Here is a 115,343-nt window from a genome sequence, read left to right as displayed (position 1 = left end):
GCTCGCGAGGGCCGCTCTTGCCCGAACCGCCAAGCGGGGATCAGCCAAACCCGATTCCAACGCTTCGGAAAAAACCTTATGTGACCCTACTTCTGCAATCAATTTGGCTGCAAGCAGCCAGTCGAATTCGACAGTATCCTCAACGAGGGCAGGGCGGACGGGTTCGCCGGACTGTAGGGCAAGGGTGTAGCTTTCACGGGTGGACAATCGCGTGATTGCGTCTTTGGTGCATGCGCCTTGTAAAAGCCCGCGTCCGCACAGCCAACTCCAATACAGGTCATGCACGGGTACTGCCTGGCCAGCGCGATTGGTGATCGACCCTAGAGATTCGAATAAGCGCATGGGTTCAGGCACATTCAGTTCATCAGCATGCCTGCGAAGCTGCGAGATGAGTCGACCGTAGGATCTCTCCCCTGACGCCGTGATCGTTGCTACTGCCCGGCTGAGAGCGTCGCTGAATTTCTCAGGCATATTGCGCGTCAAGCGCGCATGGAAGTCCTGCAGCAGCGCGCCTGCGGATCCTTCATTTTTCCCTGACAGAAGGAACAGGGAGAGCATCAGAGGCAAGCGCAACAGATCAAGGAGGCTTTCAGGTATTTCGGGTGAGCCGGGTCGAGCCCGTGCGACTGCACTGGATACAGCGTTGAGAGGGAGGGACTCAAGTTTCCAAATTTTGAAGGCCGAATCGCTGGCGTCCGAATGCCGAGCATTGGCGATGACACTTGCCTCTTGCAGCACCCGTAGCGCCTTGGATTTTTCACGAATGTGTTCACCGGTAGCAAATTCCGACCACCCGTCAATACATACGCATATCCTGGAGTCACGCAAAATCTTTTCTGGAGACAGCTCTGGGGAGATATCTGAAATGATGCCCCTAACCTGGCTCCACGTGGTGAGGCCACCGATGGGAAGAAATAATGGGATTAGCCCTGAGCTCGAAAGCAGCCAATTTGCTGCTTTCCACAAAGCGTGGGTTTTACCTGATCCAGGCGCTGCGATGACCAAGTGCTTTGACTTATCCAAGTTTGTGAGTGTTTGGAACGTATGTCGGGCCAGAGAACTGTTTTTTTCATCCCCGACTTCAACTACGAAGCGATCAATTTCCGACAACATCGCCAAAGCTTGCGATGCTGTCGCTGTAGCGTCGGGAAAGACGGAAGAAATGGAGGAGGGCAACCCGCTGTTTAGTAATTTCCGCGCGAGCTGACGCAGTTGTCCAGCGGTAACGACAGATGCTTCTGGCGTAGCTTCCCGGGAGGCGGGCGCGACGGGCCCTGGTTTCGTTCTGTCTTCGATGTCTTTCGGCTGAAGCTGATGATTGCTGGTATGAGACAGACTTTCGTTCTTGCTGGACAAGGCATCTTCGATGACTGCAACCATCGCTTTGTACAGCGTCGCCTTCCGGCTTCCGGGTTTGGCAATTTGGATATGATCGAACTCAAGCGGCGTTGCTGTACTTCCCGGAATTTGAGGATCGCTGCTGTTGCGATCCACGATGACGATTCGTTTACCGAACCGAACCCCCAACACTTTTTTGCCGATCAAGATGCTGTGAGTTTCGAAGAAAACGTGGACATGGAATGCGAGTTCACGCTGAAGCTTCTGAAATTGACCGTTGAGGTTTTTCAGCCATCCATCGTTTTGCTGCATATTGCGCAGTTGAGAATTCGCTCGCAGTACTCCTACTGCGACAGCAGCCGTCGCCAAGCTTGACCCTTGGTGAGGTGTGCCGACAAAAACGACCGCTGAAATTGAGTTCAAGGCAGGGTTTAAACGTGGTGTGTCCTGTGTAGCAACGTGCGCCATTCCGGCCTTGATTACCAAGCCTCCGAGGCTGTGCCCGACGAGGACAAGGCGCTTTCCCTTCAACGCTTTTTCGTGCGTTATTGTCGTCATCAGGGCCACGCCTTGGTCAGCAAGATGCATTGCATCGCCAGTCCAGCCAGAGAGCGCGGCGTCGTAGCTGAGTAGCCAAACAGCGCTGCCTGTATCCTCGCCTAACCACTGGGGCCAGAGGGTGGTGTGGTCGTCTGCGTTCGACATCCACGTCTCTTGGAAATGGCCGCCCAATCCGTGAATGAAGACGATGTGAACTGCCTCAGGGTAAGCAGCCTCATGAATACAGGTTAATTCCGCCATTGCTCTCTCTTCGACACATTGAGCTCAAGTCTCGGTTGGACTTCGCTGCGGCTAGGCGCGCTCAAGCATAGCAGGTAGCCACTGTGAGGCCTTATACCGGCATTTCTCCCGTTCAACCCTTCCAAAATCGCGAGAGATCGCCGATAGCCTGGCGTCTGTTTGGGTTTCGCCCAGAAATGGCCAGAGGATATCGCAAGAAGCTCAGCTGAAGGCTCTTGAGCCGTCAGGCCTAATCCTGTCTGTCTGAGCCTTCCTAGCATCCTGTCATACCCAACAGGAAGCTTTTCTCAGATACTCAGAGGCTCAAGCAGGGAGCGCCATTTGTACCAGCCACACAAGAGCTTCCAGGGTTTCCGTGTGGTAGTAGGTGAGGATCAGCAAGGCCGCGGCGTTGAGGTATCTCCCAGCCGCGACGCCTGCTTTCCAGGTCGGTTTCACTTTGATGCCGTGCTCACGCTTCAGTCGTTTGATCAGCTGTTTTTGAGGTAGCTTTGACAAGGCAGCCAAACGAGAGAGCCCTAGAAAAACCACTGCGAGCAACTGCATGTTGTCGCTGAAGTAGCGTTCGTCGACGCCGAAGCCTTCAGGTAGAAAGGGTGGGGGCCCGGAGAAGGTGGCTGCAACCGCGAGCGTGGCGATCAGCATCCAAAACAGTGCTAACGTTCGTTTGGATTTCAGGACAGGATACTTGGCATAGATGAATGCGTGCGCTTTCATTTGACTCTCAGATTCGGCAATGGGTTAGGTGGTGAACGAGTTCAAGGGTAAATCTCCCAGAACAGGCTCAGCCGCGCCACTCAACTCGATGCTTTTACTGCACCCCTCGGTTTTCGACGTGCTCGCGGTTCGACGTGATGTCGTCCCTGGGAGATTAGATATACCGTCAGAAGGGAATCGGGTCATCGAACAGCGGGTTGTATGACACCCTCGTCAGTTGAGGGGCGGGCAATGGCGACACCACGAAGAGGTTGACGATGTCCTCTCTGTCCATGAAGAGGATCTGACTGCGCTTGGATTGATCGAGCTTGTTGCCGATCCAGTTGCGAGCCGCTTTGGTGATTTCACCCCCGGCAACGATGAAGGCGTGATCGACGAGGACTCGTCTACTGAGCTCCGAGTCGAAGATTTCATGGCCCAGCATCATGAGTACTTGGTTGTGTATTTCAGCGACGTTGGCTTGGCTGCCCTTGGTCACACCTGAAGAGTCCAGCTTCCCTTTTTTCACCTGAATTCCGAAGTACAGGACATGTTGGGTGGGCAGGACGAACTTCATCCAGATGTCTTTCCCGTATTCCAGAGCCTTGTCTTTGTGCCCGGCTGAGGTGATCCGGGCAAAGCCAAGCTGACGGAATAGGGGAAGCAGAACGTGCTCGATAAGGTCGTCTTCGGAGCATTGGTCGAGGTACTCGATCAGCCGGTTCTTCTTCTCCGTTTCTGCCGCCGTGAGAGGCCGGTGGGGGCTTACTGATTCGCTCGCTACCGTGCCGCTTCCGACATGTCGGACATAGCATTGGTCATCGTCACCGTAGAAGGCTTCAAACCCTTCACGCTTCATCGCGCCGTTAAGTGCCTTGAGAGCCAGCAGGCGGGGCGCCTTCTCATTGTGGGCATCCTCCGCGTCCATCAGCAGGCGGATTACACGCAATATAGGATCCGGCGGCATTTGAGCGTTTGCTGAAGGGAAGTCTAGAAGTTTTTCCAGGGCATTGGCCACCCAGAATCGACGAGTTCCGCCATCATGGACGAGACCGGTGTCTGCATCTTTGAAGAAGCGTGTCAGGTTGGGGCCGCTGAGGTACTGAAAATAGCTTTCAGTGTTGTCGCCGCAGATCATCACTGCGATCTGCTCCAAAGTTTTGGTCTTCCATTTCACCCTTCGTCCCTCCTGTTAGCCAACCCAACGACTTTGCGAACAATGCGGCTAGTCGGCGGATCCTTCGGGCCGGGCTGACCGGCTTCTAGAGCCGTACTGCGCATCCTCTGAGGATCATACGTGAGAGGTCCGTGGGTCGGACGGGTGTATAGGGCTGACAAGCACACTGCTAAACCGTCGCGGGCTGAAATCGACCATAGCCGCCCTTCACAGACGCTTGCTATCGGCCAGTTTGCGATTCTCTACGGAGATTGCTTGGTCAGGCCAGCTCAATCAAAGCAAGGCGTACCTTACGACAGGTCTCTGCCGGCCCGAATACAAAAAATTGATAGTCTCCAAGGAGTTTTCTGGATTACAACCGCACCTCTCCTGTAGTCAATAGCTGTTTTCGCACCATCCAACTGCCATCCAGCTAAAACACGCCGCCTGATTCCCCAACCCCACCCCGGTATACTCCCCGCATCTCTCCGGGAGCCCCCATGATCTCGTTACCCATCGATGCCGTCCTGCCAGCCCTGCGCCAGGCCCTGACCACGCGCCATGAAGCCGTACTCGAAGCCCCTCCCGGCGCGGGCAAGACCACGCGTGTGCCGCTCGCGCTGCTTGAGGAAACCTGGCTGGCCGGGCAGACCATTCTGATGCTGGAACCTCGGCGCCTGGCCGCGAGAGCGGCTGCCGAGCGGTTGGCCAGTGAACTGGGCGAAAAGGTCGGCGAGACGGTGGGCTATCGGATTCGTCTGGAAAGTAGGGTCGGCCCGAAGACGCGTATTGAAGTGGTCACCGAGGGCATTCTCACGCGTCGTTTGCAGGACGATCCGGCGCTGGAAGGTGTGGGGCTGCTGATTTTCGATGAGTTTCACGAACGCAGCCTGGATGCCGACCTGGCCCTGGCCCTGAGCCTGAATGGTCGTGAGCTGTTTCGTGACGATCAGCCGCTGAAGATTCTGCTGATGTCGGCCACGCTGGAAGGCGAGCGACTGGCAGCGTTGCTGGACGACGCGCCAGTAGTGCGCAGCGACGGGCGGATGTTTCCGGTGAAGATGCAGTGGGGGCGTCCTTTTCAGCCGGGTGAATTCATCGAGCCGCGTGTCGTGCAGACGGTTTTGGATGCGCTGGGCAGCGAGTCCGGCAGCCTGCTGGTGTTTCTGCCGGGGCAGGCCGAGATTCGTCGGGTCAACCAGCAACTGGCAGAAGCGCTGGGCGAGCGCGCCGACATTCTGCTTTGCCCCTTGCATGGCGAGCTTGATCTCAATGCGCAGCGTGCGGCCATCGAGCCTGCCCCCAAGGGCACGCGCAAGGTGGTGCTGGCGACCAATATTGCAGAGACCAGCCTGACCATCGACGGCGTGCGTGTGGTGATCGATGCCGGGTTGGCGCGGGTGCCTCGCTTCGATCCGGGCAGCGGCATGACGCGTCTGGAAACCCAGCGTATCTCTCGTGCCAGCGCCACCCAACGTGCTGGACGGGCAGGGCGGCTGGAGCCGGGTGTGTGTTACCGGCTGTGGTCAGAAGCGCAACACGATCAACTGGCCGCCTACGGCGCGGCAGAAATTCTTCAGGCGGACCTTGCCGGGCTTGCGCTGCAACTGGCGCGCTGGGGTGTCACACCTGCGCAACTGGTCTGGCTCGATGTCCCGCCAGTGGCGGCTTATGCACAGGCGCAGGATTTGCTGGTGCGTCTGGAGGCGTTGAACAATCAGCCGGGTCAGCCGCCACCCCTGACGCCACACGGTCAGGCAATGGCCGAATTGCCCGCCCATCCGCGCATCGCGCACCTGCTGTTGCGCGGTCATGCATTGGGCTTGGGCGAACTGGCGTGTGACGTGGCTGCACTGTTGGGCGAGCGCGATATTCTGCGCGGCGGTGGTGCCGATCTGCACAGCCGCCTGACCTTGCTGGCGGGCACCGAGCGTGCTGCCCGTGGCGCACAGGGCGGCGTGCAGCGAGCTAAACAGCTAGCACGGCAATATCGCGGATACCTGCGCGGCACCGTAAAAAGCCCGGTCAGCGATCCCGATCACTCTCGCTGGTTGGGCGCTCTACTGGCGCTGGCCTACCCGGATCGCGTGGCACAGCAACGTCGCCCGGGCGGTGCTGAATATCGCTTGGCCAACGGTCGTGCGGCACTTTTTGCCGAGGCCAACGCACTGATGAAACAGCCGTGGCTGGTGATCGCGGATTTAGGCAGCCGTCAGGGGCAGCGCGAGGAACGCATCTACCTCGCTGCCGAATTCGATCCAGCGCTGTTCGACTCTGTGCTGGCCGAGCAGGTCATCACCGTGGACCAGATTGACTGGGATGAGCGCGAAGGCGTGTTCCGCGCAGAACGGCAGCGCAAGGCGGGCGAGCTTATTATCAACCGCGAACCGCTGACCGGCCTCGATGACGCAGCCCGCAGTCAGGCATTGCTGGCGCTGGTGCGTCGCAAAGGTCTGGAACTGCTGCCGTGGACGCCCGAACTGCGCCAGTGGCAGGCGCGTGTCGTGCTGCTACGCAACCTGGACATCGACACAAGCGCAGCAAGCGAATGGCCCGACCTGAGTGACGCGCAACTGCTGGCGACACTCGAAAACTGGTTGATGCCCTACCTCGGCAAAGTCACCCGACTCAGCCATTTCAGCCAGCTCGACCTGTCATCCATCCTGCGCAACCTCCTGCCGTGGCCAATGCCGCAACAACTGGAAGCGCAGGCTCCGCAGACCATCCAAGTGCCTTCCGGCTCGAATATCCGCATCGACTACAGTGAACAGCCGCCGATTCTGTCGGTGCGGCTGCAAGAGTTGTTTGGGTTATCTGATACCCCGCGCATTGCCAATGGGCGGCAGGTGCTGAAGCTGCATTTGCTGTCCCCAGCACGCCGTCCGGTACAGGTTACGCAGGACCTGGCCAACTTTTGGCGGTCTACCTACATTGAGGTGAAGAAGGATTTGAAGGGGCGGTATCCGAAGCATTACTGGCCGGATGATCCGTTGGTGGCGGAGGCTACGGCGCGGGTGAAGCCGCGGGGGACGTAAGGTCTGTAAACCAACGCACTGGATTTTGAGGCCAACGAGAAACTTGCGCGCTACAGCAGCGCAATCTTGCTGTGCAATGTATCTGGCCTGGAACACCTGATCAGATGTTGGATATCCAAAGAACCACAGAACACCAGGGCGCAACGCCCTGGCAGGCAGCAAACATCACTTTTTCTTTTTAGCAGGCTTTTCTGCTTTGTCCGCCTTCTCTGACTTCTTGGCCTTTTCTGGCTTGCTATCAGCTTTTTTGGCAGCTTTCTTTGGCTCGGCGTCTTTTTTCTTGTCTTTCTTTTCGGAAGACTTGGAAAGCGTCGAGGCCGCTTCAGATTTCTTGGCCGGTGATGCTTTCTTGTCTTTCAGATCCTTGCTGGCTTTTGAGGCTTCGCCTTTACTTTTCTTGTCGTCTTTAGCCACGTTGATCACCCTTTGGGTATGCCGGTATTGGCACGTAGCCTGTGGGAGTATCCACAGGCTAATCATTAGGCGAGCGCATCTGAAAACGGTTCAAACTGTTTTGACCCTTTCAGTTGCTGAAGGACGACATTCAGATGCTCGGCGACTCGCCAGCTTATTGCGGGCTATAGGGCTGCCATTCGCACTCGGCTCCGGTATTTTCAATCACACGAATACTTAGGAATCGATCATGGAAAGCTTCCGAGCAACCGGGTAGCCAGGGAAAGACATTGAACACTGCCAGATTTTTTTTCAAATCCCTTATCAAGCGCTGGATGAAAAACATCTTTTCACTGGATGACAACCGTAGACGCGAGCTCGAACCCCAGTGGACATCCCAAGGCCCGGGTTCAATCCGCATGGAGCGGTATCACCATATCGACGCCAGCGAGCAGGATAAGGACGGCTTCTACGACTATTACTATGAGTACGATATGTATTACTTCACGGAAGGCACTCTGTCCCTCGTCGCTCGCTGCTACACGGATGATGCTGATGAAGCCAATTTTATGGGTATCGAGTTTGACGGATATGACCGAGCGCTTGAGCCTGACGATAGGTCTCTCCCGTTGGTGAGCGCAGCTCTGGCCCAGTTGAAGGCTGATGGGAAAATGAAATTCTTTACGTTCACCGGAAAAGGTTATGAGCCTGTATTTGTGGACGCTGAACATGACGGCGACACTCTGCACGGAGAACGCATCGAAGTGATCGCCCTGTCTCCCAGTGCTCACTATCGTCTCCAGGCAACGCCGTACGAGGCACTTGCCACGCAATGGATTTACCCACCCGAAATAATCGACATCAGGCGCGACATCCGCGTGTTTGCTTTCGAAGACAATGGCTGGTCAGCGGATCAGGCACGCTGGCTGGATTGCTCATGTGTTGAGCTGAAACTGCGCAAATATCCGGGACGGCTCACCGGCGCTGGAATAGCGGTGACTATCGATTGCGGTCGCGGTACGGCGGTTTACGGAGAGGGTATCGAGGTGGAGCTATCGAAGCTTGAGCAGGCCCTAGATGCGATGTTGGGTAATATTCAAACCTGAATGCTGGAGTTGACGCCGTTGGGTTCGGTGCTGATCTGGTTTGCGCGATGGTCACCTTTTCGGCATGGAAACATTCCGTGGTCCAGCGCTCCGAGCGTTTTCAAGGAAGGTTGTACATAACCTGGCGAAGGTGGGTAGGGCGCAACTCGATGAGCGCATCGGCTCGGTAAAAACCAAAAACATGACGTGCCCTGTGTTCGTAGCAGCAGCTTACCAAATCGATATCACCCGATTTTTTCACGGGCATCAGGGGCGAGCAGACCTTCATTTCGTTGCCCCCCGTTCTTAAGCGCACAACCGTACCTTCGTTGAATAGCTGCATTCTTTTGGCTCCTAAGTCAGCTGTTTCGATATCTATTGCTGAGTCACCCGGGGCATCGAAAGATCAGGGGTTGACGTGGTTGACACCCGGTGCAGTTCGTGACGCCAGAAGACTGCATAGCAGACCCACGATGACAAAACATGCCCCCCACGCCGCCGACAGGCTTAAAACTTCCCCGAACAGAATGAAGGCGAACACAGTGGCAAATAGCGGGTCAGAGGTTTCGATAATTTGAACCCTGCCAGCTTCGCCCAACTTAATGGCCCGAGTCGTTAAATAGAACCCGCCGATAGTTGGAAAGACCACCAAGGCTACCAGCGACAGCGTTGCGGACAAAGAGAGTGCGCTGAAACCGGCGACGAGCGCTGGCGGGAACAGGTACAGGCTGCCAAAGCCGAAAAGCCAGACCAATTGGTAAAGGCCACTGCCGATATTGTTGTATTTGGCGAAGAATATGAACAGTGCGTAACCCAGCCCGCCGAGGAGTGCCAGGGTAGCGCCTTTCATGGAGCCTGACATTTCGCTCCCGGCATTAAACATAAGAAGAATGCCAGCAATAATGGTCAGAAAGCTCACGAGCTTTAACACCGTCAAGCGTTCGTTCAGGAAGATGGCAGAGAGGAGGATGGTAAAACCACCTGCCGCGTAAGTCAGAAAAGAAACTAGCGAGACGGACGCCTCTGCAAAGGCTTGTGTCTCAAAGAAATACAGGCTGAATATACCCAGGAACGCCAAAACCGCCAACGTTGGCCACTGTTTGCCGACGTTTAACAGTTCGCGTGCCTTGCCCGCCAGCAGGCAATAGCCGAGCAGTAAGAAAAAGGCTATGAACGCTTTGGTAAAGGCAATTTGCGACGCCCCCACACCTTGCAGTAACGTCAGTCTGGTGAGCGGGCCAATCAAGCCGTTTAACGCGGCAGCGGTCAGCGCGCATATCGCAAAGTTATTGAAGATTTTCATTTGATCGCTTCCGAGAATACGGAAGCGTTGGGCTTTGAAAACGGATGAAAATTTATGAGGTAGGCTAGTAAACTGACCTTTCCTGGCTCACTCGTAAAAATGCCCCCCCAGAAATCATCCCATGCCTTGAAGGCTTCATTTTCTCTGAGGATCGCCGTCGCCTTTGCCAGATTCCAATGAGGAATGCCTGGCAGGAGGTGGTGAGTCAAATGATAGTTATCCCCGTGCATGCCGATAAACAGTTTTTCGATCCCCCCCGCATAGCGGTTTCGGGAGAAAAAGCTACGACTCGAAAACGCCGTAGACATCATTGGAAAATGTTCCGCCAGCTCGCTGTACCAACCGACAAGCGGGTAGACGATCAAAAAGGGTAAAAACCATAGCAGCAGTACATCAGTGATAATGCCCATTGCGTAGCTGGCGAGTAACAGGCCCAGATGAAAGGCAATGATGGCGAGTACTTCCCCACGTTCTTTGGGTGTCTGCAATGCCTTCCCAAGCCGTTCGCGAACGAGATAATAAATGTACTGAGGTGTGAGCCTTCCAAGTGCCGGGCTCAACAGAAAGCGCCACAGGAACGAGGCCCGGGACATCGTGTCGTATACGCCAGAATCGACCATGTACTGATAGTCGGGATCGTGTTCCGGATTACCAATATGGGGGTGGTGAGTCAGTACATGGGATTTGCGATAGCTGTCGAATGATTGGAGTATTGTCCAGCCACACAGTACCCTTCCCAACGTCACATTGAGCAGTTTCGACTTGAACAAGGTGCCGTGCGCCGCTTCGTGCAACAGACTGGCCAGCGCACGCTGACGAGTCCCAATAATCAAAACTGCAATTATCCAGCCCAGCCAGCCAAGGGTTTGACTGGCAAGAACACCCACTGCGACCCAGGCCAGGCTTTCAAGAATAGACAGCATGCCTCTATAATTATTTCTGGCGTACAACGCTTTGATGCGCCGCTTTTGATCGGAGGTCAACGCGACCTTATTGAAGTGTCCTTTCACAATACATTCCTGCTATCAATAAATTGCGAGGCGTTCCAAAGCAATATTGAAACGCCTCTGTGAAGTCATTTCAAAAATCGAATCATTTACCGCCAGATAGCGATTGGATCATTCTCACGCCATGGCAGCGCGGTCACATTGCACTCGACACGCTGGCCTTTGGGATAACTTCTGTAGAAGACGTCCTTGTAGTACTCTTCGATTCCTAAAATTCGAGCGTGTGATTCCTGTCCACCTTGAGCACCCAGGCGTCGGCGTATTTCCTTGTCAAAAATATTTTCAAAGTTTTCGCCAGCGCCGTGTGTCATGCCAAGCTTTTTGCGCCACACAACCTGTTCCGGCAGCAGATTCTCCATGGCCAGTCGGAGGATACGTTTTTCAAAACCATGAACTTGCACAAATTTTTGTTCTGGCGGTACCTGATTCAGCAGGCTGGTCACCCGCGTGTCCAGATACGGATAACGCATCTCCAGCCCGAAGTGAGAAACTACGCGATCTCCGAGCAATTCCGTCCTGTGCATTTCTGCGAGTTGCTTGACGGTTTCAGACTCAAAATCGCTTAGGGTAGGAGCGTCGCGGAAGAACCAATAGCCGCCCAGCATCTCATCCGGGCCCGTGCCATCAAGCAATACTTTGATATCGGTATTCTGACGTACGTAACGTGCTACCAGATAAACGAGTATCAGATTGGGCAGCATCTCAAAATTGAACGTCTCGGAGATTTCGATGACCTCATCAATGAGAGAGAAAATCTCATCCAGCGTAGTTACTATTTCGTGGTGGACAGAGCCGATATGTGCAGCGACCTCTCTGGCATAGGTCGCATCTTCGTTGGGCAGTCCCTCAATACGCAACGTGAAGGTCGAGATGGGTTTCCCGTAATACTGAGCAGCCAGTGCCGCCACGGCACTTGAGTCAATCCCGCCGGACAGAAAACAGCCAATCGGGGCATCAGCATGCAGCCGCGAAATCACAGACTGCTCAACGACGGTTCTCAACGCTCCGGCAGAGTCTTCTATACTGAGCATACTTTTGGGTAGCAAGTGGGTGGTCATGCTGGTAAACGCACGCGACTCTACCTGCGTGAGTGACCACGTGGTGACCTGTCCCGGTGGGAAGTGGCGTGCTTCCCCTTGAGTAATTCCCTTGAGCTCAGAAGAAATGGTAATGCCGAGCATCGATTCATGCGTGGAGATGTAAAGCGGGCGGATACCCACGTTATCCCTGGCTGCGATGACTTGAGAAGTACTCGCATCAAAAATGACCAGCGCAAACTCGCCCTCCAGGTGATTGACGAAATCGACACCTAGCTTCTTGTACAAAGGAAGGAGCACTTCGCAATCGGAGCCTGACACAAACGGCGTGTTTGCCAGGAACGTTTCTTTTAGGGCCTCGTGATTGTAGATTTCACCGTTGCATATAACAAACGATCCATCAGTGAAGTAAAACGGTTGATTACCGTGGTGGGTGCGGTCGTTGATGGCAAGGCGATGAAAGCCGTAAGCGATCGAAAACTCAGGTGCTAACAAAAAGGGCGTGCTTTGGAAGGAACTGAAATCAGGCCCTCGGTGCCTCAGGCTTTGGAAGTTGGTATACGCTGACGCTATGTTTTTTGTAGGTGTTACCGATAAAAATATACCGCACATGTCATCACTGCCCTATGTTGGAACTCACAAACAATCCATGTGTTTCAAGTGTTCGGAAAATTTTGTAATCGGCGGCTATTTGACGAGGGTCGTTGTTTGAAAGCATCAGCAACCCAGGCTGCGATGCAATGTCTCGTGTCACACTCAGCCTGGCACCCACGGCGGGGAGCCCGGTCAAGCTTTTGAACGAAGCCAATGCGCTTACTGCATCAAGATTTTTATACCCTTGAACATCACCGTCGCAATCACTCACCAGCGCCACAGCGTAGACGGCCTTAGCGCAAGACTGTTGAATACGCTGCCACCACTCGCCGTCGCCGGTCAGTACGCTAATCGTTGCGTCGACGTGTGAAAAACCTTGGGCGTCAACCATGACATCGTGCTGGATGCCACCTGCTGGACGCGTACCAAGTTCAATTAAAGTCGGGACTTCTTGGTCAACCATCAATTCAATATGTGCCGGACCATAGGTGATATCAAGAGCGTTCAGCGCGTCCTTGCAATAGTCAATGATTGCTTGGCTATGAGCCGACCGCGGCTGAAGTTCTTCACGGTCATAAATGTAAGCTGAACCTTTATCGAATCTATAGTCTTTCCAGACTTCGACAATATGGTGCTGGCCTGCAACACTGGCGGTATTCACCACGTATTGGGTGCCGCGCAAAAGCTGTTGTACCAAGGCCGTGGCATTAAACACACCCAGCGCATTGGTTTTTCCAAGAATCCGGCTTAGTGCCGTCCTTGCTTCATCGGGGGAATGGCAAATATACACATCGTCGGAGGCGGCGCTCGAGAGTGGTTTGACTACCAGAGGATACCCCAGTACATGTTCTGCGTTCTCCAGTTCATGGACACACGACACTTCAAAGGATTGAGCTGCCCTGATGCCCTTTGCCAAAAGAGCCTTAGCCATAAGCAGCTTATTGCGCCGTGCGGCGCTCAGTTCACAATCATTACCTGGCAGGCCTAATGCGGAGGCGAGAGCGTCCGCCAGCGCAACACCTGTCTCGCACCCCGCAACAATGTGACTCAAGCCTTGGAGGTCAGCCAATTGATTGAGCGTATGATCAAGATCGCCGTTATGCTCAAAGACGCCATCATAGTTCTCAGGGACAAACGTGCTCGATAGACGATCAGCTTGTTCGCCTCGTTCAGCGGATGACAAATGATAAACGGAGTAGCCCTTTTTCCTCAGCAAAGGCGCATAGAGCGCGCCACTGGAATAACCGTCGACCACCAGCCAGCTGGCATTTTTCAGGGTGTTTGAGTCGGGCGAAGAGGTAGTGCTCATATTTTAATCATCGTGCTGGACCGCGTTTTATAGAATGCATTGGTCATTGATATCAGGGTGACGGCCGCCGCGGCGATGTAAGTACTGGTTGACAGGCTTGCGCCCCCTGAGAGAGCCGGGTACAGGGCCAGCGTGATGACGGGGCCTGCAGAAATAACCAGGTTGGTGGTCATTGGGTCGGTTTTCTCGATACCTTTTTGCAGAGCCCATAGACTCACGACTGTTCCCCCCACGGCCACGAACAGTACAACCCAGATGTTATCCAGCACTACGTGGGTCAGGATGGCCAAGGGGGACGCGAGTGCACCGGCGACTATCAGTAGCAGATAAAACCTGTGCGCCATGACGATAGCGGTAGGCACATTTGAATCAGACAGTTTTTTCGAGAGCACGGTCGTTGAGGCAATGGTGAATGCGGAGCCGATCAAAAATACCAGCCCTAGAACGGTCTGTTGATAAGTCGCGACCGAGAGGCTTTCCGTAAACCAATAAAACGCGGTTAAAAACAGCCCGGCAGCGCATAGAACTTCCCGCCGTGGGGCGATGACTTTTCTGACGATAGCATTAACGATTAAGGTGGCTACGGGAATGACCCCTGCATACAGCACCGAGACCGCAGGCGCGGACAAGTACTTTAATGAGTAATAAAGCCCGAACCAGTTGCCCAGCGTGACAATGTTGAGCGCTATCATCGCAGGCAGAACGGTGCGGGCTGAAACGCGCACAGGCGCGGCGTCCGTTTTAACCTTGCTGACCACCCAGTAAATAACGGTCGCGACACCAAAAACGATGGCCAGGTAATCCGCTGGGTTGGCAATGCTGAGCAGCCGCTCTAAAACAATATCTTTGGTGGACGACAATATAACGTACGAGAATACTAACAGCAGCCCGAGAGAGTCACGGCCAAGTAACCGATTGCGCGTCACGTGCAGGAGCCTTGCTGAAGCATTGAAAAGTAACGACGAAGTCGCGGGGCGTTCAGGCCAGCAGATAATTGAGCTACATTGCACAGAGCGTGCAAGTAACAATCGGAATCTGGGGTGAAGGATTTGGGGCGATGCGTAAGAGCGCCCTTGATATAGAGGGTGCAGCATGTGATGAGGTTAGATGAATTAACCTCAGTACAAAAAAATTTCAAGCGAAAATAAAGACTGTCTGACATTTTTTGCGCTTCCATGCTCGTTGAATCTCTCCGGGCATGGATTTAATCAACTCTCGATTCTTATGTCAATCCTGTGCAGCAGAAAATACTGTTGTGGGCACTGATGATTAGGTTTATATGAGGGTGTTTTCGGTAAAAGTAATGTCGTCAATTTGTGGCATTAAATCCAGCATGAATGGATGCTTTTTGTTTTCGGACGAATGACCGCGAGTCGTACCTCGTCGTTGTTTTGAACTCGTCTAGGGGGGAAGAGGCGCGGAGTGCCGCCGCCCCAATCAGAACAGCCTTGACGGTGCGGAGATTCTTTAATTTTATTTCCTTGATTTAAAACGTTACCTGATCACAATGCCGACCCCCTCAAGGCAAAACCGGCAACAAAAACCGCCCAATCACCGGCAGGTGATCAGATATCAGCAACGTATCGTCCCGCCGTACCCTCGCACTGACTCGCTTCAGGCTCGGGCTGTAAAACAGGTAATCCACCGTCCGGTCCGGCCCGTTGATGCGGCTATCGTTGGGGAAGTGCGTGAGCCATTTACTGCGGTCTATGCCGCTGGACTCGGTGTTGTCGGGGATCATCGGGTATTTCTCCCACAGCTCGTGCAGTTCGCTGTCGGCGGCGTAGCCGAGGCGTTGCTCCTCGGGGAGGCGCTGGTATTGGCCCAGCGGCAGCAGGTTGAAGTCGCCGCCGATCAGCCAGGGAGTGCCGCCGCTTTCCAGTTTGTCCAGCTGCTTTTCAGTGGCAGCGACCTGTTTTTGTGCGGTGTCGCCGGTGTGTCTGGCGGTGGTCAGGCTGGTGTTGATGACGGCCAGTTTGCCGCCGTCACGCAGGGGCAGGTAGCTGACCAGCAAGGCATTCTTGGGCTGGAACTGACGGCTGATGATGTTGGCGTCCGGCACCGGCAGTTGCACGCGTTCGGCACTGTCGATGTGGAAGCGGCTGAGGGTCGCCAGTTTTCTGCCGACGCTGCCCCAGATATGCGGGTTGGGTACAAACTCAGATTTCCAGTAGAACGCCTGCGTGCTGCATGGGTAGAGGTCCGCCACTCGCTCTTTGATCAATGCCAGTTGGTCTTCGTAATCGGAGTTTTTGGCACCATCGTCGACCCCTTGCAGCAGTACGATATCCGGCTGTTCATCACGGATGACCCGCGCCACTTCATCCAGGTTGTAGGCCAGGTCTTCATGCGTCGGTCGCTCGTCCGGGCCGCTGCCGTCGGCCATGTCGTACCAGAACACATAGCGCTTGCCCGCCAGGTACTGGATGTTCCAGGTCATGACTTTCAGGGCTTGCCCCGGCACCAGCTTCGGCGCCTGAACCGCAGGGTTGCAGATGGCCGGGAGTAACTCGCGGGCTGGAGGGCGCCAGGTCAGTTGGTAAACCATTACCAGCAATACGGCGACCAGCAGCAGGCTGTACAGGGTCAGACGTAGCAGTAGACGTGGCATCGGCTCGACTTGGAGCGCCAGGCGCTCGGTGAGGGATTCGGTATTGAGCATACCGAATCGGTGCGCCTGACGTCAGCTCCTGGTTCAGGCCCTGTGCGCGGGCTCGCTGATCAGCATGAACAGGCGGAACATCACAATGGTAGTGAACAGTTGCAGGAAGCTGCCGATGCTGTCGATGATCACTGAAACTGTTGCGCCCTGCGGCTCGGGAAACAGGTACAGACTGGCACCCTCAAGCAGCCACAAGGGAATGTAGACGCTCAGCACGCACACCAGAATGCGGGTGAAATGCCCGGTGGTCATCAGCATGCTTTCGCGCATGGCCATGAACGGCGTGAGCTTGCGCAGGACCAGCAGGTATTCGCAGAACGCCAGTTTGATCATTACCCAGAGGCCGGGGACCACGAACAGCGAAAGGCCGAACATGATCAGCAGGGTGCTCATTGCCGAGAGCACTGCGAAGGTGGGCCACAGGCGCAACGCCATGGCCAGCAGGTCGCGGGTGTAGACGTCTTCGCCACGGCTGCGTGCGTCGAGAAACAGGATCAGTGCCGCTGTATAGATAGGGTAGAAAAACAGCCCGATGACCAATTCGTAGGCAGGCGACGTGTCGGCGGACATAGCGTTGCTCAGCGCTTGTTTGGCCAGCACCTCGAGTATCACGACAGGCAGGCACAGCAGCACAATGCTGCCCAGATTGCGCCGAAAGAAATAGAGCGAATCCTGGATGACGGTCAACGGGTTCATGTAGATAGATCGCAGGCTAAAAGCAGGCGCACACTTTAGCCCATGGCCCTTGCCGAACCAAGCGCAGTGGTGGTGGGCTGAGATCTTCTTATCTTTTTCTTCATGTCATTGAAGCGGGTGGATGAGGCCCCATTTTCTGAGCATGGTCCTGCCGGTGCGGCAGGAAAGAATTCCAGTGGCAACTCAGTGAGGTGGTCATGAACAGCGAAGAGCAAACCCTGATTGATGGTCTTTTCTCGAAACTGAAAGACGCCGAAACGGCATCCGCTCCGCGAGATGCTGCGGCCGAGGCGCGTATCAAGGAGCATCTGACTCGCCAGCCCGCTGCGCCGTATTACATGACGCAGGCGATTCTGGTGCAGGAAGCTGCGGTGAATCAGCTCAATCAGCAGGTGAAACAGCGCGACGAGCAGATTCAGCAGTTGCAGGCCGAGCTTCAGCAGGCCAAGGGGCAAGCCTCGTCCGCGCCAGCGAGTGGCGGGTTTTTGTCGAGTATCTTTGGCAGCAGCGCCCCGCGCGCATCGCAGCCGCAACCGAGCCAGCCTTCCAGTGGTGGCTGGCGCGACGGTGCCGGTTTCAATCATGCCCCTGCGCCTGCAGCGCCGCAGGGCGGTTATGCCGCGCCTGCCCCGGCTGCGGGCAGTGGCTTTCTTGGCGGGGCGCTGAAGACCGCTGCCGGTGTCGCGGGCGGTGTGCTGCTGGCAGAAGGTATCAGCAGCATGTTCAGCCACCACAGCCAGCCGCAGGAGATCGTCGAGGTGATTCACGACGCGCCACAGGCTCAGGACACCGGCTCGTTCAATGATCAGGGCGGTTGGGGACAGCCGGATCAGCAGTACACGGCTGACGACAGTTTCGACGATGGTGGCGACATGTTCTCGGATGATGATTCGTTTGTGTGAGGACGCAGTGATCGCTCCTCACGCTCCAGAACAGACAACTATCGTTCCGCACGCTCCAGCGTGGGAATGCCCTGGGTGACGCTCCGCATCAAAGGTCTACGCCGCTCCGCCTGTTCAAGATCGGACGCGGAGCGTCCAGAAATGCATGCGACGCGGAGCGTCGCACGATAGTTGAAGCTCAATTTCGTCCTCAAGCTGGCATACTGGGCGCCGATTCACATTCCGGATCGCTGTAACCAGTGGGCGTGTTGCCCGCCATGAGGAATTGCGGTGAAGAAGATCGCGGTGTTCGCCGACGTGCAGAACCTGTATTACACCGTGCGCCAGGCGCATGGCTGTCATTTCAATTACGCCGCCTTGTGGGCGGATATCAGCAAGCGCGGCGAGATTGTTCACGCGTTTGCCTACGCCATCGATCGTGGCGACAGCAAACAACAGCAGTTCCAGCAGATCCTGCGTAATCTGGGGTTTACCGTCAGGCTCAAGCCGTACATCCAGCGCAGCGACGGTTCGGCAAAAGGGGACTGGGATGTCGGCATCACCATCGATATCATGGATTTCGCGCCGCAAGTGGACGAAGTCGTGCTGGCGTCGGGGGATGGCGATTTCGACATGTTGCTCGAACGTGTGATCAGCAAACATGGGGTCGAGGCGGTGGCCTATGGCGTGCCGGGGCTGACCGCGAACTCGTTGATCCGCGCAGCCAGTCGTTATGTGCCGATCGAAGGCGCGTTGTTGCTGAAATGAATTTACAGGGTCAGGCCAGTGTTGGAACGTATTGCAGTCATCGACTTTGAAACCACCGGCATCTCCCCGGGCCATAGCTGCCGGGCAACCGAGATTGCCGTGGTCATCATGGAGCAGGGGCGTATCGTCGAGCGCTTTCAGAGCCTGATGAATGCCGGGGTGCGTATTCCTGCGTTCATCGAAGGGTTGACCGGCATCAGCAACAACATGATTCGTACCGCCCCCAGCGCCGAACGGGTGATGGGCGATGTGGCAGATTTCGTCGGTGCCACGCCGCTGGTCGCGCACAATGCCTCGTTCGACCAGAAGTTCTGGGACTACGAACTGTCGCGCATTCAGCGCAAGCGCGAACAGAGCTTTGCCTGTTCGATGCTGCTGGCTCGACGCCTGATGCCTGGCGCACCGAATCACAAGCTCGGTACGCTGACCAGCTACGCGCGCCTGCCCAATACCGGCAAGGCTCACCGGGCGATGGCCGATGCGGAAATGGCCGCCAACCTCACGGCGTATCTGACCAACGAACTGCGTAACACTCACGGCATCGCGTCAATCTCCCACCAGATGCTGTGTTCCCTGCAGAAAGTCCCCGCCGCGAAGATCAACGAAACGCTGAAGCGCCAGCGCGGCGTCTGACCTGTCAGTGCTCCTGCTTGCCGTTGCTGATCAAGTAATCGCTCGGCAGGCTGCGCTCCACGGCTGTCGACAGCACGATTGATGTCTTGCTGAAGCCAAACTTGGCGATCCGATTGATCAGGTCTTCCAGGTGTGGCATCGAATCGACCGCTGCGCGCATGATCACGCACGGGTCGCCCGTCACCCGGTAGCACTGGATCAGCTCGGGGACTTTCCACAGTTCCTTGTAGGCCTGCTGATTGCCATGGCTGCCCATGCGCAACTCGATCAGGCATTGAATCGGCAAGCCGACCTTTGACAGATCGACCTTCGCCTCGTAACCGGTGATCACGCCGCTGGCCTCAAGCTTGGCGACTCGCTCAGCCACGGCAGGCGCGGACAGGTTGACCAGTTTCGCCAGCTGCGCAAAAGACGCCCGGCCATTTTTCAGCAGCTCATCGAGCAGAATCCGATCGTATTTATCCAGCGTCATGACGTGCCTCGTACTGTGCGATGGGAAATTTTAAAATAAAAGGAAATCAGGCCTTACAAGCGTTGAATCGTAAGTTTAAGCGCGGTTCAAACAGGTTTGTCTGCTTAATGTCCGCCTCTGGCCTTCATACAATAGGTCAACCATAACAATGATCCCAGAGCCCTGCCATGCCTCAGTCCGTTCGTGTTTCGCCGTTGCTCATTGGCGCTTTTCTGGCCTTGTACCTGATTTGGGGCTCTACCTATCTGGTCATCCGTATTGGCGTGGAGTCATGGCCGCCGCTGATGATGGCTGGCGTGCGTTTTCTGATTGCCGGGTGCCTGATGTATGGCTTCCTGCGTTATCGCGGCGTGCCAGCGCCGACCTGGCGCGAGTGGAAAGCGGCGTTTGTGATCGGCTTCCTGTTATTGGCATGCGGTAACGGCGGTGTGACGCTGGCTGAACACGCAGGCGTTGCATCAGGCGTTGCGGCGCTGGCGGTGGCGACCATGCCGCTGTTTACCTTGCTGTTCGGCCTGTTCTGGGGCAATCGCACCACTAATCTGGAGTGGGCGGGCATCGTGCTGGGCCTGATCGGCATCGGCCTGCTGAATCTCGGCTCCAATTTGCAGGCCAGCCCTTATGGCGCCGCCGTGGTGATCTTTGCCGCCGCAGCCTGGGCGTTCGGCTCTGTATTGAGCAAGCATATGCCGTTGCCCAAAGGTCCGATGGCCAGTGCGGCAGAAATGATCACTGCCGGTGCGACGCTGCTGATCGGCAGCGCTTTGAGTGGCGAGCGCCTTGCGCACATGCCGACTGCGGCGGGCTGGGGCGCGCTGCTGTATCTGGTGGTGTTTGGTTCTATCGTCGCGTTCAGCGCATATATGTACCTGCTCAAGAATGTGCGCCCGGCAGCCGCAACCAGCTATGCCTACGTCAACCCGGCAGTGGCGGTGATGCTTGGCGTGGTGTTTGCGGGAGAGACAATCGGTATTGAAGAGTGCATGGCCATGGTGGTGATTATCAGCGCTGTCGTGCTGATTGGCCTGCCGCAATGGCGCAGGTCGGCGGTACGAAAGGTCGGATCGACACGCACAAGCTAACCGAGGCGGGCCGGACAGGTTAAACTGCGCGCCTTGCGTTGAATTTTTCCTACGGTACTTCCATGACATTCGCCTCTCTCGGCCTGATCGAACCCTTGCTGCGCGCCCTTGAAGCGCTCGGTTACCAGACTCCGACGCCTGTACAGACCCAGGCAATTCCTCCGGTACTGGCGGGCCGCGATCTGATGGCAGCTGCCCAGACCGGCACCGGCAAGACCGCAGGTTTTGCCTTGCCGCTGTTGCAGCGTTTGACCATGGAAGGGCCGAAAGTCGCGCCTAATTGCGTTCGCGCGCTGGTATTGGCCCCGACCCGCGAACTGGCCGATCAGGTTCACGAAAGCATTCGTCAGTATGCCGAGCACCTGCCGTTGAGCACTTACGCAGCCTACGGTGGCGTGAGCATCAACCCGCAAATGATGAAGCTGCGCAAGGGCGTGGACGTGCTGGTTGCGACACCGGGACGTCTGCTCGACCTGCATCGTCAGAATGCAGTCAAGTTCTCCCAGTTGCAGACGCTGATCCTTGATGAAGCCGATCGCATGCTTGATCTGGGCTTTGCCGAGGAATTGCGTGGCATCTACGCGGTACTGCCCAAGCAGCGCCAGACCCTGCTGTTCTCCGCGACGTTCTCTGACGAGATTCGTCTGCTGGCCGCGCAGATGCTCAATGACCCGCTGACCATCGAAGTCAGCCCGCGCAACGTTGCGGCGTCGTCGGTCAAGCAATGGGTCGTGACCGTGGACAAGAAACGCAAGGCGGATCTGTTCATCCATCTGATGAAAAAGCATCGCTGGGGTCAGGTGCTGGTGTTCGCCAAGACCCGGGTTGGCGTTGATCAACTGGTGGACCGTTTGCAGGGTCTGGGTCTGAACGCTGATGGCATTCACGGCGACAAGCCGCAGGCCACTCGCCAGCGTGCGCTGGACCGCTTCAAGAGCAACGAAGTGAAGATTCTGGTGGCCACCGACGTGGCGGCGCGTGGTCTGGACATTGATGACCTGCCGACCGTGGTCAACCTGGACCTGCCGATCGTGGCCGAGGATTACATCCACCGTATTGGCCGCACCGGCCGGGCGGGCCTGACGGGCGAGGCGATCTCGCTGGTATGTGCCGATGAAGTGGAACTGCTGTCGGCCATCGAAGTGCTGACCCGTCAGACGCTTGAGCGCAAGGAAGAACAGGACTTTGAGCCTGAGCACCGGGTGCCGACTACAGATGCCAGCGGCCAGATCCTGAAAAAGCCCAAGAAACCGAAAAAGCCCAAGGTCTCGGGCAGCAAGCGCAACCTGGGTAAATGGGTCGACAGCGGCGAGTCAGAGCCTGCGCCAGCGGTCAAACCCGTACGCAAGGTCCCGGTTTTCAACACCGGCCCACGCAAGAAGAAGCCTTGAGGCGCAGTGCGCATTCAAAGCGGACGGAGCGCTCATTGCTATACGCAAGTTCGTTTTTGATTCTGGCCGGAGGCCGTAGGAGCGAACTTGTTCGCGAAGGGGCCTGCATAATCGCCGAAAATGCATCGATTGAAACACCCTCTTCGCGAACAAGAGAAGCGTCGCCCGGTTCGCTCCTACGGCCTTCGGCCAGAATCAAAGGCGGACTTGTGTATGACGATAAGCGCGAAGTGTGAGGACGATCATGATCAGCGCGATTGCAGCCACTCCACCATCCCCAGCCCCGCAGCGCGGCCGCTGGCGAAGCAGGCGGTCAGCAGGTAGCCGCCTGTAGGTGCTTCCCAGTCGAGCATTTCGCCTGCGCAGAATACGCCGGGCAATTGCCTGAGCATCAGACGCTCGTCCATGGCTTCGAAGGTCACGCCACCTGCGGTGCTGATGGCCTCATCGATGGGGCGTGGTTTGATCAGGGGCAGTGGCAACGCCTTGATGGCCTCGCCCAACAACAGCGGATCGGCAAACGCTTCACGAGGCGCAAGTTCGCGTAAAAGCGCTGCCTTTGCGCCGCCCAGGCCCAATTGGCTGTGCAGGTGCTTGGACATCGAGCGCGAGCCACGTGGTTTGCTCAGGGCTTTTTGAATGTCTGTCAGCGTTTTGCCGGGCAGCAGGTCGATGTCCACAATCGCCGAGCCGCGAAGGTTGATCTGTTCGCGAATCTGCGCCGACAGTGCATACACCAGGCTGCCTTCCACACCCGTCCCGGTCAGTACGCATTCGCCCAGGCGCAGGGCATGGCCATGCAGACCCATGGCGATATTTTTCAACGGCGCACCGGCAAACTTGTCGCGCAGCAGGTCGCTCCAGGCGCTCACCTCGAAACCACAGTTGGCGGCCTGCAAAGGCGCAACCTCGACCTGCCTTGCTTGCAGCCATGGCAACCAGGCCCCGTCAGACCCCAGCCGCGCCCAACTGGCACCGCCCAGCGCCAGCAAGGTGGCCGCAGGGTTGATCGCCAGTTCACCGTCAGCATTAGTAATGCGCAGGCTGCCATCAGCGTTCCAGCCCAGCCAGCGATGCCGCGTGTGAATCGTGACACCCGCATCACGCAGCCGCTTGAGCCAGGCGCGTAGCAGAGGGGCGGCTTTCATGTCAGTGGGGAAAACACGGCCCGAGCTGCCGACAAACGTCTCGATACCCAGCGCATGAATCCACTGGCACAGCTCATCGGCACTAAAACTACGCAAAAACGGCGCGACCATCGGCGAACGTTCGGCGTAGCGCGACAGAAAAGCCGGATAGGGCTCGGAGTGCGTTATGTTCATGCCGCCCACCCCGGCCAGCAGAAACTTGCGCCCTACTGAAGGCATGGCGTCATACAGATCGACGTTCAGCCCTGCCTGGCTCAACACCTCTGCTGCCATCAACCCAGCAGGGCCGCCTCCGATAATGGCGACGGTTCGGGAAGCAGGAGAGGCGAGGTCGGTCATGGTCAGCGAAGTATCGATAGCAGAGGAGGTGGGCATTCTACCCGAGCGTTGTTTTCAGGTGTGGTGCAACTCAGTGGCTGCAACCGCGGTTAGGTGCACGCGCTGTCATAAGCCCATGTCGTCCCAGACCCGTTGCGCACTGTGATGCAGGATCCCGTGGCGTCTTGCCAGCGCCTGACGGTCCTTGCTGTAGCCGCCGCCGATCACGCCCATGACCGGAATATCGCGGCTCAGGCAATGCCGCAACACGGCTTCGTCGCGATTGGCCAGGCCTTGATCGGTCAGTTGCAGATAGCCCAGCGCGTCATCCTTGTGAACATCCACTCCTGCGTCATACAGCACCAGATCCGGCTTGTAGAACGGCAGTAGGTAGTTGAGCAGATCGTCGACGACGTTCAGGTAGTCAGCGTCGCCCATCCCCATCGGCAGCGGGATATCCCAGTCGCTCTGGGCCTTGCGCGCCGGGAAGTTTTTTTCGCAGTGCAGCGAGACGGTAATGGCGTCCTCGGTATTGGCCAGAATACGCGCCGTACCGTCGCCTTGATGCACATCGCAGTCGAAGATAAGGACCTTGTCCACGCGGCCGCTTTGCAACAGGTACTGACTGATCACCGCCAGGTCGTTGAAAATGCAGAAACCGGCCGGGTAATCATAGTGCGCATGGTGAGTGCCGCCCGCCAGATGGCAAGCCATGCCGTGCTTCAAGGCCTGCTCGGCAGTCAGTAACGAGCCACCCACGGCACGAACCGTGCGACGGGCCAGCGCCTCGCTCCAAGGCAGGCCCAGACGCCGCTGGTCTTCACGGGACAGGTCGCCATTAAGGTAGCGGCTAATGTAGGACGGGTCATGAGCCAGCGCCAGAATGTCCGCCGGGCATAACTCGGGACGCATTAATTGAACGTCACTGGTCAGGCCGCTGTCGACCAAGTAGTCACGTAACAGACGGAACTTGTCCATCGGGAAGCGGTGATCTGCCGGGAAGTCCGGGCTGTAGTCTTCATGGTAGATAAGCGGTAGGGACATTTTGCGTCCGTTGACAGGTCGAAGCCCGATAGTGCCAGCAAAGCGTGCGCACGCCCAGTTGTCTGGCGCAGTGGATGACTACACTGACGCCCACTCATGTCTCGTTACACGGGGGAATCGATGGAACCGATACTCAAGCTAGACAGCGCCCGGCTGCTGATGCGGCAGTGGCGCGACGATGACTTGCCAGCATTCGCCGAGATGTGCGCGGACCCGCGCGTGATGCGTTATTTCCCCGAACCCCTGAGCCGTCTTGAAAGCGCCGCCATGATCGGACGGTTACGTGGTCATTTTGCCGAATTGGGCTTCGGGTTCTGGGCGCTGGAGCGTAAGGATACCGGCGAATTCATCGGTTTTACCGGGTTGCATGTCGTGGGTTTCAAGGCACCTTTTACGCCGGCCGTGGAAATCGGCTGGCGGCTGGCTTATGACCACTGGGGCCTGGGCTTTGCCAGCGAGGCAGCATGGACCGCGCTGGGCTGTGGTTTCGAGCGCCTGAATTTGAAGGAGATCGTGTCTTTTACCGCGGTCAATAATCAGCCGTCGCAAAAAGTTATGCAGGCAATCGGTATGCAGCAGGATGAGTCCGGCAACTTCGATCATCCCAATCTGGATGACGGCCATCCGCTCAAGCCGCACGTGCTGTACCGGATCAGCCATGAACAGTGGCTCAGTACCGTGTAGCGCTGTTTGATTTCCAGGCAGTATTAAGTCCACCATCTTAAATCTGTATCATTGCATTCCATGAGGCAGGCTTGAGGTCTGCCAGGGACTGCCGCGACTGCTGTTGCGTTGTGAGTACAGAGTCGATGTGCAAGAGGAGTGAGAATGAGCCAAGTGCTGGATGATCTGGTTGAGTTGCTGACGCTGGAAGCCATTGAAGAGAATCTTTTTCGCGGCCGCAGCCAGGACCTGGGTTTTCGCCAGCTGTTTGGCGGCCAGGTGTTGGGGCAGTCGTTGTCTGCCGCCAGTCAGACCGTCGAAGAGGACCGCCATGTTCACTCGCTGCACGGCTATTTTCTGCGCCCTGGCGATGCAGGTCTGCCGGTGGTCTATCAAGTGGACCGCGTGCGCGACGGCGGCAGTTTCAGCACGCGCCGTGTGACTGCCATTCAGAAGGGCAAGCCGATTTTCACGTGCAGCGCCTCGTTTCAGTACGACGAAGAGGGCTTTGAGCACCAGGCGTCGATGCCGCAGATTGTCGGTCCGGATAACCTGCCGTCCGAGCTTGAGTTGCTGACCCGCCGCGCACACTTGATTCCCGAAGCGATGCACGACAAGTTTTTGCGCCCCAAACCGATTCAGTTCCGCCCCGTGACATCCGAAGACCCGTACGATCCCAAGCCAGGCGAGCCGGTGAAGTACGTGTGGTTTCGCGCCGATGGCAGCCTGTCGGACGTGCAGGCGCTGCATCGTTACATGCTCGCTTATGCCTCTGACTTCAACTTGCTCACCACATCGCTGTTGCCGCATGGCAAAACCGTCTGGCAGCGCGATATGCAGGTCGCCAGCCTCGATCACTCGCTGTGGTTCCACAATGACCTGCGCACCGATGACTGGCTGCTCTATGCGATGGACAGTCCCTGGGCAGGCAACTCGCGCGGCTTCTCGCGCGGCAGTATCTTCAACCGCGCCGGACAACTGGTTGCATCGGTCAGCCAGGAAGGGCTGATTCGCCACCGTAAGGATTGGGCATGACACTCGACGGTATACGGCACTGGGTTTTCGACATGGATGGCACCCTGACCATCCCGGTCCATGACTTCCCGGCAATCAAACGTGAACTGGGCATTCCTCAGGACGATGACATTCTCGGGCATCTTGCTGCGTTGCCCGCTAAGGAATCGGCGGCCAAGCACGCGTGGCTGCTGGAGCATGAACGCGAGCTGGCGCTGGCTTCGCAGCCTGCCGAGGGCGCGGTCGAGCTGATTCGTGAGTTGTCGGCGCGCGGTTATCGGTTGGGAATACTGACCCGCAACGCTCAAGAGCTCGCGTACATCACCTTGAAAGCCATCGGCCTGGCGGACTGCTTTGCTGTCGAGGATGTACTGGGCCGCGACGAAGCGACCCCCAAACCGGATCCGGCGGGTTTGCTGAAACTGGCCAATCGCTGGAGTGTCGAGCCGGAGAAGATGGTCATGATCGGCGACTACATGCATGACCTGAACTGTGGCCGTGCGGCGGGTGCGAAAACGATTCTGGTCAACCTGCCGGACAATCCTTGGCCGGAGCTGACGGACTGGCATGCCGTGGATTGCACTGTGCTACGCGGTATGTTGGGGTGATCTGGACTGGCTCTGGCGCAACTATCGTTCCTCACGCTCCAGCGTAGGAACGATATTCACGCGGAGCGTAGGAACGATAGTGATAGTGCTCGAGAGTCATCCAGTCAAAACGGCTTGAATAACACCGCCTGACCCTCGGGCGAGGTGAAGATCCCGTCGCCGTTATGGCCGACTTTCGGCACGATCACCAGGCGCTGGTTCAGCCCTTCAGGGTGGCGCTTCTTGAGGTAGTTGAAGTAGTTCTGGCCACGAATCAGGCGATACGCGCCTTGCGCTTCGGCGGCACAGGTCTTGTCCAGAGCAGGGTGGTTGCGATCGGTGTCCAGCTCGCCCATCAGGTAAGTGATGTCGCGCTTCACGTAATTTTTCTCGATGTCAGCCGGTTTTTCCTTGCCCGAATAGAACGGCATCTTGTTCAGACCGTATTTCCACTCGTCGAAATCAGGGCAGCTCTGCGCCGTTACCGGTTCAGGCCGCTCTGCGTCGAAATACGCATAGGACGACGGGTTGGCAATCACATAACGCAGCTTCACGCCTTCCCGCTGCAGCAGGGCATCTTCCTTGCCGCCGATCATCGCGTAGCGCTGTACCACCTGGGCACCACCGGAATGCCCGGCAATGACCACTTCTTTCAGATTCGGGAACAGCTTGCTGTCGCTCAGACGCTTGAGGATATGGTCCAGGACCAGAAACGAACTGACGGGCTTGGGATTGGTGGCGGTTGCGCCTTCCATCCAGCTGTTCTGGCGCCAGCGCAGAATCGACTCCGGCAGGTGATGCGCGACAATGTCCTTCTCATCCAGAAACTGCGGGGCGATCAGCAAGGTCTTGCTGCGCTCTTTGGATTGATTGGCGGCACGTTCGATGCTTCGCAGGTAGGTTTGCGCATTGCGCAGGCGGCCGTGCAGCACGATCACCGCGCGCTCGATCTTCGGCTTGGGGTGTACCCATTCCTGGCTCAGCCCGAGTGTCGCCTCTGCGCCGTTGATGGCCAGGCGATCCGGGCTGATAGACGTAACCGCTTGATCCTCGGCATGCGCCCCGAGGCTCGCGAAGGCAGTGCTCAACAACAGGACCAGAAGCGGTTTAATCATGTGTTCAGAGACTCTTGGCGGCGAATGTATCGCATTGATTGATTTGGCCCTGGGCAAAGCCTGCCTTGAACCAGCGTACACGCTGGGCAGACGTCCCATGAGTAAAGGAGTCCGGAGCAACTCGACCACTGCTTTGCTGTTGCAAGCGATCATCGCCTATAGCGTTGGCCGCATTCAATGCCTCTTCAATATCACCCGGCTCAAGCCAGTTCAAACGATTTTGTGCGTTGTACGCCCAAACACCTGCAAAGCAGTCCGCCTGAAGCTCCTGGCGGACCAGTAAACCGTTGGCACCTTCCATTTTTTGCCCGCCCTGACGAGCCTTGTCGACTTTGGCAGAAATGCCCAGCAGGGTCTGCACATGGTGCCCGACTTCGTGGGCGATCACGTAAGCCTGGGCGAAGTCTCCAGCGGCGGAAAAGCGCTGGGCCATTTCACGGAAGAAGTCCATATCCAGATAGACCTGCTGGTCAGCAGGGCAGTAAAACGGGCCAGTCGCCGAGGTGGCGCGACCGCACGCCGAGTTGACCTGGCCGCTGAACAGCACCAGCGTAGGGTCCTTGTACTCGCGACCGTTCTGAGCGAAAACGGCACGCCAGGTGTCTTCGGTGTCGCCGAGGATGCTGCGCACGAATTCGGCTTGCTGGTCGTTGGCCGGTGGTGCCTGACGCGTTTGCGCGCTGGGTGGAGCGCTTTGCTCGGTGCTTTGCCCGGTCAGTTGCCCGAGAATCTGCATCGGGTCCTGACCGGTCAGCAGGCCGATGGCAACGATGATCACAATACCGCCCAGGCCCAGCCCCTTGCCACCGATGCGCATGCCACCGCCGCCACTGCTGCCGCCATCGCGCGCATCGACTACGTTATCGCTACGTCGGCCTTTTTTCCAGAGCATGTCGGATCCCTCTTCTTTTCGTGCAATGAGTGTCGCTGCTGATACAGGTCTGCGCCAGTCTGGCGGTCCGGCCAGCGTGTGCAGGGTGCGAGGGTATAGAGGTGCGAGAGCGCCGTTTGGTTCGGGAAGTCAGTGTCTAGCTTTTCACGGGCTGCGCCTGCAACACGTCAGGCGGCGACGCATCGGCAAAACGGTCGACCTGCCGCAGCGATTTGAAGCACGTCATCCATGCGCCGACCACGCCCAATGTGCAGACGCCACCCATGATTGCCGCAGGTATGGCGCCGACCAGCGAGGCGCTGGTGCCTGCGCGAAACTCGCCCAGCTCATTGGATGAACCGATAAACAGCATGTTCACGGCATTGACCCGGCCGCGCATGTTGTCCGGCGTCGAAAACTGCACCAGCGCCGAGCGAATGAACACGCTGACCATGTCCGCCGCGCCTGCGACCAGCAGGGCAAGGCACGACAGCCAGAACAGTGTCGACAGTGCAAACACCAGATTCGCTACGCCGAACAGGCCAACGGCAAGAAACATGGTCATGCCGACGTTGCGCTGCAGCGGACGCATACTCAGGTAAATACCGACGCCCAGTTCGCCCAGGCTCATCGACGCGCGTAGCATTCCCAGCCCTTGGGGGCCCAGATGCAGCACTTCATGGGCATAGATCGGCAGCAGCGCCACCACACCACCGAGCAGCACGGCGAACAGGTCCAGCGAAATGGTGCCCAGGATGATCGGTCGCGAGCGGATGAAGGCAATGCCCGCGGTGAACCGGCCCCAGGCGCTGGAGCCCAGTTCCACCGGTTTGCCGGCAAAGGGCGTCGCTACAGGGGCCAGAAACAGGATGCCAGCTATGAATGCTGCAACGCAGACCGAATACGTCAGCTCTGCGCCGCCCAGCCAGTACAGATAGCCGCCGATCAGCGGGCCGCCAACGGTCGAACAGCGCATGATCACGCTGTTGGTGGCAATGGCCGAGGGCAACTGGTCACGCGGAACAATTTGCGGCAGCAGGCTTTGCAGGGCCGGTCCGGTGAAGGCGCGGGCACAGCCGTAGAGCATCAGCGCGCCATAGATCAGCCGCAGGTCTTGCAGCTTGAGGGCCGAAAACACAAACAGAATGGTGCCGCAGAATGCCTGCACGCCCCAACTGATCATCAGGATGACCTTGCGGTTGTAGCGATCGATCAGGTCCCCGGCAGGCATCAACAGCAGCAACATGGGAATAAACTGAGCAAGGCCGACATACGCCAGTGCCATTGGCTCGCGGGTCATGTCATAGACCTGCCAGGCGACCACCACTGCCTGAATCTGCATGGCAAACACTGCCATCAGGCGCGAGAGGATAAAACTGACGAAACCGGGCTGGCTGGACAACTTGACCGGGGCAGGGGAGGCGGAAGACTCAGAGCTCAAGAAAGGGATCCCATTGAAGCGGCTAATTCACGTTTTCGGTTTATACCTTAGCGTATCGATAGGAAGCTAATAAATATTCTGACAGTTTCGAGGGAGTGCACGAACACGTGCACCTCACGTGACTCACGCCGCGAATTTTTCGCTGGCGGGCGGCAGGCCAAGCAGGCGACGCCACCAGACCACCGGAATGCGACGTGCGGGCGGTGTGAATTCGCTACGCAGGGTCGGGATGACTTCGCTGCTGAGCCATTGGCGCAATGCACGGTTTTCTGGCACGTAGTGATGCACCAACAGCGCGTAAACGCCTGAATCGCTGATCATCAAGCATTTTTGCCACTCGCCATGAGTGTGCAGCCACACATGGCGGTGCTGGTCGCTGTCCAGTTTGCGGGTAGAGCGCTCATCCAGTGCCTTGCCCATGAGTCGCGCCATGTCTTGCAGGGAAAACCAGCATTGATAACCCAGGCGCACGGCGCGCAGTGCACGATGATGGCGGATGAATATCAGGGGTTCTACGTAGTCGGTGCAGAGGGTAAGTTTTTGTTCGGTCTTCATAGGGCACTCGCTCTTTGATGTTGAGTCACCAGCGGTTGTCGCTAAACAACAAGGTGGCAACTGTGCGCAGGTTAGCGAACCGGCCATCAAAGAAACCGGCAGACCCGAAGGTCTCCCACGCACAGTCACCATAACAGGCACCCACGCAGTGTAATGCGTGAGGCCGATTGCGGTGTACTGGCGTTTTTGATGGTTCGGATCGCTAAATCCGGTCGCTGATTCAGCAGTGACGGTGCGCAGACTAGAGTGGGGTTGGGGTGGCAGCAAGTGGCCAACGGCAGGATCAGATTGGTCCTACATGCCCTGATGGACTGTTCCTACGTCGTAATGCCGAGGCTGCAGTTCTGCGTCACAGATCTGCGTCGTGCGGCCTATTGAAGAAAGGACGCGGAGCGTCCAGAACGGCATGCGACGCGGAGCGTCGCACGATATTCGGAGGTCATTGCACAGAGCATGGGCACGATAGCGCTCTTCAGTCCGGGCAGCCTCAACGGCGAACCAGCAGTACACCCGATTCCATGTGGTGGGTGTACGGAAACTGGTCGAACAGGGCGCAGCGCTCGACCCTGTGGGTGTCGTGCAACTGGGCGATGTTGGCGGCCAGGGTTTCCGGGTTGCAGGAGATGTACAGAATGCGCTCAAAGCGCCGGGTCAGTTCGCAGGTGTCCGGGTCCATGCCGGCGCGTGGCGGGTCGACGAAGACGCTGCCGAAATCGTAGCTCTTCAAGTCCACGCCGTGCAGACGACGGAACGGGCGCACTTCGTTCAGCGCCTCGGTCAGCTCTTCAGCCGACAAACGCACCAGCGTGACGTTGTCCACGCCGTTGTCATCCAGGTTGCTCAGTGCGGCATTGACCGAAGTCTTGCTGATCTCGGTTGCCAATACCTTGCGCACGCGGGTGGCCAGCGGCAGGGTGAAGTTGCCATTGCCGCAGTACAACTCAAGCAGATCGTCTTGCCGCTCGCCCAGCGCGTCAAAGGCCCAGTTGAGCATCTTGCCGTTCACCGTGCCGTTGGGCTGGGTGAACGCGCCTTCCGGTTGACGGTAGCTGAAGGTGCGGCCGGCCACGTCGAGCTTCTCGGTCACGTAATCCTGGCCGATGATCAGCTTCTGACCCTTGGAGCGGCCGATCAGGCTCACGTTCAGCTCAGCCGCCAATTGCTCGGCAGCGGCTTGCCATTCAGCGTCCAGCGGGCGGTGATAGCACATGGTAATCATCGCGTCGCCTGCCAGCGTGGTGAGGAAGTCCACCTGAAACAGCTTGTGATTCAACGTCGGGCTGGCTTCCCAGCGCTCGCGCAGCACCGGCATTAGCGCGTTGATGCGCTCGCTGGCGATCGGCAGGCCTTCCAGCAGAATCGGCGTTCGGTTATCGCCCGGCGCGAACATCGCGTAATAACGCTTTTGGTCTTCGCGCCACAGGCGAAATTCGGCGCGCAGCCGGTAATGCTCGCGCGGTGAATCAAACACCTGCGGCTCGGGCGCATCGAACGGTGCCAGCAATTCGCGCAGGCGTGCGGTTTTTTCTTCGAGCTGACGGTCGTAGCTCGCAGGGTCGAAAGGAACACTCATGCGTTGAACCAGCCCAGCTTGATCACGAACAGAATCGACAGGATCACCAGCGCGCAATTCAGCTCGCGCCAGCGTCCCGACAACAGCTTGATCGCTGTCCAGGAAATGAAGCCAAAGGCAATGCCGTTGGCGATGGAGTAGGTGAACGGCATCGCCAGGGCAGTAATCACCACCGGCGCTGCGACGGTGATGTCGTCCCAGTCGATTTCAGCCATGCCGGACGCCATCAACACGGCGACGAACAGCAGCGCCGGTGCGGTCGCGAAGGCGGGTACGCTGCCGGCCAGCGGGGCGAAGAACAGCGCCAGCAGGAACAGCACGGCGACCACCACGGCAGTAAGACCGGTGCGCCCACCGGCGCTGACGCCTGCAGCCGACTCGATGTAGCTGGTGGTGGTCGAGGTGCCCAACAGAGAACCTGCCATCGCGGCGGTACTGTCGGCGATCAGCGCACGGCCCATTTTCGGCATGTGCCCGTCCTTGCCCATCAGCCCGGCGCGTTTGGCCACGCCGATCAGGGTGCCGGAGTTATCGAAGATATCGACGAACAGGAAGGCGAAGATGATGCTCACCAGACCAACGTCCAGCGCGCCCATGATGTCCAGTTGCATGAAGGTCGGTGCCAGCGAAGGCGGCATCGACACCACACCGCCGAACGGCGTGAAGCCCAGCGCGATGGACACCAGGGTGACTGCGAGGATGCCGATCAGCACCGCGCCGCGCACTTTGAGGTGGTCCAGGGCAACGATCAGAAAGAAGCCCAGGGTAGCCAGCACCGGGGCAGGCTGCTTGAGGTCGCCCATGCCGATGATGGTGGCCGGGTTGCTGACCACGATTCCGGCGTTGTGCAGGGCGATCAGCGCTAGAAACAGGCCGATACCGGCGGCAATGGCTGAACGCAGGGGCAGGGGAATGCTGTTGATGATCCATTCACGGATGCGAAAGATCGACAGAATGAAGAACATTACCGCCGAGATGAACACTGCACCCAGCGCGACCTGCCAACTGTGGCCCATGTGCAGGACCACGGTGTAGGTAAAGAAGGCGTTCAGGCCCATGCCCGGAGCGAGGGCGATAGGGTAGTTGGCGATCAGCCCCATCACCGTCGAGCCGATGGCGGCTGCCAGACAGGTGGCGACGAATACTGCGCCCTTGTCCATGCCGGTTTCGCCGAGGATGCTCGGGTTGACGAACAGGATGTAGGCCATCGCCAGGAAAGTCGTGACGCCCGCGAGAATCTCGGTCCTCACGTTGGTGTTGTTTGCCTTGAGTTGAAACAGCCTTTCCAGCATGTCTGGCTCTCCGTGACGCGGCGCGCGTCGTGAATGATCGACTCCAACAGCAAAGCACAGACTGCGAGGCAGCCCGTTTGATTTCTGCGGGTCGGAAAAAGCCGCGCATCATACCAGCAGCGTGTCGGGATGGCTGCCTGTGGATCGCTGCGTTTCGATGACAAGTACGCTCATCAGGAAAGCCTGAACGTTGCAAACCTCAAGAAGTCCCACCCTCAAGACGCATAAAAAGTGCGCTAAGTGACCGCCTACCGTGAGGTTTCCATGAGTGCAACGACCCCGAACCCCCAGGACTTCGCCACCCACGCGATTTCCCTGACCCTGAACGGACAGCTCCGCCAACTGGATGTGCTGCCCTGGACCACCTTGCTTGACCTGCTGCGCGATCAGCTCGATCTGGTCGGCACCAAGAAAGGCTGCGACCACGGCCAGTGTGGTGCGTGTACCGTACTGCGCGACGGTACGCGCATCAATGCCTGCCTGACGCTGGCGATCATGTGCGACGGTGCCGAGCTGACCACCATTGAAGGCCTCGCCGACGGCGATCAGTTGCATCCGATGCAGCAGGCGTTCATCAAGAACGATGCGTTCCAGTGCGGCTATTGCACCCCCGGGCAAATCTGCTCGGCCGTGGGGCTGGCCAACGAGGGACGCGCCAGCACGCGTGCCGAGATCCAGGAACTGATGAGCGGTAACCTGTGCCGCTGCGGCGCATACAGCAACATTCTTGCAGCTGTCGAAGAGGCCTTGCCGCAGTTTCACAATGCGGCGCCCAAAACGGAGGTGAACGCATGAATCCGTTTACCTACAGCAAGCCGACCGACATCACCGCTGCGGTCAACCTGAGCGGCCCGGCCACGCGTTTCATTGCAGGCGGCACTAATCTGCTTGACCTGATGAAAGAAAACGTCGCCACGCCCGAGCACCTGATCGACATCACCGGCCTGCCTTTAAGGGATGTCACTGAAACCGCCTCGGGCGGTCTGATGATCGGCGCGCTGGTGAGTAATGCGGATTTGGCGTATCACCCGTTGCTCGAAGCGCGTTATCCACTGCTGAGCAAAGCGTTGCTGGCCGGTGCTTCGCCGCAATTGCGCAACATGGCCAGCACTGGCGGCAACCTGTTGCAACGCACCCGCTGCTATTACTTCTATGACACCGGCGTGCCGTGCAACAAGCGTGAGCCGGGTAGCGGCTGCCCGGCGCGTGAAGGTCTGAACCGTATTCACGCAATCCTCGGTGCCAGTGACGAATGTGTCGCCACGCATCCCTCCGATATGTGCGTGGCCCTTGCTGCACTGGAGGCCGTGGTGCATGTCGAAGGACGTGCCGGTCGCCGCACCATCGAGTTCGCGGATTTCCACCGTCTGCCGGGTGATGCGCCGCAACGCGACAATCAATTGGCCGATGATGAGTTGATCATCGCGGTCGAGCTGCCTGCACAGGGCTTTGCCAGTCACAACGCTTATTTGAAGATTCGTGACCGTGCGTCCTATGCGTTTGCCCTGATATCGGTCGCTGCTGCCATCGATCTGGACGGTGACGTGGTACGCGACGTGCGTCTGACGCTGGGTGGCGTCGCGCACAAGCCGTGGCGCGACAAAGCGGTCGAAGCGCTGCTGATCGGTAAACCGGTCACTCGTGAGAACTTCGCCGCTGCTGCAGACGCCATGCTTGAAGATGCCCAGCCTCTGGAGCACAACGGTTTCAAAGTCAGGCTGGCCCGCCGCGCGATCATTCGCGCCTTGAGCGACGCAGCAACAGGAGGGAGCGCCCAATGAACCAGCCATTTTCGCCAATGGGCAAGCCTGTGGACCGCGTCGACGGCCGATTGAAAGTGACCGGGCGCGCGCGTTACGCCGGTGAATACCCTGAAGAAGGGTTGCTGTATGGCAGCGTGGTCTCCAGCACCATCGCCAACGGTCGCGTCGTCAGCATCGATACCAGCGAGGCGTTGAAGGTTCCGGGTGTGGTCGCCGTCATCGACCATACCAACCGTCCTTCATTGGCCAGCTACGACGAAAACTACGAAGACGCTGACTCGGCCGACGGTTCGCCGTTTCGGCCTTTTTACAACGACAACGTTATGTACAGCGGCCAGCCACTGGCGCTGGTCGTCGCCGATACGCTGGAGCTGGCGCGGCATGCTGGCTCGCTGGTGCGTATCGAATATGAACAGCAGTCTCACGAGACCGATTTACAGGCCATGCTCGACACCGCCTATGACGCGCCTGCCGAACTGCCGCCGCCGCGTGGCAACTTCGAGGGTGAGCTGGCCAGTTCTGCGCTCAGCGTTGACGTGACCTACAGCACGCCCAGCGAATACCACAACCCGATGGAACCGCATGCTTCCACCGTCCTGTATCAGGCCGACGGCAGCCTGCAGATTCACGACAAGACCCAGGGCACGCAAAACTGTCAGGACTACCTGCACAAGGTCTTCGGTCTGGAAAAGGACAAGATCCGCGTGCTGGCAGCCTTTGTCGGCGGTGCCTTCGGTTCAGGCCTGCGGCCGCAATATCAACTGCCACTGGCGGTAATGGCAGCGTTGCATCTGAAACGCTCGGTGCGCCTGACCCTGACGCGACAACAGATGTTCACCTTCGGCTATCGCCCGCGCACCGTGCAGCGCTTGCGGCTGGGGGCGGCTGCCAACGGTCGTTTGCTGGCCATTGGGCATGAAGCCATCGGTCAGACGTCGCGTTTCGAGGACTTCAGCGAGCATGTTGTTGAGTGGAGCGGCATGCTCTATCACTGCGATAACGTGCAACTGACCTACAAACTGGTGCCGCTCGACGTGTTCACGCCGTTGGATATGCGCGCGCCGGGTGCTGCATTGGGCATGATCGGTCTGGAGTGCGCCATGGACGAGCTGGCCTGTGCGCTGGCCATCGACCCGGTGCGCCTGCGCCTGACCAATTACGCCGAAAGCAACGGTAACGAAGACAAGCCCTATTCCAGCAAAGAGTTGCGCGAGTGCTATCGCCAGGGCGCCGAGCGTTTTGGTTGGGACAGCCGCAACCCTGAGCCGCGCAGCATGCGTCAAGGTCGCCAACTGGTCGGTTGGGGCATGGCGGGCGGTGTCTGGGAGGCCATGCAGATGAAAGCCAGCGCCAAGGCGCGTCTTGAGGCGGATGGCACTTTGGTGGTCAGCAGTGCCACGACTGACATCGGCACGGGGACGTACACCGTGATGACGCAGATCGCTGCTGAAGCCTCGGGCATTGATGTGGAGAATGTTACCTTTCTGCTGGGTGACTCTTCGTTGCCGACCGCGCCTTTGCAGGGCGGCTCGTTTACCGTGTCTTCAGTGGGTACAGCGGTGCAGCAGGCGTGTCAGGCCTTGCAGCGTCAGGTGCTGGAAGTGGCCAAGGGGCTTCATCCGCAGTTCGCATCTGCCACGCCGGATGAGGTGCGTTTTGAAGCAGGCAAGCTGTACGTGGGCGAGCAGGCGCTGTCGATGGCAGAGCTGGCTGCCTCTCAAGCCAGTGGCGTGATTGAGGTGCAGGTAGACGCCGAGCCGGACAAGAAGCGTGAAGCCTACGCAGCGGCGACGCACTCGGCGGTATTCGTCGAAGTGCTGGTCGACGAGGATCTGGGCACGATCAAGGTCAATCGCGTGGTCAGTGCCGTGGCAGCGGGCCGGGTAGTGAACCCGAAGATGGCGCGCAGCCAGATTCTGGGCGGTGTTGTTTGGGGTATGGGCATGGCGCTTCAGGAAGAGGCGATGCTTGATCACACTCTGGGCCGCCCGATGAACCACAGCCTGGCCGAGTACCATATCCCGGTTAACGCTGATATCGGCGACATTGACGTGCTGTTTGTCGAAGAAAATGACGATATCGTCAACGCGCTGGGCTCCAAAGGCGTCGGCGAGATCGGCATCGTGGGCGTACCGGCAGCGATTGCCAACGCTATCTACCACGCCACCGGCAAGCGGATACGCGAGTTTCCGATCACGTTGGACAAGTTGTTGTAACCGCGCGCGAAAATTAAACTGTTTATCGTGCCAACGCTCTGCGTTGGCATGCGGTTCTGGACGCTCTGCGTCCTCTTGCGCAGGTGGTGCGGCGCAGGTGTGACGCAGAGCGTCACGAACGGCATTCCCACGCTGGAGCGTGAGGAACGATAGGCGTCTGCAAGTGCTCTACCGGTGAGACAACTCGCCACGCGACAATAGACCACACGGCTCAAGTGGCTGAACAGGGCTACTCTTTCACAGTCGATTGATCTGCATCATTGCGTTCAGCCAGTGATCAGTGCTTCGGCCAGCGTTTTCGCCATTGGAAACGCCAGAATAAAGAAACATAAGCACTCATTACCGTGGGAGCAATCGTTGTTGGCTCAAAGCCGGCAACAGGTTTCATCTGAGAGAGGAACATATTATGTTCGGTTTAGAGGCTATAGATCTCGCCCGAATTCAGTTCGCATTCACCATTTCGTTTCACATCCTGTTTCCTGCCATCACTATTGGTCTGGCAAGTTACCTGGCTGTGCTCGAAGGTCTGTGGCTGAAGACCCGCGATGACGTCTACCGTGACCTGTACCACTTCTGGTCGAAGATCTTTGCCGTCAACTTCGGCATGGGCGTGGTCTCCGGGCTGGTCATGGCCTATCAATTCGGCACCAACTGGAGCCGCTTCTCCGATTTTGCAGGTGCTGTTACCGGCCCGCTGCTGACCTACGAGGTATTGACCGCCTTCTTCCTTGAAGCGGGTTTCCTCGGCGTCATGCTGTTCGGCTGGAACCGTGTCGGCCGTAAGCTGCACTTCTTTTCCACGGTGATGGTTGCCATTGGCACGCTGATCTCCACGTTCTGGATTCTGTCGTCCAACAGCTGGATGCAGACGCCACAAGGTTTCGAGATCATCGACGGTCGCGTCATTCCGACCGACTGGTTCGCGGTGGTCTTCAACCCGTCGTTCCCGTACCGCCTGACGCATATGGCAATTGCCGCGTTCGTGGCAACTGCATTCTTCGTCGGCTCGTCGGCTGCCTGGCACCTGTTGCGCGGTCGCGACACACCCGCTGTACGCAAAATGCTTTCGATGGCCATGTGGATGGCCCTGCTGGTTGCACCTATTCAGGCAGTGGTCGGTGACTTCCACGGTCTGAATACGCTCAAGCATCAGCCGGCGAAGATCGCCGCCATCGAAGGCCACTGGGAAAACGTCGGCGACGAACCGACCCCGCTGATCCTCTTCGGCATTCCCGACATGAAGGAAGAGCGTACCAAGTACGCGGTGGAAATTCCGTATCTGGGCAGCCTGATCCTGACTCACAGTCTCGACAAGCAAGTGCCGGCGCTCAAGGAGTTCAAACCTGAGGATCGGCCTAATTCGACAATTGTATTCTGGTCGTTCCGGGTCATGGTCGCCCTCGGCATGCTGATGATCTTCACCGGCCTGTGGAGCCTCTGGCTGCGCAAGCGCGGCACGCTGTATAACTCGCGTCCGTTCCTGTATCTGGCGCTGTGGATGGGGCCGTCTGGCCTGATAGCGATTCTCGCCGGCTGGTTCACCACCGAGATCGGCCGTCAGCCGTGGGTCGTGTATGGCTTGATGCGCACCGCCGATGCATCGTCCGGCCACAGCGTGGCGCAGATGAGCATCACTCTGGTGCTGTTCGTGGTCGTGTATTTCGTGCTGTTCGGTGCAGGTCTTGGCTACATGATGCGCCTGGTTCGCAAGGGGCCAAAAGCCTATGTCGAACATGTGCCTCATGGTGGTCCCGGCCAGCAACGCACTCCGGCCCGTCCGCTCTCCGCTGCTGTTGAAGGCGAAGAAGATGGCGACCATCCTGACCGTCTCGGCAAGGGGATTTAAGCCATGGGTATCGATCTTCCGCTGATCTGGGCCATCATCATCGTCTTCGGCATCATGATGTACGTGGTGATGGATGGCTTCGATCTGGGCATCGGGATTCTCTTCCCGTTCATGAAAGACAGTTCCGACCGTGATGTGATGATGAATACCGTCGCGCCGGTCTGGGACGGCAACGAGACCTGGCTGGTGCTGGGCGGTGCGGCACTGTTCGGTGCATTCCCGCTGGCCTACTCGGTGGTCTTGTCTGCGCTGTATCTGCCATTGATGTTCATGCTCATGGGCCTGATCTTTCGCGGCGTGGCGTTCGAGTTTCGCTTCAAGGCGACCGAACAGAAACGCCACCTCTGGGACAAGGCGTTCATTGGCGGTTCACTGGCTGCAACCTTCTTTCAGGGCGTTGCGCTGGGTGCCTACATTGAAGGCATTCCGGTGGTCAATCGCCAGTTCGCAGGCGGTTCACTGGACTGGCTCGCGCCGTTTCCGATGTTCTGCGGCCTGGCCCTGATCGTCGCCTATGCGCTGCTGGGCTGTACCTGGCTGATCATGAAAACCGAAGGTTCGCTGCAGAAAGCGATGCATGATTTGGCCCGCCCTCTGGCACTGGCCGTGCTCGCGGTCATGGCGGTGGTCAGCCTGTGGACGCCGCTGGCCCATGCGGACATTGCCCATCGCTGGTTCAGCATGCCCAATCTGCTGTGGTTCATGCCTGTGCCGGTTCTGGTGCTGGTGACCATGTACGGTCTGTTCAAGGCAGTCGCCCGCAATGCCCACTACACGCCGTTCCTGCTGACCCTGTTGCTGATATTTCTGGGTTACAGCGGGCTGGGCATCAGCCTGTGGCCAAACATCATTCCGCCTTCGGTAACGATCTGGGCAGCCGCCGCGCCGCCGCAGAGCCAGGGCTTCATGCTGGTCGGCACGCTGTTCATCATTCCGTTCATCCTGGGCTACACCTTCTGGAGCTACTACGTATTCCGCGGCAAGGTGACGGCTGCAGACGGTTATCACTAGTTCGAACCGAGGAGATTGACGATGTCTGGTAAAAATTCCATGCACGATCCTGATCCGGCACTGAGCAAACCGCTCTGGCAACGACTGGCCTGGTTGGTCGGAATCTGGGCGGGCAGCGTGTTTGCGTTGTTCATCGTAGCCAGCCTGATGCGCATGTTCATGAGCGCAGCGGGCCTGACGACACACTGATTCCTAATTCCCGTTCGTGTCTGCGGACACGTTTTGCGATCCTCTTGCCACCCGCTGGCAAGAGGGTCTTTTTTTGCGCGGTGGATTACTTGCGTGCTTTCAGAATCACGAATTTCGGCGTGGCCGCCACTTGCTCGACGCCGCGGAACAGGCGCGACAGCTTGGTGTGATACCCCAAGTGACGATTGCCGACGATATACAGCGCGCCGCCGGTCACCAGTGCGGCACGCGCCTGGAGGAACATGCGCCAGGCAAGAAAATCTCCCACCACCTGTTGCTGATGGAAGGGTGGGTTGCACAGCACCACATCCAGCGAGTCGGTTTCCTGAGTGTCCAGCCCGTCGGCTGCCCGAACTTCCACCGCACGTTCGCCCAGCGTTGCGCGCCAGTTCTCGATTGCCGATTGCACGGCCATGAACGACTCGTCGACCAGCGTGTAGTGCGCCTGCGGGTTGTCCAGCGCGCTGGCAATGGCCAGCACGCCGTTGCCGCATCCCAGGTCGGCGACCCTTGCGGTGCCTAGGTTTTTCGGCAGATAAGGCAGGAATGCCCGGGTACCGATGTCCAGCCCGTCGCGGCAAAATACATTGGCGTGGTTGAGCAGTTCGATGGCCGGCTCGTCCAGAAGGTATCGCGTCGGGTAGGGCGAAGTCCGCACTTCCATGGGCTGTGGCGTAGCGAACAGCAGCCGGGCTTTTTTCACCGCCAGTGAGGCCTGCACCGGCCCTACGTACTCCTCCAGCAGGTCGCCTGCCGAACGTGGCAAATGCTTGACCATTGCCGCGGCGATAACCCGAGCACCGGGGGCCAGTTGGCCTTGAAGGCGTATAAGTTGCTCTTCGAGCAGCGCCAGGGTCTTCGGCACCCGGATCAGCACCCAGTCGAACGGCCCGCTCAGGGGCTCGCTGGCGGGAACGTGCGGTACGGCGTCATAGCTCATGCCATTGCGTGCCAGGTTCTTTTCCAGGCCTTGTGCAGCCAGGAAAGAGTCCGTGCTACTGACCACTGTGGCATGAGACGCCAGACTCGCCGCCAGCGCGCCAAAACTGTCATTGAGCACCAGCACCCGGCTTTGCAGGCTCAGCCCGGTTTCTGCAACATGATTGAGCAGGTACTCGTCAGCAGCATCGAATGCCTGCAGCGGCTCATCCTGTTGCTCGGGTTGGCGAATGAGATCAAGTTCAGCGAAAGGACTGATGAGCAGGGGCATTGGCGGGGGAACTCTGTGCAATCGAAAGTGTGCCAGTGAGCCCGAAGACAGGTGGGCTCGCCGAGGCAGACGATTTTACGTATTTTTTCGTTTTGATACCTGTTTGATTGCGGCTCGGCTGCCGGCTTTATCAGAACATCCCGCTCAGTGCGGCCTGTACGGCAGCAGCCGTCTTGTTGCAAACGCCCATTTTCTGAATGGCGCTGGCAATGTGAAAGTGGATGGTGCGCTCCTTCACGCAGAGAATCATTGCGATATCGCCAGCTGTCTTGCCTTCGGCGGACCACTTGAGGACTTCAATTTCTCTCTGAGTCAGGTTTTTTGCTGGCGAGGGCTGTGAAAATTTTATTTCCATTGTGCTCATGTAGCCTCCTTGCAGTACGTGTCCAGACCTTGCTGTTCGTTTATCCAGTCTAGGAACAAAAACACCGCAAACTGCGCCTGCGTGCATTACCCGGACGGATGGGCTGATGGCACTTGGCAGCGTGTTATCGGCCTTTTGGCTGGAACCCCCGTGCAAGAGAGGTCGCGGCAATTTGCCCTGTAGTGGTTCGGTCGGGCATTGGCTGACTCAAGAACCAAATACTCTAAGCCGCAGGGCCGCTGACCGGGTAATTCACCACAAACAGCCGGTGTTTATCGGGCCCGCTTTGCGGGACACTGGGTTCTGCTTTTCATATTCAGGAGTTCAAAGCACACCATGACCGTCAGTGACGACAAATTCACCCGACAGACACTGCAGCGTGTCACGCCGCTGACCAGCAACCTGTTCACCCTGCGCACCACGCGCGATCCCGGTTTTCGCTTTCGGGCAGGACAGTTTGCGCGCCTCGGTGTGACCAAGGCCGACGGCACCACGGTATGGCGTGCCTACTCGATGGTGTCTTCACCCCACGACGAGTTTCTGGAGTTTTTTTCCATCGTGGTGCCGGATGGCGAATTCACCAGCGAACTGAGTCGTCTGCGCGAAGGCGACGAATTGATGGTGGAAAAACTGGCGTTTGGTTATCTGACCCTGGACCGTTTTGTCGATGGACGCGACCTCTGGCTGTTATCCACAGGTACAGGTGTCGCGCCGTTTCTGTCGATCCTTCAGGATTTCGAGGTCTGGGAGAAGTTCGAACGGGTGATTCTGGTGTACAGCGTTCGTGAGTCCCGCGAACTGGCCTATCAGCAGTTGATTGGTGAACTGATGCAGCGTGAATATCTGGCTGAATACGCGGACAAGTTCCTGTTTCTACCGACTGTGACCCGCGAGCAGCATCCGGGCGCACTGAATGGCCGCATTACGCAGTTGATTGAAAACGGAGAGCTCGAGCGCGCGGCAGGCATCGCAATGACACCTGAGCATTCTCGGGTGATGCTGTGTGGCAACCCGCAGATGATCGACGACACACGCGCAGTGCTCAAACAGCGCGACATGCGCCTGAGCCTGTCACGCAAGCCGGGGCAGGTTGCGGTGGAGACGTATTGGTAAGTGGGGAAGGCAGAACGCTCTGCATGACTATCGTGCCAATGCTCCGCGTTGGCATGCAGTTCGTGACGCTCTGCGTCACACCGCGGTTCTTCGACATCAGGTGAATTGGTGCCCGACTCAGGTCACCTTTTCGCCCCTCGGCGAGTGACTTTGACGGGGCAAAGTAACCAAACCCCCTCGCTCCTGTTTCCGGCCCGACTTCGTCGGGTTCCTTCGCCCTGTCACTGATCCGGGGGTCGCCGCAACGGACCATCCATGGTCCGGTGCGGCTAGCCTGGCGTCCTGCCAGGCTACCCCCGGATCAGCGCCAGGACTCAGCCGTCACTAAGGTCGCACTCTGCGTCGTCTGTGCCATCGCGGTTGAAAAGCACTGCGTGGGGACGAGATAGACATCTCCTACGCACTCCGGACGTCAAATCAAAGCGGACGCGTAGGGTCGACAGTGACTGGCGCTGCCGGTTTGCTCTGTTCCTTGAGCAGGTCACGAATCTCGCTCAGCAACACTTCCTGCTTGGAAGGCGTTGGTGGCAGGGTCGGTGCCTTGGCTTCTTCGCGCTTGAGGCGGTTGATAGCCTTGACGCCCATGAAGATCGCGAACGCGACGATAATGAAGTCGATAACGGTCTGGATGAACTTGCCATAAGCCAGCAGCACGGCAGGTGCCGTACCTTGCGCGGGGCGCAGGGTGATGGCCAGGTCACTGAAGTCCACGCCGCCGATCAGCAAGCCTAACGGAGGCATGATCACGTCGCCGACGAACGACGAAACGATTTTGCCGAATGCCGCGCCAATGATGATACCGACGGCCATATCGACCACGTTACCTTTGACCGCGAAGGCCTTGAACTCGCTAAGTACGCTCATGGGTAATTCCTTGTTACAGATAAAAGTGATCCGGGAGAGTGTAGTCCAGCCTTACAGTTGCCGTCCGTTCTACGTTCAATCGACCGAAGCGGTCTGTGTAAGTTTTATCCGGTTTTGAAAGTCATGGTTCGCTGCGCAGGTAGCTGCCGGCTCAACCTGCGCTATCATGGGCGTTTTTTACGACTGGGGTTGTCATGGCCAAGGCCAAACGCTTGTACGGCTGCACCGAGTGCGGCGCGACATTTCCCAAGTGGGCGGGCCAGTGCAGCGAATGCGGTGCCTGGAACACTCTGGTCGAAACCATGATTGAGAGTGGCGCTGCTGCGCCGCCCACCGGGCGCACCGGCTGGACCGGTTCACAGGCGCAGATCAAAACCCTGGCAGAAGTCAGTGTCGAAGAGATCCCGCGCTTCTCCACCAATTCCACCGAGCTCGACCGGGTGCTGGGCGGCGGGCTGGTTGACGGCTCGGTGGTGCTGATTGGCGGCGACCCCGGCATCGGCAAGTCGACGATTCTGTTGCAGACGCTGTGCAATATCGCCCAGCGCATGCCCGCGTTGTATGTCACCGGCGAGGAATCCCAGCAGCAGGTGGCCATGCGTGCACGACGTTTGGGGCTGCCGCAGGACAAGCTGCGCGTCATGACTGAAACCTGTATCGAGACGATCATTGCCACGGCAAAGGTCGAGAAGCCCAAGGTCATGGTGATCGATTCGATCCAGACGATCTTCACCGAACAGTTGCAGTCCGCGCCGGGCGGCGTGTCGCAGGTTCGTGAAAGCGCGGCCTTGCTGGTGCGCTACGCCAAACAGAGCGGCACGGCGATCTTTCTGGTCGGTCACGTCACGAAAGAGGGTGCGCTGGCCGGTCCGCGTGTGCTTGAGCACATGGTCGACACCGTATTGTATTTCGAGGGCGAGTCGGATGGCCGTCTGCGTCTGCTGCGGGCGGTGAAGAACCGCTTCGGCGCGGTGAACGAGCTGGGCGTGTTCGGCATGACCGACAAGGGCCTGAAAGAAGTCTCCAACCCGTCGGCGATTTTCCTCACCCGTGCTCAGGAAGAAGTGCCGGGCAGTGTAGTCATGGCCACCTGGGAAGGCACGCGGCCGATGCTGGTGGAGGTTCAGGCGCTGGTGGACGACAGCCACATGTCCAACCCGCGTCGTGTAACGCTGGGTCTGGACCAGAATCGTCTGGCCATGCTACTGGCGGTCCTGCATCGACACGGCGGTATTCCGACTCACGATCAGGACGTGTTTCTCAACGTAGTAGGCGGGGTGAAAGTGCTCGAAACCGCATCCGACCTGGCCTTGATGGCGGCGGTGATGTCCAGCCTGCGCAATCGTCCGCTGCCGCACGACTTGCTGGTGTTTGGCGAAGTGGGGTTGTCGGGCGAGGTCAGGCCGGTGCCCAGCGGCCAGGAGCGCCTCAAGGAAGCCGCCAAGCATGGCTTCAAGCGGGCCATCGTACCTAAAGGCAATGCGCCGAAGGAAGCACCGCCCGGTTTGCAGATCATTGCCGTCACGCGTCTGGAGCAGGCACTGGATGCGTTGTTCGAGTAACCTCGTCCTGAGGATTATCCGTGCAGTTCGATCAAGGCTGCCAGTTCCCGATCCAGTTCCTCTGTGTCTCCGAGGTTCAATTCGACCAGCCGCTTCAGGTGGCTGATTGACTCCAGCCCTATGTGCAGGCAAACGAATCCTAATTGCCGGTTGTTGTCATGGGTGACTTTGACATCCATTTTCACATGGGCGTCGTTGCTTAGAATGATGTCGACTTCAAAGAGCTGCGCCTGATCACCGCTCCACGGATCAGGCCGTTCGATCAGCAACCCTTTCAGGGACAGGTCGACCAGTTGAACCTTCCAGGTCTGATCGCCTTGCTTCAAATCGGTTTTGGCATCAAAGGCAATGCGTTTGAAACGACGGCGATCTTCGGGTGAGTCGGTCATCGAATGAACTCTCTTGTTGACCGCCACCGTAGGTCAGCCGGCAGGTCGTTATCTGATCAATTCTGTTGTTCCTGCACGATAGACCTGAAAGCCATTCCAGAACAGTTCCGCATCACTGTTTTGTGATCCGGCAACCATCTGTCGAGTCCATTCCAGCCCTCTATGCCGGGTATCTGCCGCAATTGATCAAATTTCGCTCTAGACCATGGTTGGGGGTGGTCTTTCGCTGATCCGGCGCTAAACTCGCACTGCTTGCCTTCTAGTCAAATCTGCTGGAATAAAAAATGAAAAATAATAATAGTCTGATGCGCCATGTTCCCTGGCTCATCGTCGCAATTGTCGGGGCATGTGCCCTTGGGGTCGTGGCCTTGCGTCGCGGAGAAGCGATCAACGCTTTGTGGATAGTGGTCGCTGCGGTGGCTATCTATCTGGTTGCCTATCGTTACTACAGTCTGTTCATCGCCACCCATGTCATGCAGCTCGATCCGCTGCGCGCGACACCGGCGGTGGTCAACAACGATGGTCTGGACTACGTGCCGACCAACAAACACATCCTTTTCGGTCACCACTTTGCTGCCATCGCTGGTGCAGGCCCGCTGGTCGGCCCGGTACTGGCCGCGCAAATGGGTTATCTGCCCGGTACGCTCTGGCTGATCGCCGGCGTGGTGCTGGCCGGTGCGGTACAGGATTTCATGATCCTGTTTCTCTCCACGCGCCGTGACGGTCGCTCGCTGGGCGACATGGTTCGCGAAGAAATGGGCCGTATCCCCGGCACCATCGCCCTGTTCGGCTGTTTCCTGATCATGATCATCATCCTGGCGGTGCTGGCGCTGATCGTGGTCAAGGCCCTGGCCGAGAGCCCGTGGGGCATGTTCACGGTCATGGCGACGATCCCGATCGCGATGTTCATGGGCATCTACATGCGCTACATCCGTCCGGGCCGTATTGGTGAAATCTCCATCGTAGGCGTCATTCTGTTGCTCGGTTCGATCTGGGTCGGCGGGATGGTAGCGGCGGATCCGACCTGGGGGCCGATGTTCACGTTCACCGGTGTGCAGATCACCTGGATGCTGGTCGGTTACGGTTTTGTAGCGGCCATGCTGCCGGTCTGGCTGCTGCTTGCGCCCCGTGACTACCTGTCGACCTTCCTGAAAATCGGCACCATTCTGGCACTTGCAATCGGCATCCTGATTCTGGCGCCCGAGCTGAAAATGCCCGCCCTGACCCAGTTCACCAACGGCACAGGCCCGGTCTGGAAGGGCGCACTGTTCCCGTTCCTGTTCATCACTATCGCTTGCGGTGCGGTATCGGGTTTCCACGCGCTGATCTCTTCGGGCACCACGCCCAAGCTGCTGGATAACGAAAAGAACGCTCGTTACATCGGTTACGGCGGCATGTTGATGGAGTCGTTTGTGGCCATCATGGCAATGGTTGCTGCCTCGGTGATCGAGCCAGGCGTGTACTTCGCCATGAACAGCCCGGCTGCGGTGGTTGGCAGTGACGTGGTGACTGTCGCGCAGACTGTCTCCAGCTGGGGCTTTGCCATCACACCGGAGCAATTGACTGCTGTTGCAAAAGACATTGGTGAAAACACTGTGCTGGCGCGTGCCGGTGGTGCGCCGACGCTGGCGGTCGGTATCGCGCAGATCCTTCATCAGGTGTTGCCGGGTGAAAACACCATGGCGTTCTGGTACCACTTCGCGATTCTGTTCGAGGCACTGTTTATTCTGACCGCAGTCGACGCCGGTACACGAGCCGGACGCTTCATGCTGCAGGATCTGCTGGGCAGTTTCGTTCCAGCCCTGAAACGCACCGAGTCGTGGACGGCCAACGCCATCGGCACCGGCGGTTGCGTGGCGCTGTGGGGCTATCTGCTGTATCAAGGCGTAATCGACCCGCTGGGCGGCATCAATACCCTGTGGCCGCTGTTCGGCATCTCTAACCAGATGCTCGCCGGTATCGCGCTGATGCTGGCCAGCGTAGTGCTGATCAAAATGAAGCGTCAGCGCTATGTGTGGGTGACCATGCTGCCTGCCACCTGGCTGCTGATCTGCACCGTGACCGCTGGCCTGATCAAGCTGTTCGACGCCAATCCTGCGGTGGGCTTCCTGGCCCTGGCCAAGAAGTACAGCGCGGCGGCAGATGCTGGCCAGATTCTGGCCCCGGCCAAAACCATGGACCAGATGCAGCATGTGATCTTCAACGCTTACACCAATGCCGGGCTGACCGTACTGTTCCTGTTTGTGGTGTTCAGCATCCTGTTCTACGCCATTAAAGTGGGCCGCGCGGCCTGGACGACCAAGGAGCGCACCGACAAGGAAGCGCCGTTCCAGGCCATGCCGCCAGCGTCGCAGGTGTGACGATGGCTACCCACAGAGGAATTGCCCATGTTCAATGACCTGAGTCGCCTCGGCAAATACCTCGGTCAGGCCGCGCGCCTGATGGTGGGCATGCCGGACTACGACACCTACGTCGAACACATGCAGAACACCCACCCGGACAAGCCGATGATGACCTACGAGCAGTTCTTCCGGGAACGGCAAGAGGCACGGTACGGCGGCAAGGCCGGTCCGAAGTGCTGTTGATCCGCTGATTTGCGTTATGGTTTGATCCGACGCGCCGCAGGCCATCACCTGTGGCGCGTTTTCATTTCAGCTGAATGCCTCACGCCAGGAGCCTTATGACTGAGTTGCAACCCATCCCCGTGACCGTGCTGACCGGTTTTCTGGGCGCCGGCAAGACCACTTTGCTGCGCCACCTGCTCAAAGCCGAGCACGGCCTGAAAATCGCCGTGATCGAAAATGAATTCAGCGATGCAGGTATCGACAGCCAGTTGCTGGGCACCGACCCAGTACAGATCATGACCCTGTCCAATGGCTGCGTGTGCTGCACCATCCACACCGACCTGACCAAAGCGCTCTACCTGTTACTGGAGCGCCTGGACAGTGGCGAAATCGCCTTCGACCGACTGGTGATCGAGTGCACCGGGCTGGCCGATCCCGCACCCGTCGCGCAGACCTTCTTCATCGATGAAGAGCTGCGCGAGCGTTATATCCTTGACGGCATCATCACCCTGGTCGACGCCGCGCACGCCGATACCCACCTGGCGCAAACCATCGCTCAGGCGCAGATCGGCTTTGCCGACCGGTTGCTGGTGAGCAAGCGTGATCTGGTCGACGACGCAGCCTTCGATGCCCTTAGCGCACGGCTGACCCGCATCAACCGCCGTGCCCCGATCCGCATCGTCGAATATGGCAACATCGACCTTGCCGAACTGCTCGATGTGCGCGGCTTCAACCTCAACGCCGACCTCGGCGGCGGCATGACCCTACGCCCGGTGGCGCCGGCCGGCAATTCCGCTGACCGCATCAGCAGCCTGGTCCTGCGCAGCGACAAACCACTGAATCTGGACCGCCTCAGCGAGTTCATGAATGAACTGCTCGAAGACCACGGCAAACAACTGCTGCGCTACAAGGGCGTGCTCAACATCGAAGACGAACCACGCAAGATGGTGTTTCAGGGCGTGCTCAAGCTCTACGGCTTCGACTGGGACACCGAGTGGGCCGAAGGCGAAAAGCGCGAGAGCGTGATTGTGTTCATTGCCGATGAATTGCCGGAGGAGAAGATTCGGGCGGGGTTCGAGAAGGTATGCGGTTGAGAGGTCGTTCAGCGGCCAGGCATCTGCCCACACAATGAGTTGCCCAACAAAAAGCCCCGGCTCTCACGAGTCGGGGCTTTTGGTACTGCGTTTAAGCCAGGCTTATCAAGCGCCGTAAACCGGCAGCTTGGCGCAGATGGCTTTGACCTTCTCGCGAACCGCGTCGATCACGGCTTCGTTGTTCAGATCAGCCAGGATGTCGCAGATCCAGCCGGCCAGTTCCTTGCACTCAGCTTCCTTGAAGCCGCGAGTGGTCACTGCCGGGGTGCCGAAGCGCAGGCCGGAGGTGACGAACGGGGAGCGTGGGTCGTTCGGTACGGAGTTCTTGTTGACGGTGATGAAGGCGCGACCCAGAGCGGCGTCGGCGTCTTTACCGGAGATGTCCTGTTTGATCAGCGACAGCAGGAACAGGTGGTTCTCGGTACCGCCGGACACGACGTCGAAGCCACGCTCGATGAACACGCCGGCCATGGCCTTGGCGTTCTTCACCACTTGCTGCTGGTAGGTCTTGAACTCAGGCTGCAGCGCTTCCTTGAAGCACACGGCCTTGGCCGCGATGACGTGCTCCAGCGGGCCGCCCTGGGAGCCAGGGAATACCGCGGAGTTCAGCTTCTTCTCGATCTCGGCGTTGGCGCGCGCCAGGATCAGGCCGCCACGTGGACCGCGCAGGGTCTTGTGCGTGGTGGTGGTCACGACGTCGGCGAATGGCACCGGGTTCGGGTAGACGCCTGCGGCGACCAGACCGGCGACGTGCGCCATGTCGACGAACAGGTAGGCACCGACCTTGTCAGCGATGGCGCGGAAGCGCGGGAAGTCGAGGATCTGCGAGTAGGCAGAGAAACCGGCGACGATCATTTTTGGCTTGTGCTCGACGGCCAGGCGTTCGACTTCGTCGTAGTCGATCATGCCGTTGGCATCGATGCCGTACTGAACGGCGTTGTACAGTTTGCCCGAGGACGAAACGCTGGCACCGTGGGTCAGGTGACCACCGTGAGCCAGGCTCATGCCCAGAATGGTGTCGCCGCCTTGCAGCAGGGCCAGGTAGACCGCCGAGTTGGCTTGCGAACCGGCGTGTGGCTGGACGTTGGCGTAATCAGCGCCGAACAGTTCCTTGGCGCGGTCGATGGCCAGTTGCTCGACAACGTCGACGTATTCGCAACCACCGTAGTAGCGCTTGCCTGGATAGCCTTCGGCGTACTTGTTGGTCAGGGCCGAGCCCTGAGCTTCCATGACGGCCGGACTGGTGTAGTTTTCCGAGGCAATCAGCTCGATGTGTTCTTCCTGACGCAGAGCTTCTTGCTCCATGGCGGCAAACAGATCGGCGTCGTACTTGGCGATAGTCAAATCACGGCTGAACATGGCAGTCCTCAAGGGGGCATGGCGGAAAAGGCGGCTATTCTACCCCATCGGGTTTTATCTGGCATATGAAAGGCAGTCATCTTGAACAGTGACGGCGCTCACGCGGGTTTCTACGAGGGCCGAATCATGGCCGTGCTGCAGGCGCAAGGCTTGTTCTGAGTGGGGCCCGGCCGCATGAGATGGTCAAGATCAATTTAGTCATCGGCGGCGTGAACCGGGCACATCCACTCGAAATTTCAGTGATCACGCATCGATTTGCCCTCAATTAACGGAACCGTTCCGGGCCGGACGACACTCAGTCGGTCTGTTGCCCGTACCCACCGACAATAGGGAAAACGCCCATGATGCCCTCCCAGATAACGCGCACCCCTCATTCCTCATTGCCGGACGTTGCTCCTGCGTCCTCCGGTGCCACCGGCGTTTGTGAGCAAACCCCGCAGCAGGCTCGTACCGTGGCGTTTTTTGCCTCCGGCGAGCTGGCTGTGGCATTTGGTCGCACCTCGACCGCGCCAGCGCAGGACTCTGTACGTCTGTTGTCTGCTCTTCAGCGTGAGCTGGATAAACAGCAGCCGTCCTGGCCCACAGTTTCCCAGCTCTGCCACAGCCTGGCCGAGGTCGCCACGACCGAGCAGGGTTGGCACCAACTTGCCGGCGAGGATCAGGCGCCGGCGCTGAAAGACCTGCTTGACCGCTGTATTGGCCGGCTGGCCGATATGCCTGCTTCTCATGCATCTCACGACTCACTGTCGCTGGCCTGCGAGGGGCTCAGGACGGCACGGTTGCACCAATCCATCGCTCGTTTGACTGCCCGGTCGCCCGCCTTGGCCCTGGCGGTTCCGGATCTGCTGGCGTTGACTCATCTGGATCCCGAGACGCTGGGTGCAGAGCCATCTGTTGTTTTGTCTTACACGCTCTTCAGCCATTTCGTGCGCACAGCCAAGCAGCGTACCGCGGAGTTGAATGACAGCCTCCAGCGTCAACCCGAAGCGGTCGTCAGTCTGCTGCGCTCACATGCCGACACGCTCAATGACCTGGAGACGTTGCCCGGCGCATTGCAGACATTGACCGAAAATTGCCAGGACGCGCCAGCCTGCAATGAATTGCGCGAGCTGGCGGAAGTGGCGGGGGCGCTGCTGCAGATATTGCGCGAACACGACATTTTGCCAAGGCTGGAAGCAATCTCCATCGAGCCAGGCGAAGCACCTGCACCTGGCCATGAGGCTGCCGAGCCCCGGCTGACGAGAAGCCAGGCATTGCTCAAGGCCGGCGGCAATCTGGTGCGCAAGTTTGATGCCTACGGGGCGCTCGCGCCGATGGATGACAAGGGGTTGCTGGCCTTGATGCGCACCCCGGCGCCACACCTGTCGCCCGATCAGATGCATGCCTTCCTGAACAGGCATGTGCTGCATCTCACGCAGGAACAACGCGATATCGTCAGCAATACCCCGTTGCCCTTCGCCCCTGAAGGAGACGTTGAGGCCCGGTGCGGCATGGGGTTCGATGAAAAACTGCGGTTGGCGCTGGCCAACGGTTCGCTGGTATTGAGCGAGGAGCAACTGGCCCGTCTTGGTCATTTGCCCAGTGCTGCTACCACGACGTCCGACGTTGTGAAGACGCTGCTGGAAAAACCATCGTCGGCGCTGAGCGAAGCCGAGCGTGACATGTTGGGCGCAATCGTTCAGGCCAACGGCCAGGGTCAACTCGACGCCTGGCGCGCTCACAACGAACAGTTGCCTGCAGTGTTGAGCCGCTCGGGGCTACCCTCTGATGTGAAAGACGAGTTGCTCAGCCTTAACCAAAGCATGAATGCCGAACTGGGCACGCTCAAGAACGGTGCCTCGTTCAAGAGTCGCATCCTTGCAAGTCCGGCGATGCTGCTCGCGCTGGCACCCTTGCCACTGGCCGTGGCGTTCGTCAGCAAGGACAACTCCTACAGCTCATCGCTGGTTGCCCACTTCACCAAGAACGCAGTGTTCATGGCTGGCCTGATGATGAACGAGCTGACCAACGCGCGGACCAATGTCGATCACGGCCTGAACCGCTACTTCGTCACCGTGCTGGCCAACGCCATCGTGGCGCAGCCCACCTTTGCCAGGAACGAACACCTGCTGGAGCAGGTCGGCTTCGGTATCGCAACGGCCGTGGCATCGGGCGCAGCCACGCTGGGCGTATTCAACCGCGAATCGATCGCCGCCGCCTTCAAGCTCGCCAAGAGCAAGCTTTCCAGGCAAGACACCGGAAACGCCAGCATCCCGGAGGAAGACCATCTTGCCGTGGCCAGTCATTTCGACGTCAGCGAGCATTTTGCCCAGCAGATGAAAGTGGCGACCGAATTGTACAAGCAAGACAAAAGCATCACCGACATCATGAACTCGAGCCTGACGTACCTGGGCACCAAGAGCAGCGAGTTCCAGGCCAGGTTCGAAAGCGCCGATGCCCTGCGCGCAGGTCTGCAACTGGCCGAGGGGGAGCGCAAGGCGGACCCTGACTTCTACACCAAGCTGGGCCTGGTGGCCCTGACGGCGAGTATCGGTGCGGCGCTGGTGATGTTGATGAAGAGCATGGTCGGCAAAGCCGATTACGCGGCGGACGGCGTCTGGTGCGTATCGGAGATGCTCAAGCTGGCCATGAACCCTGAAGTCGACATGCAAAAGGCGGTTCAGGTCTTCAAGGAAATCGTCGGCCTGAATCTGGTGATGACAGGGTTTCTGGGCGTCAACAAAGTCTGGAATTTTCTCGACAAGGGGATCAAAGGCTATGCCTCCGGTGCTGCGGTCCTGACCGCAGCCAACCTCACGCTTCCCGGTATGGTTGGAGAAGTGGCTGGCGCAGCAGCCGGCAAAGGCTTGAGCTACCTGACTGACAAAGGCAAGGCGGTGCATCAGGCTGGCAGGGCGGCTGCGTCCTGGGCCGGGAATTACGTCGGCACCTCGCGTCTGGGGAGCGCGGTCGGCACCCTGCAAACGGCAATTCCGGGCAGGATCGCAGGCGGGCAGGTAGTGGCGGGTCTCTACGACCGCTTCCGGTACCTGACCGGGTCGCACCCGACGCCGGCACAGCAAGCGGCTGGCGAGCCATAAGCCTGTAGCCGACAGACCGCCGCCTGCAACGCAGGCGGTGGTCTCGCCACCGCCAATAATCCCGTCGCATCAACCCGCACAAGCGTTTAACGGCGGCCTGCGTGCGGCCCACGGCTGGGCGCGTTCCAGTTGCCCGGCGAGGCTCAGCAAGGTCAGTTCGTCGCCAAACCGCGCGGCGAAGTGAGAGCCCAGCGGCAGCGAATCGGCTGTCCAGTAGAGGGGCACGGACATGGCCGGCTGGCCTGTCGCGTTGAAGATCGCCGTGTAGGGCGAGTAGCTGTGCGAAAGCGCGATGAAGTCCTGCAGAGAACGGCTGTCGTCGTCGAAGGCCAGCTCCCCCAGGCGGCGCGGCGCGCGGTCGAGCGTCGGGGTGAGAACAATGTCGTACTCGTCGAAGAAACCGGCCATCGCCCGGCCCAGTGCATGCATCGATTCGACCGCGGAAATGTAGCGTGTTGCAGGCAGTTGCCCGCGTTCGCGCAGAATCACGCGGGTGCGCCGCTCCAGTTCATCCATGGCCACCGGGAAACTGCGCATTTTGCCCAGCAGATCGAGCTAGCCCTGGGTGTGTGAGCCGATGATGTCGAACGTCGCATCAAGAAATTCAGGTAACTGAACCGGCAACGTCGCCGGGACCACGTAATGCCCGAGCGCTTCCAGCAAGGCCGCAGTGTGTTGCAGTGCGGCCAGGGCTTCCGGTTCGGCGGGCCAGGGTGATATTGCCGAGATCAAGGCGATTTTCAGGCGCCTGGGATCGCGTCCTGCAGCATGTGCAAACGGCGTCGCCGGTATGGGCGCCGCATAGGGAGCCCCCAGGTCACTCCCGGCAGTGGCATCAAGCAGTGCCGCGCTGTCGCCTACCGACAGGGTGATCGCATGAGCGGTGCTCAGGCCTGCCCAGCCCTCGCCGACCATCGGGCCGGACGGCAGCAGGCCGCGCGAGGGCTTGAAGCCGAATACGCCGCAGCAGGAAGCAGGTACGCGAAGCGAGCCGCCGCCGTCGTTGCCATGAGCGAAGGGGATGGCGCGCGCCGCCACCAGAGCGGCGGCACCCCCGCTGGAACCACCCGCGCTGTGCTGCAGATTCCACGGATTGCAGGTCGCGCCGAAGCGTTGCGATTCGGTGCTGTAGGACACGCCGAATTCAGGGGCGGTGGTCGCTCCGATCAGTTGGCAGCCGGCCTGGCGCAGCCGGCTGACGATTTCGCAGTCGATGTCTGAGCGAAACTCGCCCAGCGCATGCGAGCCACTGGTCATCCGTGCTCCGGTCATCGGGGTGAACATGTCTTTCACCAGGGTCGGTACGCCTGCCATGACGCCCTGTCTGACGCTGCTTCCGCTCGCCTGGCTGCGCGCCTGATCGTAAAGCCTTTCGCTGATGGCGTTCGGGCCGGTCTCGACCTGCTCGACCCGCGCGATTGCGGTTTCCAGCAGCTCGCCGGGGCTCACCTCGCCATTGCGTACCAGTGTTGCCAGGCCACGGCCGTCCAGCGTTTTGAATAATTCGTGCAGGTCGTTCATCGATCGTCTCCAGGATTGAAAGCGTGTCGTCGCGGTGCGCACGCCACTTAAAAGCTGATGCCGGTACGCAGCGCCACGGTGTAGCCCTCGGCACGGTTGCGGGCGTCGAACTCCTTGTAGGCGTGCAACCAGATGGGCGGCAGCCCGGCGCCGGGTTTGAAGTAACTCACTGCAGGGCCTGCGGCGAGTACCCGCGCGCGATTGCCGCGGCTCAGCCCCGGCGCGTCGTCGTCCGACAGCTGCCGGTAGTAGTAGCCGCCGATGCCGACGCTCCAGTCGCCAACATGCTGGCCCACTGCAAACTCATGCCGGTACTCAACGCCACTGCGGTAATCGGTGTCGGGGTTACGCGCGCTTATATCGATCTGGAAACTCCAGGAAACCTCGAAGCCGTCGGGTGAAATGTAGGTCGCATTCAACAGCGGAGAGACCGTCCAGTGATGGGTGCCAGGGCTGACCAGACGGTTTTTGTCATAGTCCCCGGTGGGCGCCTGAATCATCAGTTGGGTATTGATGCCCAGCCCCGGCCCGAGCTTCCAGTCCAGGATGATCGGCACCACTTGCAGGTCCGCCTGGCGAAACAGCGCTGCGCTGTCGCTGACTACCCGTTGCCCCCCCGACGTTCACGCCCAGGTCTGCATCCATCTTGAAAAAGATCGGCACCACCGCGAAACCATAGCGGGCCCCTAAAAATGCCTGATCGGTCATTCGCAAGTAGGCGAGGCCGATCGCCAGGACGTTGATCTGGAAGTCGTTGGGGCTGTCATTGCCGTGGCTGTCCTTGATGACATCCGCGTGGTAGTTGCTGATACGCATGCCGACGGTGCCATTGGGGTGGTGGGCGGCATGAAACCTGCGCCAAAGTCAAAAACGCCAGCGGCTGTCGTGGGCGCCGCATTCTCGGTGGCGCACGCAGTGGACGATAACCACAGGATCGCCATGGCGAGCCCTAAAGCGCTGAGAAAGTGGTTTTTTAATGACATCGGTAAGTGCCTTGTTATTTTTATGGGCGAGCACAGCCCTCCCTTGCGGGGTGGCAGTTAATGGAAAAACCCGAGGCCAGCATCGACGCGAACGCAGGCTCCATGGAAAGCAGCACGCCGTAACGATCACTCACCGCCATGGCGGTCTCATCGTAGGCCCCCTGAGTTTCCCGCAGGGTCGTGAGCGTGCGCAGATAACTGGCCTGTTCAGCGGCGATCAGATGCGGCATCAGCCACTCGATCAGGCGTTTGTCCAAGGGCGAAAAGGGTGTGTGGTCGGCCGAGCGAAACAGCGTCAAATGCAAGCCCTGCTGGGTGTGCGGGTCGGTCAGGACTATGCCCAGCGCGAAGCAAAGGTCGTACTGGCGTCCGAGGTCGGCAAGCGCGGGAGGAGCATCCGCTGCCGTGCAGTGAATGACCTGACAGACGCCCTGAGTCTGATGCATTCTGCCGACGCTGGCATCCGAGGTCTTGAGTTGCTCCCACTCGGCGGCGTAACCGGAGGGCAGGCCGAGCAAAAAGGAACTGTGCTCGACGGGCCAGTTGTCACGCCTGGTGGATCTGCCCCACCAGGCCTTGTCGAACTGCACCAGCGCGCGCCCGCTCAAGCGCCTGTTGATGAAACGTAGAGATAGACGCGCTGCTGACCTCGGTCTGAAGCGCGAGAATCACCTTGTTCAAGGCTTCCACGGCCTGACAGGAAACACTGTCCAGGGACGTTGTATCGCTGATCATGCTACCCCCTTGTGTTCTTTGTTATGGGTAGAGCGCTCGCTGTCGTCGACGCTGTGCGAGGCAGTGGCTCAAGTCTACTCATATTCAAGGGTTCGGCTATCGTTCAAATGGACGATGGCGACGTTGCGAGAACTGGCCCTCAATCCAGCATGAACAACGCGTCGTTGCTGAATTGCGCTTCGAACTGGGCAGGTGGCATCGGGCGGCCGAACAGGTAGCCCTGGACTTCGTCGCAGTCGTGTTCGCGAAGAAACTCCAGTTGCTCGTGGGTTTCTACGCCTTCGGCGATCACCGAGAGGTTCAGGCTGTGGGCCATGGCGATGATAGCGCGGGCGATCTGGGCGTCCTGCTCTCCGGACGGCAGGCCATCGACGAAGGTGCGGTCGATCTTCAGTACGTCGATCGGAAACTGTTTGAGGTAGTTCAGCGACGAGTAGCCGGTGCCGAAGTCATCGACGGCGATGCTCAGGCCGAGGTTCTTGAGGCCATCGAGTATCTGCATGGCCTCGTTGACCTCGCGCATCAGGATGCTTTCGGTCAGCTCCAGTTCCAGGCAGGCGGGTGACAGGCCGGTCTGTTCGAGTATGTGGGCGATGCGTTTACCGAGCTGACCGTCCGAGAACTGCCGTGCCGAGATGTTGACCGACACCTTGGGCACGCGAACCCTGGCCTGATGCCAGTGCTTGAGTTGACGGCAGGCTTCGGCCAGGACCCAGTCGCCGACTTCCACGACCAGCCCGAGCTCTTCGAGCACCGGGATGAAGTCGTTGGGCGGGACCAGTCCGCGGCGCGGATGGCGCCAGCGCAACAGGGCTTCCGCGCCCGTCAGGCGTTTGCCGTCGCCGCTGAACTGCGGTTGGTAGAAGAGGGTGAACTCCTTCTGCTCCAGGGCGTGGCGCAAGTCGCTTTCCAGCTCCAGACGCTCCAGCGCGGTCGCGTTCATGTCGGCCTGATAGAACTGGAAGTTGTTCTTGCCGCGCTCTTTGGCGTGATACATCGCCGTGTCGGCGTTCTTCATCAACTGGCTCAGTTCCTTGCCGTCCTGCGGGCTGAGCGCGATGCCGATGCTGGCAGTGACAAAGAACTCGCGGCCTTCAAGTACAAACGGCGTCACCAGACTGGTCAGAATCCGCTCGGCCACGTGAATGGCGCGAGACAGCGCGGCTTCGCGCGTGGTGTCCGGCTGCAGTAACAGGGTGAACTCATCCCCGCCCATGCGTGCCACGGTGTCGTCGGAAGACACGCAGGCGAGTAGCCGCGTGGCCATTTCCTGAAGCATCCGGTCGCCAGCGGCATGGCCCAGCGAGTCATTGATCGGTTTGAAGCGGTCGAGGTCGAGGAACATCAATACCACCCAAGCCTGTTGGCGCTCGGCGTGTTGCAGCGCCGAATGCAGACGGTCCTGAAACAGGGTGCGATTGGGCAGGTGAGTCAGGGCGTCGTAATAGGCCAGACGGTGGATGCGGTCCTCGCTGGCCTTGCGCTCGCTGATATCGCTGAAAAAGCACACATAACTCGCCAGATCGCCTTCGTCGTCGAGCACTGCGGTAATGCCGACCCAGGCCGGGTAGTGTTCGCCGTTACGGCGCTTGAGCCTGATTTCACCTTCCCAGGTGCCTTGGCCGTTCAATTGCTTGAGGATGTAGCGCAGGTGGTTTTCCTGTTCCGATTCCACCGTGAGCATGCCCGGTAGCTGGTCGAGCACCTGGGCAACTTCGTAGCCGCTGACGCGGGTGAACGCCTCGTTGGCCTGAACGATATAGCCGGCAGGGTCGGTAATGAGGATCGCCGATGTCGAGTGTTCAAATACGGTGGCGGCCATGCGCAGGTCTTTTTCTGCCCGACGCTGCTGGCTGATGTCCCGGCCGACCCCGAAGATACCCTCGAAATTGCCGTGCTCGTCCCACACCAGCACCACCCGCAGTTCCACTGGTATCTTGCGGCCGTCTGCACGCAGGCAGTCGAACAGAAACATTCTGGTCGTCACCTCTTCGCGCAATCTGGCGAGTTCCTGAGGTTTGTGCAGCACCTTGCCGATGCGGTTGATGAGCGCATCGAAACCGATCACTTGCTGAGGGTTGGCAATGACGGCGGACCAGCCGTTCTGGAGAATCCACTCGGCGCTGTACCCCAGCGCGCTTTCCACCGAGGGGCTGACGTAATTGACTGCCAACTGGCCATCCGTGGAAAAGATCACATCGCTGATGCTTTCAGCGAGCATGCGGTAACGCTGTTCGCTGTCACGCAGCGACTGGCTGGACGAAACCTGCTCGGTAATGTCCGTGGCGATGCCGATGATGCGGGTGACCAGGTTCTCTGCGTCCCAGGCCAGTGCCTGTTCGCGAACATCGAAGCAGCGCCAGTTGTTCTCGCGATCCCGGAAGCGCAACACACATTGCAATAACTCGTTATGGCCGTGGTGGCGCTGGCGCAGGCGCATGTCCTGATAGCTTCTGGCGTCGTCAGGGTGCAGCAGGACTTCCCAGAAGAACTCGCCCATGGCGCGCAGCTCGGACTTGCTGTAGCCCAGCGTGTAGCCGAAATGGTGGTTGCTGTAGATCACACGCTGGCTGAGTACGTCCTGAACGTACAAGTGGTCCGGTACGGTTCGCACCACGTCGGACCAAAAGCTCTCGCGGTCCAGCAATGACAGCTCGATCTGCTTGCGGCTGGTGATATCGCCGATGCTGAGAATAACGGCATCGAAGTCGCTGCGTGATTCGGGCAGGCGCATGACCAGCCATAGATGCTGGTCCTGGCCGCACGCGCGTGTCAGGCAGATTTCCAGCTCCAGCCTTGGCAACCCGGCGAGAACAGCCTGAATGACCTGAACGCCGATGCCGGGGCGCGACCGCGATTCGCCCTCGATCAACGGCTGCCACGCCTGCTCACTGTGTTCGATTTCCAGCAGGCCCAGGGCAACTTCGTTGAGTTCGTTGATTCGCAACTGCTGCAACAGTCTTTTCAGCGAGGCTGGCTGGCTTTTGAGCAGAAGCTCGAAGTCTTCGTCCGTTCTGACCTCGAGTGCTTCCAGCTGCTCTTGCAGACCCGACATGTCCATGACGCAGATCGCAACGCCTGCACCCTCGAAGATATCGCGATAGCGGCGGCGGCTTTGCAGCATCTGGCGCTGGCGTTTGCGCAGACTCATCAGCGCGATCAGCGGCAGGATCGACAGCAGCAGGCCTATCAGGCATTTGCCGATCAGTGGCGCAAGCAGCTCGCTGCGGGCCTTGTAGGTATCGAACAGGCCTCGCAGTTGCCAGTCACTATTGCTCAGTGGCTGAAGCAGAATGGTCTCGGAAAGACCGCTGTCTGCCTCGTTGGAGGGCGCCGGTTCACGGAGGAGAACCCGCTGGGTCTTGCGTTGTTCAAGGCGCCACACATGTTGAAAGTATTGAGCGGGCTGGCTGGTCAGGTCCTTCAAGGCGTCGGGTGCCATGCGCAGCGCCCAGTAATCGCCGCTGACGCCACCGCCTTGGCGGATCAGTACATAAATCTGTTTACCGTCTTCGGTGCCGGTGTAGAAATAGGGGTGTCCTTGGGCCTTTTTCATGGCCTGCTTGAGAAACTCTCCGTCGCGGGATGCCTCGGCGCTGTCACTGACAATGTCACCCGTCGGGTTCAGTCGCGCGGCGCTGCGCAGCGCGGGCAGGGCAGTACGAAGGCTTGCCAGTGCCGTCGGCTGCTCCAGCCGGTCTCCGGAGGATTGCGCCTCGTCCAGCAGATTCATGGCGATTTGCGCCTTGAGTGCCATGTTCAGACTCATTCGGTCGGAAAGCTGGATGCTGTACTCCAGGCTGCGCTGGCGCTGGCGTTCCTGAGTCTGGTGAAACTGTTCGATCAATTGCCAGAGCAGCAGTGCAAGCACCACCAACACCAGCGCGGCCAATACACCTTTCACTGAGCCGCGCAAAGGCCTGGTCGCACTGTCGGTAGCGACACTGGATGACGGCAGAGGCGTTGAAGTGGGCAAATCGTTGTTCCTGACTGCTGGACTGAAGCAGCGATGCTTTATGTAAAATAAGCGGGTCGCCCAAAGAGGGCGGCTAGCATGCCTTTACTTGTGGCAGAGTGCCAGCCCCGTTGGGCCGGATCGTTTGCCCTGCACGCTGCATTCGGGTAGCTTTGCGCAACGCGTGGTATCCACCGACTCCTGCATGAGTGACTCCACTTTTTGCAATATCGACCAGGCTTTATATGTTTCAGCACGGCCCCGATCTGTTTCTGCCTGGGTTCATTCAAGGCTCGGAACGGTCTCGCGGCAAGTCTTGCGGACAAATAAAAGCTTTTTTCCGGCCGGAGCTTTAAGCTCGCGTTCCAAATCGGTCCTCATCACAGACGCTAGGTTTTCATTTCATGGCTCAATACGTCTACACCATGCATCGGCTGAGCAAAGTTGTGCCGCCGAAGCGTGAAATCCTGAAAAACATCTCTCTGTCTTTCTTCCCCGGCGCCAAGATCGGCGTGCTGGGTCTCAACGGCTCGGGCAAGTCCACGCTGTTGAAAATCATGGCTGGCGTCGACACCGAATTTGACGGCGAAGCGCGCCCGATGCCCGAGCTTAATGTGGGTTATCTGCCGCAAGAGCCACAACTTGACCCGAACAAGACGGTCCGTGAAGTGGTTGAAGAGGCAGTCAGCGTGATCAAGGACGCCCAGGCGCGTCTTGATCAGGTTTACGCCGAATATGCCGAGCCGGACGCTGATTTCGACAAGCTGGCAGCCGAGCAGGCCAAGCTTGAAGCGATCCTGCAGGCCAGCGACGGTCATAACCTGGAACGCCAGTTGGAAGTAGCCGCCGACGCACTGCGTCTGCCCGCCTGGGATGCCAAGGTTTCGGTCCTGTCGGGTGGTGAAAAGCGCCGTGTTGCGTTATGCCGCCTGTTGCTGTCGGCACCGGACATGCTGCTGCTCGACGAACCGACCAACCACCTGGATGCCGACTCTGTCGCCTGGCTGGAGCATTTCCTGCACGACTTCCCGGGCACCGTGGTTGCGATCACGCACGACCGTTATTTCCTGGATAACGTGGCTGGCTGGATTCTGGAACTCGACCGCGGCGCGGGCATTCCTTACGAGGGTAACTATTCCGGCTGGCTTGAAGCCAAGTCCGACCGTCTGGCTCAGGAGTCCAAGCAACAGACGGCTCACGAAAAGGCCATGAAAGACGAGCTGGAATGGGTCCGCAAGGGTGCCAAGGCGCGTCAGTCCAAATCCAAGGCGCGTCTGCAACGCTTTGAAGAAATGCAGTCGCAGGAATTCCAGAAACGCAGCGAGACCAACGAGATCTACATCCCGGCCGGTCCGCGTCTGGGCGACAAGGTTATCGAGTTCAAGAACGTTACCAAGGGCTACGGCGACCGCGTGTTGATCGACAACCTGTCGTTCTCCATGCCTAAAGGCGCCATCGTCGGCGTGATCGGTGGTAACGGTGCCGGTAAATCGACCCTGTTCCGCATGCTTATGGGCAAGGAACAGCCGGATTCGGGCAGCATCGAAGTCGGTGAGACCGTTCAACTGGCCTGCGTGGACCAGAGCCGCGATGACCTGGACGGCAGCAAATCGGTATTTCAGGCGGTGTCCGATGGTTCCGACGTGATCCGTATCGGCAACTATGAAATTCCGTCTCGCACCTACGTTGGTCGTTTCAACTTCAAGGGCGGCGATCAGCAGAAGTTCGTCAAGGACCTGTCCGGTGGTGAGCGTGGCCGTCTGCATCTGGCGCTGACCCTGAAAGAGGGCGGCAACGTGCTGCTGCTCGACGAACCTTCAAACGACCTTGACGTTGAAACCCTTCGTTCGCTGGAGGAAGCGCTGCTGGACTTCCCGGGCGCCGCCATTGTGATCTCCCATGATCGGTGGTTCCTTGACCGTGTAGCGACACACATCCTGGCGTACGAAGACGATTCGCAAGCGATCTTCTTCGAGGGTAACTACACCGAGTATGAAGCGGATCGCAAGAAGCGTCTGGGTGAAGCAGCTGCCCAGCCGCACCGTGTGCGTCACAAGAAGCTGGCCTGATCAGCGTTTAGGCACGCGCCGTTCCTGACCGGGAACGGCGCTGCCGTTATTGTTCATCAGCGCGCTTTAAGCATCTGGCTCGATCAGCAGTATTTCAATCGACTGATTCCCTGCCGGCCGCTCCCACACCACTTCATCGCCTTTCTGCGCACCGATCAATGCACGTCCCAGTGGCGAGCCCCAGTTGATCAGCCCTTTGGCGGCATCCGCCTGATCCTCCCCGACCAGATGCACGCGCTGCCGGTTGTCTTCTTCATCCGCGAACGTCACCCAACTGCCAATTTGTACTTTTTCGGTCGAGACGGCCGTTGTCACAACCTGCGCACTTTGCAGGCGCTGGGTGTAGTAACGCAGGTCGCGTTCAAGGTCCGCCTGGCGCTGTTTATCGGCGGCGTCTCCCAACGCGGCTTGTGCGCTGTGCTGCGCCTTGAGGCTGCTGACGTGCTTCTTGAGCAACTTCAGGCCCTCGGCAGTGACGTAATTGGTCTGTGCGCTGACCAGCCGCTCTACCGGTTGCTCGGCATCGGCGGCAGCGTTGTCTTCGTTTACAAATGCGCGGCTCATGAGGTGTCCTCCCTAATGAGCTTTGGGCCACAAGCGGACAGCATTGGTTTCGTCGATTTTCCCGCGTGCGTCAGTTTGGGCGATAGGCCTTGGCTGCACTGCGGGTCTTCTCCCGCTCCCAGGCACGGTCACGATCGTTGAAGACCTGGCCGGGGTCGAGTCGGTCGCGGTTATCCTGCGAGGCCTGACACTGGCGAAAGCCGTCAGTCCAGCCTTGGGCGTAGAGCTTGTCCTTCAGATAGCGGGGTACGTTTTTTCTGAATTGACCGGTGCTGGCGCCTGCTGCGTCCCTGCCACTGCTGCAACCATCCTGATAACCGTCTGCAAAGCCCGGTGGATAACCCTCGGCCAACATCTGGTCACGAGTGGACTGACAACCTGCCAGCACGATGGCCAGCGACAACAACACCCAATACCGCTTCATGGTGGTTCCCTCTACTTATGAGAGGAGTCTAGAAGGTAATTTGTGAGTTATTTGTAAAAGCGATGTAGTGAATAAGTGATGGCAGCGTGCCTTTATTTTGAGGCGGCTCCGCCCGCATTTTTTGCACTCACCTTGTCAGTAGTGATACCACTTCACCTCAAGCATCACCTCGTTCTGCGGCGAGCTCATCTGGCTGAATTCGCGTTGAGCACTTAGACGCAGGCCGAGGTTGCGCGACAGCTCCCACTGCTGATTGAGACTGACGCTACGGCGTACTTCGCCATTGGTGAAATAGTCGCCCTTGGCTTCCAGGCTCAGGTTGCCCAGCGGGTTGCGCCACAGTACGCCAGTGTTGAAACCAGCAGCGGGGGAGATGAATTCGGCGAAGTCGTTGTTGTGCTCGACCCGCACGGTGCCCAGCGCAAAGCCGAGCACTTCGTCGCCCAATTGCCAGGTACCGCCGCCACCACCGTTGACGTGGCTGACAAGGTTTTCATCGCCATGTTTGCCGAGTACCCGTTCCAGCCCACCGGTGACTTGCCATGACCAGGGTTTCAGCAGCTCGGTACGCGGGGTCAGGGAGCGAATGGTGGCCAGGTCCAGTTGCTGAACTTGCCAGTCATTACCTTCGTATTGGCGCACCTTGAGCTGAAGAATTTCGATCTGCGCACCCAGCGGAAAGCCATAGGCGTTGTCGTTCAGGTCGTGATAGGCCATGCGCAGGCCATATTCGGCGAACGCTTTGTCACCGCGTGTGCCGGCACCCAGTTGCCAGGTGCGTGATTCATGGCCTTCTTCCGGCAGGCCGGGACGCGGGATGTCCAGCTGTGGCGGCGGGTTTTGATTGATTGCCTGCAGCAATTCGAAACTGCGTTGTGAGCGTTGTGTATCGCGTTCAAGCCCGTTGGCGCGGTAGCGCTCCAGACGATACGCCGCGTCCTGAATCAACGCGCGGCGTTCTTTCGGCTGGGCGAGGTACTGGCGGTCTTGCAGTTGTTTCTGATCGGCGCTGACTTTCAGCACCCACTGTTGCTCGTCGGCATCAAGGGGCTCGGCGCGGCTCAGCAGTTCCCGCTCGCGGGAAGGGCGATAGTCGATCTTTTCCACGAGCCCTGCGGCCTTGATCGCCTTGACCGTATCGGTCGGGATCGCAGTCAGGCCGAATTGCCCGGTGAGATTCAGCCCAGGTCGTGCGACCTGCAGCAATTCCAGCAGACGGTACGAGCAGTTTTCGTCGAAGAAGAAATAGCTGAAGCGGATCTGTTTCAGCTCCCAGACGTGTTCGACCATGCGCCCGGTTTCTTCCGGGGTCAGGTTCAGACGGTACTCCCACAGGTCACGGTTTTCCAGGCTGCGGTATTCCGAGAGCTTTTCCTGATAGGGCACCAGCGCAAACAACCCCGGGTAGCCGCCGGCCAGTCCTTTCCACGCGTACAGAATGCTGTTGTCCATGCCTTCGATGTAGGCACCGAAGTTGATTGCATAGCTCAGCAAGGTGGTGTTGTTGGTTTTCGCGCTGGCCGGATCGATGCGCAGTAACGTGTGGCCGAACATCGACGAGGGGCTGTTGAGGTACGCGGCCGGAAAAATCAGCACGGTGCTGTCCGGTGCCACATCCTTGTACCAGGCCTTGAACTCTTTGCAGTCCGGCGCTGGCAGATCAGTCAGTTGCAACTGGTCGCGCAGCCAGCGGGTGCGTGCCGGGTACACGCACTGGGCGTGGGTCTGTTCGTTGGTTACGGGGGCGTATATGGCGTCAAGTGTCGCGCTCAGTTCCGCTTTCGGGTCGTGTGCACCGTCGGCAGCGAGAAAGAATTTAGGGTCTGTCACATAGCTGCGCCAACCGCCGAGCTTGCCTGCCTCGTAGTGACCCAGTGAAATCCAGAACGGCTCATTGGCCAATTGCTGCAAACGGTCAGCGGCAGCATGAGGTGCCGCAGACAAGGGGGCACAGACAAACAGCGCCAGCGAGAGAAGACGTTTGAGCATAGAGGGCAACTAGTCAGAGAATTCAGGAAAAAGAATCCCGCCTTTTGCGAAGAAAAGGCGGGTGAGCGACTTTAAGCCTGGGTAGCGTACTTGGCCAGAGTCGGATCGTTTTTCAGAACGTTGACGGTGTTGGTGTGAACGTCTTCAGCGGTGGCGTCGGCCTTGCTGAAAATTTGCGAGAAGTGCTCGTGAGTGACCGCAGCGAAGTGCTCACGGTCTTCTGGTGCAACGCCCAATACCACAGCGTAGGTAGTCAGTGCTTCGCCCTGACCCATCGCCATGTCCTTGGAAAGTTCATCCATCATGCCGTTCATGGCAAGCCAGGATTTACCACCGTAAGTCAGTGCGCTGTTGGTCGAGCAGCCGTTGGTACCGGAGGTCATGCCAAAGGTGGCGTTACCCGAGGTGCCGTTGGTGGTTGAGGCCAGGAAGTGAGCTGGAGTGCCGCGTTGACCTTCAAACAGCATGTTGCCCCAGCCGCAGTCAGGACCGCCTGGCGCTTGAGCCATAGCGTTGATGGATACAGCGGCGAAGAGCGTTCCAAGAAGAATCCGTTTCATAGCTTTTTCTCTTTTTAGTTCAGCCAAGGGTAGAGTTTCTTGAGTAGTCACATCAAGACAGACGGTCAACCAGCAACCACCTGTGCAATTTGGAGCTTAGGCGGGTTCCAAGGGTTCCGTGAGCTATTACAGATTATTGCCGGAAATAGAAATTTTCCGGGCAACGGGCAATTGCTTTAAGTCTGTAAGCGCCTTTCGGTTTTTCCTGCCTTGCAAGTCTTGTACGGCGAGCGCCAGAATGCCGACATCTGCCCCGCCTGATGTAAGGACTACTGATGCCCGATTCTGTCGCAGCCAACCTACGCCTCGCGCCACATGCGCTGACCCGTCCGTTTTCCGCTGAGCAGTTCAGCTTTGCGACCACTAACGAGCTTGAACCCTTTCGCGGCGTACTAGGCCAGGAGCGTGCCGTAGAGGCCTTGCAGTTCGGCGTTGCCATGCCGCGCCCCGGTTACAACGTATTTGTCATGGGCGAACCCGGCACTGGCCGCTTTTCGTTCGTCAAGCGCTACCTCAAGGCCGAAGGCAAGCGGATGAAGACGCCTTCGGACTGGGTTTACGTCAACAATTTCGATGAGCCCCGCGAGCCCAAGGCGCTAGAACTGCCACCGGGCACTGCCCATGAATTCACGGCCGACATCGGTGGCCTTATCGATAACCTGCTGGTGACCTTCCCCGCGGTTTTCGAGCACCCGTCCTATCAGCAAAAGAAAAGCTCGATTGACCGTGCGTTCAATCAACGCTACGACCGCGCACTGGATGTGATCGAGCGCCTGTCGCTGGAAAAGGACATCGCGCTGTATCGCGACAGCTCCAACATCGCCTTCACGCCAATGGCCGATGGCAAGGCGCTGGACGAGGCCGAGTTTTCGCAGTTGCCCGAGGCTGATCGCGAGCGTTTTCACGAAGATATCTCCGCCCTTGAGGAGCGCCTCAACGAAGAGTTGGCCAGCCTGCCGCAGTGGAAGCGTGAGTCGAACAACCAGCTTCGTCAGTTGAACGAAGAAACCATCACGCTGACCTTGCAGCCACTGTTGGCGCCGCTCTCGGAAAAATACGCCGAGAACGCTGCGGTCTGCGCATACCTGCAAGCGATGCAGGTGTACCTGCTCAAGACATTGGTCGAGCAGCTGGTCGACGACGCCAAGACCGACGCTCAGGCACGCAAGTTACTGGAAGAGCAGTACAGCCCGAGCCTGGTGGTCGGCAATACCCGCGACGGCGGCGCGCCGGTGGTTTTCGAGCAGCATCCTACGTATGACAACCTGTTCGGGCGTATCGAATACAGCACTGATCAGGGCGCGCTGTACACCACGTATCGCCAGTTGCGGCCCGGTGCGCTGCATCGCGCCAATGGGGGCTTTCTGATTCTGGAAGCCGAAAAAATGCTCGGCGAGCCGTTCGTCTGGGATGCGCTCAAGCGCACCCTGCAGTCGCGCAAGCTGAAGATGGAATCGCCGCTGGGCGAGCTGGGGCGCGTGGCAACCGTTAGTCTGACGCCGCAGGTTATTCCGTGGAACGTCAAGATCATCATCATTGGTTCGCGCTCGCTGTATTACACCCTGCAAGACCTCGATCCTGACTTTCAGGAGATGTTCCGGGTGCTGGTCGATTTCGACGAAGAAATTCCGATGGTCGACGAGACACTCGAGCAATTCGCTCAGTTGCTGAAGACCCGAACGTCGGAAGAGGGCATGGCGCCTTTGACCGCCGATGCGGTGGCGCGACTGGCGACCTACAGCGCTCGACTGGCTGAACACCAGGGGCGTTTGTCGGCGCGTATCGGCGATCTGTTCCAGTTGGTCAGCGAGGCAGACTTCATTCGCCAGCTGGCCAACGACGACAAGACCGACGCCGGGCATATCGAGCGTGCGCTGAAAGCCAAGGCCACGCGCACCGGGCGGGTTTCCGCGCGGATTCTCGATGACATGATGGCGGGTGTGATCCTCATCGATACGGACGGTGCCGCGGTTGGCAAATGCAACGGCCTGACGGTTCTGGAAGTCGGTGATTCGGCCTTTGGCGTGCCGGCGCGTATTTCCGCCACGGTCTATCCGGGTGGCAGCGGGATTGTCGACATCGAGCGCGAGGTCAATCTTGGTCAGCCGATCCACTCCAAGGGCGTGATGATCCTCACCGGCTATCTGGGTAGCCGTTATGCTCAGGAATTCCCGCTGGCGATATCCGCGAGTATCGCGCTTGAGCAATCCTACGGTTACGTGGACGGCGACAGTGCGTCGCTGGGCGAAGCCTGCACGCTGATTTCAGCGCTGTCGCGCACACCGCTCAAGCAGTGCTTCGCAATTACCGGCTCCATCAACCAGTTCGGTGAAGTGCAGGCGGTGGGCGGGGTCAACGAGAAAATCGAAGGCTTCTTCCGTCTTTGTGAGGCTCGCGGGCTGACGGGCGAGCAGGGCGCTATCATTCCGCACGCCAACGTCACCACGCTGATGCTGGATGAGCGTGTGGTGCAGGCCGTGCGTGACGGGCAATTCCATATCTATGCGGTACGTCAGGCTGACGAGGCCTTGAGCCTGCTGGTCGGCGAACCTGCCGGTGCGCCTGACGAGAATGGCGAGTTTCCGGAAGGCAGCGTGAATGCGCGTGTGGTTGAGCGCTTGCGCGACATCGCGGAAATGCTCAGCGACGAAGACCTCAAGGAAGAGCTGGAGAAGGAGCCAGCCCAGTTACAGCCTGAACTGAAGGTCTGACAACGGCGCTAGCCTGGCGGTGCTGACGCCGCCCGGTATTGCGTTCATCAGCCATCCGTTCATCAGGGATATTTCGCGCGGGACGGTTTTCTTCTAATCTTGATCATGACCGCAGTGGCCAATTGGATTGGCGCACATCCTGCTTTGTCAGACGGATGAATACTGTTGCTGATCAGGAGCGCATTATGCAGCGTAGCCTTTGCCTTACCCGAGAATGCATGGGGCTGATGACTCGCATCGAATGTGTCATTCGGCCTCTTCCCCACGATGGCGGACAATGGATGGTGCTCTTCGCAGCCGGCATGGCCGAAGAACAGCCCTCCGCGATCAAGTCCCAAGGACCGTTCATCGGCCTGCCAGCAGCGCAGGCGGTACTGACGAGCATCATCGAGAGCCTGTCGCTGCATGGTTATCAATGCGCCGATGATGTACCGATATGGACCTTGCATATTCAAGCCGAACTGCGCCGTATCGACAGTGGCATGGTGGTGTGTGAGCGCTCATCGCCTTTCTAGCCAGTTTGCGCTACGCCAACCGGTCTGCTGGCAGTGCATGCATGAGGGCTGTGCGATATTTTGTCGCATCTCCAGAGCTGCGCGTTACCGCTGATATACTCGCCCGCTCCTTCAAAACACCTTGCGAGTATCAATGGAACGTTTTTTTGAAAATGCCATGTACGCATCGCGCTGGCTGCTGGCGCCGATCTATTTCGGTCTTTCTCTCGGGCTGCTGGCGTTATGTCTGAAATTCTTCCAGGAAATCTTTCACGTCATCCCCAACATCTTCTCGCTGGCCGAAGCTGATCTGATTCTGGTGCTGCTGTCGCTGATCGACATGGCGCTGGTGGGCGGTTTGCTGGTGATGGTGATGATTTCCGGCTACGAGAACTTCGTATCGCAGCTGGACATTGATGAGGACAAGGAAAAGCTCAACTGGCTGGGCACCATGGATTCGTCTTCGCTGAAGATGAAAGTGGCGGCCTCAATTGTGGCAATCTCCTCCATCCACCTGCTGCGGGTGTTCATGGATGCCACCAACATCAAGCCTGAATACCTGATGTGGTACGTGATTATCCACATGACCTTCGTGATATCCGCGTTTGCGATGGGCTATCTGGACAAGCTGACCAAGCACTGAGGCTAGCGAAGGTAAAAGGGGCGGGCGGTTTCGGTTCTGGTGTGTCGCGTCCTTGTGTTGTAAAACGTCCGTTCCGATGCATTAGACGTTGCGCAGGAGAGTCGACCATGAATTACCAGGAGTTTACCGACCACGCCCAGGCCGGTCGGGTGGACGAGCTGAACCTGATCTCCATCGAAGGCGGTATTTATCTGCTCGATGTGCGCATGAATGGCACCTCGGTGATGCTCAAGGACCCGGCAGGCAAGACCTTGCATCTTCGTTCGGTGGAGCATGCCCGGGAGTTGCTGAAGAACGTGCCGGTGGTGCCGTTCTATCTGGTGCATAGCGTGGTGCATGACGAGCTGTGCGGCATGCCGGTCAATGACCGTTCCGAGATGCGCATGCCTATCTCCTTTCATTCGTCATGGTCCTGACTTTAAAGGGCCAATCGCCACTGCGGTAGGGGCGGTGGGGGCAATTGTGCTAGGCTGCTCGCCCTTTTGGTTCGGGGCGCATCAGGGTATAGCGTGATTGCCGTTCAGGTATTGCGTGATTATCGACTGCGTGCCCCTCTGCGGAGCAGTGTCATGTCCGAAGTCAATCTGTCCACCGACGAAACCCGCGTCAGCTACGGCATTGGCCGTCAGTTGGGCGACCAGTTGCGCGACAACCCGCCACCGGGTGTCAACCTGGAAGCCATCGTGGCAGGCCTGCGTGATGCGTTTGGCGGTCAGCCAAGCCGTGTGGGTCAGGAAGAGATGTCCGCCAGCTTCAAGGTCATCCGTGAAATCATGCAGGCCGAAGCGGCCGCCAAGGCTGAACAGGCTGCGGGTGCCGGCAAGGCTTACCTGGCTGAAAATGCCAAGCGCGAAGGCGTGACCACGCTGGCTTCCGGCCTTCAATTTGAAGCGCTGACTTCCGGTGATGGTGCCAAGCCAACCCGTGAAGACCAGGTGCGCGTGCACTATCACGGCACGCTGATTGACGGCACTGTCTTCGACAGCTCTTACGATCGTGGCGAACCTGCCGAGTTTCCGGTCAGCGGCGTGATCGCGGGCTGGACCGAGGCGCTGCAACTGATGAATGCTGGCAGCAAATGGCGTCTGCACGTACCGAGCGAACTGGCTTACGGCGCTCAGGGCGTTGGCAGCATCGCACCGCACAGCGTGCTGGTGTTCGACGTGGAATTGCTCGACGTTCTGTAATCGACCCGGTCGATACAGAGGGTCGCTGAACGAATCGCGCTGATTCGCTCAGCGGTGGGGTTGTGCTGATGCTCCATGCTCAGTGCAACTCACCCATCGGGCGTAACGCCCGCGCATAGCAGAACAGAAACAGGTTTCTCACCAGCTCCTTGAGCACCAAGGGTTCACTGGAACTCAAGCTACACACATCAAGATCGCCCTGATCACGTAACTCCTCCAGCGCTTCCTCTTCCAGAACCGCACACACTTCGCCGGTCTCGCGGTGAAGAATTCTCAGGTAAGGGTGGGGGCGGTCCAGCCATGCATCGATCAAATAGGTCATGTCTCATCTCCTGTGCAAGTAAGATGAGAATAATTCTTATCGGGATAATAGCAAGGCACTATTGAGATTAATTCTCATTTTGCGCCGAATGGTTGACGCAGGTCAGGGAATGCTAGCCGGGAGCGGGCGCAGAGCGTCCAGAACTACATGCCGACGCGGAGCGTCGGCACGATAGGTGTTCTCTCGGACACTTGTCAGTCCTCACGCCCGACGCAGAGCATCGGGACGATAGTTACAGAACTATCGTTCCTCAAGCTCCGCGTGGGAATGCCGTTCGTGACGCTCTGCGTCACATGGCGACGCCGTCGGCCTGTCAGTGATGCTCGCGGGTGGCGCGGAATTTCACGTCGGGCCAGCGTTCTTCCATCAGCGCCAGGTTCACGCGGGTAGGGGCGAGGTAGGTCAGGTGACCGCCGCCGTCCACTGCCAGGTTTTCCACAGCCTTGTTCTCAAACTCTTCAAGCTTCTTCTTGTCGGCGCAGTCGATCCAGCGGGCTGACCAGACGGTGATCGGCTCGTAGGCGCACTCGACCTTGTATTCTTCCTTCAGACGGCTGGCGACCACATCGAACTGCAGCACACCGACGGCGCCGAGGATGATGTCGTTGCTGCGCTGCGGGAAGAACACCTGCGTGGCGCCTTCTTCGGCCAGCTGCTGAAGGCCCTGACGCAGTTGCTTGGACTTGAGCGGGTCCTTCAGACGCACGCGGCGGAACAGCTCCGGGGCAAAGTGCGGAATACCGGTAAAGCCCAGTGCTTCGCCTTCGGTGAACGTATCGCCAATCTGGATGGTGCCGTGGTTGTGCAAGCCAATGATGTCACCGGCGTAGGCTTCTTCCAGTTGCTCGCGCTCCGAAGAGAAGAACGTCAGAGCGTCGCCGATCCGTACGTCCTTGCCCAGGCGCACGTGGCGCATTTTCATGCCCTTGTCATAACGACCCGAGCAGATACGCATGAAGGCGATGCGGTCGCGGTGCTTGGGGTCCATGTTCGCCTGGATCTTGAACACGAAACCGCTGAATTTCTCTTCCGCCGGCTCGACGGTGCGCTCGTTGGCCACACGTGCCAGCGGCTTGGGCGCCCAGTTCACCACGGCATCGAGTACATGGTCGACGCCGAAGTTGCCCAGCGCGGTACCGAAGAACACCGGGGTCAGCTGACCGTCGATGAATTCCTGCTGGTTGAACTCGTGGCAGGCACCCTGGACCAGTTCCAGTTGCTCGACAAAGCGGTCGTACTCGTCACCCAGATGGGCGCGGGCTTCGTCCGAATCGAGCTTCTCGATGATTTTGGTTTCGGTACGCTCGTGGCCATGACCTGCGGTGTAGACAATGATGTAGTCGTCGGCCAGGTGATAGACACCCTTGAAGTCCCGGTAGCAACCAATCGGCCAGGTGATCGGTGCCGCCTTGATCTTGAGGACCGCTTCGATTTCATCGAGCAGCTCGATCGGGTCGCGGATGTCGCGGTCGAGCTTGTTGATGAAGCTGACGATAGGCGTGTCGCGCAGACGGCAGACATCCATCAGCGCGATGGTGCGTGGCTCGACGCCTTTACCGCCGTCGAGGACCATCAAGGCCGAGTCGACCGCCGTCAGGGTGCGGTAGGTGTCTTCGGAGAAGTCTTCGTGGCCCGGTGTGTCGAGCAGGTTAATCATGTGCTCGCGATACGGAAACTGCATCACGGATGTGGTGATGGAAATACCGCGTTGTTTCTCCATTTCCATCCAGTCGGAGGTGGCGTGACGGTCGGATTTACGCGACTTGACCGTACCGGCGACGGAAATGGCCTTGCCCATCAGCAGGAGTTTTTCCGTGATGGTGGTTTTACCCGCATCCGGGTGGGAAATAATGGCGAAAGTGCGGCGTTTCGCGACTTCGGCGGCCTGTTGGGTCATGGGAAATCGCCTGGGATGGGATTGAAAAAGGGCGCAGATTATAGCTCAACTCGCGGCAATAACCGAACCGTTCAGACAATAAACGATGGCCAGATAATGTCTCGTTTGGGAACCTTTCAGGTCGTGGAGACGTCCACTCCCCCGTCAAGGCTCGCAACGAAGCCAACGCAAGGGGCTGATTCATCAGTATGTTGGCTTGACGAAGCTGCGCTTATGGCTTGTGTTTTCGCCGAGGTTAAACCCTTACCGGCGACCCACCCGCTGCTCTTCGCGAACGTTATTGCCGGTGTCCTTTTCTGGATGCTCTGGTCAACGCGTTCGCCGACTGAAATAAGGAGTCCGCCTGTGGCTAATCGCTATGGCAAGGGGCTATTGGGAGGTGCGGTTGTTATCGCACTCCTGGCCCTGCTGATCCACTGGATCGGCATCAGTACTATCAAGCAATACCAGGATGACCTGCTGTTCTACCTTCAGGCTCACCTGATTCTGGTTCTGGTTTCAATGTTGGCGGCCCTGGTGGTCGGTATCCCCGCAGGCATCGCCCTCAGCCGACCGAGCATGGTTGGCCGCGCCGAACGTTTCATGCAGATCTTCAACATTGGCAACACCGTTCCTCCTCTCGCCGTTCTGGCCATTGCCCTCGGGATACTCGGGATCGGCAGCGGGCCTGCGATCTTTGCGCTGTTCCTCGCCTCTTTATTGCCCATCGTGCGTAACACCTATGAAGGCCTGAAAAACGTTCAGGGTTCACTCAAGGAAGCTGCGGTCGGCATCGGCATGACCCCGCGTCAGGTGCTGTGGCGTGTCGAGTTGCCTAACGCCGTGCCGATCATCATCGGTGGTGTGCGTGTCGCGCTGGCGATCAATGTCGGGACCGCGCCGCTGGCGTTCCTCATCGGCGCCAATAGCCTGGGCAGCCTGATTTTCCCTGGCATCGCCTTGAACAACCAGCCGCAACTGGTGCTGGGTGCGGCGTGTACCGCTCTGCTGGCGCTGCTGCTTGACGGGCTGGTGATACTGGCCAGTCGTCTCTGGCTGGAACGCGGTCTGGCTCGCTGAGCGAAGGAATTATCATGAAAAGAATATGCTTGTTTTTAGGCTTTGCCTTGCTGTTTCCGGCATTTGCCCAAGCGGTGGATAAACCGCTTTTACGGGTCGGAGCACGGGTTTTCACCGAGCAGACCATGCTTGCCGAGCTGACTGCGCAATACCTGCGAACCAAGAACTACGATGTACAGATTACCGGCGGTCTTGGCAGCAACCTTGCGCGTAGCGCACAGGAAAGCGGTCAGCTGGATCTGCTCTGGGAATACACCGGTGTGTCGCTGGTTGCCTACAACCATATCGATGAAAAACTCGACAGCGCACAGACTTACGCGCGAGTGAAGGAAGTCGATGCCAAGAAAGGCCTGGTCTGGCTTTCGCCGTCGAAATTCAACAACACCTACGCGCTGGCACTGCCGCAAAAAGTGGCTGACAAGTACCCGCAGGTCAACACCATGACCGACCTGACCAAAGTGCTCAAGGACGAAGCCAAAGAGGGTCATGTCGTAGCGCTGGACACCGAGTTTGCCAACCGTTCCGACGGCCTGATCGGTATGGTCAAGCACTACGACATGAATCTCGGTCGTGAAAACACCCGGCAGATGGACGCCGGGCTGGTCTACACCGCGCTGCGTAACGGTCAGGTTTTCGCCGGTCTGGTGTACACCACCGACGGACGTCTCAACGCGTTCAAACTGAAAGTGCTGGAAGACGACAAGCATTATTTCCCGGACTACACCGCTGCGCCGGTGATCCGCCAGGAGTATCTGGACAAGCATCCGGACATCGCCACGCTGCTCAAGCCACTGGCTGATCTGCTGGACAACCAGACCATGATCGACCTCAACGCTCGCGTCGACGTCGGCCATGAAAGCCCCTCCACGGTTGCTGCAGATTTTCTGCGTCAGCACCCATTGAATTAAGGAAGGAGACGATATGAGTTTCTTGAGCGCCTTCTCCCATCTGGATTGGGCACAGGTTCTGCAACTGACCTGGCAGCACATCACGCTGGTCGGCATCGCCGTGACCCTGGCGATTGTCGTCGGTGTGCCCCTGGGCGTGTTGATGACGCGTTTTCCAGTACTGGCGGGCCCTTTGCAGGCCAGCGCCACGGTGTTGTTGACCGTCCCATCGATTGCTCTGTTCGGTCTGCTGTTGCCGTTCTACTCCAAGTTCGGCCAGGGCCTTGGCCCGATGCCGGCGATTACCGCGGTGTTCCTTTACTCGCTGCTGCCGATCATGCGTAACACCTACCTGGCGCTGACCGGGGTAGAACCGGGTATCCGCGAAGCCGCCAAAGGCATCGGCATGACCTTCGGCCAGCGCCTGCGCATGGTTGAACTGCCTATCGCCGTACCCGTCATCCTCGCTGGTGTGCGCACCGCCGTGGTGATGAATATCGGTGTCATGACCATCGCCGCGACCATCGGTGCCGGTGGTCTGGGTGTACTCATTCTCGCTTCAATCAGCCGCAGCGATATGTCGATGCTGATCGTCGGCGCGGTACTGGTCAGCATTCTGGCCATCATCGCCGACCTTCTCCTGCAATGGCTGCAACGCACGCTGACTCCAAAAGGATTACTGAAATGATCGAACTCCAGAACCTCTCCAAGACTTTCCAGAGCAACGGCAAAGAAGTGAAGGCTGTCGATTCGGTCAGCCTCACGGTCAATGAAGGCGAAATCTGCGTCTTCCTCGGCCCCTCGGGCTGCGGCAAGAGCACCACGCTGAAAATGATCAACCGCCTGATCATGCCGACTTCCGGCAAGGTGCTGATCAATGGTGAAGACACCACTGATCTGGACGAAGTGACCCTGCGTCGCAACATCGGCTATGTGATTCAGCAGATCGGTCTGTTCCCGAACATGACCATCGAAGAAAACATCGTGGTGGTGCCCAAGCTGCTCGGCTGGGACAAGCAGCGTTGCCATGACCGTGCCCGTGAACTGATGAGCATGATCAAGCTGGAGCCCAAGCAGTACCTGCATCGCTACCCGCGTGAATTGTCCGGCGGTCAGCAACAGCGTATCGGCGTGATCCGTGCACTGGCTGCGGACGCACCCTTGCTGTTGATGGACGAACCGTTCGGTGCGGTCGACCCGATCAACCGCGAGATGATCCAGAACGAGTTCTTCGAGATGCAGCGCGCGCTGAACAAGACTGTGATCATGGTCAGCCACGACATCGATGAAGCCATCAAGCTGGGTGACAAGATCGCGATTTTCCGTGGCGGCAAACTGCTGCAGATCGATCATCCGGACACCCTGCTCGCGCATCCGGCTGACGACTTCGTCAGCAGCTTCGTCGGTCAGGACAGCACCCTCAAGCGCCTGCTGCTGGTCAAGGCCGAAGACGCCGCCGACAACGCGCCGTCGGTCAGCCCGGAAACCCCGGTTGCCGACGCTCTGGAAGTGATGGACGAAAACGACCGTCGCTACATCGTTGTCACCGACAGCGAGAACAAGGCGATGGGCTATGTGCGTCGTCGTGACCTGCATCGCCAGCAGGGCACGTGCGCGCAGTTCCTGCGTGAATTCAACGCCACTGCCGCTTACGACGAGCACTTGCGCATCCTGCTGTCGCGCATGTACGAGTTCAACCGCGCCTGGCTGCCGGTGCTGGACGCCGAGAACGTGTTCCTGGGTGAAGTGACGCAAGAGTCCATTGCGGCGTATCTGAGCTCGGGCCGTTCGCGTGGCATGAAGACCAGCATTGTTTCGCCTGCGGACGTTGCAGCCGAAGCACAGGTGTAAGTCTCGCAATGTAAGCCCGGTGCCTGCGAGGTACCGGGCTTACACTGTTTCTGTACCTTTTCCCCGCGAACGACGCGTTATCTCCTGAATCTTTTATTCAGCGTCACCTTCCTGATTCGTCAGCCGCCTTTGCTATCGGTAATCGCTGTGCTTGCCCGGTGCGCCCAGTGCTGATCCTTGTTTTATTGGCAAACCCGACCTATCCAGCCATTCCCTTTCAGCCCCCGGTGATCCGTGCGGGGAACATCTGCCTGTCATGCAGGTCGGTTAAACAGGTGCTTGGGAAGGCAACTCGAGAGCCCTGTGCAAAAACGCGACATTTTTTGTTGATATCCGGCCCCTCAGGTCCTAAAGTTCGCGCCGAACGTCCATGCTGGAAACGATCCATCCGGCTCAAGTACTGACGACGAGACAGCAAGGCCAGGAAGGCAGCCCTTCAGGGCCTTTTTGCTTTCGGCGACATGCCTTGGGAAGTAGGCGAACCAAAGTGGGGATACGGAGGGCGTTCATTTGTACCCATTGACCAATACCGTTTGCCAATAGGAGTTCCAGCAGCATGCCGATCAATGTCGAAGACTACTACTCAGCCGAAACCTTCAAGAAAATGAAGGCGTTCGCTGACAAGCAAGAAACCCCGTTCGTGGTCATTGATACTGACATCATCAGCAAGGCATATGACGACCTGCGTGCGGGCTTCGAATTCGCCAAGGTTTACTATGCGGTCAAGGCCAACCCTGCCGTTGAAGTCATCAATCTGCTCAAGGAAAAGGGTTCGAGCTTCGACATCGCCTCGATCTACGAGCTGGACAAGGTCCTGAGCTGCGGCGTTGGTCCGGAGCGCATGAGCTACGGCAACACCATCAAGAAATCCAAGGACATTCGTTACTTCTACGAGAAGGGCGTGCGTCTGTTCGCCACCGACTCCGAAGCCGACCTGCGCAACATTGCCAAGGCTGCACCGGGCGCGAAAGTCTACGTGCGTATTCTGACCGAAGGCTCGACCACCGCCGACTGGCCGCTGTCGCGCAAGTTTGGCTGCCAGACCGACATGGCCATGGACCTGCTGATTCTTGCCCGTGATCTGGGTCTGGTGCCTTACGGCATCTCCTTCCACGTCGGCTCGCAGCAGCGCGACATCAGCGTCTGGGACGCTGCCATCGCCAAGGTCAAAGTGATCTTCGAGCGTCTGAAAGAAGAGGACGGCATCGTTCTCAAGCTGATCAACATGGGTGGCGGCTTCCCGGCCAACTACATCACCCGTACCAACAGCCTCGAAACCTACGCCGAAGAGATCATCCGCTTCCTGAAGGAAGACTTTGGTGACGACCTGCCGGAAATCATTCTCGAGCCAGGCCGTTCGTTGATCTCCAACGCCGGTATTCTGGTCAGCGAAGTGGTACTGGTTGCCCGCAAGTCGCGTACTGCGGTCGAGCGTTGGGTATACACCGACGTGGGCAAGTTCTCCGGTCTGATCGAAACCATGGACGAAGCCATCAAGTTTCCGATCTGGACCGAGAAGAAAGGCGAAATGGAAGAAGTGGTCATTGCCGGTCCGACCTGCGACAGCGCCGACATCATGTACGAGAACTACAAGTACGGCCTGCCGCTCAACCTGGCCATCGGTGACCGTATGTACTGGTTGTCGACCGGTGCCTACACCACCAGCTACAGCGCAGTGGAATTCAACGGCTTTCCACCGTTGAAATCGTTCTATCTGTAAGCGACGTTCTGATGCGAAAAACCCGCGAGTGATCGCGGGTTTTTTTGAGTGCCGTTCGGTGTTCAGGCTGCGTTTGCCTGCTGCGCGTCAAACCCTCTTGAAAGACGCTGGATTTCATTCAGGTTGATGATCAGCAACCTTGACTCCAGGCGGCGGCGTGAAGGTTTTTCGGCCCTGCGTACTTCAACGATGTGACCCAGGCATGCCCAGAGCAGGCTCCACATACGCAGCAGATAGGCGCCAAGATTGGCGGCAGCGGTGTAGGCAAGTACATACCATTGCTGCGTTCTGAACGCATAGCCTTGTGCGCGCAGCAGGCGTTCTTCTGGACTGATGACAGCCCCAGGTTCGTCGAAAGACAGCGGCAGACTATTCGCCAATACAGTCGAAGGCTGTTTTTCGAGTGTGAGGCCATGCTGGCGTGCGTGGCTGTAAAAGTGAGTGTTCATAAAGTCCATTACCCGTGGCAAGACTTTACAAACACCTTGCTTGAGTGTTTCCAGTGTTTGCTGCTTGTGATCAAACGCATTTTCAAACGACAGCAGCCGGTCGCCCGCAGCGCCCATCAACTGTGCAATAAGCGCTTCACCTTGCGTGTCACTTGCCGCCGCGTTCAGAAGTTCTTTCACACTGACGTCGAGACTGCGCTGAACGGCTTTGATATCGGGCAGAAACGCTAACCATCCGGATAAATCGCTACGGGCAATTTTCAACGTTCTCTGGATATCCGGGATGGGATAAGAGGAGTGCCTTGGCGCGGGCACCTGGTCCAGATGGACCTTGAACGAGCGAGTAAGCGTTGCAAGCCTCTGCAGGACTTGAAGGTAGGTCATAAGGTCTTTTAAATCGCCTTGTTGTACGAGAAGTTCAGTCATCCTGGGCCCGTATGCGCTTATCGAATGAGCGTTAGATAAGCAACCAGTTGCAAGCCCGAGTCGATCAGGCGCGTGCTGCGCTGCTGATCATCGGATGCCGGTGCGTCGTTGAGAGCAGTGAAGTTCTCCAGGGTTTTTACGATCTTCCGGTAGTGTTCGGCATAGACAGCGCATTGCTCATCCATGGCATGAAAATGCCCGATCAGCTCAATGCGCTGCAAGAGCTCCAGTCTGCTTTTCTCGGCCTCGGTCAATGTCGCCGTCAGTGTGTCGAAGCGCAGGCGCAGGCCATCACGGCGTTTGAACATGGCAATGAGATTTATCCCTTCGGCACTTTGCTCGATCGTTGCCTTCATGTGTTCCAGGGCGAGGGTGATCAGCGCCATCTCCGGTGGCTGCATACCCAGTGCCATCACGCTTTGTGCGGTGATCACAGTGTCTTTGGCAATGCCGGCCAGCCCCTTGCTCTCGATGGCAGCGATGGCCCCGCTCAGTACCCGGCGCTCCTCTGTCAGCCTGACAAGCTCGGCAGCCATCACGGCGTTGTTGGCCGTTGCGCCAACGGCGTCATTTGACAGGCTTTGCTGAAACTTCTGAGTTTGCTGACGATCATGATTGGCCGTCATCAGGCTCAAGGCTTTGTTCAACTGGTGCCCCTCGGCGCTGACCAGGCTTAATGACGCTTTCAGCAAGTGGCTTCGTTCAGCCTGGAGCTCGGCGTTTTCTTCCGGGTCTTTGTTGCTGTTCAGTTGCAGGTTACAAGCGCGCAGCAAGGGGATGTTTGACTCGACATTGATCACCACTCGGGCGCAATGCTCTGCGAGTTGCTGCTGTTCGGTGATGACGACGGTATTGAGGCGTTTGAATTTTTCGTACAGGTGGGGAAGGTAACGGGTACTGGCAAACAGTACATCAGCCTTGAACAGGCTGTCGTTCATCAGATTCAAACTGGTGGCCATGGCAGATGTGTCAGGTGCCAGGGTGACCAGCGGTACGTTGCGGGGGGCAGTGGTGGTGTTCATTATAAATCTCCGTAAATTCGTTTGTATTCTTCGTCTGCTTCCTTGAAAACGTTCAACAAGGCATTGGCGTCGTGCTCGATGGCTTCCCATGGCTTGACGACTTGTCTGAAACGAAGCATGAACGTTCGCAGTGTCAGGGCATCACTGATGTCGGATGAATGCTGGGCAGAACTTTCGATGTAGAGAAACAGTGTGTTCCAGACGGTAATCAGGTTTTTGGTTGCCACGTCAGCATCAATAACGATGGTGACAAGGTTCTGCAGTTTGAATTTGACTTTGTTCAACAGGCCAAGCACCGCGTCTTTATGTTGAAGCGCCTCTATGTCTCGGGCCTGCTGACCCTGCAGTTCGTTGCGGGCATTTCGCACGCCCTCTGCCTCTACGCCGAAATAGATACTGAGGGCCAGCCCGACAACATTGAACTTGCCCAGCGAACTCAGGGACTGTTCGACCGACGCTTTGTATTCTGCGTTTTTCTCATCGATATCTTTTGAGCGTTGTTCGATTGCTGCGCTTAGCCTTGCTACATCCGCGGGCAGCGAATTACTTTCGATGGCGGCAACCTTGCGTTGAATCTCGGGTTTGACGTGCGTTGAAAGGTCCAGACCGAACTGATCCAGTGCAACTTTGATAGTTTGCGTGTCCTCAAGATTGCGTCGGACGATGGCGAGAATTTCGGCGAGGTAGGCCTGGATGTCCCTCGCGGTCGTCTTGTCTTCATCATCCAGTTCGATTCCCGGAAACGTGTCGCCCAGCTCAAGGTGCAAGCGCTTCACATCTTCAAGCGTTTTGATGTCATGTGCTTCAACGATTCTTGCGCTTTTAATATCGTCATTGATCTCGTCCATGCCTTTGCCGTATACCAGCATCTGCCCCGCAAACACCTTGAGCTTGCTGCCAATTGCCAGCAGGTCGTTGCGCAACGGGTCCCAACGTTGAGCGTGCTTGTGGATCAACGAAAAACTCTTCAGAAAGTCGTCGGGCTCAAGCCCCGTCGCCATCGCCTCTGAATAGCCCAGGTAGGTAATCACATCTTCAATCCTGATCGGTAAGGCAAGTGCTTCAATTTCATAGTGCTTCAGATTGATGATTTGCTCTTTTGTCAGGATCAGGCCCGGAGCCCGTGTGACTTCCGAATCACTGGCCGCCGACAAGGTGCCAAACAGTTTGGCGGTCTTTATGGCGTCGTCGGCAATGCGGTCCCCCGTCGGGTTTTCCTCAAGTACCATTTGTGCAAACATTCTATTCATGGACATATCCTTATTTCCATTCAGGGAGCAGGCAGTGATCCCCGCAGCGAGTTGATAGTTTCGCGCTGAACACAGGTTAGGGTTTGATGGTCGTGGACGTCAAAGTAGAAACAGGGGCGGATGTTGTAAGGAAATAGAGGCATTGCGGTAATCAAAGTGTTCGGACTTATAGGTTTATGAACAGGGTGTTAAATATATAAATTCCGGGCGTTTAATGAATTGCTACACGCCGCGTCAGCGGGGGGGTAATGCCCAGCGGGGCCTGGATGAATTTAGAGATGAGAATAAATCACATCTGGAGCATAATGCGTGCCGCAGCCCAAAGGTGGTGGAGCATTGGTGTTGAAGAAGGTCCTGTTTCAACTGCACTGGTTCTTTGGAATCACCGCAGGTCTGGTGTTGGCGCTGATGGGCATTACGGGCGCGCTGTATTCGTTTGAAGACGAAATTCTCGACGTTCTGAACCCTGACGTTCTACTCGTTGAGGAGCGTTCCGCGACACTGGCACCCATTGAGCTTGTGCACAGGCTGGAGGCTGCGACCGGGCTGACGGTCGCTATTTTGCGCGTCGATACACTCGGCAATCGTGCTGCCCAAGTGTATTTCACACCCGAACAGGGCGAACGGCGCGGTCCCAAACGCAATTTCGATCCCTATACAGGCGAGCTGAAAGGCGATGCTGTAGGTGAGGGCTTTTTCGACTTTGTCCTGCAACTGCATCGTTATCTGGCTGCAGGTGAGGTGGGTAAGCAGATCACTGCGGCCTGCACACTGGTGCTGGTGTTCTTCTGCCTGTCCGGGCTCTACCTGCGTTGGCCTCGCAACGCACTGAACTGGCGTGTCTGGCTGACGATGGACTGGGCCAAAAAGGGTCGCAGTTTCAACTGGGACCTGCATTCGGTCTTTGGTACCTGGTGCCTGTTGTTCTACCTGCTGTTCGCGATCACGGGCCTGAACTGGTCTTATGATTGGGTGGGCAATGGTCTGAACAGGCTGCTGGGAGATTCGCTGCCGGCACAGCGCAAAGCCCCTGTGGCCCCAGCCAGCAAAGCCGCGCCGTTGGTAGTGGATTATGCTGCCGTCTGGGACAGTGTGCAGAAAACCGCCGGGCCTGAACTGCGCGCTTATAACTTGCGCCTGCCTGCTTCTGGCGGCCAACCGGCCACGGTGTTCTATCTGCTCAAGGACTCACCCCATCCACGAGCCTTGAACAGCATCACGCTTGATCCGGCCAACGGTCAGGTCAGCTCGGTTTCACGCTATGCAGAGCGCAGTTTCGGCGCGCAATTGCTTGCCAGCAATTATGCGCTGCACGTTGGCAGCTATTTCGGTCTCGTCGGTCGGCTCATCATGACGGCTGCATCGTTGATGATGCCGCTGTTCTTTATTACCGGCTGGCTGTTGTACCTGGATCGACGTCGCAAGCAACGTGCTGTCATAAGTGCGCGCGGCGAGGTTCAGGGTGAAGGGGCAGATGACGCCGCTTCCTGGCTGATTGGTTTCGCCAGCCAAAGCGGTTTTGCCGAGCAGTTGGCCTGGCAGACTGCGGGCCAGTTGCAGGCTTCAGGAGTGTCGGTGCGCTTGAAGCAGCTGGGCGATCTGACCGAAGAGGATTTCAGTCATAGCCGTAAGGCGCTTTTTGTCGTCAGCACCTTTGGTGAGGGCGAGGCGCCCGACAGCGCGCGGGGTTTCGAGCGTAAGTTGCTGGGCCGTCCGCTGGAACTGAAGCAGCTCGATTACGCCGTTCTGGCCCTTGGCGACCGGCAATACCCGCATTTCTGCGGTTTCGCCCATCGTTTGCATGGCTGGTTGGCCAAGCATGGCGGGCGCACGTTGTTCCCGCCTGTTGAAGTGGACAGCGCTGATCCAGCAGCCCTGCAACACTGGCAGCAGCAACTGGGACAATTGACTGGCTCCGTGCCTTCAACGCACTGGCAGGCATCGGTTTTCGAGAACTGGACGCTTGCGAGTCGCGAGCATTTGAACCCTGGCAGCAGTGGTTCTAAGGTTTGCTTGCTGGACCTGGAAGCGCCGACGTCAGCGAGCTGGCAGGCGGGTGATCTGGTCGAGGTGATACCGCGCAATGCGGCGCAGGTCATTGAAGCCTTTCTCGCCGGGCTGGGTGTCGATCCTGGCGCTTCGGTAACTGTGGATGGCTTGCAGGAGCCGCTCGTGCAGGCGTTAGCGACTCGCCAACTGCCGCACAATCGTGCGCATCTGGTGGGCCTGCACGCGCAGGCGCTGATCGACGCGTTGGTGCCGGTATCTGCTCGTGAATATTCGATTGCTTCGATTCCGGAAGATGGGCGTCTGCAACTCATCGTGCGTCAGGAAGTTCATCCTGACGGCAGCCTGGGGCTGGGCTCCGGGTGGCTGACCGAACATGCCGCCGTTGGCAGCGCAATCAGTCTGCGTCTGCGCCGCAACAGCAGTTTTCATTTGCCTGTCGATTCCGTCCCGCTGATCTTGCTGGGCAATGGCACGGGGCTGGCTGGTTTGCGCAGTCTGCTCAAGGCTCGCATCGCCCAAGGACAGATGCGCAACTGGCTGCTATTCGGCGAGCGTAACCGCGGCCACGATTTTCATTGTGGTAACGAACTGGAGGGCTGGCTGGAGGCTGGCCATCTGACTCGTCTGGACCTGGCTTTCTCCCGTGATCAGGCTGAAAAGGTCTACGTGCAGGACTGCTTGCGCGAGGCGGCGGATGAACTGCGTACATGGCTGGACGACGGTGCCGCGATCTATATCTGTGGCAGCCTGCTCGGTATGGCGGCAGGGGTGGATCAGGTTTTGAAGGATGTGCTGGGAGAGCAGAGAGTCAGTGAGCTGATCGAGCAAGGGCGTTACAGGCGGGATGTTTATTGACTGGCGTGCCGATACGTAAGTCTTTGAGAAGGATCGGACGCGCAGCGTCCAGAACTGCGTGCCCACGCTGGAGCGTGGGCACGATAGTCTTCTAGCCTATGCCGCTACAAATTGTTCGGCATAGTGGCAGGCCACCTGGCGGTTATCCACCAGACGCAGCTCCGGTACGTCTGTTGCGCAACGTTCCGTCGCGTAAGGGCAGCGCTTGTGGAAGGCGCAGCCGCTTGGCGGGTTGAGCGGGTTGGGCAGCTCGCCGACGATCTTGATCTTCGGTTTGAGCGGGTCCGGATGGATGGTCGGGGTCGCTGATAGCAGTGCCTGAGTGTAAGGGTGCAGTGGACGGTTGTAGATCTCTTCCTTGGGGCCCATTTCTGCCGGCCGTCCCAGGTACATCACCAATACCGTATCGGCGACATGACGTACCACCGACAGGTTGTGGGAGATGAACACGTAGGCGGTGTTGAATTCCTGCTGCAAATCCATGAACAGGTTCAGCACTTGAGCCTGAATCGACACGTCCAGCGCCGAAGTCGGTTCGTCCGCGATCAGCACCTTGGGCTGCAGCATCATCGCCCGGGCCAGCGCGATACGCTGACGCTGACCGCCGGAAAACATGTGCGGGTAGCGCTGATAATGCTCGGGGCGCAAACCGACCTGAGCCATCATCGCCTGCACTTTTTCCCGACGTTCTGCCGCCGATAGTTTGGTGTTGATCAACAGCGGCTCGCCGAGCTGGTCACCGACTTTCTGGCGTGGGTTGAGCGACGCGTAAGGGCTCTGGAATACCATCTGCACGTCTTTGCGCAACTGCTTGCGCTCGGACTTGCTGGCACCGGTCACTTCCTGGCCGGCGATTTTCAGCGAACCCGATGAAGGTTCTTCAATCAGTGTCAGCGCGCGGGCCAGCGTCGACTTGCCACAGCCGGACTCGCCGACCACAGCCAGGGTCTTGCCGGCTTCCAGTTCGAAGGACACACCGTTAAGTGCGCGCACCAGCGCTGTGCCTTTGAACAGGCCTCGGGAGACTTCGTAGTGACGGGTAAGGTCGCGGGCGGTAAGTACGACGCTCATTACGCCACCTCCTGATTCAAGGGATAGAAGCAGCGCGCCAGGCTATGGGCCTTGGGGTCCAGGCCAGGACGTTCGGTCCGGCAGTTGTCGCGCACATACGGGCAGCGCGGTGACAGCAGGCAACCCTGTGGCCGGTCATAGCGACCCGGAACCATGCCCGGCAGCGTGGCGAGGCGTTCGGCGCCCATGCTGTGCTCGGGAATGGCGGCCAGCAAGGCTTCGCTGTACGGGTGGGCAGGGACCTCGAACAGACCAGGCACCTGACCGACTTCGACGGCCTGACCGGCATACATCACACAGACGCGCTGGGCGGTTTCAGCGACTACCGCCAGGTCGTGAGTGATCAGCACCAGCGCCATGTCCTGCTCTTTTTGCAGGCTCAGCAACAGCTCCATGATCTGCGCCTGAATGGTCACGTCCAGCGCGGTGGTCGGTTCGTCGGCGATCAGCAGCTTGGGTTCGCCGGCGATGGCCATGGCAATTGCCACACGCTGGCTCATGCCGCCCGACAGTTGATGCGGGTAGGCATTCAGGCGCGCAGCCGCGCCAGGGATTTCGACCTTTTCCAGCAGTTCCAGCGCGCGCTGGCGTGCCGCCTTGCCCGACATGTTCAGGTGCTGGCGCAGCACTTCCTCGATCTGGAAGCCCACGGTGTAACTGGGGTTCAGCGCGGTCATCGGGTCCTGGAAAACCATCGCCAGGTCTTTACCGATGATGCGACGACGCTGCCGCGCGTTCAGCTTGAGCAGGTCCTTGCCGTCGAAGTTGAGCGCGTCGGCAGTGATTATGCCGGGCGAATCGATCAGCCCCATCAGCGCCATCATGGTCACGGATTTACCGGACCCCGATTCGCCAACGATGGCCAGTACTTCGCCTTTGTCGACGCTCAGGGACAGGCCGTCCACAACAGGTACGGCCTTGGCGTCGCCGAAGCGGACGTTGAGATTCTTGATTTCAAGAAGTGACATGCGAATCTCCTCAGGCGGCGTTCTTGAGTTTCGGGTCCAGCGCATCGCGCAGACCGTCGCCCATCAGGTTGATTGCCAGCACGCTGAGCAAAATGGTCAGACCTGGCAGGCTGACGACCCACCAGGCACGTTCGATGTAGTCGCGCGCCGAGGCGAGCATGGTGCCCCACTCAGGCGTCGGCGGTTGTACGCCAAGGCCCAGGAAGCCCAGCGCTGCGGCGTCGAGAATGGCCGAGGAAAAACTCAGCGTTGCCTGAACGATCAGCGGCGCCATGCAGTTGGGCAGCACGGTGATGAACATCAGGCGTGGCAGGGTGGCACCGGCCAGACGCGCAGCCGTCACGTAGTCACGGTTCAGCTCGCCCATTACCGCAGCGCGGGTCAGACGTACGTAGGACGGCAGCGACACGATGGCGATGGCGATCACCGTGTTGATCAGGCCAGGGCCGAGAATTGCCACAATGGCTACAGCCAGCAGCAGCGATGGCAAGGCCAGCATGATGTCCATCAGGCGCATCACCGAAGGGCCGAGCACGCGCGGGAAGAAGCCAGCCAGCAAGCCCAGCAGGATGCCCGGGATCAGCGACATGACCACCGATGCCAGACCGATCAGCAGCGACAGGCGCGAACCCTGGATCAGACGCGACAGCAGATCGCGGCCCAGTTCGTCGGTGCCGAGGATGAATTGCCATTGACCGCCTTCAAGCCACACCGGAGGTGTCAGCAGGAAGTCACGGTATTGCTCGCTCGGGTCATGTGGTGCAACCCACGGGGCGAACAGGGCGCAGAACACGATCAGTATCATGAACAGCAGGCCGGCAACCGCGCCTTTGTTTTTCGAGAACGCTTGCCAGAATTCTTTGTACGGGGATGGGTAAAGCAGGCTTTGATCGACTGCTACCGCAGGAGTAGGGGTGCTCATATCGATGATCTCAGCGCTGATGACGGATGCGTGGGTTGGCAAAGCCGTAGAGGATATCCACCACGAAGTTGACCAGGATCACCAGACAGGCGATCAGCAGAATGCCGTTTTGCACGACCGGATAGTCCCGGGCGCCGATGGCTTCGATCAGCCACTTGCCGATGCCGGGCCACGAGAAGATCGTTTCGGTCAGTACCGCCCCGGCCAGCAATGTGCCTATTTGCAGACCGAACACGGTCAGTACCGGAATCAGCGCGTTCCGCAGGCCGTGAACGAATACCACGCGAGCCGGCGACAGGCCTTTGGCCCGTGCAGTACGCACGTAGTCTTCACGCAATACTTCGAGCATCGATGAGCGGGTCATCCGGGCGATTACCGCCAGCGGAATGGTGCCCAGCACGATGGCCGGAAGAATCAGGTGATGCAACGCATCGAGAAACGCGCCTTGTTCGTCACTGAGCAAGGTGTCGATCAGCATGAAACCGGTGACTGGCGGAATGTCGTACAGCAGGTCGATCCGTCCGGATACCGGCGTCCAGCCCAGCGATACCGAGAAGAACATGATAAGAATCAGGCCCCACCAGAAGATCGGCATGGAGTAGCCCGCCAGGGAAATCCCCATGACCCCATGGTCGAACAGGGACCCTCGCTTGAGTGCGGCGATCACCCCGGCGAGCAGGCCGAGAATACCCGCGAAAATCAGTGCTGCCAGCGACAACTCCAGGGTTGCCGGGAACAGCGAGGTGAATTCGGACCAGACACTGGTGCGCGTACGCAGCGATTCACCGAGGTCGCCCTGGGCGAGCTTGCCGATGTAATCGATGTACTGGGCGTAGAGGGGTTTGTTCAGACCCAGACGCTCCATGGCCTGAGCGTGCATTTCCGGATCGACCCGGCGCTCACCCATCATGACTTCGACCGGGTCGCCCGGAATCAGGCGAATCAGGGCGAAGGTCAATAAGGTGATGCCGAAGAAAGTGGGTATCAGCAACCCCACTCGGCGGGCGATAAAACTAAACATCTTGGTGTGTACCTCATCAGCCGGTTAGGCGTGCTCCGGCGAGTCTCGGGTTATGAGCTCGCCGGATTATTTTTCTACTTCACCTGGGTAGTGGCGAAGTTGTTGGTTGTGAGCGGGCTGATTTGGTAGCCCTCCACATTTTTACGCATGGCCGTGAACATTCTGGTGTGAGCCATGCTGATCCACGGCTGATCCTTGTTGAATATGGCCTGGGCCTGTTCATAGAGCCCAGCGCGCTCCTGCGGGTTCACTGTTTCGCGAGCCTTGTCGATCAGCGTCTGGAATTCGGCATTGCACCAGCGTGCATAGTTTTCGCCGTTTTTCGCCGCTTCACAACTAAGCATCGGGGTCAGGAAGTTGTCCGGGTCGCCATTGTCGCCTGCCCAGCCGGCAGACACCATGTCATGTTCGCCATTCTTGGCGCGTTTGAGCATTTCGCCCCATTCCATGACGCGAATGTCGATCTTGATGCCGATCTTTGCCAGATCGGACTGCATCATTTGCGCACCGAGCATCGGGTTAGGGTTGGTCGGACCACCACCGTTGCGGGTGAACAGGGTGAACGTAGTGCCCTCCGGCACACCTGCTTCCTTCAGCAAGGCGCGTGCCTTGTCGAGGTCAACCGGCGGATTCTTCAGGCTGTTGTTGTAACCCAGCAGGGTTGGTGGATACGGGTTGACCGCTACCAGCGCATTGCCCTTGCCGAACACCGCGTTGACATAAGCGTTCTTGTCGAACGTCATGTCAATGGCTTTGCGTACCCGCACATCGCTCAAATACTTGTGCGTGGTGTTGATCGCAATATAGCCGGTGGTCATGGCCTCCATTTCATCGATTTTCAGATTCGGGTCTTTCTTGATGCTTGGGACATCGTCCGGCTTTGGATACAGCGCGATCTGGCATTCGTTGGCCTTGAGTTTCTGCAGGCGCACGTTGTTGTCGGTGGCGATGGCCAGAATCAATGCTTCAGCAGGCGGCTTGCCTCGGAAGTAATCCGGGTTGGCCTTGAAGCGTACCTGCGCATCCTTGGCATAGCGCTGGAAGATGAACGGGCCGGTACCGATTGGCTTGCTGTTTAGATCGTTGGTCTTGTCGGCTTTCAACAACTGGTCGGCATATTCTGCCGGGTAGATAGAGGCGAAAGCCATGGCCAGGTCGGCCAGGAATGGTGCTTCGCGGCGGGTCAGGGTGAACTTGACGGTGTAGTCGTCAGTTTTCTCGACGCTTTTCAGCAGCTCTTTGAAGCCCATGCTTTCAAAATAGGGGAAGCCGACGCTCGACTTGTCATGCCACGGGTGTTTCGGGTCCAGCTGACGCTGGAAACTCCAGAGCACATCGTCGGCGTTCATGTCGCGGGTCGGTTTGAAGTAATCGGTGGTGTGGAACTTGACGCCTTTACGCAGGTGGAAAGTGTAGGTCAGACCGTCTTCGCTGATGTCCCAGGAGTCAGCCAGCGCAGGAATCACTTCCGTGGTACCGGGTTTGAAATCCGCGAGGCGGTTGAACACGGTTTCAGCCACGGCATCGGCCGTCACGGCTGTCGTGTATTGCACCATGTCGAAGCCTTCGGGGCTGGCTTCGGTGCAGACTACCAGGGGTTTTGCCGAAACACTGACGGCGACGCTGAGCAGGGCCAGGGCGATCGAGTTGCGTAGCGATAACAGTTTCATTGTGAACCCTCCATAGAGTTGACGTCGATGGTGATGTTCTGGCGCAAGGCTGTTGCCTTGCACCAGAACGGTTTTCAGCGAATCAAAGAATGTTGAACGGGATGGTGGTTACCAGACGGAGTTCGTTGATGTTGCCATCAGCCTGATTCTCGCTGGCGCGGTGAGTGGTGTAAGTGGCGCGAATGGCAGTGGCCTTGAGCGGGCCGGACTGCACGGAGTACGACGTACCGATACCGTATTCGTAGTGAGTCTCGCCGTCCATTGCATTTACGCCGCTCGGTGTCCGAACGCCATTGATGGTCTGGACGTCGCCGTAGACGTTGCCTTTGTATTTGGTGCCGTCGATGTCCCAGCCGCGCGCCTGGTAAATGTTGAACTTCAGACCAGGCACACCGTATTCAGCCATGTTCAGTACGTAGGCGATCTGCAGGGATTTCTCGTTCGGGCCGTTGAAGTCCGAGAGCAGGGAGTTGGCCAGGAAGATCGCGTTGGTGTCGTGCGCATAGTCGAAGTACTCATCGCCAGATACTTGCTGATAGGCAAGGCTGATGCTGTGAGCATTGTGTGTACCGGTGAAGGACAGGCTGTAGGTGTCGTTGTCGATAGGGCCTTGTTTGCTTTGACCGGAGTCCTTGGTCTTGTAGTAGTTCAGGTTAGTGCTGAGCGCCAGTGTCTTGCTGTCACCCAGTTCGTGGGTGAAACCGAAGTAGTACTGGTGCCAGAAATCTTCCAGATTCGATGCGTAAAAGCTGGTTGTCAGGCTGTCGGTCGGCTTGTAGTCAGCGCCGAACATGTCCAGACGATCGGCGGTCTGGCTGCGATCACCGTACTCGGAGCGGAACTTGTCCAGACTCTGTTCCATACGTGGCGATACGCGGTCGAAACTACCGGCTTGAAACGACAGGTTATTCAGCTCGTCGCTCTGTACGGCAACACCCTGGAAGCTGGAAGGCAGTGCGCGGTTGCCGATGAAGGCGATGACCGGGGTGTTAACCGATTGGCGACCCATGGTCAGGACCGTGTTGGAGACACGTGCCTTGACGTTGCCCAGGCCCATTTTGCTCCACTGACCGACTGCATCGCCGTCACGGTGAGCGAGGGTCCGGTTGGAACTGCCTGCAAAGTCATCGGTGTCACGGTCCAGCGCAATGGCGTTGTACAGTGCCAGCTCGGTGGCGAAACCTACAACACCCTGCGTGTAGCCCGAGGTGTAGTTGACGATGGTGCCCTGCTGCCAGTTGATACGACGCGAGGTCTGCTCAGCGATGCCGTTGTCGTTGTAGCGGAAAACCTCGCCACGACGCTTCAGTTCGTTGGCGTACCAGTTGCGGGTCGTGCCGGTCAGGTGTTGATCTTCGATAAAGCCGTTGGCATCTGCCTGTGCATTCTTTGAACTCAGCTCGGTCGGTACAAAGGTCTGGCTGGCTGGCTCTGCCTGAACCAACGCGCCGAACGACGAGAGAGATAAGGCCAATAACGCAGTGCTTGTTGTTTTCACGATGTGCAGCTCCCTTTATCACTTTTTTATATGCCAGTTCTTAAGCCTGGCTTTTGGTGGTGCAGGGCTTTGGGCCCTGCGTTGTTATCGGTATCGACACGCAAGTGCCGGCTCTCGCCGTGACACAAGACGGCGAGGGCATGCGTGGTTGCTGATCAGTCGGCGATGCTGACGCCTGAAAAGTTGTTGCGACCAAACGGGCTGACGTGGAAGTCCCTGACATCGGCGCGCAACGGCTGATTGACCGTCGAGTGGGCAATCGGGGTGATCGGCACCTGTTCCTTGAGGTAGCGTTGCGCCTGTTTGTACAGGTCGGTGCGCTGCTCGCGGTCGGTGACAGCGACGGCGGCCTTGACCAGCTTGTCGTATTTTTCGTCGCACCACATCGAGTAGTTGTTACCGCCAATGGCTGCGCAGCTGTACAGCGTGCCCAGCCAGTTGTCCGGGTCGCCGTTGTCGCCGGTCCAGCCGATCAGCGAGATATCGTGCTCGCCGTTCTTGGTGCGCTTGAGGTATTCACCCCATTCATAACTGACGATCCGCACTTTGATGCCGACCTTGGCCCAGTCGGCCTGCAGCATCTCGGCCATCAGCTTGGCGTTGGGGTTGTAAGGGCGCTGGACCGGCATGGCCCAAAGAGTCAGTTCGGTGCCTTCCTTGACGCCAGCCGCGCGCAGCAGGGTTTTGGCTTTTTCCGGGTCGTAGGGCGCGTCCTTGATGCTGTCATCGTAGGACCACTGGGTCGGCGGCATGGCATTGACTGCCAGCTGCCCTGCGCCCTGATAAACCGCGTTGATGATTGCCTTCTTGTTGACGGCCATGTCCAGCGCCTGGCGCACTTCCAGCTTGCCTAGCGGCTCGTGGCGTACGTTGTAGGAGATGTAACCGAGGTTGAAGCCTGGCTTCTCGATGATCTGCAGGCTTTTGTCTTCCTTGAGGCTGGCAAGGTCTGCCGGACGCGGGTTGACCGAGACCTGGCACTCGTTGGCCTTGAGCTTCTGCATGCGGGCAGAGGCGTCGGTCACGATGGCGAAAATCAACTGGTCGATTTTCACCCGGCTCGGGTCCCAGAACTCCTTGTTGCCCTTGTAGCGAATCTGCGAGTCTTTCTGATAGCGCTGGAACACGAAAGGCCCTGTGCCAATCGGTTGCTGGTTGATGTCGCGTACATCACCCTTGGCCATCAGTTGTTCGGCGTATTCGGCGGACAGGATCCCGGCGAAGTTCATCGCGATGTTCTGGATGAACGCCGCATCGACCGTATTGAGGGTGAACACCACGGTCAGTGGGTCGGTCTTCTCGATGGACTTGATCTTCTTGTTCAGGCCCATACCGGTGAAGTAAGGGAATTCAGTCGGGTAGGCTTTGCGAAACGGATGGTCGGGGTTGAGCATGCGGTTAAAGGTGAACAGCACGTCGTCGGCATTGAAATCGCGGCTGGGCTTGAAGTTCTTGTTGCTGTGGAACTTCACACCTTCGCGCAGATGAAACGTGTAGGTCAGACCGTCTTGCGAAACATTCCCTGAAGTAGCCAGCCCCGGCACCACGCTGGTATCGCCCTGCTTGAACTCGGTCAGACGGTTGTAGATCGGCTCTGACGCATCGTTATCAGTGGAGGAAGTGTATTGCGCACCGTCGAAGCCAGCCGGACTTGCTTCGGAGCAGAACACCAGATTGCTTGCCGCCTGGGCAAACGGAGCCAGTGCAAACAGCCCCAGGCACGACGTCATCGCAAGAGTTTTACGCATGATGATCCCTATCCTTAAAGGACGAGCCGAAGCTCGAATGTCTAACTGGCCCAAAGGCGCTGGCCCGAACAATAATTCCGAACAACCTGTCCGCACACATTGAGTTACAACGGCCACGAAGCGGCTGGCTTCCTGCCAGTTGCCGCGACCTCAGGACGGTAATTCGTCAAAGACGCGCGGTATATAGGCTCGCAGGCAGCAAAGTGCGTAGGAAATATCTTAGTGATAGTCGAAGAGTGCCGATATCGACACATTTTCAACCAACTGCTCGGGGCTCATGTTCAGGTAGAACGGCAGGCTGCGCCGGGTGAGCGGCGCAGCCTGCCGCCGGTTTTATTTCCCGGTTACGCTCACGCCGTAGAAGGAGTTCAAGCCAAACGGGCTGATCTTGAAGTCCTGTACGCTGGTGCGCATGGGTTGATAGACCGTCGAGTGCGCAATAGGCGTCATCGGCACTGCGTCTTTCAGGAGGTGTTGCGCCTGTTTGTACAGTTCGGTGCGCTTGGCCTGATCAGACGTCTCCTTTCCCTTGTGGATCAGGTCGTCGAACGGCTTGTCGCACCATTTTGCAAAGTTGTTGCCATTCAGCGCGTCGCAGCCGAACAGGGTGCCGAGCCAGTTGTCCGGGTCACCATTGTCACCGCTCCAGCCAATCAGCATGGCGCCGTTCTCGCCATTCTTGGCGCGCTTGATGTACTCGCCCCATTCGTAGCTGACGATTTTGGCGTTGATACCGATCTTCTTCCAGTCTGACTGGAGCATTTCGGCCATCAGTTTGGCGTTGGGGTTGTAAGGACGCTGAACCGGCATCGCCCACAGGGTGATTTCGGTGCCTTCCTTGATACCGGCTTCCTTGAGCAGCTCGCGAGCTTTCTCTGGATCGTACTTGGCGTCCTTGATGGTGGTGTCATAGGACCACTGGGTCGGTGGCATGGCGTTGACCGCCAATTGACCTGCACCCTGATAAACCGAGTCGATGATCTGCTGCTTGTTGACCGCCATGTCCAGCGCCTGGCGCACTTTCAGTTGGGCCAGCGGGTTTGGATGGTCTTCACCTTTGATCTGAGGCATCACGTTGTAGGCGATGTAACCCAGGTTGAAACCCGCCTGATCGGGCATCTTCAGGTTCTTGTCGGCCTTGAGTGGTTCGAGGTCGGCAGGACGAGGGTAGGCGGTGATCTGGCATTCGTTTTTCTTGAGCTTCTGCATGCGCACCGAAGCATCGGTGGTGATGGCGAAGATCAGGTTGTCGACCTTGACGTCCTCAGGCTTCCAATAGTCCTTGTTGCCGGTGTAACGGATATTGGAGTCTTTCTGGTAGCTCTTGAACACAAACGGGCCGGTGCCGATCGGCTGCTGGTTGATCAGCTCCGGTTTGCCTTCCTTGAGCAGCTTGGCGGCATATTCAGCGGACTGGATCGATGCAAAGCTCATGGCCATGTTCTGGATGAACGCAGCGTCGACTTTGCCAAGAGTGAACTTGACGGTGTGGTCGTCGACTTTTTCGATCTTCTTGATATTGGTGTCCATCCCCATATCAGTGAAGTACGGGAATTCGGTCGGATACGCTTTGCGGTAAGGCATGTCCTTGTCGATCATGCGATTGAACGTGAACAGCACGTCATCGGCATTGAATTCACGGGTCGGCTTGAAGTACGGCGTGGTGTGAAACTTGACGCCTTCGCGAAGGTGGAAGGTATACGTCAGGCCATCATCAGAGATGTCCCACTTGGTTGCCAGGCCGGGCACCACGGCGGTGCCGCCGCGTTCAAACTGGCTCAGGCGGTTGAAAATGGTCTCTGCTGCGGCGTCGAAGTCAGTACCTGTGGTGTATTGACCCGGATCGAATCCGGCAGGGCTGCCCTCGGAGCAGAACACCAGATTCGAAGCTGCGTGAGCGAAAGGAGCACTGGCGAGCAGGCTGGCGCCGACCAGAAACGGAATGACCGCGTGTTTGAGCATGGTTGCCTCAGTTGTTGTCATTTTGATTAGAGGGAACGACCTCGTGAGCCGATCCGTCCGATACTTATGCAGGGGCCATACCCAAAGCAAGACAGTGACGCCAAAGAAGCGACAAAGAGTGGCACGATCGTACAGGAATGTCGCGAAAGTGTAATTTTCGACCCGGTTGATCGTTTGCGTGTCGTTTTTTGAAACGTTTCGCGCACCGTTAAGGCGCAACCGGGTGAGAAAAATGCACCCGGTTGGAGCCATGTTGTTACTTCACTGTTCCCAGGCTGACACCATAGAAGGGTGTCAGGCCGAATGGGCTGATCTTGAAGTCCTGCACTTCCTGGCGCATTGGCTGAAAAACCTTCGAGTTGGCAATCGGGGTGATCGGCACCTGCTGCTTGAGAATGTGCTGGGCCTGCTGATAGAGCTTGATGCGCTCGTCACGGTTGCTGGTCAGCTTGGCCTGCTGCACCAGCTTGTCGTAGGCCGGGTCACACCACTTGGCGTAGTTGCTGCCTTTGACGGCTGCACAGCTGTACAGCACACCTAGCCAGTTGTCGGGGTCGCCGTTGTCACCGGTCCAGCCGTAGATCATTGCGTCATGCTCGCCGGCCTTGGCGCGCTTGATGTATTCGCCCCACTCATAGCTGACGATGTTGGCCTTGATACCGATCTTTTCCCAGTCGGACTGGATCATCTGTGCCGACATGCGCGCGTTGGGGTTCGAGGCGCGCTGGACTGTCATTGCCCACAGATCGATTTTCGTGCCCGGCGCCACGCCTGCTTCCTTGAGCAGTTGCTTTGCCTTGGTCAGGTCGTGAGGGGCATCCTTGATCGTCGGGTCATAGCTCCATTGACCTGGCGGCAGGGCATTTTCGGCCAGTTGACCGGCGCTCTGGTAAACCGCTTTGATAATCGCCGGTTTATCGATAGCCATGTCCAGCGCCTGGCGCACCTTGAGCTGGTCAAGTGGCGCATGGGTAACGTTGTAGGCAAGGAACCCCAGGTTGAAGCCCGGCTGGCTGAGGACCTTGAGTTTCGGGTCCTTTTTCATTTCTTCGATGTCCTGCGGACGCGGATAGCCGCTGACCTGGCATTCGCCAGCCTTGAGCTTCTGCATGCGCACTGCGGCATCGCTGCTGATCGAGAAGATCAGATTGTCGATCTTCACGTCCTCGGGCTTCCAGTACTCGGTGTTGCCCGCGTAACGAATCTGCGAGTCTTTCTGGTAGCGTTTGAAGACGAACGGGCCAGTGCCGATCGGCTTCTGGTTCAAGTCCTCGGCCTTGCCTTCCTTGAGCAATTTGTCTGCGTATTCGGCGGACTGGATAGAGGCGAAGCTCATGGCCAGATTCTGCACGAACGCAGCGTCAATGTTGTTCAGGGTGAACTTGACGGTCAGCGGGTCGACTTTCTCGACGCTCTTGATCGTTGTGTTCAGGCCCATGTCAGTGAAGTAGGGCGACTCGGACGGGTAGGCTTTGCGGAACGGGTGGTTGGCGTCGAGCAGGCGGTTGAACGTGAACAGCACGTCATCTGCGTTGAATGTGCGAGTAGGGGTGAAGTAGTCCGTGGTGTGGAACTTCACGCCGTCTCGCAGATGAAACGTGTAGGTCAGGCCATCCGGCGAGACGTCCCAGCGCGTGGCCAGGCCTGGCTCTACTTCCGTGCCGCCACGCTTGAATTGGGTCAGGCGGTTGAAGACGGTTTCGGCCGAGGCATCGAAGTCGGTGCCACTGGTGTACTGACTGGGGTCGAAACCGGCCGGGCTGGCTTCGGAGCAGTACACCAGTGTGCTCGCCGCCTGGGCCAGTGGTGCGCACGCCAGCAGGGCGGAGGTCAGCAGCAGCGGTTTGAAGAGTGTGTGTCCCATGGATCCCTCGCGTGGTACGGCAGTAACCGTGCTTTAAAATTGACAGTCAGGTAGACAACGGATAGTGCCGTACTTGGTCGGGGTCGGACAATACGCTTACTTGCCGGTAATCCTCGTCCACAAGTCCGCCAACGAAGTACTTTCGAAAAAAACGCTCAGAAAGTTGCTGCTGTCCTCGCTGAAACGCTGCAGATCTTTCTTCGCGCTGCTCTGCAATTGAGTCCGGGTCTGGTCCAGCTCGCTTTTGAGTGCTGCGCGCTTGACCTCTTCGGGGTTGGCCTCGGCCCACTCGTGAACCATGCTGTCTTGCCAGTCGCTGTCCATCGGGTGAGTGAAAAACCTTGCGGCAACATAGGCCGGATGCTCGGCATCTGCTTTTCCTTGCCATTGGCCCAGAACGGCCTGGCCCGTCTGAAGCACCGCTTTTCTGGCGAGGTCTGCGGCGAGCGCATGCAATGGGTGTTGCGCGTGATCCTTGGCCAGTTGCGAATGTGACGGGTCGGTCGAGCCACTGGTATTGGGATCTTCATCAAGCAGGGTCTGCATGTCATCAACGCTGTTACCCAGCCACACAGCCAGGCTTTGCATAGCGATACCAAAAGCATTGCCGAGCAATCGCCCAGGCGTTCCGATAAATGCATAGAATAGAACTGTTCGACCTGTTCGGAGAACGGCTGACTGGCCCATTGATCACGCGCTTCGAGGAAGGCTTCGTAACTCTCAAGCAGACGCTGATCGGGATGCTCGCCGAGGATGATCTGGATAATCTGGTCGCGCTCGTAACGCTCTCCAGCCTTGAACGCTTCAAACGGTTTGTCGTCTGGTGAGAACAGAATCCGGGCAAGCGGTTCTGCGAGGCTGGCGATGATATCGCTGCCGCCGAACGTGCCGGTCACCAGTGGCAGTTGATGCTTGCAGTCTGCCCTGGACGTCCAGGGCAGCACGTGGGTATGGCCGAGTTTGATCAGGCTCAACTCGACGAAGTTGGAGTGGGCGAAGAAGTCCTCGAGAATATGCAGCGCCGCTCCGATGTCCCGCAGGCCGTCAGTGGATTGCGGACCGGCCTTTATGGCTGACTCCAGGCCTGCGGTCATAATGTCCGCGGAGCGCCGGATGTAGCGTTTCATCGAGGTCTCATGATCGACTTGTAATGCGGGGTCGTCGGGCAGTACCCAGTCATCGAAGTCGGCGTCGCGCTCTTTGGGGTGGGCAGGTTTGGGGTTGATGGCCTTGGGGTTGTCGATGTGTTGATCAGGCCGATAGACGCCGAGTCGCTGAGGTGTCACGACAAAGCGCGAGCGGTCGATCTGCATCAGGTCGGTGAATTCCTTCACTGCCAGCACGTCCACGATGCGGGTCAGGGCTTCGCGGGACAGCAGGTCGGGGAAGCTTTTCGACATGGTCGTCGCCCGGACGATTTTCGGGTCGAGCAGTTGCGAATAGTCGCGCAGCCAGTTGCCGAAATAGATGGCGCGGATCTCGTCAGGTCTGAAGCCTGCAGATTCGAGTATTGCCTCGATAGCGCCATGAGTGTGCTTGTGTTCGTCGCCTTTCCCTGCTTCAAACGCTAATGGTGTGGGAAGCGGCTCGCTGTCTATATCCAGATCATCGGCAACAGCCAAGCGTTCGGAAATGCTATCCGGTGGATTCATCCTTGATTCCTTGAATATAAGGCGCGCTGGCCGTATCGCTCGGTCAGGGCGGTGTGCGTTAGGTGAGTGGCTAGTTTCGTGGTCGGCGAGGCTGTCGCCAATCGGGCGATACGTCAGCAAACGTAGGAGGTTGCCGACGCGCAGGCGGGTGCCAAAGGGCGCAGGGTGTAGAAAATGGCGACAGCCGAAACCGCCGCCTCATGATTCAGGGAATCGCGACTTCAATCACGCCATCGGCCGCGACGCTGACCTGGCTGGTTCCTGCCTCGACATCGGGCGTCGGCGCTGCGTCTTCACGCGAAGATTTTGCCATCATCATCACCGGTGCGCGCAGATACGGCTGCGGGTAGCCCGAGGTGTTCAGGTTCAGATTGACCAGCTTGTAGCCGGTGCCGCCCAAGGCTTCGGTAACCAGTTGCGCTCGGGCCTTGAACGCAGTCACGGCGTCCTTGAGCAGGGCGTCTTCGCTGGTTTTGCGGGTCGATGGCGAGATAGAGAAGTCCATGCCGCCCATTTTCAGATCCGTCAGCAGCTCGCCGGTCAGTTTCGAAAGCACCGCAAAGTCTGCACTTTCCAGACGCAGTTCGGCGCGTTCACGCCAGCCGGTGATCTTCTGCCCTTTGTCGTCGTAAACCGGATAGCTGTTGCGGCTACCCTGACGGGTCTTCACATCCTTGACCTGCCGCGCCTGGCCCAGCGCCTTGTTCAGGGTTTCAGTGATCTGTGCCGCCAGTTTGGCCGGGTCGCTGTCCTGCGCTTCGGTATAAAGGGTGACGAGCATCAGGTCGCGCTGGACTTCCTGATTGACCTCGGCACGCAAGGAAATCTGGTTATAACGGGCTTCTTCAGCCAGGGCCGGCAGGCTGGACAGGGCAGCGGCCAGCGCGACAAGCGTGGCAGCAGGGCGAAGATTGAACATGAAAGCTCCTTGTTATCAAACGGCCTGCGACACATGTCGCTCGGCGCAAAGTGTTCTGACTGTAGCGCTTTGGCCCGGTTCCTGCGATGCCCGGCTGCTCCGGTGTGCGGTGCGTTGACGCACTTTTCCAGTTTTGCCTCTCGCTTGGTTATACTTGCTGTGATCCGCCTGGAGCACTCATCAGGAGAGCTCATGCTCGCCCCCGTTCAAATGCTTTCAGCCACACGTCAAAACCTGTGGCGCCTGACATTCATCCGTATTCTGGTGCTGGCCGCGCAAGCTGGCTCGGTGGGTATGGCTTGGCTGTTCGATTTTCTGCCACTGCCGTGGCTGCAACTGTCGATCACCCTGGGCTGCTCGCTGGTGCTGTGCGGGCTGACTGTCATTCGTCTGCGCACCTCGCTGCCGCTCACCGAGCTTGAGTACGCCTTGCAACTGGCGCTGGACCTGCTGATCCATAGTGCGTTGCTGTACTACTCGGGCGGTTCGGCCAACCCGTTCGTTTCTTATTATCTGGTGCCGCTGACCATTGCCGCCGCCACACTGCCGTGGCGTTACTCGCTGATCCTGTCCGGCTTTGCGCTGACCATGTACACCTTGCTGATGGTGCGTTCCTACCCACTGGAAACCGACTCCATTGCCCGGGAAAACATGCAGGTCTACGGCATGTGGCTGAGTTTTGCGTTGGCGGCTTCCGTCATCACCTTTTTCGCGGCAAAGATGGCCGAAGAGCTGCGTCGCCAGGAGCAGTTGCGTGCCGAGCGCCGGGAGGAGGGCTTGCGCGATCAACAGTTGCTTGCCGTCGCGACCCAGGCCGCAGGCGCGGCCCATGAACTGGGCACTCCACTGGCGACCATGAGCGTGCTGCTCAAGGAAATGCGCCAGGACCACAGTGACCCTGCATTGCAGGAGGACCTGTCGGTGTTGCAGGAGCAGGTCAAGCAGTGCAAGCAGACCCTTCAGCAACTGGTGCGTGCCGCCGAAGCGAACCGGCGCATGGCCGTGGAGCAACAGCTCGCCACCCGCTGGCTGGATGAGTCCCTCAACCGCTGGCATCTGATGCGCCCGGAAGTGAGTTACCGTTTCTATCAGTTAGGCAAGGGCGAAGCGCCGATGCTGGCACCGCCGCCGGACCTGACCCAGGCGCTGCTCAACCTGCTCAACAACGCGGCCGACGCCTGCCCCGATGGCCTTGAAGTCAACCTGAACTGGGACAGCGCAGAAGTCTGTATCAGTATTCGCGACCACGGCGCAGGTGTGCCGCTGGCGATTGCCGAACAGATCGGCAAGCCGTTCTTTACTACCAAGGGCAAAGGTTTCGGCCTGGGTCTGTTTCTGAGCAAGGCCAGCGTCACCCGTGCGGGTGGCTCGGTAAAGCTCTACAGTCATGAAGAAGGCGGTACGCTCACCGAGCTGCGCCTGCCCCGAGATACGCGAGGAGAAGAAGCATGAGTGACGAAGACATCCAGGTCGAAGGCGAAGAGCTGCCGCACCTGTTGCTGGTCGATGACGACGCGACGTTCACCCGTGTAATGGCGAGGGCCATGAGCCGTCGTGGTTTTCGGGTGAGCACCGCAGGTTCAGCCGAGGAAGGCCTGGCGCTGGCGCAGCAGGACATTCCTGAATACGCCGCGCTGGACCTGAAAATGGATGGCGATTCAGGGCTGGTGCTACTGCCCAAACTGCTCGAAATGGACCCGGACATGCGTGTGGTGATCCTCACCGGGTATTCGAGCATCGCCACGGCAGTCGAAGCCATCAAGCGCGGCGCGTGCAATTACCTGTGCAAACCGGCTGATGCCGATGATGTACTGGCGGCTCTGCTCTCCGAACACGCCAACCTCGACACGCTGGTCCCCGAGAATCCGATGTCGGTGGATCGCTTGCAGTGGGAGCACATCCAGCGCGTGCTGACCGAGCACGAGGGCAATATTTCCGCTACAGCCCGGGCGCTAGGCATGCACCGCCGGACCTTGCAGCGCAAGTTGCAGAAGCGTCCGGTGCGGCGTTAATGAAGGTTTTTTCATAGTGGTCGTGTAGGCGTTTTTTTGCGTCATTGTGCTCAGGCATCGTACTTTCAAAGAGAGCGAGCCTGACCCACATGAATCGCAATGCTGAATATTCTGCCGTCAACGACACTGTGAAAGGGGCGTTTCTACGCCGCGTGTGGAAGCTGATCACGCCGTATTGGCGGAGTGAGGAAAAGGCCACTGCCTGGCTGTTGCTGGTTTCGGTAATTGCGCTGTCGCTGTTCAGCGTACAAGTGTCGGTCTTCTTCAACAGTTGGTATCGAGATTTTTACAACGCGCTGCAGAATAAGGACCTGGCTGCCTTCACCCACCTGATCCTGTACTTCAGCGGGATCGCTGCGATTGCCATTCTGGCGGCGGTCTATCGTCTGTACCTGACTCAGTTGCTGACCATCCGCTGGCGTCGCTGACTGAACAGCACTTCGCCCGTTGGCTCGCAGACAAAAACTACTATCACCTGGAGCAGGGCGGGTACACCGACAACCCTGACCAGCGTCTGTCCGAAGACCTCAACGAGTTCACCACCAGCACCCTCAGCCTCGGGCTTGGCCTGATGAGCGCGGTCGTCAGTCTTGTTTCGTTCTCGGTCATTCTCTGGGGCGTGTCGGGCAGCATCGAACTGTTCGGGGTCACCATACCCGGCTATATGTTCTGGGCGGCCTTGCTTTATGCGCTTATCGGCAGCCTGTTGACGCACTGGATCGGCAAGCGCCTGATCCCGTTGAACAACCAACAGGAGCGCTTTGAGGCGGACCTGCGTTTTGCCTTGGTGCGCGTACGGGAAAACGCCGAAAGCATTGCCTTGTCCGAGGGCGAGCGTAATGAAAACCAGCGCCTCAGCGGGCGCTTCATGATGATCTGGAATAACTTCCGGGCATCCATGAAAGTCCAGAAGCGGCTGACATTCTTCACATCAGGTTATTCGCAGATTGCCCTGATCTTTCCTTTCATCGTGGCTGCGCCGCGGTATTTTTCGGGCAAGATCGAGTTGGGTGATCTGATGCAGATCAATTCGGCATTCGGCAACGTGCAGGAGAACTTCAGTTGGTTCATCAGCGCCTACAGCACGCTAGCCTCATGGCGCGCCACGTGTGACCGTCTGCTGAGCTTCCGCCAGGCCATGACTGATCATGAAGCGCAGCAACCCGCCATTGAAAGGGTTAACGCTAACGACACGCTGGACCTGCGTGACCTGGAATTGAGCCTCGCAGGGGGGCGTCAACTTTTGAGCGACGCCAATCTGCATATCGGTCCGGGAGAGCGAGTGATGCTCAGTGGTCGCTCGGGCAGTGGCAAAAGCTCGTTGTTGAAAGCTCTCGGTGGTCTATGGCCGCACGGCTCGGGCCAGATTAGTGTGCCCACAGGGACGGCGCTGTTCCTGCCGCAACGGCCTTATCTGCCCATCGGCACCTTGCGTGAGGCAATGAGTTATCCACAACCTGCGCAGCGCTACCCGGCAGAACGCTTTGCAGAGGTGCTGAACCAGTGTCGCCTGGAGCACCTGATACCGCGACTGGATGAAAGCAATCACTGGCAACGCTTTCTGTCGCCCGGCGAGCAGCAGCGAGTGGCGTTTGCTCGCGCCTTGCTGGTCGCGCCGAGCTGGCTGTTTATGGATGAGGCCACCTCGGCCATGGATGAGGATGACGAGGCTGCCATGCACCGCGCAATCATTGATGGCCTGCCCGGTCTGACGCTGGTCAGTATCGGACACCGCAGTAGCCTCAAACGCTTTCATGGTCGGCATGTGCGTATCGAGGACGCAAAACTGCTCGAGCGACCGACACCTGCAGCGGTTTGAGGTTGACGCTATTGGGCGGGTGGCGCTTTTGAGGGTGTGATCATACAACCGCTGAGCTATGATTAGCCCATGTTTAGCAGTCCAGAGATCGATGTTGGATGGAAAATCAAAGCGCTCCGCCCCGCGCCCGTAGAAAACACCGCAGCCTAGCGCAGGAGTTGGTGACTGAGCTGTCCGAGCGAATTCGCAGCGGTCAGCTCAAGCGTGGCGACAAATTGCCTACCGAATCCGCAATCATGGAAGAGCAGGGCGTCAGCCGGACCGTGGTGCGCGAGGCGATTTCGCGCCTGCAGGCGTCCGGTCTGGTCGAGACCCGTCACGGGATCGGCACTTTCGTTCTCGATACGCCAAGCCCCAGTGGATTCCGGATCGATCCGGCGACCATTGTCACTCTGCGTGATGTGCTGGCGATTCTCGAATTGCGTATCAGCCTGGAAGTCGAGTCGGCCGGGCTGGCAGCCCAGCGACGCAGTGACGAGCAACTGGCAGCGATGCGTTCGGCGCTGGACGCACTCAATGAAAGTGCCGCACACGCCACGGATGCGGTGGCGTCTGACTTCCAGTTCCACCTGCAGATTGCGCTATCTACCGGCAATCGCTATTTCACGGACATCATGACCCATCTAGGCACCAGCATCATCCCGCGCACACGGTTGAACTCTGCGCGTCTGGCTCATGATGATCAGCAGCATTACATGGACCGCCTGAGCCGCGAGCACGAGGAAATCTTCGACGCCATCGCCCGTCAGGACTCCGATGCGGCCCGCGCCGCCATGCGCCTGCACCTGACCAACAGCCGCGAACGCCTGCGCCACGCGCATGAAGAGGCTGAATCGCAGCGTGCTTGAGGATTAAAAGAGGACGCAGAGCATCCAGAACTGCATGCGACGCGGAGCGTCGCACGATAGGTTAGGTGGATTGAGGTTATCTTTCCGCGCATTCCAGCGTGGGAATGCCTTTCGTGACGCTCTGCGTCACAAATCTGCGCGGCATCACGGGAGTCAAAACCGGCTCCCGCCCCCTCCCTCTAAAAAACCCGAAAATCCCTGTTGAGTGATTTTATTATCGGTTGTACGATGACTTACGACATCGGCACTGACCCGGTGATCTTCTAACAATTATGTCCTCCAGGGTGTTCGAATAATGAATCCACAAGAACTGAAGTCCATCCTCTCATCCGGTCTGCTGTCTTTCCCGGTTACCGATTTCAACGCTCAGGGCGACTTCCATCGCGCGGGCTACATCAAACGCCTCGAGTGGCTGGCACCGTACGGCGCCAGCGCTCTGTTCGCTGCAGGTGGTACAGGTGAGTTTTTCTCCCTGGCCGCCAGCGAATACTCCGAAATCATCAAGACTGCCGTCGACACCTGCGCCACCAGCGTGCCAATCCTGGCCGGTGTAGGTGGTCCGACCCGTCAGGCCATCGAGTACGCTCAGGAAGCCGAGCGTCTGGGCGCCAAAGGTCTGTTGCTGCTGCCGCATTACCTGACCGAAGCCAGCCAGGACGGTGTTGCCGCCCACGTTGAGGCGGTGTGCAAGTCGGTGAAGATCGGTGTGGTTGTCTACAACCGTAACGTCTGCCGCCTGACGCCAACCCTGCTGGAGCAACTGGCCGAGCGTTGCCCGAACCTGATCGGTTACAAGGACGGTCTGGGTGATATCGAGCTGATGGTCTCGATCCGCCGCCGTCTCGGCGACCGCTTCTCGTACCTGGGCGGCCTGCCGACCGCTGAAGTCTATGCCGCTGCCTACAAGGCGCTGGGCGTGCCGGTCTATTCATCTGCGGTCTTCAACTTCGTGCCGAAACTGGCAATGGACTTCTACCACGCCATCGCCCGTGACGATCACGAAGCCGTCGGCAAGTACATCGACGATTTCTTCCTGCCGTATCTGGAAATCCGCAACCGCAAGGCCGGTTACGCCGTGAGCATCGTCAAGGCAGGCGCAAAAATCGCCGGCTACGACGCAGGCCCGGTGCGTGCGCCATTGACCGATCTGACCCCGGACGAGTGCGACATGCTCGCCGCCTTGATGGACAAGCAAGGCAAGCAATAACACCCCAAGGACGTAACCGCTGAGCGATCAGCGGTTTTGTCGTTGGAATGCATCACCCTTACAGGTGGTAGCTGTCGTCGCCGCGACACTGCCAAGGGGCCTGTAATGCGACACCCAAAAACAGCTTTACCCGCGTAAAAAAATAATCAGTGGGAGCTCTACAATGCAAAAGTCCAAGCCGACGCACGTCCGCTATTTGATTCTGTTGATGCTGTTTCTGGTCACCACGATCAACTACGCCGACCGTGCCACCATCGCTATCGCTGGTTCCAGTATCCAGAAAGACCTTGGCATTACTCCGGTCACTCTGGGCTATATCTTTTCTGCATTTGGCTGGGCCTACGTGGCCGGTCAGATCCCCGGTGGCTGGCTGCTCGACCGTTTCGGGTCGAAGAAAGTCTACGCCATGAGCATTTTCACCTGGTCGCTGTTCACCCTGCTGCAAGGCTATGTGGGTGAGTTCGGCATTTCCACCGCCATTGTCGCGCTGTTCATGCTGCGCTTTCTGGTCGGGTTGGCTGAAGCGCCTTCCTTCCCGGGCAACGCCCGCATCGTCGCCGCCTGGTTCCCGACCGCCGAGCGCGGCACGGCCTCGGCGATCTTCAACTCGGCGCAATACTTCGCCACCGTTCTGTTCGCCCCGCTGATGGGCTGGATCGTCTACACCTATGGCTGGCAGCACGTGTTCGTGGTCATGGGCGCAGTCGGTATCGTGTTCTCGATGATCTGGATGAAGGTCATTTACGGTCCGCTCAATCACCCGATGATCAACGAGGCCGAGTTCGAACACATCTCCAGCAATGGTGCGCTGGTCGACCTGGATCAGGACAAGGGCAAAGGCAAGGAAAAAGCAGCCAGCAGCGGGCCGAAGTGGGATTACATCCGCCAGTTGCTGACCAACCGCATGATGCTGGGTATCTACCTCAGCCAATACTGCATCAACGGCATTACCTACTTCTTCCTGACCTGGTTCCCGGTATACCTGGTTCAGGAACGCGGCATGACTATCCTCAAGGCGGGCATCATTGCCTCGTTGCCGGCTATCTGTGGCTTCATCGGCGGCGTGCTGGGCGGAGTCATCTCCGACTACCTGCTGCGCAAAGGCCACTCGCTGACCTTCGCCCGCAAGGCACCGATTATCGGGGGCCTGCTGCTGTCCACCTCGATCGTGACCTGCAACTACGTTGATATCGAATGGGTGGTGGTGGGTTTCATGGCCCTGGCATTCTTCGGCAAAGGCGTCGGTGCTCTGGGCTGGGCTGTCATGTCCGATGTTTCACCCAAGCAGATTGCCGGTCTGAGTGGTGGGCTGTTCAACACCTTCGGTAACATTGCATCGATCACCACTCCGATCGTGATTGGTTACATCATCAGCAGCACCGGCTCGTTCAAATGGGCACTGGTGTTCGTGGGCGCCAACGCGCTGCTGGCGGTAATCAGTTACATTTTCATCGTGGGTGAAATCAAGCGTGTGGAATTGAAAGAGCCGCCTGCCAAGGGGCCATTGCTGAACGACTCGGTCAGCGACCTTTCCGAAGCGAAATCCTGAGGAAACCGTGATGAACCTGATTCAACATGCCGATTCGCCGCGCTATATCCGGCTGCATCCGCTGGATAACGTCGTGGTCGTGGTCAACGACCAGGGCGTGCCGGCCGGAACCGAATTCGACAACGGCCTGGTCACTGTCGATAACGTCCCGCAGAGCCACAAGGTCAGCACCGTTGACCTGGCCGTGGGCGGGGCCGTGATTCGTTACGGCCACACCATTGGCTATGCACTGCAACCGATACTGCGTGGCAGCTGGGTCAGGGAAGACCAGCTGCGCATGCCCTCGGCACCTGCGCTCGACAGCCTGCCGATGTCCGACGCGGTGCCCGAGAAACAGGCACCGCTGGAGGGTTATACCTTCGAGGGCTATCGCAACGCTGACGGCACGGTGGGTACCCGCAACATTCTCGGTATCACCACCACCGTGCAGTGCGTGACCGGCGTGCTTGATCATGCGGTCAAGCGCATCCGCGACGAGCTGTTGCCCAAGTACCCGAACGTCGATGACGTAGTGGCCCTGACCCACAGCTACGGCTGCGGCGTGGCAATCACGGCCACCGATGCTTACATCCCGATTCGTACTGTGCGCAATCTGGCACGTAACCCGAACCTGGGTGGCGAGGCGCTGGTGATCAGCCTGGGCTGCGAGAAGTTGCAGGCCGGGCAGGTGATGCACGAGGGCGACAGCTCGGTGGACCTGAGCGAGCCCTGGCTGTATCGGCTTCAGGACTCCAGTCACGGCTTCAACGAAATGATCGAACAGATCATGGAGCTGGCCGAGACGCGCCTCAAGAAGCTGAACCTGCGTCGTCGTGAAACGGTACCTGCATCGGAATTGATCCTTGGCATGCAGTGCGGCGGCAGTGATGCGTTTTCCGGCATCACCGCCAATCCGGCGCTGGGCTACGCCTCGGACCTGTTGCTGCGTGCCGGTGCTACGGTGATGTTTTCTGAAGTAACCGAAGTGCGCGACGCCATCTATCTGCTGACATCCCGCGCGCAGGACCAAGAGGTCGCGCAGGCACTGGTACGGGAAATGGACTGGTACGACCGCTACCTGGCCAAAGGCGAGGCAGATCGCAGCGCCAACACTACGCCGGGCAACAAGAAGGGCGGGTTGTCGAACATTGTCGAGAAGTCTCTCGGGTCTATCGTCAAGTCAGGCAGCAGCGCTATCAACGGCGTGCTCGGCCCTGGTGAGCGGGTCAATGGCAAGGGGCTGATTTTCTGCGCCACGCCTGCTAGTGACTTCGTCTGCGGTACGTTGCAACTGGCTGCCGGCATGAACCTGCATGTGTTCACCACCGGGCGCGGTACGCCCTATGGTCTGGCGATGGCACCGGTGGTGAAGGTTTCGACCCGCACCGAACTGGCTCAGCGCTGGCCTGACCTGATCGACATAGACGCCGGGCGGATTGCGACTGGACGCGCAAGCATCGAGGACCTGGGCTGGGAGCTTTTCCACTTCTATCTGGACGTGGCCAGCGGCAAGAAGAAGACCTGGACCGAGCATTACCGGCTGCACAACGATATCACGCTGTTCAACCCGGCACCGATTACCTGACAGGAGCGTCACGAGCGGCATTCCCGCACTGCAGCGTGAGGAACGATAATTTCGCAACTATCGTGCCGACGCTCCGCGTCGGTATGCCATTCTGGACGCTCTGCGTCCGCTCTGAGACATGACGCACAATCCGAAAGATTCTCTGAACTTTAGGCCGCTTTCCGGCCTCTTCTACAGTAGGGCAGCTGGTCTGGCTGCCTTCGTTGATGGTGCAGGAGATTTCAAATGGGTTGGATATCGGAAAATCATTTGTGGCTGTTTGCAGCGCTGACTGCTCTGATCGTGATTTCAGACATTTGGGCAGTCATGCGTATTCGCAAGAGCAAGACACAATCCAGCAACAAGCTGATGTGGATCATCGTTGTTGTTGCCGTGCCGATTGCCGGCGTATTGGCCCTGCTGGTCGCTGGCCCGCGTCATGTGGACACGCCTGCCAGGCCTGAGCAGCAAAGCACCAAGTACTGACCCCGCCTTCCGGAAATACCCCACCCACGGGTGTGGGTGTTTCTCTTGCAGATCGCCTATTCCCGTTTCGCAACCATCCTTTTCACAAAGATGGGCTTGTGGCTGGCAAAAATAAAAATCTCTGCAATTCTTCTGTCATGGTGGGGTGTTTACATGCTCGCCATCCAGACCCGAACAAGGAGAGAGCACATGTCGATCATTACCAAGTGGGCGTTGCAAGCGGTTGCATTGTTTGTGCTGGGCTGGGTGGCAACGACGACAGCGAATTGGAGCAACAACATGGCCAATGGTACGGGCAATGATCGCCTGGCGGAGCTGAGCGCTGGTGTTTTGAGCAGCCCGGTCTTGACTGCTTCTTCGTCGCAAACGGTGCAAAGCGAATAACCCGGTCTGACTGATAGCGGCGCGTTGGTACTTTTCTGCAGACAAAAAAATGGCCCACAACGGGGTGGGCCAAATGGGATTCATCAAAGGAGTAGGGTCAATTTACGCAGCCGGACGTGAAGAGGATGTGAAACGGATGTCATGGAAACGAGAAGTGGTGTAACAGGATGAAAGGCATTGTAACGGGATGAAACAACGTTGCCAGTCGCCTGACAACGCGGTCTCGAATTATTCAGGAGCGGGTTCTGGAGCCTAGCGGGCCATTGCGCTTGAGTGTCTTTCAGGGGCTACGCGTCGTGCCAGATGAGGCAACGAATGAGGTGCATCGATCCTGGATTTCATGCGATCGGCAAATTCTCTGGCTTCCTGCCAACTCCGGCATTTGACCGGGTAGTCGTCCAGTTTTACAACCCAAGCAGCCCCATATACACCTTCTTCAATTCGGATGAGCATTGTTGGCATCTCCTGTCAGTGAGGGTAAGTCTGTGCCGGGTCATCGGCGCGAAAGCAGACGGACGAAATCCTGCGCCGAAAATCGGTATCTAGCTACAAAAAATTACAATTCCCGATGAATGCGCGCCGTTTGCAGTTGAACAAGTGCGGGCGGCTTTTCAGGTTTTGCCAAGCGGGCAGCCTGACGCAAAAATGTGACAGGCTGATGGGCGTCAGGATCAGAAAGCCAGCTTGAAGCCGATCATGCCCAGCATGATGGCCAGGAAAGGCCGCAGCAGGTCGTCGGAAACGCGGCCCGCCATGTGGCTGCCCAGGTAAATGCCGGGCAATGAGCCCATCAGCAGCCAGCCCAGCAATTCCCAGTTCATGTTGCCCATGCTCGCGTGGCCCAGACCCGCAACCAGCGTGAGAGGGACAGCGTGGGCGATTTCCGTGCCTACCAGACGCCGGGTCGGTAGCAGCGGATAGAGGATGAACAGCGCCACGGTACCCAGCGCGCCTGCACCAATGGAGGTCAGTGCGACCATGGTGCCAAGGATCAAACCGGTGATGACCGTTAACACGGTGAGGCTCGTACCGCTGAAAAACGACTTTCCATCCCCGCGACCATGAGCGAAGGCCAGCAGCTTTTTCTTGAACAGAACTGCCAAGGCAGTGAGCAGCAGCACAAAGCCCAGCGCCTGCTTGATGATCGCGTTCAGGGACTCAGGTGCGGTGTGCAGCGTGCTCAGGAACCACAGCGTCAGCAGCACGGCAGGAACGCTGCCCAGGGTCAGCAGCCCGGTGACTTTCCAGTCGATGTTGTCATTCTTGCGATGTACCAGAACCCCGCCGGATTTGGTAATCGCTGCGTACAAAAGGTCCGTGCCGACCGCTGTGGCCGGGTTGATGCCGAACCACAACAGAATGGGCGTCATCAGCGAGCCGCCGCCGACCCCGGTCATGCCAACGATAAAACCGACTACCAACCCTGCAACTACAAACCCCAGACCACCCGCTTCCATAACCAACCTATTCAAGCAAACGCATCAGGCAAAAAGTGGCGGGCAGCATAACGGCTTGTGTTGCAAACGGTTATGAATAAGCGTTCTAAGGTTATAACCGTTTTTCGCGCGCGACTGCGGCTTCAGCGGCTTCAGCGGCACTTTGCAGGCGCTGGGGCGGGCCCAGCCAGTTAAGCAACGCCTCGGCTTCCATGGGCTTTGCGATCAGATAACCCTGACCTTCATCACAGCCCCACTGCTTGACCAGGCGGCGAATCTCGTCTGTCTCGATGCCTTCCGCCACCACGCAGTAGCCGAGCTTCTTGGCGAGACCGATCAATGCCTTGACCAGGCGCTGGTCGGTTTTGTCGGACGCCAGGTTGCGAATCAACGACTGGTCAAGCTTGACCGTTGTCGCGGGTAATTGCCGCAGGTAGTTCCAGTTGCTGTAGCCCGTACCGAAATCGTCGATCGCCACGTCCATACCCATTTGACGCATGCGCTCCAGTTGGTGACGCACTTCAGCCGGGTTGTGCATCAGCGCCCCTTCGGTGAACTCCAGCTCAAAGCGGGTGGGGTCGATCTTGTGTTGACCCAGCAGGCGGATCATCCGGTCGGTGAAAGCAGGACCGGTGAGGTCCTCCGGAGTAACGTTGATCGCAATACGGAAATCGAAGCCCTGTTGTCGCCAGCGGGCGGCCTGTTCGATGGCACTTGTCAGCACCCATATACTCAGCGGACGCATCAGCGCGGTTTTCTCGGCCAGCGGCACGAATTCGGCAGGCCCGATGGGACCGAGCGTCGGATGGTTCCAGCGCAGCAAGGCTTCTACCGAGGTGCACAGGCCAGAGGCGAGGTCGATGCGCGGCTGGTAGACCAGGCGCAGTTGATCATGCGAGTGCACCGCGCTGGTCAGCGAACTGAGCAGTTTAAAAGCACGTTGCTGGGCGGCATCGAAGTGTGGTTCATACATCGCCCAGCCCAGATCGCGGTCGCGGGCATCATCGGCAGCGCTGATGACCATGCGCATCCAGTCCTGCTCTTCGGTCGGGTCGCGGTTCAGGGTGACGACCCCCAGACCTACCTGCATCTGCACCGGAATGCCCCGGCATTCCACGGGTGTCTCGAAGTCTTCGAGAATGGTACGAAACAGATGATCAGGCAATCGGTCTCCAGCCAGCAGAAAGCCGAAGCGGGTAGGGCTGACCTTGTACAGCGAACAGGTGGGCGGTAGCAGATGCTCCAGGCGGCTCTTGATTTCGGTCACCAGATCCTGAGAGAAGCTATAGCCCAGAGCCTTGACAATGTCGTTCAGGAACGCGGAGGTGATCATGTCCACCACGACCAACTGATAATCAACGCTCGATGCCAGTGCCTGATGGATGTCTTCCTGCAGGCGTGACCGGTTGTACAAGCCGGTCGGCTGGTCAATGAAGCAACTGAGGCGCAAGCTGACTATGCGTTTCATGACCAATGAGGCGAAACGCTTGAGCATCTGCATCTGATGCTCGCTCATTGGCTCGCGCGGCTTGGTGTCGATCACGCACAGGCTGCCCAGGGCAATGCCGTCATCGGTGATCAGCGGGGCGCCTGCGTAGTAGCGGATATCGGGGTGGCCGGTCACCAGGCTATTGTTCACGAAGCGTTCGTCCAGGGTCGCATCCGGTATTTCAAACAGCGTGTCGGAAAGAATTGTGTACGCACAGAAGGAAACGTTACGTGGCGTTTCCCGGGCATTCAGGCCCACCCTGGCGCGAAACCACTGACGGTGCTCATCGACGATGGAGATCAAGGCAATCGGCGTCTGGAAGAACTCGGCGGTCATTGCCACGATTTCATCGAATACGTCGTCGGAGGTGTTTTCAAGTACGCACAGCTCCCGGATGCGCAACAGACGTTGCGTTTCATTCAGAGGAATGGGGGCACTGGCGTTCATAAAAATTCTCGGTGGGTGTTCAGTGATGACTATATGACATCACGGAGCTGACTTTAACAGTTGAAAAAAATTCAATTACAGGCGCAGACGGCTACTTTTTGAGCGCTATGGGTCTTGCAGCCCCATAAGATAAAGGGCTTGCTCGTTTGTATGCAGAGTGTTACAAAAAATGCCATTCGTCGTTTGGTTGCACATCAGCAAAACGGTCATGGCTCGGCACGTCATAAACCTTGCCTGCAGGTATGAACGAAGCGGGCTTTCACTGTGCTCTTCATTTAACGTTTATGCGTTCGGCTGACTCGAAATACGCTTATCCACCGTAAGCCGACCCAGGTACGAAAAATGAACGTCAAGGTTCGACCCGCACGTACAGCAGACGCTGGCGCCATCAGTCGAGTGGTGCTGGCTGCATTGCGCACCAGCAATGCCAGGGACTATCCGGCCAGTGTGATCGAGCGCGTGCAACTGAGTTTCAGCCCGGCTGCCATTGATCGGCTCATGCAGCAACGTCGGATGTTTGTGGCGGTGTCTGGGGAGGTGGTTGTCGGAACTGCCAGCCTGGAGGGTCAGGTTGTGCGCTCGGTGTTTGTCGACCCTGACAGGCATCGTCGGGGCATCGGGCGTTTGTTGATGGCAGAGCTGGAACATGTCGCCCGTGAGG

General features: G+C 58.3%; 94 protein-coding genes and 4 pseudogenes (2 of these 98 running past the window's edge). 44 read left to right on the top strand and 54 right to left on the bottom strand.

Annotation, left to right across the window (positions count from 1 at the left end; all coding sequences use genetic code 11):
* The 3 genes from RGM3321_RS21515 to RGM3321_RS21505 all read right to left on the bottom strand — a co-directional run.
* A protein-coding gene (locus RGM3321_RS21515) for an alpha/beta fold hydrolase (RefSeq protein ID WP_244394743.1) crosses the window boundary here: on the bottom strand, positions 1-2,139 show its 5' portion. 642 nt of this gene lie to the left of the window's left edge; the window shows 2,139 of its 2,781 coding nt (coding positions 1-2,139); its start codon is at positions 2,137-2,139; its stop codon lies off the left edge, out of view.
* Positions 2,140-2,442: 303 nt separating this feature from the next.
* Positions 2,443-2,856: a hypothetical protein gene (locus RGM3321_RS21510; protein ID WP_244394742.1), complete on the bottom strand. Its 414-nt coding sequence runs from the start codon at positions 2,854-2,856 to the stop codon at positions 2,443-2,445.
* A gap of 166 nt (positions 2,857-3,022) precedes the next feature.
* Positions 3,023-4,012, bottom strand: a complete 990-nt coding sequence (locus tag RGM3321_RS21505; RefSeq protein ID WP_244394741.1) for a hypothetical protein — start codon at positions 4,010-4,012, stop codon at positions 3,023-3,025.
* 479 nt (positions 4,013-4,491) lie between these two features.
* Here RGM3321_RS21505 and hrpB point away from each other — a divergent pair, with 479 nt between their 5' ends.
* Positions 4,492-7,026 carry an ATP-dependent helicase HrpB gene (gene hrpB / locus RGM3321_RS21500; protein ID WP_244394740.1) on the top strand — a complete coding sequence of 845 codons (2,535 nt, stop codon included), beginning with the start codon at positions 4,492-4,494 and terminating at the stop codon, positions 7,024-7,026.
* Positions 7,027-7,191: 165 nt separating this feature from the next.
* Here hrpB and RGM3321_RS21495 read toward each other — a convergent pair whose 3' ends face one another.
* Entirely contained in the window at positions 7,192-7,449 is a 258-nt protein-coding gene (locus RGM3321_RS21495; RefSeq protein ID WP_244394739.1) for a hypothetical protein, read from the bottom strand.
* A 305-nt stretch (positions 7,450-7,754) separates the two neighbouring features.
* Between RGM3321_RS21495 and RGM3321_RS21490 the strand changes: the two genes are divergently transcribed.
* Positions 7,755-8,525, top strand: a complete 771-nt coding sequence (locus tag RGM3321_RS21490; RefSeq protein WP_244394753.1) for a hypothetical protein — start codon at positions 7,755-7,757, stop codon at positions 8,523-8,525.
* A gap of 100 nt (positions 8,526-8,625) precedes the next feature.
* Here RGM3321_RS21490 and RGM3321_RS21485 read toward each other — a convergent pair whose 3' ends face one another.
* The 8 genes from RGM3321_RS21485 to RGM3321_RS21450 form a co-directional block, all read right to left on the bottom strand.
* Entirely contained in the window at positions 8,626-8,847 is a 222-nt protein-coding gene (locus RGM3321_RS21485) for a hypothetical protein (protein WP_244394738.1), read from the bottom strand.
* Positions 8,848-8,910: 63 nt separating this feature from the next.
* The gene (locus RGM3321_RS21480; RefSeq protein ID WP_244394737.1) at positions 8,911-9,807 is read right to left on the bottom strand and encodes a DMT family transporter; all 897 of its coding nucleotides are present in this window, start codon (positions 9,805-9,807) and stop codon (positions 8,911-8,913) included.
* Positions 9,804-10,817: a fatty acid desaturase family protein gene (locus RGM3321_RS21475; protein ID WP_244394736.1), complete on the bottom strand. Its 1,014-nt coding sequence runs from the start codon at positions 10,815-10,817 to the stop codon at positions 9,804-9,806. Before RGM3321_RS21475 ends, RGM3321_RS21480 begins: the two co-directional genes overlap by 4 nt.
* 86 nt (positions 10,818-10,903) lie before the next feature.
* Positions 10,904-12,463: an asparagine synthase (glutamine-hydrolyzing) gene (asnB, locus tag RGM3321_RS21470; protein WP_244394735.1), complete on the bottom strand. Its 1,560-nt coding sequence runs from the start codon at positions 12,461-12,463 to the stop codon at positions 10,904-10,906.
* Positions 12,464-12,467: 4 nt separating this feature from the next.
* Positions 12,468-13,754 (bottom strand): ATP-grasp domain-containing protein, encoded by a 1,287-nt coding sequence (locus tag RGM3321_RS21465; RefSeq protein WP_244394734.1) that lies wholly within the window; start codon positions 13,752-13,754, stop codon positions 12,468-12,470.
* Positions 13,751-14,614, bottom strand: a complete 864-nt coding sequence (locus RGM3321_RS21460; RefSeq protein WP_244394733.1) for an EamA family transporter — start codon at positions 14,612-14,614, stop codon at positions 13,751-13,753. Before RGM3321_RS21460 ends, RGM3321_RS21465 begins: the two co-directional genes overlap by 4 nt.
* A gap of 659 nt (positions 14,615-15,273) precedes the next feature.
* Entirely contained in the window at positions 15,274-16,416 is a 1,143-nt protein-coding gene (locus tag RGM3321_RS21455; RefSeq protein WP_244394732.1) for an endonuclease/exonuclease/phosphatase family protein, read from the bottom strand.
* A gap of 33 nt (positions 16,417-16,449) precedes the next feature.
* On the bottom strand, positions 16,450-17,112 hold the full coding sequence (locus RGM3321_RS21450) for a YciC family protein (protein ID WP_244394731.1): 663 nt from the start codon (positions 17,110-17,112) through the stop codon (positions 16,450-16,452).
* 197 nt (positions 17,113-17,309) lie between these two features.
* Here RGM3321_RS21450 and RGM3321_RS21445 point away from each other — a divergent pair, with 197 nt between their 5' ends.
* The 3 genes from RGM3321_RS21445 (at position 17,310) to RGM3321_RS21435 (ending at position 19,394) form a co-directional block, all read left to right on the top strand.
* Complete coding sequence (locus RGM3321_RS21445; RefSeq protein ID WP_244394730.1) at positions 17,310-18,014, top strand: DUF2076 domain-containing protein; 705 nt, start codon at positions 17,310-17,312, stop codon at positions 18,012-18,014.
* Between the two features lie 270 nt (positions 18,015-18,284).
* The gene (locus tag RGM3321_RS21440) at positions 18,285-18,761 is read left to right on the top strand and encodes an NYN domain-containing protein (protein ID WP_002555259.1); all 477 of its coding nucleotides are present in this window, start codon (positions 18,285-18,287) and stop codon (positions 18,759-18,761) included.
* 21 nt (positions 18,762-18,782) lie between these two features.
* A complete protein-coding gene (locus tag RGM3321_RS21435; protein ID WP_244394752.1) occupies positions 18,783-19,394 on the top strand; it encodes a 3'-5' exonuclease in 612 nt (203 codons plus the stop codon).
* 4 nt (positions 19,395-19,398) lie between these two features.
* Here the strand turns inward: RGM3321_RS21435 and RGM3321_RS21430 are convergent, their stop codons facing one another.
* Entirely contained in the window at positions 19,399-19,866 is a 468-nt protein-coding gene (locus RGM3321_RS21430; protein WP_244394729.1) for an Lrp/AsnC family transcriptional regulator, read from the bottom strand.
* Positions 19,867-20,033: 167 nt separating this feature from the next.
* Here RGM3321_RS21430 and yedA point away from each other — a divergent pair, with 167 nt between their 5' ends.
* Together yedA and RGM3321_RS21420 are read left to right on the top strand one after the other, a co-directional pair.
* Positions 20,034-20,948 carry a drug/metabolite exporter YedA gene (gene yedA, locus RGM3321_RS21425; RefSeq protein ID WP_244394728.1) on the top strand — a complete coding sequence of 305 codons (915 nt, stop codon included), beginning with the start codon at positions 20,034-20,036 and terminating at the stop codon, positions 20,946-20,948.
* 62 nt (positions 20,949-21,010) lie between these two features.
* Positions 21,011-22,339, top strand: coding sequence for a DEAD/DEAH box helicase (locus RGM3321_RS21420; protein WP_010193188.1), 1,329 nt, complete (start codon positions 21,011-21,013; stop codon positions 22,337-22,339).
* 248 nt (positions 22,340-22,587) lie between these two features.
* Here the strand turns inward: RGM3321_RS21420 and RGM3321_RS21415 are convergent, their stop codons facing one another.
* Together RGM3321_RS21415 and RGM3321_RS21410 are read right to left on the bottom strand one after the other, a co-directional pair.
* The gene (locus tag RGM3321_RS21415; RefSeq protein ID WP_244394751.1) at positions 22,588-23,826 is read right to left on the bottom strand and encodes a TIGR03862 family flavoprotein; all 1,239 of its coding nucleotides are present in this window, start codon (positions 23,824-23,826) and stop codon (positions 22,588-22,590) included.
* A 105-nt stretch (positions 23,827-23,931) separates the two neighbouring features.
* Positions 23,932-24,849 (bottom strand): histone deacetylase, encoded by a 918-nt coding sequence (locus RGM3321_RS21410; RefSeq protein ID WP_244394727.1) that lies wholly within the window; start codon positions 24,847-24,849, stop codon positions 23,932-23,934.
* Between the two features lie 120 nt (positions 24,850-24,969).
* Here RGM3321_RS21410 and RGM3321_RS21405 point away from each other — a divergent pair, with 120 nt between their 5' ends.
* The 3 genes from RGM3321_RS21405 to RGM3321_RS21395 all read left to right on the top strand — a co-directional run bounded on the left by RGM3321_RS21405 (position 24,970) and on the right by RGM3321_RS21395 (position 27,134).
* Entirely contained in the window at positions 24,970-25,533 is a 564-nt protein-coding gene (locus RGM3321_RS21405; RefSeq protein WP_244394726.1) for a GNAT family N-acetyltransferase, read from the top strand.
* Between the two features lie 144 nt (positions 25,534-25,677).
* Complete coding sequence (gene tesB, locus RGM3321_RS21400; RefSeq protein WP_244394725.1) at positions 25,678-26,547, top strand: acyl-CoA thioesterase II; 870 nt, start codon at positions 25,678-25,680, stop codon at positions 26,545-26,547.
* The gene (locus RGM3321_RS21395; protein ID WP_244394724.1) at positions 26,544-27,134 is read left to right on the top strand and encodes an HAD family hydrolase; all 591 of its coding nucleotides are present in this window, start codon (positions 26,544-26,546) and stop codon (positions 27,132-27,134) included. Before tesB ends, RGM3321_RS21395 begins: the two co-directional genes overlap by 4 nt.
* A gap of 104 nt (positions 27,135-27,238) precedes the next feature.
* Here RGM3321_RS21395 and RGM3321_RS21390 read toward each other — a convergent pair whose 3' ends face one another.
* The 6 genes from RGM3321_RS21390 to RGM3321_RS21365 all read right to left on the bottom strand — a co-directional run bounded on the left by RGM3321_RS21390 (position 27,239) and on the right by RGM3321_RS21365 (position 33,960).
* Positions 27,239-28,228, bottom strand: coding sequence for a hypothetical protein (locus RGM3321_RS21390; protein WP_004655548.1), 990 nt, complete (start codon positions 28,226-28,228; stop codon positions 27,239-27,241).
* A gap of 4 nt (positions 28,229-28,232) precedes the next feature.
* Positions 28,233-29,120 (bottom strand): neutral zinc metallopeptidase, encoded by an 888-nt coding sequence (locus RGM3321_RS21385; RefSeq protein WP_244394723.1) that lies wholly within the window; start codon positions 29,118-29,120, stop codon positions 28,233-28,235.
* A 136-nt stretch (positions 29,121-29,256) separates the two neighbouring features.
* Complete coding sequence (locus RGM3321_RS21380) at positions 29,257-30,540, bottom strand: MFS transporter (RefSeq protein ID WP_244394722.1); 1,284 nt, start codon at positions 30,538-30,540, stop codon at positions 29,257-29,259.
* Positions 30,541-30,663: 123 nt separating this feature from the next.
* Positions 30,664-31,095, bottom strand: a complete 432-nt coding sequence (locus RGM3321_RS21375; RefSeq protein WP_244394721.1) for a Bro-N domain-containing protein — start codon at positions 31,093-31,095, stop codon at positions 30,664-30,666.
* A gap of 487 nt (positions 31,096-31,582) precedes the next feature.
* Complete coding sequence (trmA, locus tag RGM3321_RS21370) at positions 31,583-32,668, bottom strand: tRNA (uridine(54)-C5)-methyltransferase TrmA (protein ID WP_244394720.1); 1,086 nt, start codon at positions 32,666-32,668, stop codon at positions 31,583-31,585.
* Positions 32,665-33,960 carry an NCS2 family permease gene (locus tag RGM3321_RS21365; RefSeq protein WP_244394719.1) on the bottom strand — a complete coding sequence of 432 codons (1,296 nt, stop codon included), beginning with the start codon at positions 33,958-33,960 and terminating at the stop codon, positions 32,665-32,667. Before RGM3321_RS21365 ends, trmA begins: the two co-directional genes overlap by 4 nt.
* A 264-nt stretch (positions 33,961-34,224) precedes the next feature.
* On the opposite strand from RGM3321_RS21365, the gene RGM3321_RS21360 reads away from it, so the two are divergent.
* The 6 genes from RGM3321_RS21360 (at position 34,225) to RGM3321_RS21335 (ending at position 40,985) form a co-directional block, all read left to right on the top strand.
* Positions 34,225-34,755 (top strand): (2Fe-2S)-binding protein, encoded by a 531-nt coding sequence (locus RGM3321_RS21360; protein WP_244394718.1) that lies wholly within the window; start codon positions 34,225-34,227, stop codon positions 34,753-34,755.
* Positions 34,752-35,741, top strand: coding sequence for a xanthine dehydrogenase family protein subunit M (locus RGM3321_RS21355; RefSeq protein WP_244394717.1), 990 nt, complete (start codon positions 34,752-34,754; stop codon positions 35,739-35,741). Before RGM3321_RS21360 ends, RGM3321_RS21355 begins: the two co-directional genes overlap by 4 nt.
* Positions 35,738-37,939: a xanthine dehydrogenase family protein molybdopterin-binding subunit gene (locus tag RGM3321_RS21350; protein ID WP_244394716.1), complete on the top strand. Its 2,202-nt coding sequence runs from the start codon at positions 35,738-35,740 to the stop codon at positions 37,937-37,939. The genes RGM3321_RS21355 and RGM3321_RS21350 overlap by 4 nt, the downstream gene beginning before the upstream one ends.
* 406 nt (positions 37,940-38,345) lie before the next feature.
* On the top strand, positions 38,346-39,785 hold the full coding sequence (locus tag RGM3321_RS21345; RefSeq protein WP_004655531.1) for a cytochrome ubiquinol oxidase subunit I: 1,440 nt from the start codon (positions 38,346-38,348) through the stop codon (positions 39,783-39,785).
* Positions 39,786-39,788: 3 nt separating this feature from the next.
* Positions 39,789-40,796 (top strand): cytochrome d ubiquinol oxidase subunit II, encoded by a 1,008-nt coding sequence (gene cydB, locus RGM3321_RS21340; RefSeq protein ID WP_244394715.1) that lies wholly within the window; start codon positions 39,789-39,791, stop codon positions 40,794-40,796.
* A 21-nt stretch (positions 40,797-40,817) separates the two neighbouring features.
* On the top strand, positions 40,818-40,985 hold the full coding sequence (locus RGM3321_RS21335) for a DUF2474 domain-containing protein (protein ID WP_002555239.1): 168 nt from the start codon (positions 40,818-40,820) through the stop codon (positions 40,983-40,985).
* Positions 40,986-41,070: 85 nt separating this feature from the next.
* Here RGM3321_RS21335 and RGM3321_RS21330 read toward each other — a convergent pair whose 3' ends face one another.
* Both RGM3321_RS21330 and RGM3321_RS21325 read right to left on the bottom strand, forming a co-directional pair.
* Complete coding sequence (locus RGM3321_RS21330; protein WP_244394714.1) at positions 41,071-42,195, bottom strand: class I SAM-dependent methyltransferase; 1,125 nt, start codon at positions 42,193-42,195, stop codon at positions 41,071-41,073.
* A 130-nt stretch (positions 42,196-42,325) separates the two neighbouring features.
* Positions 42,326-42,559: a helix-turn-helix transcriptional regulator gene (locus tag RGM3321_RS21325; RefSeq protein ID WP_244394713.1), complete on the bottom strand. Its 234-nt coding sequence runs from the start codon at positions 42,557-42,559 to the stop codon at positions 42,326-42,328.
* A gap of 336 nt (positions 42,560-42,895) precedes the next feature.
* Between RGM3321_RS21325 and RGM3321_RS21320 the strand changes: the two genes are divergently transcribed.
* The gene (locus tag RGM3321_RS21320) at positions 42,896-43,672 is read left to right on the top strand and encodes a ferredoxin--NADP reductase (RefSeq protein WP_244394712.1); all 777 of its coding nucleotides are present in this window, start codon (positions 42,896-42,898) and stop codon (positions 43,670-43,672) included.
* A gap of 417 nt (positions 43,673-44,089) precedes the next feature.
* On the opposite strand, the gene mscL is transcribed toward RGM3321_RS21320, so the two are convergent.
* Positions 44,090-44,536 carry a large-conductance mechanosensitive channel protein MscL gene (gene mscL, locus RGM3321_RS21315; RefSeq protein WP_244394711.1) on the bottom strand — a complete coding sequence of 149 codons (447 nt, stop codon included), beginning with the start codon at positions 44,534-44,536 and terminating at the stop codon, positions 44,090-44,092.
* Positions 44,537-44,730: 194 nt separating this feature from the next.
* Here mscL and radA point away from each other — a divergent pair, with 194 nt between their 5' ends.
* A complete protein-coding gene (gene radA / locus RGM3321_RS21310) occupies positions 44,731-46,098 on the top strand; it encodes a DNA repair protein RadA (protein ID WP_244394710.1) in 1,368 nt (455 codons plus the stop codon).
* Between the two features lie 14 nt (positions 46,099-46,112).
* On the opposite strand, the gene RGM3321_RS21305 is transcribed toward radA, so the two are convergent.
* The gene (locus RGM3321_RS21305; protein ID WP_244394709.1) at positions 46,113-46,487 is read right to left on the bottom strand and encodes a PilZ domain-containing protein; all 375 of its coding nucleotides are present in this window, start codon (positions 46,485-46,487) and stop codon (positions 46,113-46,115) included.
* A 284-nt stretch (positions 46,488-46,771) separates the two neighbouring features.
* Between RGM3321_RS21305 and RGM3321_RS21300 the strand changes: the two genes are divergently transcribed.
* The 3 genes from RGM3321_RS21300 (at position 46,772) to yjiA (ending at position 50,145) form a co-directional block, all read left to right on the top strand.
* The gene (locus RGM3321_RS21300) at positions 46,772-48,847 is read left to right on the top strand and encodes a carbon starvation CstA family protein (protein ID WP_244394708.1); all 2,076 of its coding nucleotides are present in this window, start codon (positions 46,772-46,774) and stop codon (positions 48,845-48,847) included.
* 27 nt (positions 48,848-48,874) lie between these two features.
* Positions 48,875-49,072, top strand: coding sequence for a YbdD/YjiX family protein (locus RGM3321_RS21295; protein WP_003399964.1), 198 nt, complete (start codon positions 48,875-48,877; stop codon positions 49,070-49,072).
* A gap of 95 nt (positions 49,073-49,167) precedes the next feature.
* The gene (yjiA, locus tag RGM3321_RS21290) at positions 49,168-50,145 is read left to right on the top strand and encodes a GTPase (RefSeq protein ID WP_244394707.1); all 978 of its coding nucleotides are present in this window, start codon (positions 49,168-49,170) and stop codon (positions 50,143-50,145) included.
* Positions 50,146-50,250: 105 nt separating this feature from the next.
* Here yjiA and glyA read toward each other — a convergent pair whose 3' ends face one another.
* Positions 50,251-51,504, bottom strand: coding sequence for a serine hydroxymethyltransferase (glyA, locus tag RGM3321_RS21285; protein WP_244394706.1), 1,254 nt, complete (start codon positions 51,502-51,504; stop codon positions 50,251-50,253).
* Positions 51,505-51,845: 341 nt separating this feature from the next.
* On the opposite strand from glyA, the gene RGM3321_RS21280 reads away from it, so the two are divergent.
* Entirely contained in the window at positions 51,846-54,584 is a 2,739-nt protein-coding gene (locus RGM3321_RS21280; RefSeq protein ID WP_244394705.1) for a HopW family type III effector protein, read from the top strand.
* A 69-nt stretch (positions 54,585-54,653) separates the two neighbouring features.
* Here the strand turns inward: RGM3321_RS21280 and RGM3321_RS21275 are convergent.
* The 5 genes and pseudogenes from RGM3321_RS21275 to RGM3321_RS21255 form a co-directional block, all read right to left on the bottom strand.
* Positions 54,654-56,105: pseudogene (locus RGM3321_RS21275) on the bottom strand (amidase).
* Positions 56,106-56,152: 47 nt separating this feature from the next.
* Positions 56,153-57,046, bottom strand: a pseudogene (locus RGM3321_RS21270) (transporter).
* A 62-nt stretch (positions 57,047-57,108) separates the two neighbouring features.
* Positions 57,109-57,678: a hypothetical protein gene (locus RGM3321_RS21265; RefSeq protein WP_244394704.1), complete on the bottom strand. Its 570-nt coding sequence runs from the start codon at positions 57,676-57,678 to the stop codon at positions 57,109-57,111.
* Entirely contained in the window at positions 57,635-57,823 is a 189-nt protein-coding gene (locus RGM3321_RS21260; RefSeq protein ID WP_244394703.1) for a hypothetical protein, read from the bottom strand. Before RGM3321_RS21260 ends, RGM3321_RS21265 begins: the two co-directional genes overlap by 44 nt.
* 139 nt (positions 57,824-57,962) lie before the next feature.
* Entirely contained in the window at positions 57,963-61,799 is a 3,837-nt protein-coding gene (locus RGM3321_RS21255; RefSeq protein ID WP_244394702.1) for an EAL domain-containing protein, read from the bottom strand.
* A gap of 383 nt (positions 61,800-62,182) precedes the next feature.
* Here RGM3321_RS21255 and ettA point away from each other — a divergent pair, with 383 nt between their 5' ends.
* Positions 62,183-63,847, top strand: coding sequence for an energy-dependent translational throttle protein EttA (ettA, locus tag RGM3321_RS21250; protein ID WP_003368689.1), 1,665 nt, complete (start codon positions 62,183-62,185; stop codon positions 63,845-63,847).
* Between the two features lie 66 nt (positions 63,848-63,913).
* On the opposite strand, the gene RGM3321_RS21245 is transcribed toward ettA, so the two are convergent.
* From RGM3321_RS21245 to RGM3321_RS21230, 4 genes are all read right to left on the bottom strand, one after another.
* Positions 63,914-64,411 carry a GreA/GreB family elongation factor gene (locus RGM3321_RS21245; protein WP_244394701.1) on the bottom strand — a complete coding sequence of 166 codons (498 nt, stop codon included), beginning with the start codon at positions 64,409-64,411 and terminating at the stop codon, positions 63,914-63,916.
* A 70-nt stretch (positions 64,412-64,481) separates the two neighbouring features.
* Positions 64,482-64,835: a hypothetical protein gene (locus tag RGM3321_RS21240; protein WP_002555223.1), complete on the bottom strand. Its 354-nt coding sequence runs from the start codon at positions 64,833-64,835 to the stop codon at positions 64,482-64,484.
* A 135-nt stretch (positions 64,836-64,970) separates the two neighbouring features.
* On the bottom strand, positions 64,971-66,824 hold the full coding sequence (locus tag RGM3321_RS21235) for a DUF4105 domain-containing protein (RefSeq protein WP_244394700.1): 1,854 nt from the start codon (positions 66,822-66,824) through the stop codon (positions 64,971-64,973).
* A gap of 71 nt (positions 66,825-66,895) precedes the next feature.
* A complete protein-coding gene (locus RGM3321_RS21230) occupies positions 66,896-67,384 on the bottom strand; it encodes a DUF3015 domain-containing protein (RefSeq protein WP_003379721.1) in 489 nt (162 codons plus the stop codon).
* Positions 67,385-67,659: 275 nt separating this feature from the next.
* Here RGM3321_RS21230 and RGM3321_RS21225 point away from each other — a divergent pair, with 275 nt between their 5' ends.
* From RGM3321_RS21225 to RGM3321_RS21205, 5 genes are all read left to right on the top strand, one after another.
* Positions 67,660-70,095 (top strand): ATP-binding protein, encoded by a 2,436-nt coding sequence (locus tag RGM3321_RS21225; protein WP_054071850.1) that lies wholly within the window; start codon positions 67,660-67,662, stop codon positions 70,093-70,095.
* A gap of 185 nt (positions 70,096-70,280) precedes the next feature.
* Positions 70,281-70,610 (top strand): hypothetical protein, encoded by a 330-nt coding sequence (locus tag RGM3321_RS21220; protein ID WP_244394699.1) that lies wholly within the window; start codon positions 70,281-70,283, stop codon positions 70,608-70,610.
* A gap of 133 nt (positions 70,611-70,743) precedes the next feature.
* A complete protein-coding gene (locus RGM3321_RS21215; protein ID WP_003379718.1) occupies positions 70,744-71,232 on the top strand; it encodes a TIGR00645 family protein in 489 nt (162 codons plus the stop codon).
* Positions 71,233-71,339: 107 nt separating this feature from the next.
* Complete coding sequence (locus RGM3321_RS21210) at positions 71,340-71,648, top strand: DUF6482 family protein (protein WP_058409404.1); 309 nt, start codon at positions 71,340-71,342, stop codon at positions 71,646-71,648.
* Between the two features lie 153 nt (positions 71,649-71,801).
* A complete protein-coding gene (locus RGM3321_RS21205; protein ID WP_005736691.1) occupies positions 71,802-72,419 on the top strand; it encodes an FKBP-type peptidyl-prolyl cis-trans isomerase in 618 nt (205 codons plus the stop codon).
* A 79-nt stretch (positions 72,420-72,498) separates the two neighbouring features.
* Here RGM3321_RS21205 and RGM3321_RS21200 read toward each other — a convergent pair whose 3' ends face one another.
* Together RGM3321_RS21200 and RGM3321_RS21195 are read right to left on the bottom strand one after the other, a co-directional pair.
* Entirely contained in the window at positions 72,499-72,741 is a 243-nt protein-coding gene (locus RGM3321_RS21200; RefSeq protein ID WP_002555214.1) for a hypothetical protein, read from the bottom strand.
* A gap of 313 nt (positions 72,742-73,054) precedes the next feature.
* On the bottom strand, positions 73,055-74,638 hold the full coding sequence (locus RGM3321_RS21195; protein ID WP_244394698.1) for a peptide chain release factor 3: 1,584 nt from the start codon (positions 74,636-74,638) through the stop codon (positions 73,055-73,057).
* 345 nt (positions 74,639-74,983) lie between these two features.
* Between RGM3321_RS21195 and RGM3321_RS21190 the strand changes: the two genes are divergently transcribed.
* The 5 genes from RGM3321_RS21190 (at position 74,984) to RGM3321_RS21170 (ending at position 80,155) form a co-directional block, all read left to right on the top strand.
* The gene (locus tag RGM3321_RS21190; protein WP_002555212.1) at positions 74,984-75,697 is read left to right on the top strand and encodes an ABC transporter permease; all 714 of its coding nucleotides are present in this window, start codon (positions 74,984-74,986) and stop codon (positions 75,695-75,697) included.
* Positions 75,698-75,711: 14 nt separating this feature from the next.
* A complete protein-coding gene (locus tag RGM3321_RS21185) occupies positions 75,712-76,605 on the top strand; it encodes a glycine betaine ABC transporter substrate-binding protein (protein ID WP_244394697.1) in 894 nt (297 codons plus the stop codon).
* Positions 76,606-76,618: 13 nt separating this feature from the next.
* Positions 76,619-77,272, top strand: coding sequence for an ABC transporter permease (locus RGM3321_RS21180; RefSeq protein ID WP_244394696.1), 654 nt, complete (start codon positions 76,619-76,621; stop codon positions 77,270-77,272).
* Positions 77,269-78,435 (top strand): ABC transporter ATP-binding protein, encoded by a 1,167-nt coding sequence (locus tag RGM3321_RS21175; RefSeq protein ID WP_244394695.1) that lies wholly within the window; start codon positions 77,269-77,271, stop codon positions 78,433-78,435. Before RGM3321_RS21180 ends, RGM3321_RS21175 begins: the two co-directional genes overlap by 4 nt.
* Positions 78,436-78,991: 556 nt before the next feature.
* Entirely contained in the window at positions 78,992-80,155 is a 1,164-nt protein-coding gene (locus RGM3321_RS21170) for a type III PLP-dependent enzyme (protein WP_003368674.1), read from the top strand.
* A gap of 62 nt (positions 80,156-80,217) precedes the next feature.
* On the opposite strand, the gene RGM3321_RS21165 is transcribed toward RGM3321_RS21170, so the two are convergent.
* The 3 genes from RGM3321_RS21165 to RGM3321_RS21155 are packed head-to-tail and all read right to left on the bottom strand — an operon-like array spanning position 80,218 to position 83,302.
* Entirely contained in the window at positions 80,218-81,030 is an 813-nt protein-coding gene (locus RGM3321_RS21165; RefSeq protein ID WP_244394694.1) for a hypothetical protein, read from the bottom strand.
* Between the two features lie 17 nt (positions 81,031-81,047).
* Entirely contained in the window at positions 81,048-82,052 is a 1,005-nt protein-coding gene (locus RGM3321_RS21160; protein ID WP_244394693.1) for an alpha-xenorhabdolysin family binary toxin subunit B, read from the bottom strand.
* On the bottom strand, positions 82,052-83,302 hold the full coding sequence (locus RGM3321_RS21155) for an alpha-xenorhabdolysin family binary toxin subunit A (RefSeq protein ID WP_244394692.1): 1,251 nt from the start codon (positions 83,300-83,302) through the stop codon (positions 82,052-82,054). The genes RGM3321_RS21160 and RGM3321_RS21155 overlap by 1 nt, the downstream gene beginning before the upstream one ends.
* Positions 83,303-83,644: 342 nt before the next feature.
* Here RGM3321_RS21155 and RGM3321_RS21150 point away from each other — a divergent pair, with 342 nt between their 5' ends.
* Positions 83,645-86,167, top strand: a complete 2,523-nt coding sequence (locus RGM3321_RS21150; protein ID WP_244394750.1) for a sulfite reductase flavoprotein subunit alpha — start codon at positions 83,645-83,647, stop codon at positions 86,165-86,167.
* Positions 86,168-86,263: 96 nt separating this feature from the next.
* On the opposite strand, the gene RGM3321_RS21145 is transcribed toward RGM3321_RS21150, so the two are convergent.
* The 11 genes and pseudogenes from RGM3321_RS21145 to RGM3321_RS21095 form a co-directional block, all read right to left on the bottom strand.
* Positions 86,264-87,238, bottom strand: a complete 975-nt coding sequence (locus RGM3321_RS21145) for a peptide ABC transporter ATP-binding protein (RefSeq protein ID WP_244394691.1) — start codon at positions 87,236-87,238, stop codon at positions 86,264-86,266.
* Complete coding sequence (locus RGM3321_RS21140; protein ID WP_058400638.1) at positions 87,238-88,206, bottom strand: ABC transporter ATP-binding protein; 969 nt, start codon at positions 88,204-88,206, stop codon at positions 87,238-87,240. Before RGM3321_RS21140 ends, RGM3321_RS21145 begins: the two co-directional genes overlap by 1 nt.
* A 10-nt stretch (positions 88,207-88,216) precedes the next feature.
* Positions 88,217-89,128 carry an ABC transporter permease subunit gene (locus tag RGM3321_RS21135; RefSeq protein ID WP_002555194.1) on the bottom strand — a complete coding sequence of 304 codons (912 nt, stop codon included), beginning with the start codon at positions 89,126-89,128 and terminating at the stop codon, positions 88,217-88,219.
* Between the two features lie 10 nt (positions 89,129-89,138).
* Positions 89,139-90,149, bottom strand: coding sequence for an ABC transporter permease subunit (locus tag RGM3321_RS21130; RefSeq protein WP_005620502.1), 1,011 nt, complete (start codon positions 90,147-90,149; stop codon positions 89,139-89,141).
* A gap of 74 nt (positions 90,150-90,223) precedes the next feature.
* Positions 90,224-91,819, bottom strand: a complete 1,596-nt coding sequence (locus tag RGM3321_RS21125; protein WP_244394690.1) for an ABC transporter substrate-binding protein — start codon at positions 91,817-91,819, stop codon at positions 90,224-90,226.
* 82 nt (positions 91,820-91,901) lie between these two features.
* Positions 91,902-93,317, bottom strand: a complete 1,416-nt coding sequence (locus RGM3321_RS21120; protein ID WP_244394689.1) for an OprD family porin — start codon at positions 93,315-93,317, stop codon at positions 91,902-91,904.
* A gap of 155 nt (positions 93,318-93,472) precedes the next feature.
* Positions 93,473-95,065, bottom strand: a complete 1,593-nt coding sequence (locus tag RGM3321_RS21115) for an ABC transporter substrate-binding protein (protein WP_244394688.1) — start codon at positions 95,063-95,065, stop codon at positions 93,473-93,475.
* Between the two features lie 333 nt (positions 95,066-95,398).
* Positions 95,399-97,027 carry an ABC transporter substrate-binding protein gene (locus RGM3321_RS21110; protein ID WP_244394687.1) on the bottom strand — a complete coding sequence of 543 codons (1,629 nt, stop codon included), beginning with the start codon at positions 97,025-97,027 and terminating at the stop codon, positions 95,399-95,401.
* 256 nt (positions 97,028-97,283) lie between these two features.
* On the bottom strand, positions 97,284-98,891 hold the full coding sequence (locus RGM3321_RS21105; RefSeq protein WP_244394686.1) for an ABC transporter substrate-binding protein: 1,608 nt from the start codon (positions 98,889-98,891) through the stop codon (positions 97,284-97,286).
* A 96-nt stretch (positions 98,892-98,987) separates the two neighbouring features.
* Positions 98,988-100,543, bottom strand: a pseudogene (locus RGM3321_RS21100) (HET-C-related protein).
* A 205-nt stretch (positions 100,544-100,748) separates the two neighbouring features.
* Positions 100,749-101,462 carry an SIMPL domain-containing protein gene (locus RGM3321_RS21095; protein WP_244394685.1) on the bottom strand — a complete coding sequence of 238 codons (714 nt, stop codon included), beginning with the start codon at positions 101,460-101,462 and terminating at the stop codon, positions 100,749-100,751.
* Positions 101,463-101,654: 192 nt separating this feature from the next.
* On the opposite strand from RGM3321_RS21095, the gene RGM3321_RS21090 reads away from it, so the two are divergent.
* The 9 genes and pseudogenes from RGM3321_RS21090 to RGM3321_RS21050 all read left to right on the top strand — a co-directional run bounded on the left by RGM3321_RS21090 (position 101,655) and on the right by RGM3321_RS21050 (position 111,310).
* Positions 101,655-102,914, top strand: coding sequence for an ATP-binding protein (locus tag RGM3321_RS21090; RefSeq protein WP_244394684.1), 1,260 nt, complete (start codon positions 101,655-101,657; stop codon positions 102,912-102,914).
* Positions 102,911-103,474, top strand: coding sequence for a response regulator transcription factor (locus RGM3321_RS21085; RefSeq protein ID WP_002555185.1), 564 nt, complete (start codon positions 102,911-102,913; stop codon positions 103,472-103,474). The genes RGM3321_RS21090 and RGM3321_RS21085 overlap by 4 nt, the downstream gene beginning before the upstream one ends.
* Positions 103,475-103,563: 89 nt before the next feature.
* Positions 103,564-105,293, top strand: a pseudogene (locus tag RGM3321_RS21080) (ABC transporter ATP-binding protein/permease).
* Positions 105,294-105,391: 98 nt separating this feature from the next.
* Entirely contained in the window at positions 105,392-106,141 is a 750-nt protein-coding gene (locus RGM3321_RS21075; RefSeq protein WP_002555183.1) for a FadR/GntR family transcriptional regulator, read from the top strand.
* Between the two features lie 295 nt (positions 106,142-106,436).
* The gene (kdgD, locus tag RGM3321_RS21070) at positions 106,437-107,348 is read left to right on the top strand and encodes a 5-dehydro-4-deoxyglucarate dehydratase (protein WP_005745319.1); all 912 of its coding nucleotides are present in this window, start codon (positions 106,437-106,439) and stop codon (positions 107,346-107,348) included.
* A gap of 163 nt (positions 107,349-107,511) precedes the next feature.
* Positions 107,512-108,897, top strand: coding sequence for an MFS transporter (locus RGM3321_RS21065; RefSeq protein WP_244394683.1), 1,386 nt, complete (start codon positions 107,512-107,514; stop codon positions 108,895-108,897).
* Between the two features lie 10 nt (positions 108,898-108,907).
* On the top strand, positions 108,908-110,461 hold the full coding sequence (gene garD, locus RGM3321_RS21060) for a galactarate dehydratase (protein ID WP_244394682.1): 1,554 nt from the start codon (positions 108,908-108,910) through the stop codon (positions 110,459-110,461).
* Positions 110,462-110,686: 225 nt separating this feature from the next.
* Positions 110,687-110,926 carry a PLD nuclease N-terminal domain-containing protein gene (locus RGM3321_RS21055; protein ID WP_002555179.1) on the top strand — a complete coding sequence of 80 codons (240 nt, stop codon included), beginning with the start codon at positions 110,687-110,689 and terminating at the stop codon, positions 110,924-110,926.
* 189 nt (positions 110,927-111,115) lie between these two features.
* Complete coding sequence (locus RGM3321_RS21050; protein WP_244394749.1) at positions 111,116-111,310, top strand: hypothetical protein; 195 nt, start codon at positions 111,116-111,118, stop codon at positions 111,308-111,310.
* Positions 111,311-111,562: 252 nt separating this feature from the next.
* Here the strand turns inward: RGM3321_RS21050 and RGM3321_RS21045 are convergent, their stop codons facing one another.
* The 3 genes from RGM3321_RS21045 to RGM3321_RS21035 all read right to left on the bottom strand — a co-directional run bounded on the left by RGM3321_RS21045 (position 111,563) and on the right by RGM3321_RS21035 (position 114,682).
* Positions 111,563-111,763: a hypothetical protein gene (locus RGM3321_RS21045; RefSeq protein ID WP_244394681.1), complete on the bottom strand. Its 201-nt coding sequence runs from the start codon at positions 111,761-111,763 to the stop codon at positions 111,563-111,565.
* 218 nt (positions 111,764-111,981) lie between these two features.
* Complete coding sequence (locus RGM3321_RS21040; RefSeq protein ID WP_244394748.1) at positions 111,982-112,767, bottom strand: sulfite exporter TauE/SafE family protein; 786 nt, start codon at positions 112,765-112,767, stop codon at positions 111,982-111,984.
* Between the two features lie 91 nt (positions 112,768-112,858).
* Entirely contained in the window at positions 112,859-114,682 is a 1,824-nt protein-coding gene (locus tag RGM3321_RS21035; RefSeq protein WP_244394680.1) for an EAL domain-containing protein, read from the bottom strand.
* 342 nt (positions 114,683-115,024) lie between these two features.
* Here RGM3321_RS21035 and RGM3321_RS21030 point away from each other — a divergent pair, with 342 nt between their 5' ends.
* On the top strand, positions 115,025-115,343 hold the 5' portion of the coding sequence (locus RGM3321_RS21030) for a GNAT family N-acetyltransferase (RefSeq protein ID WP_244394679.1). Its footprint extends 137 nt past the window's final position; 319 of the gene's 456 nt are visible here — the first part of the coding sequence; it begins with the start codon at positions 115,025-115,027; the stop codon falls past the right edge of the window.

It is taken from the genome of Pseudomonas sp. RGM 3321 (assembly GCF_022836805.1).
GTDB lineage: Bacteria > Pseudomonadota > Gammaproteobacteria > Pseudomonadales > Pseudomonadaceae > Aquipseudomonas.
This window is presented reverse-complemented; position numbering and strand designations above follow the sequence as displayed.

Coding starts and splice junctions, on each gene's coding strand:
- RGM3321_RS21510 (WP_244394742.1), bottom strand. CDS start 2,856: ATGAAAGCGCACGCATTCATCTATGCCAAGTATCCTGTCCTGAAATCC.
- hrpB (WP_244394740.1), top strand. CDS start 4,492: ATGATCTCGTTACCCATCGATGCCGTCCTGCCAGCCCTGCGCCAGGCC.
- RGM3321_RS21490 (WP_244394753.1), top strand. CDS start 7,755: ATGAAAAACATCTTTTCACTGGATGACAACCGTAGACGCGAGCTCGAA.
- RGM3321_RS21485 (WP_244394738.1), bottom strand. CDS start 8,847: ATGCAGCTATTCAACGAAGGTACGGTTGTGCGCTTAAGAACGGGGGGC.
- RGM3321_RS21480 (WP_244394737.1), bottom strand. CDS start 9,807: ATGAAAATCTTCAATAACTTTGCGATATGCGCGCTGACCGCTGCCGCG.
- asnB (WP_244394735.1), bottom strand. CDS start 12,463: ATGTGCGGTATATTTTTATCGGTAACACCTACAAAAAACATAGCGTCA.
- RGM3321_RS21465 (WP_244394734.1), bottom strand. CDS start 13,754: ATGAGCACTACCTCTTCGCCCGACTCAAACACCCTGAAAAATGCCAGC.
- RGM3321_RS21455 (WP_244394732.1), bottom strand. CDS start 16,416: ATGCTCAATACCGAATCCCTCACCGAGCGCCTGGCGCTCCAAGTCGAG.
- RGM3321_RS21450 (WP_244394731.1), bottom strand. CDS start 17,112: ATGAACCCGTTGACCGTCATCCAGGATTCGCTCTATTTCTTTCGGCGC.
- RGM3321_RS21445 (WP_244394730.1), top strand. CDS start 17,310: ATGAACAGCGAAGAGCAAACCCTGATTGATGGTCTTTTCTCGAAACTG.
- RGM3321_RS21430 (WP_244394729.1), bottom strand. CDS start 19,866: ATGACGCTGGATAAATACGATCGGATTCTGCTCGATGAGCTGCTGAAA.
- yedA (WP_244394728.1), top strand. CDS start 20,034: ATGCCTCAGTCCGTTCGTGTTTCGCCGTTGCTCATTGGCGCTTTTCTG.
- RGM3321_RS21420 (WP_010193188.1), top strand. CDS start 21,011: ATGACATTCGCCTCTCTCGGCCTGATCGAACCCTTGCTGCGCGCCCTT.
- RGM3321_RS21415 (WP_244394751.1), bottom strand. CDS start 23,826: ATGACCGACCTCGCCTCTCCTGCTTCCCGAACCGTCGCCATTATCGGA.
- RGM3321_RS21410 (WP_244394727.1), bottom strand. CDS start 24,849: ATGTCCCTACCGCTTATCTACCATGAAGACTACAGCCCGGACTTCCCG.
- RGM3321_RS21405 (WP_244394726.1), top strand. CDS start 24,970: ATGGAACCGATACTCAAGCTAGACAGCGCCCGGCTGCTGATGCGGCAG.
- tesB (WP_244394725.1), top strand. CDS start 25,678: ATGAGCCAAGTGCTGGATGATCTGGTTGAGTTGCTGACGCTGGAAGCC.
- RGM3321_RS21395 (WP_244394724.1), top strand. CDS start 26,544: ATGACACTCGACGGTATACGGCACTGGGTTTTCGACATGGATGGCACC.
- RGM3321_RS21390 (WP_004655548.1), bottom strand. CDS start 28,228: ATGATTAAACCGCTTCTGGTCCTGTTGTTGAGCACTGCCTTCGCGAGC.
- RGM3321_RS21385 (WP_244394723.1), bottom strand. CDS start 29,120: ATGCTCTGGAAAAAAGGCCGACGTAGCGATAACGTAGTCGATGCGCGC.
- RGM3321_RS21375 (WP_244394721.1), bottom strand. CDS start 31,095: ATGAAGACCGAACAAAAACTTACCCTCTGCACCGACTACGTAGAACCC.
- trmA (WP_244394720.1), bottom strand. CDS start 32,668: ATGAGTGTTCCTTTCGACCCTGCGAGCTACGACCGTCAGCTCGAAGAA.
- RGM3321_RS21365 (WP_244394719.1), bottom strand. CDS start 33,960: ATGCTGGAAAGGCTGTTTCAACTCAAGGCAAACAACACCAACGTGAGG.
- RGM3321_RS21360 (WP_244394718.1), top strand. CDS start 34,225: ATGAGTGCAACGACCCCGAACCCCCAGGACTTCGCCACCCACGCGATT.
- RGM3321_RS21355 (WP_244394717.1), top strand. CDS start 34,752: ATGAATCCGTTTACCTACAGCAAGCCGACCGACATCACCGCTGCGGTC.
- RGM3321_RS21350 (WP_244394716.1), top strand. CDS start 35,738: ATGAACCAGCCATTTTCGCCAATGGGCAAGCCTGTGGACCGCGTCGAC.
- RGM3321_RS21345 (WP_004655531.1), top strand. CDS start 38,346: ATGTTCGGTTTAGAGGCTATAGATCTCGCCCGAATTCAGTTCGCATTC.
- cydB (WP_244394715.1), top strand. CDS start 39,789: ATGGGTATCGATCTTCCGCTGATCTGGGCCATCATCATCGTCTTCGGC.
- RGM3321_RS21335 (WP_002555239.1), top strand. CDS start 40,818: ATGTCTGGTAAAAATTCCATGCACGATCCTGATCCGGCACTGAGCAAA.
- RGM3321_RS21330 (WP_244394714.1), bottom strand. CDS start 42,195: ATGCCCCTGCTCATCAGTCCTTTCGCTGAACTTGATCTCATTCGCCAA.
- RGM3321_RS21325 (WP_244394713.1), bottom strand. CDS start 42,559: ATGAGCACAATGGAAATAAAATTTTCACAGCCCTCGCCAGCAAAAAAC.
- RGM3321_RS21320 (WP_244394712.1), top strand. CDS start 42,896: ATGACCGTCAGTGACGACAAATTCACCCGACAGACACTGCAGCGTGTC.
- mscL (WP_244394711.1), bottom strand. CDS start 44,536: ATGAGCGTACTTAGCGAGTTCAAGGCCTTCGCGGTCAAAGGTAACGTG.
- radA (WP_244394710.1), top strand. CDS start 44,731: ATGGCCAAGGCCAAACGCTTGTACGGCTGCACCGAGTGCGGCGCGACA.
- RGM3321_RS21305 (WP_244394709.1), bottom strand. CDS start 46,487: ATGACCGACTCACCCGAAGATCGCCGTCGTTTCAAACGCATTGCCTTT.
- RGM3321_RS21300 (WP_244394708.1), top strand. CDS start 46,772: ATGAAAAATAATAATAGTCTGATGCGCCATGTTCCCTGGCTCATCGTC.
- RGM3321_RS21295 (WP_003399964.1), top strand. CDS start 48,875: ATGTTCAATGACCTGAGTCGCCTCGGCAAATACCTCGGTCAGGCCGCG.
- yjiA (WP_244394707.1), top strand. CDS start 49,168: ATGACTGAGTTGCAACCCATCCCCGTGACCGTGCTGACCGGTTTTCTG.
- glyA (WP_244394706.1), bottom strand. CDS start 51,504: ATGTTCAGCCGTGATTTGACTATCGCCAAGTACGACGCCGATCTGTTT.
- RGM3321_RS21280 (WP_244394705.1), top strand. CDS start 51,846: ATGATGCCCTCCCAGATAACGCGCACCCCTCATTCCTCATTGCCGGAC.
- RGM3321_RS21260 (WP_244394703.1), bottom strand. CDS start 57,823: ATGATCAGCGATACAACGTCCCTGGACAGTGTTTCCTGTCAGGCCGTG.
- ettA (WP_003368689.1), top strand. CDS start 62,183: ATGGCTCAATACGTCTACACCATGCATCGGCTGAGCAAAGTTGTGCCG.
- RGM3321_RS21245 (WP_244394701.1), bottom strand. CDS start 64,411: ATGAGCCGCGCATTTGTAAACGAAGACAACGCTGCCGCCGATGCCGAG.
- RGM3321_RS21240 (WP_002555223.1), bottom strand. CDS start 64,835: ATGAAGCGGTATTGGGTGTTGTTGTCGCTGGCCATCGTGCTGGCAGGT.
- RGM3321_RS21235 (WP_244394700.1), bottom strand. CDS start 66,824: ATGCTCAAACGTCTTCTCTCGCTGGCGCTGTTTGTCTGTGCCCCCTTG.
- RGM3321_RS21230 (WP_003379721.1), bottom strand. CDS start 67,384: ATGAAACGGATTCTTCTTGGAACGCTCTTCGCCGCTGTATCCATCAAC.
- RGM3321_RS21225 (WP_054071850.1), top strand. CDS start 67,660: ATGCCCGATTCTGTCGCAGCCAACCTACGCCTCGCGCCACATGCGCTG.
- RGM3321_RS21220 (WP_244394699.1), top strand. CDS start 70,281: ATGCAGCGTAGCCTTTGCCTTACCCGAGAATGCATGGGGCTGATGACT.
- RGM3321_RS21215 (WP_003379718.1), top strand. CDS start 70,744: ATGGAACGTTTTTTTGAAAATGCCATGTACGCATCGCGCTGGCTGCTG.
- RGM3321_RS21210 (WP_058409404.1), top strand. CDS start 71,340: ATGAATTACCAGGAGTTTACCGACCACGCCCAGGCCGGTCGGGTGGAC.
- RGM3321_RS21205 (WP_005736691.1), top strand. CDS start 71,802: ATGTCCGAAGTCAATCTGTCCACCGACGAAACCCGCGTCAGCTACGGC.
- RGM3321_RS21200 (WP_002555214.1), bottom strand. CDS start 72,741: ATGACCTATTTGATCGATGCATGGCTGGACCGCCCCCACCCTTACCTG.
- RGM3321_RS21195 (WP_244394698.1), bottom strand. CDS start 74,638: ATGACCCAACAGGCCGCCGAAGTCGCGAAACGCCGCACTTTCGCCATT.
- RGM3321_RS21185 (WP_244394697.1), top strand. CDS start 75,712: ATGAAAAGAATATGCTTGTTTTTAGGCTTTGCCTTGCTGTTTCCGGCA.
- RGM3321_RS21180 (WP_244394696.1), top strand. CDS start 76,619: ATGAGTTTCTTGAGCGCCTTCTCCCATCTGGATTGGGCACAGGTTCTG.
- RGM3321_RS21175 (WP_244394695.1), top strand. CDS start 77,269: ATGATCGAACTCCAGAACCTCTCCAAGACTTTCCAGAGCAACGGCAAA.
- RGM3321_RS21170 (WP_003368674.1), top strand. CDS start 78,992: ATGCCGATCAATGTCGAAGACTACTACTCAGCCGAAACCTTCAAGAAA.
- RGM3321_RS21165 (WP_244394694.1), bottom strand. CDS start 81,030: ATGACTGAACTTCTCGTACAACAAGGCGATTTAAAAGACCTTATGACC.
- RGM3321_RS21160 (WP_244394693.1), bottom strand. CDS start 82,052: ATGAACACCACCACTGCCCCCCGCAACGTACCGCTGGTCACCCTGGCA.
- RGM3321_RS21155 (WP_244394692.1), bottom strand. CDS start 83,302: ATGAATAGAATGTTTGCACAAATGGTACTTGAGGAAAACCCGACGGGG.
- RGM3321_RS21145 (WP_244394691.1), bottom strand. CDS start 87,238: ATGAGCGTCGTACTTACCGCCCGCGACCTTACCCGTCACTACGAAGTC.
- RGM3321_RS21140 (WP_058400638.1), bottom strand. CDS start 88,206: ATGTCACTTCTTGAAATCAAGAATCTCAACGTCCGCTTCGGCGACGCC.
- RGM3321_RS21135 (WP_002555194.1), bottom strand. CDS start 89,128: ATGAGCACCCCTACTCCTGCGGTAGCAGTCGATCAAAGCCTGCTTTAC.
- RGM3321_RS21130 (WP_005620502.1), bottom strand. CDS start 90,149: ATGTTTAGTTTTATCGCCCGCCGAGTGGGGTTGCTGATACCCACTTTC.
- RGM3321_RS21125 (WP_244394690.1), bottom strand. CDS start 91,819: ATGAAACTGTTATCGCTACGCAACTCGATCGCCCTGGCCCTGCTCAGC.
- RGM3321_RS21115 (WP_244394688.1), bottom strand. CDS start 95,065: ATGCGTAAAACTCTTGCGATGACGTCGTGCCTGGGGCTGTTTGCACTG.
- RGM3321_RS21110 (WP_244394687.1), bottom strand. CDS start 97,027: ATGCTCAAACACGCGGTCATTCCGTTTCTGGTCGGCGCCAGCCTGCTC.
- RGM3321_RS21105 (WP_244394686.1), bottom strand. CDS start 98,891: ATGGGACACACACTCTTCAAACCGCTGCTGCTGACCTCCGCCCTGCTG.
- RGM3321_RS21095 (WP_244394685.1), bottom strand. CDS start 101,462: ATGTTCAATCTTCGCCCTGCTGCCACGCTTGTCGCGCTGGCCGCTGCC.
- RGM3321_RS21090 (WP_244394684.1), top strand. CDS start 101,655: ATGCTCGCCCCCGTTCAAATGCTTTCAGCCACACGTCAAAACCTGTGG.
- RGM3321_RS21085 (WP_002555185.1), top strand. CDS start 102,911: ATGAGTGACGAAGACATCCAGGTCGAAGGCGAAGAGCTGCCGCACCTG.
- RGM3321_RS21075 (WP_002555183.1), top strand. CDS start 105,392: ATGGAAAATCAAAGCGCTCCGCCCCGCGCCCGTAGAAAACACCGCAGC.
- kdgD (WP_005745319.1), top strand. CDS start 106,437: ATGAATCCACAAGAACTGAAGTCCATCCTCTCATCCGGTCTGCTGTCT.
- RGM3321_RS21065 (WP_244394683.1), top strand. CDS start 107,512: ATGCAAAAGTCCAAGCCGACGCACGTCCGCTATTTGATTCTGTTGATG.
- garD (WP_244394682.1), top strand. CDS start 108,908: ATGAACCTGATTCAACATGCCGATTCGCCGCGCTATATCCGGCTGCAT.
- RGM3321_RS21055 (WP_002555179.1), top strand. CDS start 110,687: ATGGGTTGGATATCGGAAAATCATTTGTGGCTGTTTGCAGCGCTGACT.
- RGM3321_RS21050 (WP_244394749.1), top strand. CDS start 111,116: ATGTCGATCATTACCAAGTGGGCGTTGCAAGCGGTTGCATTGTTTGTG.
- RGM3321_RS21045 (WP_244394681.1), bottom strand. CDS start 111,763: ATGCTCATCCGAATTGAAGAAGGTGTATATGGGGCTGCTTGGGTTGTA.
- RGM3321_RS21040 (WP_244394748.1), bottom strand. CDS start 112,767: ATGGAAGCGGGTGGTCTGGGGTTTGTAGTTGCAGGGTTGGTAGTCGGT.
- RGM3321_RS21035 (WP_244394680.1), bottom strand. CDS start 114,682: ATGAACGCCAGTGCCCCCATTCCTCTGAATGAAACGCAACGTCTGTTG.